The 115,343-nt window shown below is 61.7% G+C and carries 103 protein-coding genes and 1 pseudogene (1 of these 104 running past the window's edge); 63 read left to right on the top strand and 41 right to left on the bottom strand.

The genetic code is table 11. The features are described 5' to 3' along the window. Positions 1-705: 705 nt before the first annotated feature. Positions 706-840, top strand: a complete 135-nt coding sequence (locus tag PQQ86_RS32525; RefSeq protein ID WP_408276529.1) for a hypothetical protein — start codon at positions 706-708, stop codon at positions 838-840. A 792-nt stretch (positions 841-1,632) separates the two neighbouring features. Then, the gene (locus tag PQQ86_RS32520; protein WP_408276526.1) at positions 1,633-2,769 is read left to right on the top strand and encodes a porin; all 1,137 of its coding nucleotides are present in this window, start codon (positions 1,633-1,635) and stop codon (positions 2,767-2,769) included. Positions 2,770-2,859: 90 nt separating this feature from the next. Here the strand turns inward: PQQ86_RS32520 and PQQ86_RS32515 are convergent, their stop codons facing one another. After that, a complete protein-coding gene (locus PQQ86_RS32515; RefSeq protein WP_408276523.1) occupies positions 2,860-3,876 on the bottom strand; it encodes an ABC transporter substrate-binding protein in 1,017 nt (338 codons plus the stop codon). Between the two features lie 165 nt (positions 3,877-4,041). Here PQQ86_RS32515 and PQQ86_RS32510 point away from each other — a divergent pair, with 165 nt between their 5' ends. The 16 genes from PQQ86_RS32510 to PQQ86_RS32435 all read left to right on the top strand — a co-directional run bounded on the left by PQQ86_RS32510 (position 4,042) and on the right by PQQ86_RS32435 (position 23,163). Further along, positions 4,042-5,013, top strand: coding sequence for a LysR substrate-binding domain-containing protein (locus PQQ86_RS32510; RefSeq protein ID WP_408276520.1), 972 nt, complete (start codon positions 4,042-4,044; stop codon positions 5,011-5,013). A 227-nt stretch (positions 5,014-5,240) separates the two neighbouring features. Further along, positions 5,241-6,281 carry a Bug family tripartite tricarboxylate transporter substrate binding protein gene (locus PQQ86_RS32505; protein ID WP_408276517.1) on the top strand — a complete coding sequence of 347 codons (1,041 nt, stop codon included), beginning with the start codon at positions 5,241-5,243 and terminating at the stop codon, positions 6,279-6,281. A gap of 126 nt (positions 6,282-6,407) precedes the next feature. Beyond that, on the top strand, positions 6,408-7,262 hold the full coding sequence (locus tag PQQ86_RS32500) for an amidohydrolase family protein (protein ID WP_408276514.1): 855 nt from the start codon (positions 6,408-6,410) through the stop codon (positions 7,260-7,262). A 119-nt stretch (positions 7,263-7,381) separates the two neighbouring features. Beyond that, positions 7,382-9,424 (top strand): tripartite tricarboxylate transporter permease, encoded by a 2,043-nt coding sequence (locus tag PQQ86_RS32495; RefSeq protein ID WP_408276513.1) that lies wholly within the window; start codon positions 7,382-7,384, stop codon positions 9,422-9,424. A gap of 113 nt (positions 9,425-9,537) precedes the next feature. Next, positions 9,538-10,110 (top strand): carboxymuconolactone decarboxylase family protein, encoded by a 573-nt coding sequence (locus PQQ86_RS32490; protein WP_408276511.1) that lies wholly within the window; start codon positions 9,538-9,540, stop codon positions 10,108-10,110. 89 nt (positions 10,111-10,199) lie between these two features. After that, on the top strand, positions 10,200-11,183 hold the full coding sequence (locus PQQ86_RS32485) for a LysR substrate-binding domain-containing protein (RefSeq protein WP_408276508.1): 984 nt from the start codon (positions 10,200-10,202) through the stop codon (positions 11,181-11,183). A 155-nt stretch (positions 11,184-11,338) separates the two neighbouring features. Further along, complete coding sequence (locus PQQ86_RS32480; protein WP_408276506.1) at positions 11,339-12,310, top strand: ABC transporter substrate-binding protein; 972 nt, start codon at positions 11,339-11,341, stop codon at positions 12,308-12,310. A gap of 22 nt (positions 12,311-12,332) precedes the next feature. Further along, entirely contained in the window at positions 12,333-13,358 is a 1,026-nt protein-coding gene (locus PQQ86_RS32475) for an amidohydrolase family protein (RefSeq protein WP_408276503.1), read from the top strand. 25 nt (positions 13,359-13,383) lie between these two features. Further along, complete coding sequence (locus PQQ86_RS32470) at positions 13,384-14,229, top strand: amidohydrolase family protein (protein ID WP_408276500.1); 846 nt, start codon at positions 13,384-13,386, stop codon at positions 14,227-14,229. Between the two features lie 67 nt (positions 14,230-14,296). Beyond that, positions 14,297-15,154, top strand: a complete 858-nt coding sequence (locus tag PQQ86_RS32465) for an HpcH/HpaI aldolase family protein (protein WP_408276498.1) — start codon at positions 14,297-14,299, stop codon at positions 15,152-15,154. Further along, on the top strand, positions 15,154-16,704 hold the full coding sequence (locus tag PQQ86_RS32460) for an acetolactate synthase large subunit (protein ID WP_408276496.1): 1,551 nt from the start codon (positions 15,154-15,156) through the stop codon (positions 16,702-16,704). The genes PQQ86_RS32465 and PQQ86_RS32460 overlap by 1 nt, the downstream gene beginning before the upstream one ends. Positions 16,705-16,747: 43 nt before the next feature. After that, positions 16,748-17,641: a type 2 periplasmic-binding domain-containing protein gene (locus tag PQQ86_RS32455; protein WP_408276493.1), complete on the top strand. Its 894-nt coding sequence runs from the start codon at positions 16,748-16,750 to the stop codon at positions 17,639-17,641. Between the two features lie 46 nt (positions 17,642-17,687). Beyond that, positions 17,688-19,040 carry an MFS transporter gene (locus tag PQQ86_RS32450; protein ID WP_408276490.1) on the top strand — a complete coding sequence of 451 codons (1,353 nt, stop codon included), beginning with the start codon at positions 17,688-17,690 and terminating at the stop codon, positions 19,038-19,040. 206 nt (positions 19,041-19,246) lie between these two features. Further along, the gene (locus tag PQQ86_RS32445) at positions 19,247-20,509 is read left to right on the top strand and encodes an MFS transporter (RefSeq protein ID WP_408276487.1); all 1,263 of its coding nucleotides are present in this window, start codon (positions 19,247-19,249) and stop codon (positions 20,507-20,509) included. A gap of 616 nt (positions 20,510-21,125) precedes the next feature. After that, positions 21,126-22,781 carry an aldehyde dehydrogenase (NADP(+)) gene (locus PQQ86_RS32440; protein WP_408276483.1) on the top strand — a complete coding sequence of 552 codons (1,656 nt, stop codon included), beginning with the start codon at positions 21,126-21,128 and terminating at the stop codon, positions 22,779-22,781. Positions 22,782-22,878: 97 nt separating this feature from the next. Beyond that, positions 22,879-23,163, top strand: a complete 285-nt coding sequence (locus tag PQQ86_RS32435; RefSeq protein WP_408276479.1) for a DUF4148 domain-containing protein — start codon at positions 22,879-22,881, stop codon at positions 23,161-23,163. A 265-nt stretch (positions 23,164-23,428) separates the two neighbouring features. On the opposite strand, the pseudogene PQQ86_RS32430 reads toward PQQ86_RS32435, so the two are convergent. From PQQ86_RS32430 to PQQ86_RS32380, 11 genes and pseudogenes are all read right to left on the bottom strand, one after another. Then, positions 23,429-23,989 (bottom strand): annotated as a pseudogene (locus PQQ86_RS32430) (IS6 family transposase); the annotation flags it as partial. 149 nt (positions 23,990-24,138) lie between these two features. After that, positions 24,139-24,432 carry a hypothetical protein gene (locus tag PQQ86_RS32425; RefSeq protein ID WP_408276477.1) on the bottom strand — a complete coding sequence of 98 codons (294 nt, stop codon included), beginning with the start codon at positions 24,430-24,432 and terminating at the stop codon, positions 24,139-24,141. A gap of 193 nt (positions 24,433-24,625) precedes the next feature. After that, positions 24,626-25,243, bottom strand: coding sequence for a hypothetical protein (locus PQQ86_RS32420; protein WP_054038865.1), 618 nt, complete (start codon positions 25,241-25,243; stop codon positions 24,626-24,628). A gap of 69 nt (positions 25,244-25,312) precedes the next feature. Continuing rightward, positions 25,313-25,930, bottom strand: coding sequence for a hypothetical protein (locus tag PQQ86_RS32415; RefSeq protein ID WP_200566597.1), 618 nt, complete (start codon positions 25,928-25,930; stop codon positions 25,313-25,315). Positions 25,931-26,072: 142 nt separating this feature from the next. Then, entirely contained in the window at positions 26,073-26,705 is a 633-nt protein-coding gene (locus tag PQQ86_RS32410) for a hypothetical protein (protein ID WP_408276473.1), read from the bottom strand. After that, positions 26,702-27,244 (bottom strand): hypothetical protein, encoded by a 543-nt coding sequence (locus tag PQQ86_RS32405; protein WP_408276470.1) that lies wholly within the window; start codon positions 27,242-27,244, stop codon positions 26,702-26,704. The genes PQQ86_RS32410 and PQQ86_RS32405 overlap by 4 nt, the downstream gene beginning before the upstream one ends. Positions 27,245-27,319: 75 nt before the next feature. Continuing rightward, on the bottom strand, positions 27,320-28,438 hold the full coding sequence (locus tag PQQ86_RS32400; RefSeq protein WP_408276468.1) for an extracellular catalytic domain type 2 short-chain-length polyhydroxyalkanoate depolymerase: 1,119 nt from the start codon (positions 28,436-28,438) through the stop codon (positions 27,320-27,322). A gap of 184 nt (positions 28,439-28,622) precedes the next feature. Beyond that, positions 28,623-29,129: a hypothetical protein gene (locus PQQ86_RS32395; protein WP_408276466.1), complete on the bottom strand. Its 507-nt coding sequence runs from the start codon at positions 29,127-29,129 to the stop codon at positions 28,623-28,625. A 22-nt stretch (positions 29,130-29,151) separates the two neighbouring features. Beyond that, positions 29,152-29,598, bottom strand: a complete 447-nt coding sequence (locus PQQ86_RS32390; protein WP_408276463.1) for a lysozyme — start codon at positions 29,596-29,598, stop codon at positions 29,152-29,154. Next, positions 29,591-30,397, bottom strand: coding sequence for a DUF2589 domain-containing protein (locus PQQ86_RS32385; RefSeq protein ID WP_408276459.1), 807 nt, complete (start codon positions 30,395-30,397; stop codon positions 29,591-29,593). Before PQQ86_RS32385 ends, PQQ86_RS32390 begins: the two co-directional genes overlap by 8 nt. 31 nt (positions 30,398-30,428) lie before the next feature. Next, positions 30,429-31,085, bottom strand: coding sequence for a DUF2589 domain-containing protein (locus tag PQQ86_RS32380; RefSeq protein WP_408276455.1), 657 nt, complete (start codon positions 31,083-31,085; stop codon positions 30,429-30,431). 274 nt (positions 31,086-31,359) lie between these two features. On the opposite strand from PQQ86_RS32380, the gene PQQ86_RS32375 reads away from it, so the two are divergent. Beyond that, positions 31,360-32,037 carry a response regulator transcription factor gene (locus PQQ86_RS32375; protein WP_408276451.1) on the top strand — a complete coding sequence of 226 codons (678 nt, stop codon included), beginning with the start codon at positions 31,360-31,362 and terminating at the stop codon, positions 32,035-32,037. 48 nt (positions 32,038-32,085) lie between these two features. Here the strand turns inward: PQQ86_RS32375 and PQQ86_RS32370 are convergent, their stop codons facing one another. Together PQQ86_RS32370 and PQQ86_RS32365 are read right to left on the bottom strand one after the other, a co-directional pair. Next, positions 32,086-32,889 (bottom strand): bestrophin-like domain, encoded by an 804-nt coding sequence (locus tag PQQ86_RS32370; RefSeq protein WP_408276448.1) that lies wholly within the window; start codon positions 32,887-32,889, stop codon positions 32,086-32,088. A gap of 4 nt (positions 32,890-32,893) precedes the next feature. Beyond that, positions 32,894-33,952 carry a hypothetical protein gene (locus PQQ86_RS32365; protein ID WP_408276445.1) on the bottom strand — a complete coding sequence of 353 codons (1,059 nt, stop codon included), beginning with the start codon at positions 33,950-33,952 and terminating at the stop codon, positions 32,894-32,896. Positions 33,953-34,032: 80 nt separating this feature from the next. Between PQQ86_RS32365 and PQQ86_RS32360 the strand changes: the two genes are divergently transcribed. Further along, the gene (locus PQQ86_RS32360; RefSeq protein WP_408276442.1) at positions 34,033-34,203 is read left to right on the top strand and encodes a hypothetical protein; all 171 of its coding nucleotides are present in this window, start codon (positions 34,033-34,035) and stop codon (positions 34,201-34,203) included. A gap of 130 nt (positions 34,204-34,333) precedes the next feature. Here PQQ86_RS32360 and PQQ86_RS32355 read toward each other — a convergent pair whose 3' ends face one another. Next, positions 34,334-35,794, bottom strand: coding sequence for an amino acid permease (locus PQQ86_RS32355; RefSeq protein WP_408276439.1), 1,461 nt, complete (start codon positions 35,792-35,794; stop codon positions 34,334-34,336). 235 nt (positions 35,795-36,029) lie between these two features. Next, positions 36,030-37,322 (bottom strand): aspartate carbamoyltransferase, encoded by a 1,293-nt coding sequence (locus PQQ86_RS32350; protein WP_175050202.1) that lies wholly within the window; start codon positions 37,320-37,322, stop codon positions 36,030-36,032. Positions 37,323-37,730: 408 nt separating this feature from the next. On the opposite strand from PQQ86_RS32350, the gene dapA reads away from it, so the two are divergent. From dapA to PQQ86_RS32330, 4 genes are all read left to right on the top strand, one after another. Then, entirely contained in the window at positions 37,731-38,657 is a 927-nt protein-coding gene (dapA, locus tag PQQ86_RS32345; protein ID WP_408276436.1) for a 4-hydroxy-tetrahydrodipicolinate synthase, read from the top strand. 271 nt (positions 38,658-38,928) lie between these two features. Beyond that, complete coding sequence (locus PQQ86_RS32340; protein ID WP_408276433.1) at positions 38,929-39,906, top strand: M23 family metallopeptidase; 978 nt, start codon at positions 38,929-38,931, stop codon at positions 39,904-39,906. Then, positions 39,899-40,297, top strand: coding sequence for a hypothetical protein (locus PQQ86_RS32335; protein WP_408276430.1), 399 nt, complete (start codon positions 39,899-39,901; stop codon positions 40,295-40,297). Before PQQ86_RS32340 ends, PQQ86_RS32335 begins: the two co-directional genes overlap by 8 nt. A gap of 177 nt (positions 40,298-40,474) precedes the next feature. Continuing rightward, positions 40,475-40,906: a bactofilin family protein gene (locus PQQ86_RS32330; protein ID WP_408276427.1), complete on the top strand. Its 432-nt coding sequence runs from the start codon at positions 40,475-40,477 to the stop codon at positions 40,904-40,906. Positions 40,907-40,946: 40 nt separating this feature from the next. On the opposite strand, the gene PQQ86_RS32325 is transcribed toward PQQ86_RS32330, so the two are convergent. The 3 genes from PQQ86_RS32325 to PQQ86_RS32315 all read right to left on the bottom strand — a co-directional run bounded on the left by PQQ86_RS32325 (position 40,947) and on the right by PQQ86_RS32315 (position 44,474). Continuing rightward, entirely contained in the window at positions 40,947-41,750 is an 804-nt protein-coding gene (locus PQQ86_RS32325) for a hypothetical protein (RefSeq protein ID WP_408276424.1), read from the bottom strand. Positions 41,751-41,872: 122 nt separating this feature from the next. Beyond that, positions 41,873-43,942: a putative bifunctional diguanylate cyclase/phosphodiesterase gene (locus tag PQQ86_RS32320; RefSeq protein WP_408276421.1), complete on the bottom strand. Its 2,070-nt coding sequence runs from the start codon at positions 43,940-43,942 to the stop codon at positions 41,873-41,875. Positions 43,943-44,042: 100 nt separating this feature from the next. Next, positions 44,043-44,474, bottom strand: coding sequence for a rhodanese-like domain-containing protein (locus PQQ86_RS32315; RefSeq protein ID WP_408276418.1), 432 nt, complete (start codon positions 44,472-44,474; stop codon positions 44,043-44,045). A 123-nt stretch (positions 44,475-44,597) separates the two neighbouring features. On the opposite strand from PQQ86_RS32315, the gene ftrA reads away from it, so the two are divergent. From ftrA to PQQ86_RS32250, 13 genes are all read left to right on the top strand, one after another. Beyond that, a complete protein-coding gene (ftrA, locus tag PQQ86_RS32310) occupies positions 44,598-45,563 on the top strand; it encodes a transcriptional regulator FtrA (RefSeq protein ID WP_408276415.1) in 966 nt (321 codons plus the stop codon). A gap of 426 nt (positions 45,564-45,989) precedes the next feature. Then, positions 45,990-46,895, top strand: coding sequence for a hypothetical protein (locus tag PQQ86_RS32305; RefSeq protein WP_408276412.1), 906 nt, complete (start codon positions 45,990-45,992; stop codon positions 46,893-46,895). Positions 46,896-47,048: 153 nt separating this feature from the next. Beyond that, positions 47,049-47,816, top strand: a complete 768-nt coding sequence (locus PQQ86_RS32300) for a bestrophin-like domain (protein WP_408276409.1) — start codon at positions 47,049-47,051, stop codon at positions 47,814-47,816. Between the two features lie 42 nt (positions 47,817-47,858). Then, positions 47,859-49,076 carry a DUF2252 domain-containing protein gene (locus PQQ86_RS32295; RefSeq protein ID WP_408276406.1) on the top strand — a complete coding sequence of 406 codons (1,218 nt, stop codon included), beginning with the start codon at positions 47,859-47,861 and terminating at the stop codon, positions 49,074-49,076. A gap of 380 nt (positions 49,077-49,456) precedes the next feature. After that, positions 49,457-51,856 (top strand): DUF6531 domain-containing protein, encoded by a 2,400-nt coding sequence (locus tag PQQ86_RS32290; protein ID WP_408276403.1) that lies wholly within the window; start codon positions 49,457-49,459, stop codon positions 51,854-51,856. Positions 51,857-51,942: 86 nt separating this feature from the next. Continuing rightward, complete coding sequence (locus PQQ86_RS32285) at positions 51,943-52,131, top strand: hypothetical protein (protein WP_328822815.1); 189 nt, start codon at positions 51,943-51,945, stop codon at positions 52,129-52,131. A gap of 280 nt (positions 52,132-52,411) precedes the next feature. After that, entirely contained in the window at positions 52,412-52,738 is a 327-nt protein-coding gene (locus PQQ86_RS32280) for a hypothetical protein (RefSeq protein WP_054038824.1), read from the top strand. A 299-nt stretch (positions 52,739-53,037) separates the two neighbouring features. Beyond that, positions 53,038-54,453 carry a GH1 family beta-glucosidase gene (locus tag PQQ86_RS32275; RefSeq protein ID WP_408276398.1) on the top strand — a complete coding sequence of 472 codons (1,416 nt, stop codon included), beginning with the start codon at positions 53,038-53,040 and terminating at the stop codon, positions 54,451-54,453. Positions 54,454-54,516: 63 nt separating this feature from the next. After that, the gene (locus PQQ86_RS32270; protein WP_408276395.1) at positions 54,517-55,758 is read left to right on the top strand and encodes an ABC transporter substrate-binding protein; all 1,242 of its coding nucleotides are present in this window, start codon (positions 54,517-54,519) and stop codon (positions 55,756-55,758) included. 9 nt (positions 55,759-55,767) lie between these two features. Further along, complete coding sequence (locus PQQ86_RS32265) at positions 55,768-56,709, top strand: carbohydrate ABC transporter permease (protein WP_408276392.1); 942 nt, start codon at positions 55,768-55,770, stop codon at positions 56,707-56,709. Further along, the gene (locus PQQ86_RS32260) at positions 56,709-57,620 is read left to right on the top strand and encodes a carbohydrate ABC transporter permease (RefSeq protein ID WP_408276389.1); all 912 of its coding nucleotides are present in this window, start codon (positions 56,709-56,711) and stop codon (positions 57,618-57,620) included. Before PQQ86_RS32265 ends, PQQ86_RS32260 begins: the two co-directional genes overlap by 1 nt. A 54-nt stretch (positions 57,621-57,674) precedes the next feature. Further along, positions 57,675-58,859 (top strand): ABC transporter ATP-binding protein, encoded by a 1,185-nt coding sequence (locus PQQ86_RS32255; protein WP_408279414.1) that lies wholly within the window; start codon positions 57,675-57,677, stop codon positions 58,857-58,859. 48 nt (positions 58,860-58,907) lie between these two features. Beyond that, the gene (locus PQQ86_RS32250; protein WP_408276386.1) at positions 58,908-59,969 is read left to right on the top strand and encodes a LacI family DNA-binding transcriptional regulator; all 1,062 of its coding nucleotides are present in this window, start codon (positions 58,908-58,910) and stop codon (positions 59,967-59,969) included. 67 nt (positions 59,970-60,036) lie between these two features. On the opposite strand, the gene PQQ86_RS32245 is transcribed toward PQQ86_RS32250, so the two are convergent. From PQQ86_RS32245 to PQQ86_RS32230, 4 genes are all read right to left on the bottom strand, one after another. Further along, positions 60,037-60,894 (bottom strand): PA4780 family RIO1-like protein kinase, encoded by an 858-nt coding sequence (locus tag PQQ86_RS32245; RefSeq protein WP_408201475.1) that lies wholly within the window; start codon positions 60,892-60,894, stop codon positions 60,037-60,039. Between the two features lie 180 nt (positions 60,895-61,074). After that, positions 61,075-62,331: a type II toxin-antitoxin system HipA family toxin gene (locus PQQ86_RS32240; RefSeq protein WP_408276383.1), complete on the bottom strand. Its 1,257-nt coding sequence runs from the start codon at positions 62,329-62,331 to the stop codon at positions 61,075-61,077. Continuing rightward, entirely contained in the window at positions 62,318-62,701 is a 384-nt protein-coding gene (locus tag PQQ86_RS32235; protein WP_408276380.1) for a helix-turn-helix domain-containing protein, read from the bottom strand. Before PQQ86_RS32235 ends, PQQ86_RS32240 begins: the two co-directional genes overlap by 14 nt. Before the next feature lie 197 nt (positions 62,702-62,898). Next, positions 62,899-63,807: a LysR family transcriptional regulator gene (locus PQQ86_RS32230; protein WP_408276377.1), complete on the bottom strand. Its 909-nt coding sequence runs from the start codon at positions 63,805-63,807 to the stop codon at positions 62,899-62,901. A gap of 124 nt (positions 63,808-63,931) precedes the next feature. On the opposite strand from PQQ86_RS32230, the gene PQQ86_RS32225 reads away from it, so the two are divergent. The 3 genes from PQQ86_RS32225 (at position 63,932) to PQQ86_RS32215 (ending at position 67,743) form a co-directional block, all read left to right on the top strand. Further along, positions 63,932-65,119 carry a M20 aminoacylase family protein gene (locus PQQ86_RS32225; RefSeq protein WP_408276374.1) on the top strand — a complete coding sequence of 396 codons (1,188 nt, stop codon included), beginning with the start codon at positions 63,932-63,934 and terminating at the stop codon, positions 65,117-65,119. Between the two features lie 114 nt (positions 65,120-65,233). Continuing rightward, entirely contained in the window at positions 65,234-66,421 is a 1,188-nt protein-coding gene (locus PQQ86_RS32220) for a porin (protein ID WP_408276371.1), read from the top strand. 14 nt (positions 66,422-66,435) lie between these two features. Next, entirely contained in the window at positions 66,436-67,743 is a 1,308-nt protein-coding gene (locus PQQ86_RS32215) for an MFS transporter (RefSeq protein ID WP_408276368.1), read from the top strand. A 10-nt stretch (positions 67,744-67,753) separates the two neighbouring features. Here PQQ86_RS32215 and PQQ86_RS32210 read toward each other — a convergent pair whose 3' ends face one another. Continuing rightward, positions 67,754-68,119 (bottom strand): antibiotic biosynthesis monooxygenase family protein, encoded by a 366-nt coding sequence (locus PQQ86_RS32210; protein WP_408276365.1) that lies wholly within the window; start codon positions 68,117-68,119, stop codon positions 67,754-67,756. Between the two features lie 474 nt (positions 68,120-68,593). On the opposite strand from PQQ86_RS32210, the gene PQQ86_RS32205 reads away from it, so the two are divergent. Next, positions 68,594-70,306 carry a SulP family inorganic anion transporter gene (locus PQQ86_RS32205; protein ID WP_408276362.1) on the top strand — a complete coding sequence of 571 codons (1,713 nt, stop codon included), beginning with the start codon at positions 68,594-68,596 and terminating at the stop codon, positions 70,304-70,306. A 53-nt stretch (positions 70,307-70,359) separates the two neighbouring features. Here PQQ86_RS32205 and PQQ86_RS32200 read toward each other — a convergent pair whose 3' ends face one another. The 3 genes from PQQ86_RS32200 to PQQ86_RS32190 all read right to left on the bottom strand — a co-directional run bounded on the left by PQQ86_RS32200 (position 70,360) and on the right by PQQ86_RS32190 (position 72,505). Beyond that, positions 70,360-70,719, bottom strand: a complete 360-nt coding sequence (locus tag PQQ86_RS32200; protein WP_408276360.1) for a hypothetical protein — start codon at positions 70,717-70,719, stop codon at positions 70,360-70,362. 69 nt (positions 70,720-70,788) lie between these two features. Beyond that, a complete protein-coding gene (locus tag PQQ86_RS32195; protein ID WP_408276357.1) occupies positions 70,789-71,427 on the bottom strand; it encodes a LysE family translocator in 639 nt (212 codons plus the stop codon). 202 nt (positions 71,428-71,629) lie between these two features. After that, positions 71,630-72,505 (bottom strand): LysR family transcriptional regulator, encoded by an 876-nt coding sequence (locus PQQ86_RS32190; protein WP_408276354.1) that lies wholly within the window; start codon positions 72,503-72,505, stop codon positions 71,630-71,632. Between the two features lie 153 nt (positions 72,506-72,658). Between PQQ86_RS32190 and PQQ86_RS32185 the strand changes: the two genes are divergently transcribed. Beyond that, positions 72,659-73,093 (top strand): VOC family protein, encoded by a 435-nt coding sequence (locus PQQ86_RS32185; RefSeq protein WP_054038807.1) that lies wholly within the window; start codon positions 72,659-72,661, stop codon positions 73,091-73,093. 100 nt (positions 73,094-73,193) lie between these two features. Here PQQ86_RS32185 and PQQ86_RS32180 read toward each other — a convergent pair whose 3' ends face one another. From PQQ86_RS32180 to PQQ86_RS32170, 3 genes are all read right to left on the bottom strand, one after another. Further along, on the bottom strand, positions 73,194-74,501 hold the full coding sequence (locus PQQ86_RS32180) for an MFS transporter (RefSeq protein WP_459252434.1): 1,308 nt from the start codon (positions 74,499-74,501) through the stop codon (positions 73,194-73,196). Between the two features lie 94 nt (positions 74,502-74,595). Next, entirely contained in the window at positions 74,596-75,555 is a 960-nt protein-coding gene (locus PQQ86_RS32175; RefSeq protein ID WP_408276351.1) for a dihydrodipicolinate synthase family protein, read from the bottom strand. Positions 75,556-75,692: 137 nt separating this feature from the next. After that, a complete protein-coding gene (locus tag PQQ86_RS32170; protein ID WP_408276348.1) occupies positions 75,693-76,586 on the bottom strand; it encodes a LysR family transcriptional regulator in 894 nt (297 codons plus the stop codon). Between the two features lie 127 nt (positions 76,587-76,713). Here PQQ86_RS32170 and PQQ86_RS32165 point away from each other — a divergent pair, with 127 nt between their 5' ends. The 6 genes from PQQ86_RS32165 to PQQ86_RS32140 all read left to right on the top strand — a co-directional run bounded on the left by PQQ86_RS32165 (position 76,714) and on the right by PQQ86_RS32140 (position 86,354). Further along, on the top strand, positions 76,714-77,853 hold the full coding sequence (locus tag PQQ86_RS32165; protein ID WP_408276346.1) for a mandelate racemase/muconate lactonizing enzyme family protein: 1,140 nt from the start codon (positions 76,714-76,716) through the stop codon (positions 77,851-77,853). A 307-nt stretch (positions 77,854-78,160) separates the two neighbouring features. Further along, on the top strand, positions 78,161-81,385 hold the full coding sequence (locus PQQ86_RS32160; RefSeq protein ID WP_408276343.1) for an efflux RND transporter permease subunit: 3,225 nt from the start codon (positions 78,161-78,163) through the stop codon (positions 81,383-81,385). Positions 81,386-81,426: 41 nt separating this feature from the next. Continuing rightward, the gene (locus PQQ86_RS32155) at positions 81,427-82,650 is read left to right on the top strand and encodes an efflux RND transporter periplasmic adaptor subunit (RefSeq protein ID WP_408276341.1); all 1,224 of its coding nucleotides are present in this window, start codon (positions 81,427-81,429) and stop codon (positions 82,648-82,650) included. A gap of 29 nt (positions 82,651-82,679) precedes the next feature. Beyond that, positions 82,680-84,167 carry an efflux transporter outer membrane subunit gene (locus PQQ86_RS32150; RefSeq protein WP_408279412.1) on the top strand — a complete coding sequence of 496 codons (1,488 nt, stop codon included), beginning with the start codon at positions 82,680-82,682 and terminating at the stop codon, positions 84,165-84,167. A 79-nt stretch (positions 84,168-84,246) separates the two neighbouring features. Next, on the top strand, positions 84,247-84,933 hold the full coding sequence (locus tag PQQ86_RS32145; RefSeq protein WP_091802526.1) for a heavy metal response regulator transcription factor: 687 nt from the start codon (positions 84,247-84,249) through the stop codon (positions 84,931-84,933). Beyond that, positions 84,930-86,354 carry a heavy metal sensor histidine kinase gene (locus PQQ86_RS32140; RefSeq protein WP_408276338.1) on the top strand — a complete coding sequence of 475 codons (1,425 nt, stop codon included), beginning with the start codon at positions 84,930-84,932 and terminating at the stop codon, positions 86,352-86,354. Before PQQ86_RS32145 ends, PQQ86_RS32140 begins: the two co-directional genes overlap by 4 nt. On the opposite strand, the gene dinB is transcribed toward PQQ86_RS32140, so the two are convergent. The 4 genes from dinB to PQQ86_RS32120 all read right to left on the bottom strand — a co-directional run bounded on the left by dinB (position 86,351) and on the right by PQQ86_RS32120 (position 91,607). Further along, positions 86,351-87,517, bottom strand: a complete 1,167-nt coding sequence (gene dinB, locus PQQ86_RS32135; RefSeq protein ID WP_408276336.1) for a DNA polymerase IV — start codon at positions 87,515-87,517, stop codon at positions 86,351-86,353. The genes PQQ86_RS32140 and dinB overlap by 4 nt on opposite strands. 183 nt (positions 87,518-87,700) lie before the next feature. Next, positions 87,701-88,846 carry a substrate-binding domain-containing protein gene (locus tag PQQ86_RS32130; RefSeq protein WP_408276333.1) on the bottom strand — a complete coding sequence of 382 codons (1,146 nt, stop codon included), beginning with the start codon at positions 88,844-88,846 and terminating at the stop codon, positions 87,701-87,703. A 131-nt stretch (positions 88,847-88,977) separates the two neighbouring features. Continuing rightward, a complete protein-coding gene (locus PQQ86_RS32125; RefSeq protein WP_408276330.1) occupies positions 88,978-89,979 on the bottom strand; it encodes an ABC transporter permease in 1,002 nt (333 codons plus the stop codon). Beyond that, positions 89,976-91,607 carry a sugar ABC transporter ATP-binding protein gene (locus PQQ86_RS32120; protein ID WP_408276327.1) on the bottom strand — a complete coding sequence of 544 codons (1,632 nt, stop codon included), beginning with the start codon at positions 91,605-91,607 and terminating at the stop codon, positions 89,976-89,978. Before PQQ86_RS32120 ends, PQQ86_RS32125 begins: the two co-directional genes overlap by 4 nt. 252 nt (positions 91,608-91,859) lie before the next feature. Between PQQ86_RS32120 and deoC the strand changes: the two genes are divergently transcribed. The 7 genes from deoC (at position 91,860) to PQQ86_RS32085 (ending at position 101,365) form a co-directional block, all read left to right on the top strand. Next, positions 91,860-92,870, top strand: coding sequence for a deoxyribose-phosphate aldolase (gene deoC, locus PQQ86_RS32115; RefSeq protein ID WP_200572176.1), 1,011 nt, complete (start codon positions 91,860-91,862; stop codon positions 92,868-92,870). A gap of 16 nt (positions 92,871-92,886) precedes the next feature. Then, positions 92,887-95,280 (top strand): aldehyde dehydrogenase family protein, encoded by a 2,394-nt coding sequence (locus PQQ86_RS32110; protein ID WP_408276323.1) that lies wholly within the window; start codon positions 92,887-92,889, stop codon positions 95,278-95,280. A 162-nt stretch (positions 95,281-95,442) separates the two neighbouring features. Continuing rightward, complete coding sequence (gene rbsK, locus PQQ86_RS32105) at positions 95,443-96,408, top strand: ribokinase (RefSeq protein WP_408276320.1); 966 nt, start codon at positions 95,443-95,445, stop codon at positions 96,406-96,408. A 34-nt stretch (positions 96,409-96,442) separates the two neighbouring features. Then, positions 96,443-97,510, top strand: coding sequence for an ABC transporter permease (locus PQQ86_RS32100; RefSeq protein WP_408276318.1), 1,068 nt, complete (start codon positions 96,443-96,445; stop codon positions 97,508-97,510). A 124-nt stretch (positions 97,511-97,634) separates the two neighbouring features. After that, on the top strand, positions 97,635-98,639 hold the full coding sequence (locus tag PQQ86_RS32095) for an autoinducer 2 ABC transporter substrate-binding protein (protein ID WP_093632922.1): 1,005 nt from the start codon (positions 97,635-97,637) through the stop codon (positions 98,637-98,639). 95 nt (positions 98,640-98,734) lie between these two features. Then, positions 98,735-100,291 carry a sugar ABC transporter ATP-binding protein gene (locus PQQ86_RS32090; protein ID WP_408276315.1) on the top strand — a complete coding sequence of 519 codons (1,557 nt, stop codon included), beginning with the start codon at positions 98,735-98,737 and terminating at the stop codon, positions 100,289-100,291. 15 nt (positions 100,292-100,306) lie between these two features. Beyond that, positions 100,307-101,365, top strand: coding sequence for an ABC transporter permease (locus tag PQQ86_RS32085; protein WP_408276312.1), 1,059 nt, complete (start codon positions 100,307-100,309; stop codon positions 101,363-101,365). Positions 101,366-101,439: 74 nt separating this feature from the next. Here the strand turns inward: PQQ86_RS32085 and PQQ86_RS32080 are convergent, their stop codons facing one another. Further along, positions 101,440-102,165: a DeoR/GlpR family DNA-binding transcription regulator gene (locus PQQ86_RS32080; RefSeq protein WP_408276309.1), complete on the bottom strand. Its 726-nt coding sequence runs from the start codon at positions 102,163-102,165 to the stop codon at positions 101,440-101,442. 247 nt (positions 102,166-102,412) lie between these two features. Between PQQ86_RS32080 and PQQ86_RS32075 the strand changes: the two genes are divergently transcribed. The 4 genes from PQQ86_RS32075 (at position 102,413) to PQQ86_RS32060 (ending at position 107,499) form a co-directional block, all read left to right on the top strand. Further along, positions 102,413-103,321, top strand: a complete 909-nt coding sequence (locus PQQ86_RS32075) for a LysR family transcriptional regulator (protein ID WP_408276307.1) — start codon at positions 102,413-102,415, stop codon at positions 103,319-103,321. Positions 103,322-103,480: 159 nt separating this feature from the next. Further along, on the top strand, positions 103,481-104,821 hold the full coding sequence (locus PQQ86_RS32070) for an MFS transporter (protein WP_408276304.1): 1,341 nt from the start codon (positions 103,481-103,483) through the stop codon (positions 104,819-104,821). After that, positions 104,814-106,136, top strand: coding sequence for a DUF1254 domain-containing protein (locus PQQ86_RS32065; protein ID WP_408276302.1), 1,323 nt, complete (start codon positions 104,814-104,816; stop codon positions 106,134-106,136). The genes PQQ86_RS32070 and PQQ86_RS32065 overlap by 8 nt, the downstream gene beginning before the upstream one ends. Before the next feature lie 13 nt (positions 106,137-106,149). After that, the gene (locus tag PQQ86_RS32060; RefSeq protein ID WP_408276299.1) at positions 106,150-107,499 is read left to right on the top strand and encodes a DUF1254 domain-containing protein; all 1,350 of its coding nucleotides are present in this window, start codon (positions 106,150-106,152) and stop codon (positions 107,497-107,499) included. 99 nt (positions 107,500-107,598) lie between these two features. On the opposite strand, the gene PQQ86_RS32055 is transcribed toward PQQ86_RS32060, so the two are convergent. From PQQ86_RS32055 to PQQ86_RS32040, 4 genes are all read right to left on the bottom strand, one after another. Then, positions 107,599-108,210 (bottom strand): hypothetical protein, encoded by a 612-nt coding sequence (locus PQQ86_RS32055; RefSeq protein ID WP_408279411.1) that lies wholly within the window; start codon positions 108,208-108,210, stop codon positions 107,599-107,601. A 382-nt stretch (positions 108,211-108,592) separates the two neighbouring features. Continuing rightward, positions 108,593-109,171 carry a YceI family protein gene (locus PQQ86_RS32050; protein WP_093632917.1) on the bottom strand — a complete coding sequence of 193 codons (579 nt, stop codon included), beginning with the start codon at positions 109,169-109,171 and terminating at the stop codon, positions 108,593-108,595. A gap of 48 nt (positions 109,172-109,219) precedes the next feature. Beyond that, positions 109,220-109,783 carry a YceI family protein gene (locus PQQ86_RS32045; protein ID WP_408276296.1) on the bottom strand — a complete coding sequence of 188 codons (564 nt, stop codon included), beginning with the start codon at positions 109,781-109,783 and terminating at the stop codon, positions 109,220-109,222. Positions 109,784-109,884: 101 nt separating this feature from the next. Beyond that, positions 109,885-110,439, bottom strand: a complete 555-nt coding sequence (locus PQQ86_RS32040; RefSeq protein WP_408276293.1) for a cytochrome b — start codon at positions 110,437-110,439, stop codon at positions 109,885-109,887. A 225-nt stretch (positions 110,440-110,664) separates the two neighbouring features. On the opposite strand from PQQ86_RS32040, the gene PQQ86_RS32035 reads away from it, so the two are divergent. Next, positions 110,665-111,681, top strand: coding sequence for a sensor domain-containing diguanylate cyclase (locus PQQ86_RS32035; protein WP_408276289.1), 1,017 nt, complete (start codon positions 110,665-110,667; stop codon positions 111,679-111,681). Between the two features lie 126 nt (positions 111,682-111,807). Then, on the top strand, positions 111,808-113,058 hold the full coding sequence (locus PQQ86_RS32030; RefSeq protein WP_408276284.1) for an arsenic transporter: 1,251 nt from the start codon (positions 111,808-111,810) through the stop codon (positions 113,056-113,058). Positions 113,059-113,079: 21 nt separating this feature from the next. On the opposite strand, the gene PQQ86_RS32025 is transcribed toward PQQ86_RS32030, so the two are convergent. Together PQQ86_RS32025 and PQQ86_RS32020 are read right to left on the bottom strand one after the other, a co-directional pair. Continuing rightward, entirely contained in the window at positions 113,080-113,325 is a 246-nt protein-coding gene (locus tag PQQ86_RS32025) for a hypothetical protein (protein ID WP_408276281.1), read from the bottom strand. Between the two features lie 540 nt (positions 113,326-113,865). Further along, positions 113,866-114,204: a hypothetical protein gene (locus PQQ86_RS32020; RefSeq protein WP_408276278.1), complete on the bottom strand. Its 339-nt coding sequence runs from the start codon at positions 114,202-114,204 to the stop codon at positions 113,866-113,868. A gap of 448 nt (positions 114,205-114,652) precedes the next feature. On the opposite strand from PQQ86_RS32020, the gene PQQ86_RS32015 reads away from it, so the two are divergent. Beyond that, positions 114,653-114,946 carry an EF-hand domain-containing protein gene (locus PQQ86_RS32015; RefSeq protein ID WP_408276277.1) on the top strand — a complete coding sequence of 98 codons (294 nt, stop codon included), beginning with the start codon at positions 114,653-114,655 and terminating at the stop codon, positions 114,944-114,946. 51 nt (positions 114,947-114,997) lie between these two features. After that, positions 114,998-115,343: the start of an efflux transporter outer membrane subunit gene (locus tag PQQ86_RS32010; protein WP_408276275.1), read on the top strand. 1,223 nt of this gene lie beyond the right edge of the window; 346 of the gene's 1,569 nt are visible here — the first part of the coding sequence; it begins with the start codon at positions 114,998-115,000; its stop codon lies beyond the right edge, outside the window.

Here is a 115,343-nt window from a genome sequence, read left to right as displayed (position 1 = left end):
TATTCAGACGGGATACCCGATTGCTTCAGCACGGGGACGTGTAGCATCAAACCAACGTCAGCGCTCCTTGCGCGGCGTGTGTGTTCAGGCCGCGGCCGTTGTCTGCGGCTTTTTTTGCATCCGGAATCTCTCCGGCATTTGTGCAAGACATCCTGCGCCGCTAACTTCAACGGCACAAACGGCCAGCGCAGACTTACCGAAGGGAAAACGGCGGCCTCGGACGTCGCCGACCGTCGATATGGGCTTTTGCGTATTCAATGGCAAACCTGCATGCCGCACTCTCGGATGCGAAGTAACCAGGAATGCCAAAAATTTCGCGTTTGCCGTTCCGGTGCGTGACTATCGCTGTTGCTGCGTAGCCTGGGATGGGAAACCGGGGCGAGCGGCATGATCGTCGATGCCTTGTATTCCATGGGATCAGCTGCATGGCATGTCGCTCCTTGTCGTCGTTCGGCGAGCCAACTGTGACGCCTCAATTGTTCTATCCTAGGCCAATTGAGCGGCGATCTAAAGGTGCGGGCCAAACTGTCGGCAAGGGGGGCTCAGCGTTTCTCCATAAACACATACGAAGCTGCTAGGGGTACATCGCGTCCCTCATCTCGTGCCGGGGTTCCGTGCGTTATTGCAAGGTTCGGTAGGGGCTTGCCTTCTCTCAGGTTCTAGCTCACTCGGACGCTAGGCCTTTGACGCGAGATCGTCCAGTACGTGCTGGAATTGAGCGGTGGTCTGACGGGCGCCATTTCGACGATCCTGAACGACGCAGCCGAACTGTCGATCAGAAACGGTGACGAGTTCATCGGTATCTCACACCTCGAACGGGTCGCTCGCGAACATGCGTGATCCTGTCACGCCATGGCCAATTGCTCCTCGGCCGTTTTTCGAAGAGGCATTTGGCAGCTGGCTGGGCCGAGTTGCGACGCGTTACGAGATCAGCATGGGCATGCTTTGGGAGACAAGCACAGGGCTGGGACTGCCGAACCTTGGCGAAGCCGGGTGGACATTGTTTCCTCCGGTCGCCGCATCGCCGCTAGATCGACTCTCGAAATTAGCCCGTGTGGGCGACGGGGAAATTGGCCGCAATCCAGACGCCGCCCGAATGGTTGGTCGACCAGCGTTACCTTGAATATTGCTTCAGATGCCTCGTGGTCAACGAAGCCGACGTTTCGGCACTGCGGTGGGAGAAGGAATGGCCCGATCCGGCAGCCGAATATTGCAGTACGCACCATAGTCTGCTGGAGACGGTCCCAGCATCGGTTTTTCGAAAAGCTGTCAACTTCGGCACAGCGCTTCGGGCAATATCGCGCTATCGAACTCCTCGGTTTCCACCAAACAGACGGCTACGCTAGCGGCGTTACTGAACTTGCTAGCGCTCCTGTGAACACGGCTAGCATTAGTTGTGAACGCCAACAATTACTGCCGAAACGTTGACACTTTACTTCGGTCTACGGCCGGGCAAGCCTTAACTGTTCGCTCAAGCCGAACGCAGTTTTATTCAATAGACCGGCGGCGACGTACTGTCAAAATTTCACTGCGTTACAAACAAACGAAAAACGTGGTTCACACCGGGACGGTGACCGTCTCGGGCTCGCTACCAGAGCAAATCGTGAAGCACCACAGGAGACAGTGAAGATCATGAATTACAAGACCGCATTATGTGCCTGTGCCGCATTGTTGAGCGCGGTGCCAGCATGGGCGCAAATTGAAGACGAGGGCGTGTCGCCCACCAAGGCAAGCATGGTGACGCTATACGGCTTGATCGATCAGGGGGTGGAGTACGTCAACAACGTAGCCAAGGGTAAAACTGCTACGACCAATGCATATCGCACAGGGGACGGTACCGCAACGTCCTACTTCGGAATTCGCGGTAGCGAAAATCTCGGCGGAGGCGTGGAGGCCATCTTTGACCTGCAAGGCGGCTTTATGCCTGGCAACGGTACGTCGAGGCAAGGCGGCCGCCTGTTCGGTCGGCAATCCTATGTCGGCCTCGACGGAAAATACGGTCGTCTGACGTTCGGCCGCCAATACACCATGCGGTTTTATGCGGTTTCCTTCATCAACCCATTCGGAACGGGCGCCCAAGGTCTCACCACGCTCGATAACGGAATTGCTAATGCGCGGGCTGATAGTTCCGTCAGCTACCGTTATTTCCTTGGCAACTTCGAAGCCGGAGTGAACTACAGTTTCGGCCGTGATGCCGTCAACGGTGACCCGGCGACCGCTGCTGCCGCCGATTGCCCGGGCGTAGCGTCACCTTCGAACCAATGCCGGGAATATTCGATGATGGCCAAATATGAAGGGCACACCTGGGGCCTCGCCAGTTCCTACGAGCGGAATTATGGCGGCACGTCAGGGACATTCGGCGGTCTCACTTCACCGAAGCTCACGGACAGCCGGTTCACGTTGGGCGGCTACTTCAAGATCAGTCAAGCCAAGTTCGGCGTGGGTTGGATCCGGCGCGACGACGAAGGCCTCAAGACGCCAAAAAGCAATCTGTTCTGGGTGACAGGCACCGTGCCGGTGACCCCGTTCTTCTATGTCGACGGCATGGTGGCGGACCTCAAATACGACCATTCGCCCAACAAGGCGCTGGTGCTCGTGTTGCGCGGAGAATACCTGCTGTCCAAGCGTACCTTCCTTTATCTGACGGGCGAGCGCATTCATAACGACGGCAATCTCGCTCTTTCGGCGACCACCATTACGCCTGTCCCGACGCCGCCGGCTGGCGGCTCGCAGATTTCCATCATCGCGGGTATCAGGCATACGTTCTGACTTTGCGGCGCGGCGCGGCACCCCTGCGAATCGCCCCGACACGACACGAGGAGGCACGTGACGAAGTCCGGGGCTATTCGCAGTTGGCGTTCAGACGCTCAGCTTCGCCGCGGCACTCGCCGCCGACATGTCGGCCACCGCGGCGAACGGTTGCTTCTGCTTCAGGCTACCAAGACCAATGAACATATCTTGCAGATAGCCGATGTCGCCGCCGGTGAGCGTCAGGTCTCTGGAATAGGGCCGTTGCATCTGATTGAAATCCCAGGTGGCCTGAGCCGACGTCTTGTCGAAATTCTTCTGGGCGCGTCTGCGCGCTTCGAAGAAGGCGTCATGCGCTCCCGGCGACATCAGGTAGTTATAGAGCGCGCCATAGGCGGCCGTCACCGCGACCATCCCTTCGTGCTTCTCCCTGATCGCGGAATTGGATGCGTAGGCAGTCTGGAACGTGCATTTGGGTAGTGCCTGCCACATGTTGGCCTCGTTGATCACGACCAGTCCGTCCTTGTCGTTCAGATGCGAGATGCTCGAACAGCAGGCGTCTGCCTCGCCATTGACAACCGCCTCGTGGCACTGATCGTTGCTGCCTTGGTCGACGAAATTCACCTGCGAAGCGTCGATGCCTTTTTCTTTCATGAGTTGCAGCATCAGTGTGTGAAGCAAACCCAGTCTCGGGCCGACCGCGACCGTCTTGCCCTTCAGATCGGTGAGCGTTGTTATCGCAGCGGGCCTCGCAAAGACTGTCAGCGCACACTTTTTCATACCGGCGCCGACGATCTTGACCCTCGCGCCTTGCGCGATACGCGATAACACCATGTTGTAGCCGGATACCATGCAGACATCCGCCGCACCAGCGGATATGGCATCGAAGGGGCCGGTGACACCGGGCATCTCGACAATCGCGGCGTCGACGCCGAATTGCCTGAAATAGCCTTGCTCGTCCATGAGCGCGTTCAGCGTGGCGTTCTCCAGCCCCGGATTGCTGACGATCCGAATCTGGGTGGTGGTGGCTCGCGCAATAAACGGCGCGGCGATGCCGCTCGTAGCAACGCTCAGCCCGAGAAGGCCGGCGCTTCGCAGGAAGCGGCGGCGGTCGAAGGTGGGGGGCATGGGCTGTCTCCGTGCGCTGGTTGAACCAGCGAGTTATAGGCGTGCGGCGACGAACGGCTTCGACGCGCGCACTCGGAGTGTGCCTGCGGGTTGCCCCTTCAGTCGATTGAGTAAAATTGCCGTAGACTTAACGAATTGGTAAAACCCCGAAGAGAGGTATATGACGTGTCGGAGCTTGACTGGTACCTGCAGCTCAACCTGAAGGCGCGGCAGCTGCGCCTGCTCGTGACGATCGACACGTATCGCAATCTGAGCCAGGTCGCCGAAGTCACTCATGTGACCGTGCCCGCCGTGTCGAAGTCTCTGGCGGAACTCGAGCGGGGCCTGGGATTCGCGCTGTTTTCACGCACCACACAAGGCTTGGTGCCCACGCCGTACGGCGATTGCCTGATTCGGCACGCGCGCTCGATATTGGCGATTCTGCATCAGGCCCGCGACGAGTTGAAGGCCCTCAGTTCAGGGACGGAGGGCAAGATTCACATTGGCATGTTGCCGGCCTCTGCCTCCGTGCTGCTGCCGCAGGCGCTGAGCCTGCTGAAGCAGCGTTCGCCGGGCACCAACGTGGTGGTGAACGAGGGCACCACGGCCTCGCTGTTGCCTGAACTCTGGCAAGGTCAGCTCGACCTGGTGGTGGGCCGCCTGCCGGCACCCGACACGCTAGGCAGCTTCGAGGAGAAGGAGCTTCTCGAGGAGCCCGTGACGCTGGTAACCGGCCGTCAACATCCGTTGGCGCGAAGGAAAACCCTGGCGTGGTCGGATCTTCACCCTTATCCGTGGATCCTGCCGCCGCCCGGTTCGATTCTACGCGATCCCCTGGAGCGGGCTCTCGAAGCGCACGATGTACCGCTCACCAACAACTACATCGAAACGCTCTCGATCCACGTCGTACGCGCGCATTTGCAAGTCTCGGACTGCATTGCCGTGATGGCCGACACGTCCGCCAACGAGAGCACGCAGCCGCTTCATACGCTTCCGTTAAGCCTGCCGCGATTGCTGCGCCCGGCGGGCGTGCTGTGGAATCGCAATCGCGGCTTGACGCCCAGCGCGCAGCTGATGGTTGCTTGCCTGGAAGAGGCCGCCAGGCTTCTCGAACTGAAAGGGCAGGGACGCGCCAACCGTATCCGTCGACAAGACTAGTCCTCAGCAGCGGGCTGTCCCTTCGCGCGCGGTGCCGGCGCGCGAGCCTTAACCGTTTACTCAAACCCTGGGCGGTTTTTCTCAATTGACCCGGTTTGGCGGGCTGGCAAAATCTGATTGCGTCCACTCATAAGCGGACGGCAACGCGATCCATCCGGACCACGGAGACCATCTCCGACTCGTCACGATGGCGGATTGCGGATCAATACAAGGAGACAGGGACGACTATGAACTACAGGACCGCCATATGCGCTTGCGCGGCGCTGTTGAGTTTTGCCGCAACGGCATTTGCCGGGCCAGCTCCTGATCCGTCTGTCGAAAAGTTTTATCACGGCAAAGCCCTGACCCTGGTTGTCAGCGCTGACGCAGGCACGCCGACCGACATCATTGCGCGGCAGTTCTCGCGCTTTTTCGTCAAGTACATTCCCGGGCATCCGCAGGCGGTGGTGATGAACGTAGTCGGAGCTGGAGGAATGGTAGCGGCGGCTTCGCTCCAGTCCAGACAGCCTCATGACGGTACCGTGATCGGCTTCCTGCAACGCAATAACCTTTATATCCCGCTACTCGATCCGAGGCAAAACCGGTTCGATCCGCGGCAAGTCAGGTGGCTCGGCAGTCTGAACAAGGTCGAATACTGTCTGGTTGCAATGACCCGATCCGGTGTGACGACGGCGAGTGATCTCACCACAAAGAAAATGTATATCGGCGCGACAGGCTACGCCAACGAAGACAGAACGTTGCCGGCGCTACTCGATGAGTACATCGGCGCCAAAATGAGCATCGTGCCGGGCTATACGGGCCGCGGCGAGGTTTATCTGGCGATGCAGCGCGGCGAAGTCGACGGCTGGGCCTCGACCATCGACGGACTTCAGCAGGGCGAACCCGTGAGGATGCTCGCTGACGGGAAGATGAAGGTGTTGCTGCATCTAGGCTGGACAAGCCCGCCGGAGTTTCCGGATGTCCCGAATCTGAGTGCCTACATCACCAAACCAGACGACAAAGCGCTCTTCAACCTGTTCCTGCTGCCCTTTCAGGCGGGGCGGCCGATCGCTGTGCCGAAAGACGTGCCTGCGGATCGTCTGAATGCGCTTCGCGAGGCCTTTTCAAAGACGATCGCGGATCCCGAGTTCATCGAGGCAATGAAGCATTCGGGCTTTCCAGTCGATGCCATCGATGGAAGCGCGGTGGAACAGATCGTCAGCAAGCTGTACGCCACGCCCGAATCGCAACTCGAGAGCGCGCGCAAGCTTATCTTCAGTTCACATTGAACGCGGCCGGCGAGTGCGGCTGCCAGTTCTGCTTGCGAGCGGTCCTGGCTGGCTCTAACCCGGCAATGAGAATGTCATGAACCTCGCTGGGGTGACTGACAGCAATCCATCAGGAGGTCCAATCACATGACACCCGAAATCATCGACATCCACCCGCATATCATTTCGACGGATACGGTCCGCTACCCGATCGCGCCTCAGCATGGGCATCGCTCGAACTGGTCTGCCACGCGTCCGGTCACATTCGAGCAGATGATCGCCGAGATGGATGAAGCCGGCGTGGCGAAAGCCGCGATCGTGCACTCATCGACGACCTACGGTCACAATAACGCCTATGTGGCTGACAGCGTGGCGCAGCATCCGAGGCGCTTCACGGGTGTCTATTCCTTCGACTTGCTGGCCCCCGACGCATTGGAGACTTTCGATTACTGGTTGAAGCATGGAATGGGCGGAATCCGGCTTTTCACCGGCGGTGCCACTCACCAGAGCGACGGCAGCTGGCTGCTCAATCCGGCGACCTTCCCGATCTGGGCACGCTGCGCCGAAATCGGCATGACCATGGTCGTGCAGACGACGCCGGATGGTTTGTCGATGGTGGCTGAACTGGCCGAACGCTTTCCTTCCGTGAAGATCGCCCTCGATCATTGCGCGAGGCCCGATCTGGCCAATGGGCCGCCCTATGCAAATTGCGCGGCGCTATTCGAACTGGCGAAGTACGACAACGTCTATCTGAAGATCACGCCGCGGACCTTTGATCTTGCGCAGGCGGCACCGGGCGGGGCGGACGCGTTTTTCCCGCATCTGGTGAAGGTGTTCGGGGCGGATCATCTGGCCTTTGGCTCGAACTATCCGGCCTCCGCAGGACCGTTGAAAAAGCTGATCGATCAAGGGCACGCCTGTTTCGCAAGTCTCAGCGAGGAGGAGCGCGCATGGGTCTGGGGCCGCACGGCGAAAGTTCTTTACCCTGCGCTTGCCGACTGATCCTGGCGCGACGTTGAAGAGTTAGCACTGCGTTTTCAATCGATTCAGTGCAGAAATCTTCGACCCCTACTGGCTCACCGCGTGAGCCGACTGAGCCTGCTCTCTCATCAGGATGACGCATGCATTTTTACAACGACGCAACTCTGTTGGCAGCAGGCCATGCGCTGACGGCGCTCTTGCAGTTCAACCGCCTCATCTTTCTTGTCTTCGGCGTGGTGGTCGGACTGGCGATCGGGCTGTTGCCCGGCATCGGCGGACTCACGGGCTTCGCACTCCTCGTGCCGTTCACCTACACGATGGATCCGTATGCGGCCTTCGCGATGTTGCTCGGCATGGCTTCTGTGATCACCACTTCGGACGTGATACCGGCGGTACTCTTCGGCGTTCCGGGTCATGCGGCTTCGCAGGCCACGGTGCTCGACGGTTTACCGATGACCAAACGCGGCGAAGCAGCGCGCGCGTTGAGTGCGTGCTACACCTCCTCGTTGCTCGGAGGACTGATCGGGGCAATCATCCTCGCGTTCTCGCTGCCGCTGGTCCGGCCTTTCGTCCTCTCCATCGGCACGCCGGAAATGCTGGGACTCACGATTTTCGGCGTCTCAATGGTCTCGGCACTGTCTGGCAACGCGCCGCTGAGAGGCGTGGTTGCCGCGTGCTTCGGTATTCTGGTTGGCATGGTCGGCACTAATGTCGCAACCGGGCAAATGCGCTGGACGGGAGATCTCCTTTACCTGCAGGACGGTATCCCGTTGGTGCCGATCATCCTCGGCATATTCGCGCTGCCCGAACTGTGCGAACTCGCCATCAGACGCACGGCAATTGCCGAAAATGTGCAGTTCAGTTCGCGTGAAGGGATGCGGCAAGGTGTTGTCGACACGCTGCGCAACTGGTTCCTCGTACTTCGTTGCGGCGCGCTTGGCTCGGTTCTCGGCGCGGTTCCGGGCATTACCGGGGCGGTGACGGACTGGATCGCCTACGGGCATGCGTTGCAGACCTCGAAGGGTGCAAAGCAAACCTTCACCACGGGTGACGTGCGCGGCGTCATCGCCCCTGAAGCGGCCAATAACGCGCGAGAGGGCGGCAGCCTCGTGCCCATGCTGTCTTTCGGCGTACCGGGCGGCGCGGCGCAAGCCATCCTGCTTGGTGCGATGATGGTGCACGGGTTTATCCCCGGGCCCGACATGCTCACCAAGCATCTCGACCTGACTTATTCGATGGTCTGGTCCATCGCGTTGGCGAATATCTTCGGAGCCGGCCTCTGCTTCCTGCTCAGCGGGCAATTCGCCAAGATCTCGACGCTGCGCTACACGCTCATCCTGCCGGTCATCATGCCGATCATCTATGTCGGCGCGTTCCAGGGTTCGCGTAGCTGGGGCGACCTGTTCGTGCTGCTCATTGCAGGGTTGATCGGCTGGACCATGAAGCGGCTGAAATGGGCGCGTCCGCCACTGATCCTCGGTCTCGTGCTCGGCGTGCTGATGGAACGCTACATGTCGATCTCCTTCGTGCGCTATGGCACGGATTGGGTGACTCGGCCGGTGGTGATGGTTCTGCTCATTCTCGCGGCGCTGGTCTTTTTCAAACCGCTCTTCAAGCTGGTGCGCGGCGGCGGGCTCGCACACGTGCGCCCGAGCGGGAAGATCGCCCTCAAGCTCGAAGACCTCGTCTATGTTTTCTTTATCGGCATTGGGCTCTACATGCTGGCAACTTCGCAGGGATGGCTGCTGATGGCTCGAATCGGGCCGACCGTTGTCGCGAGCATTCTTGTGATCGCCGGGACCGTCAGCCTCGCCTACAAGATCTTCGTCATTCCGGCACAGGCAGGACTGTCGCATGCCGCGGGCGGCATCCATATGGATGTCTCGAGCGACCACGGAGAGAAACTGCCGAACAAGGTGACGCTGATGCGAGCCGCGCGGTTTTTTGGCTGGTTCCTCGCGTTTCTCGCCTGCATGGCCTTCATTGGTTTAATCCCGACGGTGCCGTTGATGATCGTCGCCTACATGCGCATCGAGGGCCGCGAGTCGTGGCGGCTCAGCCTGATCCTCGCGGTTTGCGTGACGGCGTTCCTCTACGCGATCTTCGATCAGATCATCCATATTCCCTGGCCGGACAGCTTGCTGGGGCAGTTATATCCGGCACTGGCTGTTGGTGGTACCTGACGGACTGGCTACTCCGCTCGATTGCCGGGTGGGGCAGCGCGTTGAACGCATCGATCGAGACATAAATCCTTGACGTGATGCATAGTATTCCTATTGACACGAAGCGTGCCGGATTGGATTCCTGCTTCGGCCGCTTCTTACTGGAAGGTGAAAGCATGATGGACAATCGACTCGAGCAGATCGACGCGGAGAAGGCCACCGACGAGCAGAAAAAAGTCATTGCACGTTTGGGCGAAGGGCGGGGTCGGATTCCAACACCGTTCAATATCTGGCTGCACAACCCGCATCTGGCCGAAGGAATGGAAATCATCGGCACCCACGTCGATCATTCTCCGGTGCTCAGCGAAGCGGAAAGCGAAGTCGCGATTCTCTCCACCGCGGTTTTCTGGAACGCGCCCTATGTCATTGCCAACCATCGCCGGCATGCACTGAAGTCCGGGGTTCCCGAGCCGGTGGTCACGGCGATCCTGGAGACGCGGCGGCCCGAAGGCGACGATGGGCGTTTGGGTCTGGTCTGCGACGCTGTCTGCGACATTCTCGCAGGAGGCGTGATCGACGACGCGAGCTTTGCCCGGTACGAGACGGGGCTGGGCCGCGCGGTGATTGCCGAGTTGCTCATCACGGTGGGCTATTTCACTTCGATTTCGCTCGGCATGAGTTTGCACGCGCTTAAGCCCAAGGGCTGATAGCCCATCCCGCGCCGGGTTGTTCGATAGCCTTGCCGTTATCCGTGCACGTTCCTTGACGAGATGACAAAACCGCAGAGGTACACGACGTGTCAGCACTTGACTGGTATCTGCAGATCAACCTGAAGGCGCGGCACATGCGCCTGCTCGTGACGATCGACACGTACCGCAATCTCACCCAGGTGGCCGACGTCACCCATGTGACCGTACCTGCAGTGTCGAAGTCACTGGCGGAACTCGAACGGGGACTCGGGCTCACGTTGTTCTCGCGCACTTCGCAAGGTTTGGTCCCGACGCCGTACGGCGATTGTCTGATTCGGCACGCGCGCTCGATGTTGACGATCCTGCACCAGGCTCGCGACGAGTTGAAAGCCCTGAGTTCCGGGACGGAAGGCAAGGTTCGCATCGGCATGTTGCCGGCCTCTGCTTCCGTACTGCTGCCGCAGGCGCTGAGCCTGCTGAAACAGCGGTCACCCGGAACCAACGTGGTAGTGAACGAGGGCACCACGGCCTCGCTCTTGCCTGAGCTCTGGCAAGGCCACCTCGACCTGGTGGTGGGCCGGTTGCCGCCGCCCGACACGCTGGGAAGCTTCGAGGAGATGGAGCTTCTGGAGGAGCCTGTGACCCTGATGACGGGCCGTCACCACCCGCTGGCCCGCAGAAGAACGCTGGCCTGGTCGGACCTGCTCCCCTACCCATGGATACTCCCGCCACCGGGTTCGATCCTGCGCGATCCACTGGAGCGCGCTCTGGAGGCGCACGACGTGCCGCTCACCAACAACTACATCGAGACACTTTCGATTCACGTCGCGCGCGCACAACTGCAGATATCGGATTTCATTGCCGTGATGGCCGACACGCCTGCCAGCGATAGCACGCAACCGCTACATACACTTCCGTTAAGTCTGCCTCGACTGCTTCGCCCGGCGGGCGTGCTGTGGAATCGCAATCGCGGCCTGACGCCTAGCGCGCAACTCATGGTTTCGTGCCTTGAAGAAGCGGCTCAACGCATGCTGACGGGCCACGGCGCCTCGCCGCGCACGGTGCCATCGAAGACTTTACCAATTGGTTAAGGCACTTGCAGCTTAATTCAATAGACGGAAAACCTTGCGGGAAAGATGATGTAGTCAACGAGATCACCCGATCAGCCTTGCAGCTTGCCGCACGAGAGGTTCGAGCGGCAAATGGCGCCAGGTTCATCAATTTGTTCAGTTCAAAGGAGACGAAGTTGACCAGCAAAGTACATCTCAAGATCGCCATTGCGGAGCACCCGCACACCGCTGCGATCCGTGATGGTTCGATCCCTATCGAAGGCGTCGACGCCGAGTTCATCACAGTCCATCCGCAAATCGGCGCCTTTCGCCGCATGGTTCGCGATGTCGAATTCGACGTGTGCGAACTGGCGCCGACCACCTACATCATTGCCCGCGCCTATGGCGCGCCTTTCGTCGCGCTGCCCATTTTTGTTGTGCGTCGTTTCCATCACGCCGGGTTGCTGGTGCGCCCGGACGCGGGAATCAAGACGCCCAAGGATCTCGAGGGCAAGAAGGTCGGCGTGCGCGCCTATTCGGTCACGACCGGCGCATGGACGCGTCAGGTGCTGATGGACGAATTCGGTCTTGATTCGTCGAAGGTGACTTGGGTGGTGGATGACGAAGAACATGTCACGCAATTGAAGCTGCCGCCGAATGTCATCCATGCACCGGAAGGCACCTCGCTGGCGGAGATGATGGAGAAGGGCGAATTGGTCGCCGGGTTCGGCGCCAATGCGGGCATTGGCCGCACGGGCGCACCGACGGGCGGCTGGAAGGAAGTCGAAGCCGACTATCCCGATCTGTTCCCGAACGCGGCCGAGCTGGAGGCCGAGTACTACGCCCGCACCGGCGTGTACCCGATGCACGGCACGATCGTCGTCAAGGATTCGGTGCTCGCCGAGCATCCCTGGGTGGCCAAGTCGATCTACGACGCTTTCGATCGCGCCAAGCAGGAGTGGCTGGCTCGTCTCGACGCGGGTGACCTCACCGACAAGAAGAACGCGAAGTATCTCGAGTTGCGCAAGATCGTCGGCCACGATCCGCTACCGTACGGCATCGAGGAAAACCGCAAGACCATCGAAGCGCTCGAAGCCACCGCGTTCAAGCAAGGCTTGACGCCGCGGCGCATGTCCATGAGCGAGCTGTTCGTCGATCCCCGCGTCTGAATCCCGCACGGAAACCAGAAACATGATTATCGATTGCCACGGCCACTTCACGACCGTCCCGGCTTCTTTCCGCGATTGGCGCGCCAAACAGATCGAGTTTGCCAACGACCCGGCCAATGCGCCGTCTGTCTCGGGAGCACACGTGACCGATGACGAGATCCGCGAGGGTGTCGGCAACGGCCAGTTGCGCCTGCAAAAGGAGCGCGGCGGCGATCTCACGTTGTTCTCGCCGATCGCCGGCCTGATGAGCCATCACCTCGGCAACGAGCGCACGAGCCTGGAGTGGGCCGAGGTGTCGAATAACCTCGTGCGCCGCGTCTGTGACATCTACCCGGACAACTTCGTACCTGTCTGTCAGTTGCCACAGTCGCCGCTGGCGCCGCCCAAAAACTCCGTGGCCGAGCTGCGCCGCTGTGTTGAGGAGATGGGGTTCGTCGGCTGCAATCTGAATCCCGACCCGAGCGGTGGCTACTGGACCGGCAAGCCGGTAACGGACCGCGAGTGGTACCCGCTCTACGAGGCGCTGTGCGATCTCGACGTGCCCGCCATGATTCACGTCGCGGCCTCGTGCAACCCATGTCACCACGGCACCGGCGCGCATTACCTGAATGCCGACACTTCGGTGTTCATGCAGTTGCTGCAGAGCGACCTCTTCAAGGACTTCCCGACGCTGCGCCTCGTCATCCCGCACGGCGGCGGCGCGGTGCCTTACCACTGGGGCCGCTACCGTGGCATGTCGCTGGAGATCGCCAAGCGTCCGCTCGAAGGTCTGCTGGACAACATTTTCTTCGACACCTGCGTCTACCATCATCCCGGCGTGGAACTGCTGACCAAGGTCGTGCCGGCGAGCAACGTGCTGTTCGGCTCCGAAATGGTCGGCGCCGTGCGGGGCCGCGACCCTGACACCGGCGAATATTTCGACGACACCAAGCGCTACATCGACGCCTGTGCGGCGCTGAGCGAGACCGACCGGCATGCCATCTTCGAGGGCAATGCGCGCCGCGTGTATCCGCGCCTGGACAAGCACCTCAAGGCCAAGGGCCTGTAAGCAGGCGAATAACAGGAGGGAGACCATGAGCATCATCGATATTCATCCGCATATCATTTCGGACGACGAGAAGCGCTACCCGCCCGCGCCGCTGTTCGGCAAGCGCTCGGACTGGTCGCAGGAGCGGCCCAACACCGTGGAGGCGCTGATCGAAGCCATGGATGTGGCAGGCGTCGCCAAGGCCGCGGTCGTGCATTCATCGACGACCTACGGCTTCGACAATAGCTATGTGGTGGACAGTTGCAACCGCTACAAGGATCGGCTCATTGCCGTCGGTTCCGTGGATATGCTGGCCGACGACGTACCGGCAGTGATCAAGGCCTGGGCCGATAAAGGCCTTGCCGGCTTGCGCATTTTCACCGGCGGCTCGACCAAGGATTTCGATCCTGGCGAGCTCGATAATCCCAAGTCCTTCAAGGCGTGGGAAATGCTCGCCGAACTGAAGCTGTCCATGTGCATCCAGACCGGGCCGATCGGCCTGCCGCAAGTGCGCATGCTGGCCGAGAGATTCCCGACCGCGAACATCATTCTCGACCACCTCGGCCGCCCTGACGTGCTCGACGGGCCGCCCTACGCCAATGCCGCCAGCCTGTTCGCGATGGCCGACCTGCCCAACCTCTATCTCAAGCTCACGCCTCGCATCTTCGGCGACGTGAAGAAGGAGAAGGCCAGTGCGGAGACCTTCTTCCCGCGCGTGGTCGAGGCGTTCGGCGCGGAGCGCCTCGCCTGGGGCTCGAACTTCCCGACCTCGCCCGGCGCACTCAAGGACATTCTGGCGACGGCTGAAGAAGGGCTCGCCAGCCTCGGCGAGGAAGACCGCGCCTGGATCTTCGGCAAGACTGCGCAGAAGCTGTACAGGGTTTTGAGCTGAGCTTCGAAACATGCCAACCGCGTGTGCCGTCACTGAAGCGGCACCGCAGCGAGAAAGAGAGATTCCTATGTCGACCAACCGTCTCAACAGCATCATTCGCGCCTTCGAATCGGGCAAACCCGCGCATGCCGCTTTCGCCAAGCTCGATAAGCAGACCGCCATCGAAATGAGCGATTCGCCGTATGACGGCATCGTCTTCGAAATGGAGCACAACCCGTACGACGTGAGCGCGCTTGGCGACGCTCTGCAGTACATGCTCAGCCGCAAACAGATCGCCGAGTCCGCATCGGTGGCCCCCAAGGTGACACCGCTGGCGCGGATTCCGGCCAATGGCGTCGAGATGAACCAGAGCTTCGCCAAGCAGGTGCTGGACCGCGGTGCTTACGGCGTGATCTGGCCGCATGTGGCGACCGTCGAGCAGGCCTACAACGCTGTCGCGTCCTGCCGTTATGCGCGGCCGAAGAGCGCGCCGCTGTACGAGCCCAAGGGCGTGCGTGGCGACGGCCCGGCCAATGCGGCGCGCTACTGGGGGCTTTCGATGCAGGAATACTACGAAAAGGCCGACGTGTGGCCGCTGGCGCCGCAGGGCGAGATTCTCGTCGGGCTGATGTGCGAAAGCACGCAGGCCATCGAGAACCTCGACGATATTCTCGCTAACGTGCCCGGCATTGGTTTCATTCTGATCGGTGAAGGTGATCTGAGTCAGGAGCTGGGATTCGCGCGCCAGTACGAGCACCCCGAGGTCGTGGATGCAATGCGCCGGATCGCTGAGACTTGCCACAAGCACAAGGTGGTGGTCGGGAATCCGCACGTCACGGCCAAGAACCATCGCCGCCTGATCGACGAGGGCTACCGCTTCCTGATGTCGGCACCGCAGCGGACTTATGGCGTGGTCGGTCTCGCACGCGAAGTGGCAGGTTACTGATGAACGGCGCGGAAAGTCTGGTCGCGACCCTGGTCGATCAGGACGTGGACATCTGCTTCGCCAATCCAGGCACCTCGGAGATGCACTTCCTCGCGGCGTTGGGAGACAATCCGAAAATGCGCAGCGTGTTGTGCCTGTTCGAGGGCGTGGCGACCGGCGCAGCCGACGGCTGGTACCGGATGAAGGATAAGCCGGCCTCGACGTTGCTGCATCTGGGACCGGGATTGGCGAATGGTCTCGCGAACATCCACAATGCAAAGCGCGCTTCGTCGGGCATGGTTAACGTCGTCGGCGAGCATTCGGTGTCACATCTCAAGTATGACCCGCCGCTGACCTCGGACATCGAGGGCCTGGCTCGGCCGCTGAGTCACTGGGTGCGGCGGGCCGAATCGTCGAACACCATCGCCTGGGACACGGCCCAGGCAGTGGCCGCGGCGAGCGAGCATCCGGGGCAGATCGCCACACTGATCCTGCCCGGCGATACCTCGTGGCAGCCGGTCGCGGGGGCCCCGGTGCTGCCGCCGCCCGTCGCGGCGAAGCGCAAGACGCCGAGCGCCGCGCGCATCGAGCACGTCGCCCGCGCGCTGCGCTCGGGCGAACCGACACTGATCATCCTGGCCAACAAAGCCACGCGTGGCGCGGCGCTCGACAAGGCCGGCCGCGTGGCCGCGGCCACCGGCGCGCAACTGGGCTCGCAGTTCTTCACCGCGCGCATCGAACGCGGCGCGGGCCGCGTGCCGATGGCGCGCATTCCGTACGCGGTCGCGCAGGCCACGGCTTTTCTCAGCGGATACAAGCACATCGTCACGGTCGAGACGAGGGAGCCCGTGGCTTTCTTCGCTTATCCGGACAAGCCGAGTCTGTTGAAGACCGAGGGCACGCTGGTTCATACGCTCGTCGAAGCCGACGAGGACAGCGAACTCGCCTTCGACATGCTGTTGCAGGCGCTCGGCGCCGATGGCGCCGCACCGCTCGTGCAGCCGCGCATCGAGACGCCGGTGCCGGCCGGCGCGCTCAACCCTACGAGCATCGCGCACGCGCTGGCCGCGGCGCTGCCCGAGCACTGCATCGTCGTGGACGAATCGCTGACGACGGGCCGCGAGTCCATGAACCTGACCATGGGCGCGCTGCCGCACGACCTCATCAACAACATGGGCGGCTCTATCGGTTACGCCACGCCCGTGGCCACCGGCGCGGCGCTGGCTTGTCCCGACCGGCGCGTCTTCTGCATGGTCGGCGACGGCAGCGCGATGTACACGATCCAGTCGCTATGGACGCAGGCGCGCGAGAGCCTGAACGTCACGACGATCATCTTTGCAAACAACAGCTACGCGATCCTCAAGGCCGAGTACGCCAACATGGGCGCGGGCACGCCCGGCGAACGGGCGATGTCCATGATCGATATCGACAAGCCGCGCATCGACTGGCTGGCCATGGCGAAGAGCATGGGCGTGCCGGCGGTGGCGGTGGACACGGCAGAGAGCTTCCACAAGGCGATGCGGGACTCGGTGCGCGAGCCGGGCCCCTGCCTCATTGAGGTCCGACTGTAGTTGTAACTCGATCCAGAAGATTCAGGCAAAAGGAGTGAAATCTATGACAACGACGCAGACAGCGGCGCCGACGCTGCGCACCAATCTGGCCGAATACGGGGTGACCAGGGCGATGCGTGACGGACGGGTGAACTCGGACCTCGTGACGCTCGACTACTGCGGGCCGACGCCGGCGCACAATGGCTTCAAGGCCATGGTGCGCGAGAATAAGTTCGACGCTGGCGAACTGGCCATCGTCACGTTTCTGCAGGCCAAAGCGTACGGCAAGCCATACGTTCTGCTGCCGACGCCGATTTCAGGGCGCTTCCAGCATCATTGCGCCGGTTACAACCTCGACTTCGGACACCTCGATCCAAAAGATATCGAAGGCAAAAAAGTTGGCGTGCGGACTTACACCCAGACGACCGCGCTGTGGATTCGTGGCGTTTTGCGCCACGAATACGGCGTCGATCTCGACAAGGTGACATGGATGACGCTGGGCGATGGGCACCTTGCCGAATATAGCGATCCAGCAAACTGCGAACGCCTGCCGGCGGGCTCGTCGATTCCGCAGATGATGCTCGATGGCGAGCTTGCCGCGGCGTTGCTCGGCGAGGACATGCCGAAGGACGAACGTGTACGCACGCTGGTGCCCGACGCTCAGGCCGCCGCGAAAGACTGGTTTGCGCGCACCGGCGTCGTGCCGATCAACCACATGTTCGTGGTGCACGAGAATGTGTCGAAGGAGCATCCTGAGGTCGTGCGTGAGATTTATCGAATGATCGTGGAAAGCCGCTCGCTTGCCGAAGGGGTGCCGGCCGTGTTTCCGCCGATTGGACTGGAAGCGAACCGTAAAGGCCTGCAACTGGCGATCGACTGGGCACTCGACCAGAAGATCATTCCGCGTCGCCTGTCCGTTGATGAACTGTTCGACGATGTGACCGGCAGCCTGGGATGAGAGATCGCTGACTGCCGAATAGAACGGCCAAAACATGGGAGACGGCGTGACAGAGACAACTCGACGGAAAGTGATAAAGCCCGAGAGCCGCTGGGTCATTCTCGTGCTGCTTGCACTCGGGCTGATGATCTCTTTCGTGGACCGCACGAGCATGTCCGCTGCTCTCGCCGACCATCACTTCGTGCACGAATATGCGCTGACACACGTCGAGCGCGGCTGGCTCGGCTCCGCCATGTTCTGGTCCTATGGGCTACTTCAGATGCCGATGGGCTGGCTGGTCGACCGTTATGGCGTGAAGTGGCCATACGCGATCTGCTTCCTGCTGTGGTGTCTCGCTGCGGCTGCAACCGGCCTCGTCACGACGCTTTCCGCTTTGATTCTCGTGCGTCTGTTGATCGGCGTTGCTGAAGCCGTGGTGGTGCCAGCCACGTATCGATACCTCGCCAACAACTTCGATGAAACCCGGAAGGGCACGGCTCTCGGGATTTACTCCATCGGAGGAAAGATGGGGCCGGCGCTTGGCGCGCCGATTGCCGTGTGGCTGATCGCGATCAGTTCGTGGAAAGCCATGTTCATTGTCACCGGCCTTGCCGGGCTGATCTGGCTGATGCCGTGGCTGCTGATGCTCAAGAACGATTTTCCGTCGTCGACCGAGCTGGCGGCGGCCAGGCGGCGTGCGGCTTCAGTGCCGCTCGGCAATCTTCTTGCGAGTCCGGTGGTGTGGGGCGGCCTGATTACCAATTTCTGCTACAGCTATTTCGCGTTCTATTGCATGACGTGGATGCCGGCGTATCTCGTCGAACAACGCGGCCTTTCTTTGCAGCAGTCCGGGCTTTACACCTTCTTTAGTTTTGCCGGCATTGCAATTGTGGCGGCGTTCTCCGGATGGGCAGCGGACCGACTGATCGCGCGTGGTCACGACGCCGTGCTGGTACGCAAATCGTTCATCGTGGCGGGCTTTATCGGCGGTACTACGGTTCTGCTTGGCGCGTACGCGCCGTCGCCGGACATGGCGATATTCTGGAACGTGGTCTCTCTTTCTCTGCTGGGTCTTGTCACGGCAAACAATCTCGCTCTGGTCAAACTCACGCTGATTCCCAAACAGGCGGTGGGCTTGAACACGGGTTTGCAGCAAGTGGCGACCAGCCTCGCAGGTGGCGTTTCCGCCAGCCTGTCGGGTTGGCTACTTCATCTGGGAGGCAGCTATACGCTGCCCATGCTCGCGATCTTCGTGTTTCTGATGCTTGGGGCGACCAGTACGGTGGTGTTGCTGCAGTGGAAATGGGCGCCGAAAGTTAATGAGAGCGGACACGGTGAGCAGCAGAACGAAGACATGGTGGCGAGAACATTGCTGAGCGCCAATACGCTCAGTTCAAAAGATCGGCCGATACGCCGCTGATTCTTGTCGATGCTCTTTTTACCCTGACGGTTAATGCACCGAACATTGACCTTTCGTAGCATCTGGTTGTCTTTTGATTTTATGCCGATAAGAATTCTCGCTAATCACCCACCTGTCCACGCCGCGGAAAGCGTGCTGTTATTGCCGCGCGATCTGAACGGGTGTTGCTCAACGTCATACACGCTGTCGAAAGAGTGGGAACCGGCATGACGGGCGGTCACGATACGTCGTCGTCGTCGTCGCCGGCGTCCGCGGCTCGCACGGGCAATGCGTCTTTGCTGCGGCAATCCGCATTGACGCGCTTCCTCATAGCTCGAGTCGGTTCCATCACGGCCCAACAGATGCTGATGCTGGCGATCAGCTGGCACATGTATGACCTGACATCCAGCGCCTGGTATCTCGGCCTTGTCGGCCTCTTTCAGTTCATGCCCGGGCTCGCGACGACATTCGTCGCCGGCCATTGCGCTGATCGCATGCATCGAGGCCAGATGGTCGCAGTCTGTCTCGCGGCCCAGGCCGCGACGGCCACGCTGCTCGCTGTATCGACCATGACGCACATCGTGACGCGCGACCTGCTGCTTGGACTCTCGCTTGTTCTCGGCGCGATTCGGCCGTTTCAGATGTCGGGACAGCAAGCGCTGCTGCCGATGCTTATACCGCAGACATTGCTGGCACGTTCGATGGCGCTCAGCACGGTGGTGCAACAGGTCTGCGTAATCGCGGGGCCGGCGTTGGGCGGCATGCTGTTCGCGATCGGCGTCAACGCCCTCTATCTGACCTGCACTGTGCTGTTCTGCGTGAGCGCTGTGATGTACGCGTTGATACGTTACGACTACGTCCCGCCGCCGCGCGAACCGGTCACGGCGGCGACGGTCCTTGCCGGCCTGCGCTTCGTCTGGAGCAACCCGTTGTTGCTAGGTGGCATCTCTCTCGATCTGTTCGCGGTCCTGTTTGGCGGCGCCACCGCGCTGCTGCCTGTCTACGCAAGAGAGATTCTGCATGTCGGCCCGCAAGGTCTGGGCTTGCTACGCGCCGCGCCGGCTGTGGGCGCGCTTTGCGTCGGCCTCGTACTCTCCCGGCGAGCCATCGGCAGCCGCGTCGGCAAGAAACTGCTGATTGCTGTCGCCATCTACGGAATGTGTATCGTCGCCTTCGGGCTGTCACGATCGTTTCCGCTATCCCTATTACTGCTGGCGATCTCGGGTGGCGCCGACACGATCAGCGTGGTGGTGCGGCAGACGCTTGTTCAACTGGAAACACCGGATCGCATGCGCGGACGGGTCGCCGCCGTGAACACGCTCTTTATCGGCGCGAGTAACCAGTTGGGGGAATTCGAATCCGGGGCGACCGCCACGGCGTTCGGCGTGGTTGGCTCGGTGGTAATGGGCGGCTGTGCGACGGTCCTCGTCAGTGTTGCATGGAGTCGGCTGTTCAAGCCGCTGGCCCGACGCGAAACGTTCACTGACTGAAGTGCTTGCGTGGCACAGGACGAGGGAAAGAGGGCAAAGGGGCGCGCAACAAGATGTCACGAACAGACTTAACGCTCTGGTTAAGTCATCGTCCTTTAACTTCAATGGACGGCAACCGCAACGCGCACGATGATATCGATACCGCCTCGTCGCTTGCGGAGCATGGAGATGCGAAATGAACGATCGGTGCAAATCCCTTCAGGCCCTTGTGAAGGACTGGTTTGGAAACGGCGAGAGTTTTCGCGTCACCCGACCTGATCGTTCGAGGAAAATGCCATGGCGAGTGGTGAGAGTGGAAGTGACCCGTTCGGCCGGGCCGCTGGCGCTCGTCTTCTTTCGACATGACGATGGCGCGTGGTGTGTCTACCCACCCTCAACTGTTCAACCAACCATGAATTGGCTTCGGAACTAGCTGCACGATTTGACGCTGTCGCGCCTTTCCCCTACACGGAGTCCACGCTTGCGCGCCGCTTCGAATCGAAGCTGAGCGCCATCTATTCTCGCGGTATATACGCTCATGCTCGTCGGAATTCTCATTTCGACGAGCTGCCTCGCGCGCCCCCTTTCGCTCTGTTCTGCAAAACCAACTCGATTAAATTCAATCCAGGAAAACAACATGATCCTAACCGGCGAAATGCTCATCGGATTTTCAGCGCTGCGAGGCACCGGGGGTGACAAGCGTGCATTCAATCCCGCCACTAACTCGGATATTGCGGAGCCGGTGTTTGGAATGGGCGGCTCAGAGGAGGTCGAGCGTGCGGTTTCGCTTGCCGCTCAGGCTTTCGACGTCTATCGACACGTCACGCTTGCGAAGCGCGCTGCGTTTATCGAAGCAATCGCCGAGAACATTCTGAAGCTGGGAGACGAACTGATCGAGCGGGCGCACGCGGAGACTGGATTGCCGGTACCGCGTCTGCAGGGCGAGCGGGCACGCACGGTCGGTCAACTGCGCCTGTTCGCGAAGGTCGTGCGAGACGGACACTTTCTCGGTTCGACAATCGACCATGCGCAACCCGAGCGTCAGCCGTTGCCTCGCGTCGACCTGCGTCTGGCAAAAATGCCGCTCGGACCGGTCGCGGTGTTCGGTGCAAGCAACTTTCCACTTGCGTTCTCGGTTGCGGGCGGCGATACCGCATCCGCGCTGGCGGCGGGCGCGCCTGTCATCGTCAAGGCACACGGCGCGCATCTTGGTACGTCGGCGCTTGTCGGCCGCGCTATTCAGAGGGCGGTCAAGGAGCAGGACTTGCCAGAAGGTGTGTTCTCACTTCTATTCGGTGCCGGTCGTAACGTAGGTGAAGCTCTGGTTGGGCATCCTCAGATCAAGGCAGTCGGTTTCACAGGGTCACGTCAAGGGGGACTCGCACTGGTGCGCATCGCAAATGCCCGCCCCGAGCCGATTCCTGTTTATGCCGAAATGAGCAGTATCAACCCCGTGTTCCTGTTTCCGGGTGCGCTCGCGAGCCGCGCCGAAGCGATAGGCAGGGCGTTTGCTGATTCGCTGACAATGGGCGCGGGACAGTTCTGCACAAACCCGGGTCTCGTCGTTGCCATCGATGGACCGGACCTTGATCGGTTCATCGGGGCGGCCGGTAATGCGCTGACTACCAAGCCGGCGCAGACGATGTTGACACCCGGTATTTTCGATGCCTACTGCGAGGGAACGAGAACCGTAGCCAAGGTTCCTGATGTGACGAGGGTGGCTCAGGGTGAGCCGGCAGGCAAGCGTCAGAACTCTGCGCAGGCGGCGCTCTACGTGACCGATGCGCAGCGCCTGCTCACCTCGACAGAGCTTGAGGCGGAGATGTTCGGTCCGGCGTCGGTCGTGATTCGCGCCCGTGATTTTGATGAGCTGCTGAAGGTTGCAGAACACGTTGAAGGGCAACTCACCATCACGCTTCAGATCGATGCGGCGGACCATGCCGATGCGCGACGCCTGTTGCCGGTACTCGAACGCAAGGCGGGTCGCATTCTGGTCAACGGTTTCCCGACCGGCGTGGAGGTGTGTCACGCGATGGTTCACGGCGGCCCGTTCCCTTCTACTTCGAATTCGATGTTCACATCGGTGGGAGCGACGGCGATCGACCGTTTCCTTCGTCCTGTCTGCTATCAGGATCTACCTGACGCATTGCTTCCGGACGTCTTGAAGGAAGCTAACCCATTGGGCCTTTGGCGTCTCGTCGACGGAGAGTTCATCACGCCGACGCAAGCTGTGGGCTGCGTCGACGGACTTCAGTTTGCTACAAAACAACGGACTATGAATCTGCCGATATAGTATTTACCCTAATATTCTGTCCTGCTAAACTGTGCTTGCTATCTGCGCGCGTTTTGCGTGTGGTCCTGAAAAGCAATGCCTGGAGAGGTGGGTCACCATGAAATCGCTGATTAAAGCCGTCGCTGTCACCCTCGTTGTTGCCGCGCCGGTTGCTTCGCTCGCGCAACCGGCCGAGCAGTCCGTTACTCGCGCGCAGGTACGCGCCGATCTCATCCAGGCCGAGCAAGCGGGTTACAACCCGCTCGACTGGGCGGACTACCCTTACGGCGAATTCAAGGCGGCGGAATTTCGTGCAGCGCTGCATAAATCGTCTGCAATCGACACTTCCGGTTATGGTTCGGGCCTGAGCGGCAATTCGCGGTCAGGCGACATTGCCAGATGACGGCCGGCCGATATTCCGGCGAGCGGAGTCGGCGGGTTGAGTAAGCGGGCGGCGCCCCTCGCGACCGCGTACTCAAGAACTTATTCGGCGTCGTGCCAATCGACATGAACCGGGCGTCGACCGCTATTGAGCGGCGGCCGTGTTAAACAACTGCCGCCGGTTGCGCTTCGCTCTGCAAGAACACCACGGACGAAATGACGTCGACTTCGAACTGACCGGTTTGATCGGCGCTGTCACGTTAAAGCGTTCGCGACGCGAGAGCTGAAAGGCTCCGCGTTTGTTCAGAAAGCGGACGGATCTGATGACTGTTTTCTGCCCTGTTGTTCAACCGTGCGCCGGCTTTGACGAAGATGTGCCTGATGTGAGCCAGTTCCGGAATCTCGGCTTTCGCCGCTGGATAGCTGCGCAGCAGGTCGGTCACGATCTTGCGCGGTGCTTCAGCACACGAGGCAAGCACACGCTTGAAAAATCGTTTGGCTGCAGCCTTGTCGCGGCGCCTCTGTAGCAGGATATCGAGTTCGATCCCGTGCTGATCGACAGCGCGCCACAACAAGTAAGGCTCTCCGCGCAACGTCACAAATACTTCGTCAAGGTGCCAGGTCGTGCCGGGCCTGCGACGCACCGCTTTGACATGGTTTGCGAAACACGCACCAAACTTATCGCACCAGCGTCGGATCGTTTCGTAACTGACGATAACCCCGCGCTCGGACAGCAGTTCTTCGATATCACGCAGGCTGAGTTGAAACCTGAAATACCAGCGCACAGCACAACTGATGACCGCCGGCGGAAAGCGATGACCGTGGTAGAGCGACTTTGCATTCTTCATCACGCGATCTTACCCGACCATCCCAGCAACGTGACAGCGCCCTGCGGCGGCATAAAAAAGCGGCCTTGCTGATTCACAGCAAGGCCGCTTTGCATCGGCAAATCGAAATCAATCGACGGTCAATCGATGCCGCGAATCACCGCGTTGTTCTAGTCCTCGCCGAGCGGTCCGGCGACGACGACTCCATAGTAATGACCGGCCGACGATTTGAAGATCCAGTGGGTGGTGCCCGACACGTCATTCGCCTGCTCATCGTCTTCCAGGTTGTAAAGACGAACAACGAGATGGCCGCCAAGCAGGTAGACGTCCGGGTTGTTGTTGCCATTCAGAAGCCCTTTGCGGATCCAGAAGGTGATGCCTTTCTGCTTCTGCTGGTGGTACTCGCTGACTAACGAGTCCTTCGCCTTCTTTGGTTTTTCAGTTTCGGTTCCGTGAAGCGGCATGATGCATCTCCCTTAAAGGTTGCTGTTGCGAATCATGAGCAGGACAAGAGCAGGGCCGGAAATATCCATTACGTCGATCGATTCCGGGCTTTTTGCGTCGGACCAGGATTGTCTGCACTACCAAAGGTAGCGCCTGGTGACTCACGATCAAATGGGCGAAAAGTCACATGCGAGGTAATGGGCCGAGGCGCTTTCAGCCCATCACGATATTCGCCAGCTTGAACTGATACGGCACCGCTGTGGTCCCGCCGCCACCGCCCGTCATCACGATGTCGCAGCGCGCAATGCCGAGCAGCGACAACTCGGTGTTGATGTCGGAGATCACGGCGGAATTCATCACCTTGCCTTGCTCGATCTGCGAGGCGGTACCGATCCAGAGCGTCGGCTTGAACTCGAACACGGCCTTCTGCCCCGGCACGATGCCGGTCTTCTTCGCGAGCAGCCGGTTGTCCTTGAACACGCCGGCGCTGATGGCGCCCGTGCGCAGATCGTTGCGCAACTGGATCTCGCGCGAGCTCGACGACGCGCCGGCGATAGCCAGCACGTTGCCGGATGCCGCGCGGCTCACGCTGAACATCTGGCCGTTCTGCGCGACTTTTTGCGGCATGTAGTTACCGTCCGAGTCGCTGGCAGTAACCGTGGTGAGCAGCGGAAAGACGAACGGGTGATTGTCGCCGCGCCCGCAGTTGCTGATGACCTTCCAGGCAACGGCGAGCTCGTCGAAATCCGTCGAGACGTTTTTCTGAAAGATCACGATCTGACTGTTGTTGACGTCGTTGGAGAGGTTGATGAAGTTGAGTTTGATGTCCATGGCGAACCTTTTCCTGGTGGAGTGAAGCGGCGTCGAATGGCGAATCTTCCGACGCCGAACGCGTGTCCGTTACGCCATCACGACGTGTTCGAGCCGGAAGGTGAACGGCAACGAGCGCGGGCCGGGACCGCCGCCCGTCATCACGATGTCGGCGCTGGCAATGCCGAGCAGCGAAAGCTCCGTGTTGATGTCGGAGATGACGGCCGAATTCAGCAACGCGCCCTGTTCGATCTGCGACGCGACACCGATCCACAGAGTCGGCTTGAACTGGAACACGGCCTTTTGCCCCGGCGCGATCGATGTTTTGGTCGCAAGCGGACTGCCGTCCTTGTAAATGGTCGCGTTCGTGGCGCCGTTCGGCAGATCGTTACGGACCTGGACTTCCGAGCTGTTACCCGGATCCGTCCCGAGCGTGAGCACGTCGCCCGATGTCGAGCGGACGATCTGGAAGACCTGTCCGTTGGTCGCGGTTTGCTGCGGCATGTAGTTGCCGTAGCTGTCGCTCGCGCTGACGCTCATCGTCATTGGAAACTTGAACGGATGATTGTCGCCCTGGCCGCAATTGCGGATCACTTTCCACGCGATCGCCAGTTCGTCGAAATCCGTCGCGACGTTTTTCTGGAAAATCACGATGTTCGAATTGTTAGCGTCGTTCGAACGGTTGACGAAGTTCAGTTGAATATCCACTTGCCTGCTCCTTGAGGTTGAAATACGGCAATCGGTTTGCCGCGCACCTTGCCACCGGCCTGCCGGTTGGACGGGCCGTCAAACGAAAGAAGAGGTGAGACGCCGTATGTGGGCGTCGTGCCGGCTCGAGCCGCTAAAGACGCTATAGATGCACGACGTTTTCGAACGTGAAAGCTAAGGGCTGCGCGTCGACGCCGCTGCCGCCGCCTGTCATCACGATGTCGCCCGCAGCAATGCCGGCGAGCGGCAGCATCGTGTTGTCACTCGACAGCACAGCGGAACTGAGCGCGTGTCCTTCCTCGATCTGCGAGGCCACGCCAATCCACAGCGCCGGCGTGAAGCGGAAAACGGCCTTCTGCGCCGGCGCCACCGCCTGCTTGGCGGCAATCAGCTTGCCGGCGTTGAAGGCGTTGACGTTGACCGCGCCGCGCGACATCCGGTTAGCGACCTGGATTTCCGGACCGCCGTCCGTGCCGCCCGCCTGCGCCGGTTCGGCGGTGAGCCGGGCGCGCCCGGTCGGATGAACTCCGATGACGAAACGTTCGCCGTGCTGCGCGCTCATGCGCGGCGAGTAGTTGCCGTGCTCGTCGCCGAGCGCGATCTCGATCTCCGTCGAATAGACGAACGGATGGATGCAATCCCGGCCGCAGAAGCGAATCACCTTCCATGCGATCGCGAGCTCGTCGAAATCGGGAATCACGTTGCGCTGGAACAGCACGACTTCGCTGTTGCCGCAGTCATTCGAGCGGTTGACGAACCGAAGATTGACGTTCATTTCGCGGGCTCCGCGTCGTCGTCCGAGAGATGCTTCTCGATCCACTGCGTGATGGCGGGCGACACGCTGCCGGCGACCGACGACGTATGCAGCGCTTGCGCCCGGCTCTGCGCCTGCATGTCGTTCGCGAAGCGGCCGAGGGCCATCGCGGCATCCGTGGCGTTGCGGCTGCGGGACAGGTCGTCGAGATACTGGGCGGCCGCATCGGTAAGCGCACCGGTGTGCTGCACGTGACCTTGGGCGATGCGCGTCGCGAGGTCGGCATTGATCGCGGCCAATTCCTTGATCGCGGAAGCAGCGCCCGGCAGCGCGAGACGGTCGCGCTGCTCACGCCAGCCGGCGTCGAATGCCGATTGCGCTGCACTTGTGTACTGCTGGGTGCTCTGCAGGGCGGTGCGGACGAAGGCGCGCCACGCACGGACATCCGTCGTGGCGCCAGGCAGTCCCGCCGGGTTGGCCGACTGAGCCACGAGCTTGCTGAATAACTGGAAGGCGGCGAGATTGGCGTTTTCCCACTGTGTGATGAGGGTCGAGAGCATGACGGATCCTTGATCGGTTCGGTTTCGGTTTCGGGTTCGGTTTCGATGAGCGATGAGCGATGACAATCACCGCATTCACTGACGTGCGCCGCCCAGGCGCTCGATCATCTTCATTACGGCGGCCATTTGCGGCGCTTCGCGGGTATTGAAGTTGGGATGGTCAGGGTCCGGGCTCGTGTAGCCCCAGAAGTCCCAGCATCCGAGCGGATTGACGGCCGATTTCGCAGCCTGCGGGTAGAGCACGATCAGGCGGTTGGTGTCGGCGATCTCGTTGTAGCCGGCGCCGCGCACGAATCGTTGGCCGACGGCGTCGGCGTTCTGCACGCAACCGTGGAACGCGACATGCACGGCGCACGCCGCATGCAGGCAATCAGCCGGCACGTACACGTAGGCCATGTCGGCGAGCGAGGCGCGGCGGTCGGGATCGAACTCCCGTTGGTCGAAGCTCTGCAACTGGCCGCTTGCCTGCGTCGCGGGTGCATTCAACGGCGCATTGGGTTTCGCGTAGATCCAACGCAGCATCTCGTGCGATTGCTCGAAGCCGCAGTTGTTGATGTACGGGCTCTGGTTCGCATCGCAGGGTGAGTCTTCCGGGCGGTTCGTGATCAGTGCATGGCCGGCGTCCGGATGGCGTTGATACTCGATGCTGGCTGCCGGCACTTGAGCCAGTTCATAGAAACGCTCGGCCTGATCGACCACGCGAGTCGCGACGACGGTATCCTTCGCGCCGCTGAAGAGATAAATGCGTTGCTCGCGAAGATTGGCCGGGTCGTCGATCTGGTCGGCTTTCGCAAAGCGTTGCGCGGCATGCCATGCGCCTTCCGCAGTCGGCGCCGCGCCTGCCGGCTGCATGCACAGCGTGACCGCCGCCACGGCAGGCGCGATAAAGGCCGACTCTCCGGCGCAATCGAACGCGCCACCGGCCACGATGCCCGCGCCGATCAGACGGCTCGACCAGGCGACGTCGAACTGGGCCGCCATGAAAGCGCCGGACGACAGGCCGGAGACGGACGTGTGTTGCAGATCAGCGCCGAGCGGGGGCAGCGGCGCGAGGTCCGCGGCGTTTGCGCACGAGACGGTCGCGGCGATCAGCACAACCACGCTGAACCGCGCGCGCAGGACGTCGTGCCAGGATCTGCGTGGGTGCCTATCAAGTTCGGATAACGAATTGTTATGGATGGCTGCCGAATTCATGCCATTACTCCTGTTGGGTGTGTGTTCGATGAGTGTTCGGGTCTACGTCTCACGCATGCGTTGCTTGTGTCTCACTACCCTTGCAGAGTAGATGCGCGGCGTGTTCGCATGAATAGGGCGGAAGACTGGTACGGCGACATAGGACGGATGGCCTGGGCCGCACCCGCCGTGCGTTGCCGGGTTGTCACGGCGCGCCGCCGGGTGCGCACGGTACCAGCGGTATCGAGACGCTACGGTCGGCCGTAGTGATGGCTAGAGGCCGGTTCGACGGCGTGTAGCGCAACCTGTGGATGCCGCGCGGCCCAAAGCCGCTGTCGATGTCGGCCAGCAGGTCGGCGCCGTCCGGAATGCCGGCGAGACTGCGGCCGCTCATCATCGCGGGCCGGCGCTGCGGGTCGTCCCAGTTGGCGCTGTCCGCGGATGCGTAGAAGGTGGGTAGCACGCCGAGCCGGTAAAGGCTGTCGAGCGTGCGCACAAGCCGCTCGCCGCAGCGCTCGCATAGCGCCGGCTGGTGCGCGATCTGCAAGGCCTGACTGATGCGCACGACTTCCGCTTCGCAGGTGAGCGCCGGCGTTGGCTGTTGGGCATGCGTATCAGCGACGGAATAGAGGACGATGGTGGCGGCTGCGATTGCGCAAACAACACGCGAGTTAAGCCCGAGACCCGGCCGGGCGTGATGGTTCGAAATCATCGGGAAGCCTCCTGTCAGGACACTAGGAAAGAAAGAGCTTGCGTTCGGCCTGGCGGCGGCGCGTCAGTCCCGCGAGCGGTTTGCCGCCCGCTTTGTTCCAGACGAGGAACTGGTCGGCGGCATGACTGCTTGCGCCCGCGTTCAGATAGCGCAGCAGCGTTGAAGAACGCAGCCGCCTCGCGCCGAGGTTGAAGACGAACGACATCAAGGCGTCGAATTGCTGCTGCGTGACCGCGACGCGTACCAGCTTGCGCAGCGCGAGTTCGGCGCTGCGCAAGTCGCGCCTCAGAAGCGCCAGCGCCTCGGACTCCGAGAGCGGACGGTTGAAGCTTTCGTGCGGCAGAATCAGATGCCCATAGCCGATCGTCGGTTTGCCGACGGCGTCGAGATAGCGGGTCAGGCGTAACCCCTCGAACTGTTTGATCAGGTCGATACCTTGCGTGCCGGTGCACGTGGGTTGCTCAGGCATGGCGTTTCTCCTCGTCGTCGTGCCGTGCGCGCGGTACGAGGCGGTGGGTGTATTCGTCGATCACGCGCATGATCGCTTCGGGCGGGTCGAGCGCCACAAACTGCATTTCGATGTCGATGTGCTGACTGTCGCGCTGCGCTTGCTCGCCCTGGGCGTTCGGGCGTGCCGACGGCGGCGCGAGCGTCACGAAGAAACGGCCGCGCTGATCGCCGCCCGCCAATCCGCCTGCCGGCAGCGTTTCGGTGAAGTCCGCGCGCACCGTCAGATGCACGACCATCCTGTCGAGCGCCAGTCCGCGCGGCGTCGCCAGCGCGACTAGCGGCACCGGCATCGTGTGCTCCGCGTCGAGCGCGACGTCGACCGCACGTGGCGTGAGCAGGCCGTCCTCGTCCTGGTCGAAGAACTGGTCGAGCACGGTGGTGTACTGAAGCGAGAGCAACTGATTCGCGGCGGCTGCCGCATGTTGCATGCCGCGCGTGATGTCGTCGAGCGCGAGACCGCGCGGCGGCGGCGGTGGACCGTTCGCGCTCGACGGCGGCGCACCGCCGGACGGTGGAGTGCCGGGCGGCACGTTTCCGCCGCTGCCGCTCGCCATGTCGGCGTCGCCTGCCGCCGCCGAGGCGGGCGGCGCAGCTTGTGCGGCCACCGGCGGCTCGCGCGTGTCGAGCGCGGCGGCCGGTTTGCTATCGCTAGCATCCTGCGAGGCCGTGCGCTTTGAGACGTCGTCGTGCGGTACGCCTTCGGCCGGCGTGCCGTGTGAACCCGGCACGCCGCGGCGCCGCTTGAAGAAGTTGAACATGGTATCCGTCCGCCGTCAGTGGCCGCTGTGCTTACTGATGGACAGGCTGCTGGCCGCTCGCCTGCGCGCTTTCGCCGACCAGCTTGCCGTCTGTCGGTGTAGCCGGCAGCGGCTTGACGTCTTTCGCCTTGTCTTCGGTCACGACCGGTTTGGTGGCGGCGTCCGTCAGGAAGTCGATGACACGCATCAGCGCTTCCGGCGGAGGCTGCCGCTTGATCTGCGTGTGGATCGAATACTTGGCTCGCGTATCGGTGCTGCGGGTTTGCTCCGACTTGTGCGAGACGCGTCCCGAGATGCTCACGCTGACCGGACCCCAGCCAAACTTCGCCTGGAATTCGCCGCTTGCATCTGTGGACTCCGACGACTTCTCCGACTGCGTGATTTCCATCTCGAAGTCGATCGTGCCTTCTTCGATCGCGATGATGGGATGAACGATCGCGGCCAGCAGCGGAATGCGCATGGTCTTCTGCACCACGCCTTTCGATACGCCGCTCTCGTCGACCAGTGTTTCGTCGTAGTCGAACTGCACGGCGACTGCCTTGCCGTTCTGAATGCACACCTGCATCAGAAAATCGGCATAACTTTTCGCCGCCTGGGTTTGCGCTGAAATCATTGCTTTCAGTGGACCGGCGATCATTTGGTCCATTGGTAAGGCATTAATGACAGAGCCGATGAAATTGGCATCCATACAGACCTCCATGGTGAATTTGTGACAGTGCGAATACACTGTCTCTATTCAAATTACATAAATCGGAGAAATCTGTGGAGAGGCCATCCGTCATGCATGACGACAGGGGCGGGCGACATATTAATTCTGAAAGAAATGGAGTGCCTTTTGCATTAGAACGTTTTTCACGGATCGACGGAACTAGTGCGTCATTTTCAAAAGAGCGGTAAAAGCGAGCCGAAGAGACGCAAATAACGTGAACCCGAGCGTCTCGCTACCGAGGGGATACGCTTAAATGAACGTTCTGATGATCGATAGTCCGCCGCTATTTGTGGCAGGGGTAGCCGATGTCTTATGGAGACGGGACAGCAGTTGCCAGGTGTGGTCGGCCCAGCGTCCTGAAGACATCTACCGCATCCGGGAAGGCCTGTCGCCGGGAACGGTCGGCGCGGTCACCCTTGAATGGGATGAGCGTGCCGCGCGGATGGGTTGGCCGAAGGTGCTGCAGGACGCCCTGGGGACGGTGCCGTGGCTATTCGTGGTGCGCACGGTGTGCCGTCAGGCGATCGCCGATGCGCTGATGGCCGGCGCCTCGGGCATCGTCGAGCGTCATGCGAGCGCGGACGAATTCGCCGATGCGCTCTGCCGCGTCGCCTCGGGCGCGATCTATGTTCCACCCACTTATGGCCTTGGCGCCGAACTGGGACCAGCTCAGGCGCAGTTCAGCGATCGTGCGTTCGAGCGCCTGACGCCGCGGCAGCGCGAGGTGTTGCGTCTGCTGGCCGAAGGGAAGTCGAACAAGCAGATCTGCCGGGTGCTCAACGTCGCGGAAGGGACCATCAAGAACCACCTGTACGCACTTTTTCGGCAGATCGGCGTCAGTAATCGCACGGAGGCGGCGCTGTGGCTTGCGCGTCACGTGACACCTGAAAACGTGCACGGTCAGACGCTCTTATGCGTCACGCATGAGTAAATGCCACGCTTACATCCGGCCCGGGGCAGGGGCCGTATGTAAGACCGGCTAGGCCGGCGCAGCCTGATGTCCGACGTCTTCACCGGCAAGGGTGTCGATGGCGTGCTGCATGGGCGCCGGACTCACGCTGACTTCGCCGGCGAACGGCCGGTCGACGGCCAGCACGAAAAAGAACGCGAGCCCGAGCGTCGTTGCCCAGATGGTCACGAGCCCAAGATGAAAGCGGGTCACGGGCAGCACGTACAGCAGCACCAGCGAGAGCGCGCTTGCGATCAGCATGACTCCCCATAACGTCACCGGCATGGCGACATCGAGTGCCTGCAGCCGATGCTCCCGAAGCTTGGTCATCTCATTCACGCGGGCGAGCACTTCGGTCAGGAGCGCCCGCTCGCGATCGTCCGACGGCACGATCCGGTTGGTCGTCGCGAACATCTTGTCGAACGCGGCCTGAGTCCCGGCATCCGCGCGGGCGTACTGCTGCATTTGCGGCCATTCGTCCCGAACGACATGTTCGATATAGACGATCAGTTCTTGCCGGGCGGTGAGTGCATCCGGCTTGCCGAACGATGCGAGATCGTGAGCGAGTTCGGTGGCGCACGCGGCCTCGGATGAGACCGTGCCAGCCGCGGCGTCGTAGGTGCCCCAGACCGTGATGGCGGCGAACGCGACCAGCAGCGAATTGATGGTGGTCACCGCGGACATCATCGCCACTGTCATGCCGCGCTGTTCGGCATCGAGTTGAACCGGGAAGCAGCGGCGAAACAGCAGATAGCCGCCCAAGGCCGCGGCGAGCGTCGCGCCGACAATCAGCGCACCCATCAAGGCGGCCGGCATGTTGTAGAGGAAGAGCATCGTGTCACTCCGGGTCGTTTGGAACGGGGGTAACGGACAGCCGGGCCGGCTCGCCTGCGAGCATCGCGCGGGTGAGATCCGCGAGGCGTCGGCGTACGGTGTCGCCGGCATCCGGATGATCGAGCGACTGCTGAAGATCGAGCAGGCTCGCGGCGATCTCACTCTGCCATTGCGTGCGTTCGCTCACGGCCTGGGCGCGGCGTGTCTGCTGTGCGGCGTCCGCGTCGGACGAGCGATCGCCGCGTACGAGCGTGTCGAGCGTGTCGACGAGCCTTTGCAGCAGACGGTGTACGGCAGTTGCCGAGAAGCCGCCGAGCATTGAGAGGGCGGGCTTGCCGAAGCTGTGCATGCTGCCCTGATCGAACAGGCGCGACGGCAGCATCTCGACGAGGATCAACCCGGCAATGAGGCCGAGAATCAGGCGCGCGCCGTAGGATGCGTCGTACTTCGGGTCGTACGTCGAGGCGGCGATGTAACGATGTGCCTGAAACAGCGTCGCGAACGATGCGCCGAGTCCCGCGCAAAAGAGCAGGAACAGCGCATTCCACAACAGCTGCGTGCCGTGTGAATCGAGGAAGCCGCGCTCGACGTTGTCGGCGGAGACGTCGGGAGAAAGCCCGGTTGCGACCACGGCGATCAGAAACGCAATCGCCGCGACCGTCAGCAGCCTGATCAGCGGCACCGGACCGAGCCACGCGAACGGGCGGCCGAGACGGTGCTGCGCATCGAGCAGCGTGACGGCTTGTGGTGTGGCCGGCGCGATGAGCGCGGCGAGTTTTCGGTGGATCGATGCAAGCGAGTGCTGCGAGGTGCCGGCGTAACGAGGCGCGTCGCCGGCAGTGCCGGGAGGCGGGTTGACAGGCGCCGTGCCGTCGATCAGTGCGCTAAGTAACGCGATGGTTTCGGGCGCGACTGGCAGACCGTGATGCAACGCGTAGCGCGCCATCGCTTCGCATTCGTCACGCAATTGGGCCAGCAGCGCGCCGGGCGATGCGCCGTCAGGAAGGGGATGGCCCCGTGTGGCACGCAGCCGGAACCGATTGGAAAAATGGTCGGTGCCCATTTCAACCCCCCGGTTCGTTGTGGTGGCCGATTGCTGAGCGTGCGGCGCGGCAGGCTCGAGTCAGGAAGCGTCGCAAAGTCATGATGAATGTCCTGCTGTGGAAGAGTGCCGGCGTGCGCGGGGAACGATATGTTCTCCCGAACAAGGCGGCTTGCCCGGATGCGATAGACGGCGATGTCACTTTGCGTTTTTCGCGCGCTGCGGACAATCCAGCAGAAGTCACGGATGACGGGGTGACGAAGCGCCCGTGACGGGCGTTCGAGCGACGGCGGAAAAAAAGCGGCCTTGCTGGTTCTCAGCAAGGCCGCTTTACATTGGCAAATCGTGATCAGTCGTTCGGTCGTTCAATCGATGCCGTGAAATACCGCATCGTCGGTAATATCAGTCGCGCGGCCGCTCCGGATGGCGAAGGCGCGAATGACTGCGACCGTAGATCCCGTAGATGACGAGCCCGATCACGAGCCAGACGACGAGCCGTAACCACGTGACGAGCGGCAGCCCGGTCATCAGCAGCAGGCAAAACAGGATCCCGAGGATCGGGATCACCGGCACGCCCGGCACGCGGAACGGCCTCGTGGCGGCTGCGTCGCTGCGGCGTAAATAGATCACGGCGCCGCAGACGAGAATGAAGGCGAACAGAGTGCCGATGCTGACCATCTCGCCTAACACGTTGATCGGTGTGAACGCCGCCACAACCGCGACGATGGCGCCGATCATGATCTGGCTCAGATGAGGTGTTTGCAGACGCGGATGGACTCGCGCGAACAGGTGCGGCAGGAGGCCGTCCTGCGACATCGTGAAGAAGATGCGGCTCTGACCATACAGCAGCACGAGTATCACTGTTGTCAAGCCGGTCAGCGCACCGATCTTGATGAGCACGGAAAACCATGTGACGCCGATCGCATCGACACCTTTCGCGATCGGATCCGGGACGTTGAGTTCGGCATACGGCACGAGTCCGGTCAGTACGCCGGCGACCGCAATGTAGAGTATCGTGCAGACCACCAGCGAGCCAAGAATGCCGATCGGCATGTCGATCTGCGGCTTGCGTGCTTCCTGGGCCGCGGTGGATACCGCATCGAAGCCGATGAAAGCGAAGAAGACGACGGCCGATCCCCGAAGAATGCCGCTCGCGCCGAAATTGCCGAATTCGCCGGTATTCTGCGGAATGAACGGATGCCAGTTGGCCGGATGCACAAAAAAGGCGCCAATGACGATGAACGCCAACACCACGGTCAGTTTGATTGCAACCATGATGTTATTGAGCCGCGCCGACTCCTTGGTGCCGAGCACGAGCATGGTGGTCAGCACGGCGATAATGAAGACCGCCGGCAAGTTGACGATACCGGCGACCGTGCTGCCATCGGCGAGCGTCACCGTGGTGCCGGGTGCAGCCGCCATGGTGGGCGGAATGTTGATCCCGACGTTGTGCAACAGGCTCACGATGTAGCCTGACCAGCCAACCGCAACGGTCGCCGCGCCCATCGCATACTCGAGGATCAGATCCCAGCCGATGATCCACGCGAACAATTCGCCGAGCGTGGCGTAGGTGTAGGTATAACTGCTGCCGCAGACCGGCAGCATGGCAGCCAGTTCGGAGTAGCAGAGTCCGACAAAGGCGCAGGCAATCCCGCCGAGGACAAACGAAAGAATGATGCTCGGCCCCGCGTAATGGGCCGCGGCCGTGCCGGTCAGAACAAAGATGCCGGCGCCGATGATCGCGCCGATACCCATCGCCGTAATGCTGAGCGCGCCCAGCGACTTCGACAGGTGTGCACCGCCCTCCGCACTTGCGACAATATCCGCGACGGATTTGCGCGCCATATAACTCGTGTCAGCCATGATGAGTCGTCCTGTTCGTATGTGGGTGAATCCGGGATCGAATCGATCCGTGACGCACTGCAATAAGCGACTTCTTTAAAGGCGACTGACACTGTTGATGTTGCGGTTGAGGGGGAAACTAACGAATTCAGTCTAGTCCGGATTTAATCGGCTGTGTACTGAAGATGGAGGTTGCAGCTGCCGAAATGGCCTTGCGGGTGATCTGCAAGGCCATCTTTTCAATCTCGAATCCTGATCAATCGATGCCGTGAAACACCGCATCGTCCGGACCAAGATAAACGGGCGGGCGCCACGCGGCGTCGCGCATCGAATGCTGGACCAGTTTTTCGACACCCAGCAGCACCGCGAAAATCGCCATCCGCACCGGGATGCCGTTGTCGGTCTGGCGGAAAATCGCTAGACGCGAATCGTGATTCAGATCGACGCTCAGATCGTTCGCGCCCGGCCGGCTGTCGCGCGGCAGCGGGTGCATGATCAGCGTGTCGGCGCCGCACACGCTGTCCATCAGCGCCTGATTGATCTGGAAGTCCGGCGTATAGCCTTCGAAGGATTCGTCGGTGAAGCGCTCTTTCTGGATGCGTGTGGCGTACACCACGTCGGCGCCGCGCAGCCCGGCGGGCAGATCGTGAGTCTGCTCGATCACGTGGTCGTTGCGCGAAATCTGCTCGATGATGTAGCTCGGCATTTCGAGCATGGGCGGCGAGATCAGCGTGAACTTGATGCCGCGATACAGCGCCAGCAGCTTGACCAGCGAATGCACTGTGCGGCCATATTTCAGGTCGCCGACCAGCGCAATATGCGCCCCGTCGACGATCTTGCCGAGCCGCGAGAACTCACGCTGGATCGTGTACAGGTCGAGCAGCGCCTGGCTCGGATGCTCGCCCGGACCATCGCCGCCGTTGATCACCGGCACGTTGGTGGCGCGCGCGAATTCGGCCACCGAGCCTTGCTCTGGATGGCGGATCACCAGCGCATCCACATAGCCGCTCATCACGCGGCTGGTGTCGTAGATCGACTCGCCCTTGGCCATCGACGAAAACGTGAAGCCGGTGGTGTCGCACACCGAACCGCCGAGCCGGCAGAATGCCGCGCCGAAGCTCACCCGGGTTCGCGTGCTGGCTTCGAAAAACAGATTGCCGAGCACCGCACCTTCGAGCACGCGGGAGATTTTCCGGCGCCGCGCGATCGGCTGCATGATGTCGGCGACGCGAAACAGCGCCTCGACCGAGTCGCGCGAGAACTGATCGACCGACAGTAGTTGCGGCTTGCCCTCGAACAGCATCTGGCTTGCCAGCGACTGTGAGTCTACGCTTTGCGTATAGTTCTCACCCGGCTCGCCATGCACTACGATTTCCGACACGAAACGCTCCACGATCTCCGGCATGGCCCGCGATTCCTGCGAATCGTCCGGCAGCAACCACGTGTCGAGCGCCCGGCGTGACACGCCAATACGGCTTGCGAAGGTCTCGCGGGTCATGTTCATGCGACGCATCGCGTCGCGCAGGAAAGCTTGTTGTGGGACGCTCATGCGGGCACCTGTCGGGAAAGGGCTGCGTACCGGCTATGTACGCGGTGCGTATATTAGTTTCCCTGTCGCAGAAGTCAAGCAATTTTGCGAGTTTGGCAAACCTGTTTGCCAACCTGCTTTGCAAACTCGCCCCGGACGCGGTTACACTGCGTTTCATGCATCCCGGCCAAACGCTCCGACTCCGTCCGTCAACCACCGCACGTCTCGCTTTTGCGAGCGTCGTGGTCGCACGCGCGGGTTTCCCGAGCGTTAGCGCCAAAGCCAAAAAACAGCCGCTCATCTGACCGGAGCTGCTGTTCCGTCAGATGTGCGACGGAACAGCCGGTCAACGCCCGCCTGCGGCATTCCCTGTTTTTCCTCCCTCGCACCGCTGATCGGAATCGATACGGTCGTCATCGAGGTAAAGACATGTCTATTTTTTCGGGTATCTGGGTTCCGCTCATCACGCCGTTCGCCGACGGCGAAGTGGATCACGCCGCGCTGCGCGCGCTGGTGCGCCGCTATGCCGATGCGGGCATCGCCGGGCTGGTCGCGCTCGGCACCACTGGCGAGCCGGCCGCGCTCGACGCCGCCGAACAGGACGCCGTGCTGGCGACGATTCTCGACGAAGCGCGAGCCGCCGCTCACAGCGCTCACGGGGCAGACGCACCCGCGCTGCCGGTGCTGGTCGGCGTGTCGGGGAATCACACGGCGAGCATGAAGGAACGCATCGAGCAACTGAACGCACTGCCGATCGCCGGTGTACTGATGGCCGCGCCGTACTACATCCGGCCTTCGCAAGCGGGCATCGTCGGGCATTTCATGGCGCTCGCCGATGCGAGCGACAAGCCTGTCGTGCTGTACGACATTCCTTATCGAACCGCCGTGCGGCTCGAACTCGACACGCTGCTGACGCTCGCCGCGCATCCGCGGATTCAGGCGGTGAAGGATTGCGCCGGTTCGCTCGACACCACGCTCGCGCTGATTCGCGATGGGCGCTTGCAGGTGCTGACCGGGGAAGATATCAACATTTTCAACACCTTGTGTCTGGGTGGGAGCGGGGCGATCGCGGCCTCGGCGCATCTGCGGCCGGAACGGTTCGTCGCGCTGTATCGTGCGCTGTCAGCAGGACGGCTTGACGAAGGACGGCGTATTTTTCATGAGATCGCGCCGCTGATCCAGGCGCTGTTCGCCGAGCCGAATCCTGCGCCGGTGAAGGCCCTGCTCGCCGCGCAAGGCCTGATACGCGATGAGTTGCGTATGCCGATGACGCGTGCCAGTGATGCACTGGTTGCGCGGCTCGGGGAACTGGAAGGACTCGATCGGCGAGGGCACGCGGCGGCGTTGTCGGCTTGAGTGCGGATCCGCTTGCGGCTCTTCGCTGCCATCTGTATTTGAGATGATGGTTCGTGATGCCAGGCGATAATCGGCGCCCTTTGTCCACTATCGCCGCCGGCATGTTGTCCGGTTGATGCCGCATGCCGTTAGCCTTGTCCGCCGATTTGCTCTCCCGCTTTAGCACGCTCAGCACGCTGGGCGCGTTCAACAAGCCGAACACGATGAACGTGCGTTATGCAGCCCGTGCGCAGCCTTGCGCGGGCCGCGTGGCGCGCGCAGGGAATCGTTGATGTCCTCCGTGTTTCGCGTCGGCAATCAGCTTTCCAGCGGCTCGGTCGGTTTCGTCACGCGCCGCACGGCGCTGACCATCGCGGTGGCCACGGCGTGCGGTGCAGCAGCACTGGCGCTCGCCGCGGGCATCACGATCGGCATGCATTGGCCGGTGCATGGCGGCGCCGGCGATCAGACGGCGAACCGTATTGAGCGCGACTACGCGATCGATCAACTCGGCAAGCTGAATGCATCCGTGGCGCAGATCGAACCGCGCATCGCGCGCCTGACGATGCAGGTCGGCGTGTTGCGCGATTTCGAGGCACGTCTGAATACACCACGGCCGGCGCCGCGCGCACCGGTTGCACCAGCTACCCCGCGCTCTGCCTCTGAACCGGACACGTCCGCGACCGACAGCGAAGGCGAGGGTGGTCCTTCTTTACCGCCGCGTCGCTGCACTGACGTCATGCCGCTACCGGCCAGTCATGCCGACGCCGCGCGCACCCAACAACAACTGGATTGCATCGCCGCAACGCTGTCCGCGCTCGAGCAACAAACCGCCGACCACGCGATTGCGTACACCGCCTTTCCTGGCCGCATGCCCGCCGACGGCGTGCGCTTCGGCTCGCCGTTCGGCAACCGCACCGATCCGTTCACGCATCGTTTGAGTTTTCATCCGGGCATCGACCTGGTCGCCAGAACGGGTACGCCGATTCTTGCAGCCGCGGGTGGCCGGGTGATCTTCGCCGGCGAAAAATCGGGCTATGGCAATGCGGTCGAAATCGATCATGGCAATGGCCTCGTGACCCGTTACGGCCACGCGTCGCGCGTCGTCGTGCATGTCGGCGATCTGGTGCTGCCGCGCCAGTATGTCGCCGATGTCGGCTCGACCGGCCGCTCGACCGGCCCGCATCTGCATTTTGAAGTGCTGGTTAATGGCGCGCCGGTCGATCCGGCTGCCTACCTCGCGCTCTTCGCGCCTACGCCCCATGGTTGAACGACGTTTTTCCCGCGACGCGGGCAGTCTGACTCACCGCGCCTATACGTTGCAGCCCACGCGCCCGCTGTTTCTGCGCGTGGCCACGTGGGCGATCGTGTGCGTGCTCAGCGCGGCAGGTGGCGCGGCGGCCATTGCGGCGTGGCATATGCAGCGCGCCGACACATCGGCCGATCAATGCAACGCGGCGCCCGTCGATGCAGACAGCGAACAGACGGAACTCGCTCGCGCGCGGCTTGCGCTGGCGCAGGAATCGGCGGCGCGTGCCGCGGTGCAGAAAACCGCGGATGGCGCCGCCGCCGACGTCGCGCGATTGAATGCCGAATTGCAGTTCCTGCGCGGCCAGAGCAAGACGAAGCCGCTGGTGCAAACGGGGGCGCCGCGCCGCTAACTGTGGGTGAGTGACGGCATGGATGCGGCAAGCTCGCACCGCACCACTGTTAGCGTCGCGCTAACCCGAGGCGCGCAACACCGCAACGCGGCAAGAACGGCAATCCAGCAAGCAAGCTCCCGGCTCGTCGCCCGGAAAGCATCACGCGACGAACATTTCCAATTCATAGAGATACTTATGTTCAGCAAGAAAAAACACGCGGGCATCCAGCGGACCAAGCTCGCCACCCTCATCGCACACGACGTGCGGATCACGGGCGACCTTATATTCAGTGACGGCCTGCGCATGGACGGCCACGTGAAGGGCAACGTCAGCGGCGAGCCGGGCACCCAGACGCTGCTGGTATTGAGCGACCGCGGCTCGATCGAAGGCAACGTGCATGGCTATGATGTGGTGGTTAACGGCCGGATAGTCGGCGACGTGATCGCCGATCACTTCGTTGAGCTGCAGAGCAATGCGCACGTGACCGGCAACATCTACTACCAGCAGTTGCGGATGGATTGCGGCGCCTCGGTGGACGGCAAGCTCACCAAGCGTGAAGCCGCGCAGGCGGCGCCGATTCTCGTATCGGTGGCCGATTCCGCACGCGAGGCGCGCAAGGCCGGCTAATCGGCTGACTGGCCAAGCAGCTAATTGGCCCCGCGCCGCCTCAAACAGTCCCGGGCAGCGTCTGGCGCTGCGTGGACGTGTCGTGGCCGAGCACGTCGCGCTGCGTGCGCGATTCGTGCAGTCCGCGCATTTCCCTTGACTCGGCGAGACGCTCCAGCGCGCCGCGGTCAAGCGTGGCGAGCATGTCGCGTTCGACGATCAGATGATGCAAGGCCAGCACGATCAGGCCGATAGTCAGCAGCAGATCGCCTGCAAACACGACGGCATAAAGCGCCGAGGTGGTGCGAGGATTGCCGTACAGCAGCGTCATATTGGAGCGGTCGAGCAATACCAGCACGAGCGGCACGATGGCATTGAGCGTCGCGATACCGCTACCCACCGCCACCAGCATACGTGCCGCCCCAAGTTGCGGACGGCGCCGCCGGTACACTTCATACAGTGTCGCCGCGCGGCACGGCGCAAAAAACAGCGCCAGCAGGCTGGCGCGGACCGCCAGCGGCGCATGCCATGCCAGCACGCTCCCATACAGCACGCAGAACACAGCAGTGACAACGAGGCCGGCGCGCCACGGCACCGATGCACCGAACAGATCGCGCGTGCCCGTCCAGATCAGAATGCGGCTTTGCAACGCCAGCGTCGCGGTGGCCAGCAACAGCAGGTCGTTGGGCCAGATCTTGTGCAACGTGAAGCATGCCGTGGCGGTGGCAAGCAGATAAAAGCCGACGGCCCAGAAGCGGAAGGCACCCACCTGCGCGAACATACGCGAAAGCGCTGTTGTGATGAGGGCGCTGCACAGGAACGTGATCAGCCACACCGTTTGGAACGTCGCTACGTCAATTTTCATGAAGTCTCCGGCAACCAATCTGTTTGTTCCTGCTCATAGGTAAAACGAGGCGACGCAGCAGGCGCGCCATGATGGGCGAACTGGGTCGCGAAGGTATACATATTTCAAACAGATCAGGATGTTCATGCGGCCACCATTCTTGCCCGCAGCAGCTCGCCGAAGTCCTCGGCGGTGAGCGGCTTGCCTAGCAGGAAGCCTTGCATCTCGTCGCACATCATCGACTTGAGCATGTCGAGCTGCGATTCGGTTTCGACGCCTTCGGCCACCACGTCCATTTCCAGCGAGTGGGCGAGCGCAATGATCGCGGAAACGATCGCACTGCCTTCCGGTCCGTGCTCGTCGAGCCCGTTGGTGAAGAAGCGGTCGATCTTCAGCTGCTTGACGCGAAAGCGTTGCAGATAGGCGAGGCTCGAATAGCCGGTGCCGAAATCGTCGATGGCGATTTCAAAGCCGCTTGCCTGGAACGCGCGGATCATCTCGATGGTTTTCTGCGCATCCTGCATGGCGACGGTTTCGGTGATTTCGAACATGATCTGCCCGCATTGCACGCCTTCAGCTTGCACGATCTCGAGCATCGTCGCGACGAGGTCCGGTTGCGACAGCTGGCGCGGCGACAGGTTGATCGCCACTTTCATCGACGGCAGGCCCTGGTCGACCCAGCGGCGAATCTGCCGGCACGTCTCGCGCAGGACCCAGTTGCCGATCTGCACGATCTGGCCCGAGCGCTCGGCAATCGGAATGAACTCGAGCGGCGCCAGTGCGCCGAGTTGCGGATGATTCAGGCGGATCAGCGCTTCGGCACCCGCCAGCGAGTCGCCGCTGCCGTGGAACTTCGGCTGGAAATGCAGTGAGAAATGGCCGGCGATGAGCGCTTCATGCAGCGCACTTTGAATTTGCAGCGTGCGCGTCGCGGCTTCGTTCATGCTTTGTTCAAAGAAGCGATAGGTGCTGCGGCCCGCGCGCTTGGCTTCGTACATGGCCGCATCGGCATGCTTGAGCAGCGTGTCGACGGTATCGCCGTCGTAGGGGAAAAGCGCGATGCCGATGCTCGGCATCACCTGCAGCGGCTGCGAATCGGTCCATATGCCCTGGCGCATCCGTTCGAGCACGCCTTCGGCCATCGCGCCGGCGTCTTCCCGCGACGCGAGGTTCTCGGACAGCACGACGAACTCGTCGCCGCCGAGACGCGCGACGGTGTCGCTCTCTCGCACACACAGCAGGAGGCGCTGGGCGAACGCGGACAACACTTCGTCGCCGGCCGAATGACCTAGCGAATCGTTGATGGTCTTGAAGCCGTCGAGATCCATGAACAGGATGGCGAACAGCGAACGCTGCCGGCGCGCGCTATGGATTGCGCGGTCGATGCGTTCGGTCAGCGTGCTGCGGTTGGGCAGGCCCGTCAGCGTGTCGAGCGTGGCGAGCCGCACGATCTGACCATTCAGCTTCGAGACTGCGCCGACCAGAAAGCTGGTGCGCGCATCGAAACGCGACAGTATCAGCGTGACGATCAGAATCGCAAACGTGAACAGGATCACCGAAGTCGCGAGCCATGCGGCGTTCACGCCCTTGGCCGCGCCGCACACGGCGCCGGGCAGAAATTCGGCGGCCGCCATGCCGGCGTAATGCATGCCGCTGATCGCGACGCCCATCACCAGCGCCGCAATGAAACGTTTGCGCAAAACGTGGAGTTCGTCATCGTTACTGAGTGCGCGCGCCATCCACAGCGCAGCGGTCGAGGCGCCGATCGCGATCGCCAGCGAGCCTGCGAACCAGGCCGGCTGATAGTGGATGCCCGGTGTCATTTGCATCGCCGCCATGCCGGTGTAGTGCATGCCGGCAATGCCGATGCCCATCAGCACGCCGCCGGCCACGAGCCGAAGCGGCGTGAGCCGCACATGGGTCGTCACGACCAGCGCCAGATACGACACGCCGATCGCGAGTCCAAGCGAATAAGCAGTGGTCGCGAAATCGTAGCCGAGCGGAATCGGCAGCTTGAAGGCGAGCATGGCGACGAAGTGCATCGACCAGATGCCGACACCGAGCGCGGCGGCGCCGCCGAGGCGCCACGCGTGCCGCAGACCGGCCGACGCCAGCAGGAAGATACGGCCCGTCAAATCGAGCGCCGTGTACGACGCCAGCGTCGCAACGACGAACGAGATTCCGACCAGCCAAAAATTGTATGAGCTCTGCATGTTAAGTCCAACCGCAAGAGGGAAGCGGCTGAACTTGTTATCGACAGTTGGTGGCGTTTATTTAATTGATTTTCAATATGTTAGTCATGGGGTTTGAGCATCACACGGCTGGCGTGGTGTGTACCAGGGTTAATCCCTCGTCGAGCCAGCCCGTAATGCCGCCGACCATCAGTTTGACGGGGCGTCCCAGCTGCGCGAGACGCAGTGCGCCGCGTGCGGCGCCGTTGCAATGCGGGCCTGCGCAGTAGGTGACGAACAGCGTGTCCTGCGGGTACTCGGTGAGCTTCGACGCCACGATTTTTCCGTGCGGCAGGTTCAGTGCACCCGGCACGTGGCCCTGTTCGAACAGCGCCGGGCTGCGCACGTCGAGCAGCACGAAGCCGGACGTGCCGCTCGCGAGTGCCGCGGACACGTCCGAGCAGTCGGTTTCGAATTGCAGCGACGCCTGGAAGTGGGCAAGGGCGGCGGCGCTATCGGCGGCAGGGACGGCGGTGACGGCGTTGTGGGCGGTGAGGGTGTTGAGCGTCGACATGGCGAAGTTCCGGTTGGACAGTGAGCGTGGTTGTCTGGCGAAGCGATTCTGGAGCCTTCATTGTCGCGACACCCCACGCACCGGGTAAGTGGCGCAATCGTCAATCTCCGGTAACATCACGCCATGCTCAATCATCTTGTCGTCGCGCTGGCTTACGACCGGCTCTGTACCTTCGAATTCGGCTGTGTGACCGAACTGTTCGCGCTCGAGCGTCCTGAACTCGGTGTGGACTGGTATCGCTTCGCGGTATGCGCGAGCGAACCCGGTCCGATTCGCGCAGCCGGCGGCATCACCGTCGCCGCGACGTACACGCTCAGGCTGCTGGATCGCGCTGACACGATCGTGATTCCCGGCTGGCGCGATGCCGACGAATTGCCACCCGAGCCGCTGTTGAAAAAGATTCGCGCCGCCTACGAACGCGGCGCGCGCCTTTGCTCGATCTGCTCCGGCGTGTTCGTGCTGGCTGCTGCGGGTGTGCTCGATGGCAAGACCGTCACGACACACTGGCGCTACGCCGACAAATTGCAGCAGCGCTATCCGCACTTACGCGTACAGCCCGATTCGTTATATGTCGACGAAGGACAGATCATCACCTCGGCGGGATCGGCGGCAGGGCTCGACATGCTGCTGCATCTGGTGCGGCGGGATCATGGCAGCGCGATAGCCAACCGGGTCGCGCAGCGTCTCGTGGTGCCGCCGCATCGCGAGGGCGGTCAGGCGCAGTTCGTGCCGCGGCCGATGCCGCAAGACGAAGGCAGCCGCCTTGCGAAGCTGATGGACTGGGTGCGCCGCCACCCTGCGTTGCCACATACCTTACGCTCGCTGGCCGAATGGGCGGCGATGAGCCCGCGTACGCTTCAGCGGCAGTTCCACGACGCTACGGGCATGGCGCCCTACGAATGGCTGGTGCGTGAACGCGTGGCGATTGCGCGAGAACTGCTTGAGGCGCCGACTCCGTTGCCGATGGCGCGCGTGGCTGAGCTGGCGGGCTTCGGTTCCGAAGAATCGCTGCGGCGGCATTTCCGGCGTATCGCGTTGACGAGCCCGGGCGCGTATCGTAAGAAGTTCGGGGTGCAGGCCCTCGGATAAAGGCGCGTCGCCTTTTGTTCTGCTGTTCCTCCGTACGGGAACAGTTTCAAACGAACGCATTGCCAATGCGAAAAATCATGTATGACTCGGGTATGACAAGCGGCTTGATGCGTGCCGCATGACCGGTCGAATGCGTTTCATGCAAGCCGCCGTGCATGCTCAAAAGTCACGGAGAGCCGCGTGCCGGGCGTTGCGACCGAATCGCGCGATTGGCCGTCCGCTTTGCCGCCATGCAAGGGTTCGCGCAATCGCCGGTTTTCTGTCAGCATCACGGCCAGCGTCCGTGGCAACCCACGTCAAACGTGCGGCGCATACGGCTACTTGAAGCGCGTGTTCGAAACACGTCGCCACCACCGTCCTCTCTTGCTCATGAACGTCAAAACCGCCGCTGCTGCCGTTGCCGTCTCTGCTGCCATTGCAGCGCTCATGCCTGCGCTTGTCGCTGCGCAAACGGAAGCGGCCGATTCGCGCGCCGAACTCTATCGGCGCAACCTGCTGGCGGGCAAGGACGTGCCGTGCCGCACGAACGCGTCATGCGCGGCGTTGGGCGTGGCCGCGCTCGAAGCAGGGCGCCTCAAGGACGCGCAAACGCTGGTCGCGATGGAAGCCGCGCTCGCGGAGGCCACTGCCATGCAGGCGAACGAAGAGAACTCGCCGAAAGCGACCAGTTCGGCGCGGGCTCGCGTGGCGATGGCGCTGGTCCATCAGGGTGACGTGCAAGTGAGGCTGGGCGCGCTGCCGGACGCGCGCGCGTACTACCGCACGGCGGTGAGCCGCGGCAACGACTATCCCAACGACGCGCTGCTCGGTCGTGCGGTAGCGGCTGCGCGTCAACGTCTCGAGGCGATTGCGGACAAAGCGGTGGTGGCAGGTGTGCCGCCGAACGGCGCGCGCTTTGCCAGCTACATGTTTTTCGGTGCGTGGAACAGTATCGAGGTGAAGCCGGTGAAAGGGCGGCACGGCGTCTACCGGATCGATGGCGACTTCGTGTATCCGACTGTCGGCGCCGACGGTCAACCGGGCGCGAACATGGGTAGCCTGTCGGCCTACGTGCGGTTCTACGACGGCGTGGCGCGTGTGCCGGTGACCGATGGTGTCGGCGATGCGCCGCTCGACGCAACCGCGAGGATCACCAATCTCGCGCCTTATGACAAACATGAGGACAAACACACGGACAAGCCAGCGGACAAACGCGCGGACAAATGCCTGATCGAGTTCAAGCTCTCCGCACCGGAGACGCTCGATGTAGCGACGCATGGCTCGCTGACGGAATGTGGTTTCGGTTTCAACGTCAGCGCTGACGGACGTTACTATCTGATGACAGGCTCCTGACGGCCGGCATGCTGCAGGCTGCGAACCTGTTCACCTGCCCGCCCCCACGCTTTCGCATCCGCGCCGCGTCTCTTATGATGCAGTCGCTGTGCACATTTAATCGCCGTCCAAAGCGTTCCCCCCAACAAAACACTGATAAGAACAGCGCTCGCCATGCCAAACCTCCTCGACTATCCAGGACTTGTGTTCATCATTTCCTTCGTTGCGCTGTGGCTCGCGGCGCGCGTCGGCGCGTCGTTGCTGCGGCGCTTCAGAAAGATCGACGAGGATGCACGCGACGACTTCAGCGTGATTCAGGCCGCCACGCTGACGCTGCTCGCGCTGATCATCGGTTTCACTTTCTCGATGGCGGTAGGCCGCTACGATCAACGCAAGAACTACGAGGAAGAAGAGGCGAATGCGATTGGCACCGAATACGTCCGCGCCGATCTGTTGCCCGCCGCCGATGCGGCGACCGTGCGCGGCTTGCTGAAAACCTATCTCGACGAGCGCGTACTGTTCTACACGACGCGTGACGCCGTCGAACTCGCCAAGGTCAATGCCGAGACGTCGCGCCTGCAGGACGCAATGTGGACTACAGTGAAGAACGCCGCTGCCGCGCAGCCCACGCCGGTGGCCGCGCTTGCTGTCGCCGGAATGAACGACGTGCTCAATACGCAGGGCTACACGCAGGCCGCGTGGTGGAATCGCATTCCTGTCGCGGCGTGGCTGTTGATGGGGCTGATCGCCGTGTGCGCCAATGTGCTGGTCGGCTACGGCGCGCGGGGTTTGAAAGCGGGAGCCGGGTTGTTGCTGATCGTTCCGCTGATCGTGTCGCTGTCGTTCATGCTGGTCGCCGATATCGACAGCCCGCGTGGCGGTGTGATTCGCGTCAAGCCACTCAATCTGCATGCGCTCGTGGATTCGATCCGCTCGCATTGAACCCGTACTGGACCCGCATTGAGCCGTATCAAGGAGAAACACGTGTCCGATATCGCACAGACCATTGCCAGCTTCAATGCTGGCCGCGATCCTGAACGGCTCGCGATGAAGTACAAGCTCATGCGTGGTTCGCCGTTTGTGTTTTTGCGCGGCACCTGTCATCTGTTTTACGCGCGTCTGCCGCGCGACAAGGTGCTCGACGAAGCGCCGCCGGTGTGGATTTGCGGCGATATGCATGTGGAAAATTTCGGCAGCTACAAGGGTGACAACCGCCTCGTCTATTTCGACAACAACGATTTCGACGAAGCCTGTCTCGCGCCGAGTCTTTACGAACTGGTGCGGCTCCTCACGAGCGTGCTGGTCGGCGCGAACGACCTCAAACTGAGCCGCGCGCAGGCACTCGCGCTCTGCCACACCGCGGTCGATGCGTATAGCGCGGCGCTCGCCTTTGGCAAATCGCGCTGGATCGAGGCGGAGACATCGACCGGTATGGTGCGTGATCTGTTTGACGCATTGGCGAGCCGCACGCGCGCCACGCATCTGGACCGGCGCACCACGCTCAAGGGCAAGGCCCGCGTGCTCAAAGTGGATGGCAAGAAAGCGCTGCCGGTTAGCGACAAGGCGCGCGCCACAGTCACCGAATTCATGCACAAGTTCGCAGCCGGGCAGCCCAATCCGGACTTCTATCGCATCGTCGACGTGGCGCGGCGGATTGCCGGCACCGGCAGCCTGGGGGTGGACCGCTACGCGATCCTCGTCGAAGGCAAAGGCTCACCGGACGGCAACTATCTGCTCGATCTGAAAGAGGCGCTGCCTTCTTCGGTAACGCCGCATGTACGCACACCGCAGCCGAAGTGGCAGAGCGAGGCACAGCGTGTGGTTGAAGTTCAGCGGCGCAATCAGGCGGTTTCGCAGGCGTTCTTGCATGCAGTCGATTTCAATCAATGCTCGTATGTGCTGCGCAGCTTGCAGCCTTCGGAAGACCGCGTGGCGCTGAGCGACTGGGACGGTAAGCTGCCGCGGCTCGAAGAAGTGGTCAACAGCATGGCCCAATTGAGCGCGTGGGCGCAACTGCGCAGCGGCGGCAGGCAGAAGTCGTCGATTGCGGACGAGCTGATTGCGTTCGGCAATCGCAAGGATTGGCAATTGCCCTTGATTGAACTCGCGACGCAGTGCGAGGCGCAGGTGGGGGCTGATTGGAAGGCGTATTGCGAGGCTTATGATGGTGGTGCGTTTAATTTGCCGGCGAAGAAGCCTTAACTGCGGCGTCACGCTGGGTACTTAATACGGTGCCCAGCGCGTTGTATCGTTTCTTTGGGGCGGCAGCCGCCGCACTCCGTCTTTTTCCTTCTGGCTGTCTCTGAGCGGACCCTCGGTCTCTGTCCATCTTTGTGCAGGTATATCTCGCGTCCAACGGGCAGCGTGGAGCTGGCTCACGCCTGACGTTCTGGTTTTCTTACTGCGATGCGTTGATGGCTGACGGGCTCTTGCGTAATTCCATACGGGTTACGTAGGAAGCCTGAAAGAAGCGCGTGCGGGAATTCTGGAAATTGCAATTTTATGAATTATTGGATAGTGGGGATGGAATGCTCCTTATAGGTTGCTTGTGATTAAACCAAGTAAAGCTAATAAGGATGACTATGAAAAACAGAAAAATTACCGAGACTCAGGCAGGCATGGTGACTCGCCTGCTGGCCGTATGCATGCTGCTTATAGTCGCGTTTGGCGCCAACGCGGCTGACTACATGCAATGTTTGCAGGCATATCAGAAGTCTCTCGGAACTCCCGGAACCCCGACGTGCGCTATCCAGGTGGCCGGCACGACACCCATGTCGAGGGGTGCAGACGATCCGTACAGCAGCATGAATTACTACAACTGTCCCAATGCTTCGGACTGGATAAGGGACTATTGCAGTGGCGCACCGGTCCCTCCTTCTCCGGAAGGTTCCTGCCCGGTAGCGGACCCGGTGTTGCCGGCAGAGGGCATCGTCACGCTTTCCGAGACTGACTTTGCGAGCGGTGATGCGCTCCCGCTCTTCTTTGGGCGCACCTATCTTTCGAGGCTTTATGACACCTCGCAGGCAGCGATGGGTCGCAACTGGGTCAACAACTGGCAGCGCAGAATTGATCTGACGGCGGTTAATGCGAGCACGCCGCAAATCGTTGCTTATCGGGGTAACCAGCAACCTCTGACGTTCAAGTGGAGCGGCAAGGCGTGGGCCACGTTGGGAAATCGTGGGCTCTCCTTGACGAAAGCTGGCAATGGAGATTACCACCTGGCAGACGAACTACTCGGTACGACTGAAGTTTACTCGGGCAACGGAAATCTCTATTCCGAAACAACTCGCACGGGGATGCTCCGCAAGTTTGGGTTTGACTACAGACAGCGAATGGTGCAGATCAACCAGTGGCCGGTCGATCAGATAGGGCCGAACGGATTCAGGATCAATCTTGAGTATGACGATAGCGATCGAATTGTTGGCATGGTTGATCCCATGGGCAAGGTCACTCGGTATGCGTACGACGTAAAAGGCAATCTTGCTTCGGTAACCCATCCAGATGGTTCCATTCGTCAATATTTGTACGAGGATGTCCGTTTCCCCAACGCGTTGACAGGCGTAAAGGACGAATCCGGATCGAGAATAGCGACGTGGACTTACGATGCCAAAGCACGCGTGATATCGGTCTCCCATCCCGATACGACGCGCAATACATCATTTAGCTATGACTCCAGCAAGACTACGCTCAGCGACATGTACGGCACGAGCACGTACAGTTTCAGTTTCCCGGATGAGTGGCGTCCTGGCTCAATCGTTACACCGGCCGGAACGATATCGCGCAAGTGGGATATCGCAGGGAATCTGACGCAGAGAACGACTCCTGAGGGAGACACGCAGTACACATGGGATAGCGCCAACCGGCCAACGAAGACGATTGCAACAGTCGCCGGGAAGAAGACGGTAATAACGATTGAGTATGACGATGCCAGCTCGCTGCGTCCGCACTTGGTCGCTACGCCAGGCAAGATCCGCGCATTCGTTTATGACTCGCGCGGCAACGTTACGGGTTACGCAGAGCGGGACACGACCGACCTGACGGGCGAGCAGGGGCTGCAGGCGATCGGGACGGGGAGCCAACTGACGGTCGGCGCACGCTACGACAATGCCGGCCGTCTTCTGTCGGCCACGATAACCCAGAACGCCGCGAAGATTGAAGACTGGACCTACACGTACGACGCAAGGGGCAACATCGCAACGACACGGGACGCTGTGTCGGGTTGGTCGATGCGAACGCTCAGTCGTGACGCCGCGAATCGTGCAACAGCTATAGCAGGCAATAGCGGTCAGGCGGACATCAGTTACGACGAGCGCGGGCGCGTATCTGTTTTTCAGTACGACGAGAAGGCCGGTGTGGTCAACGGCGGACTCGCCCGCAAACTGGTGGTTCGGTACGGCTATGCTGCGAACGGCACGGTGTCGACGCGTACAGCGACGGTGGCTGCGAATGGCGGTGTTCAGCAGCCGATCAGCGATGCTGAACTTGGTGTGTGGCTCACCAATTGGGAGTTGGGTAACGATCCGGTTTCGCCACCCGCGAACCTCACAGGTCTTCAGTCTGACTCCAAGGCCTTCGTTCCGGGGCTCTGCGTTGAATGCTATATGGCGTGGAAAGCCAAGTTGACGGGGAAGCTTTTTGGTAGTGAACTGAGCGAACCACTTCCGAAGTGGGGCGAGACAACTGAGTTGATGCTGAGCGATCAGTCGCAGGTTCCGTATCCTGCGCTTGTGCCGGATCTGACCAGCTCCGCGAAGAGGTCAACGCTTTACAGCACTCTCTTCGGAGCCGGAAGTGGCAACGGTGGGATGGTCAAGTGTGGGAGCAGCGGGGATAATGAGTGGCGTGAGGCGGACTGTCACGCGAAGTATGAGTCCGATATGTTCAGGTGTAACTCGCTTGCCAAATATATGGGTGGTTTGGCGGGCCTCGCGCTTTGCAAGAAGAATGCATTTGATGACTATCAGGATTGCAGGGGGCGCTGATGATTAGATTTCCACCATGTTCCGTGGTAGTAACTTACGACCAAGACCGTCAACAGCTGATCTTGCAGTCAGTCGAGCGAGCAAGGATGGCCACGGCGTTGAAAGGGGCAATTGAAATGCCCGTCTTACTGGATGAATTCGAGTTCAGACTTGACGACGAATTTGCGCGTCGATTTGGTGCTGGCGTGCTCAGTCTGATCGCGCTGGGTCAACCCGATATCAAGCAATACATAACTTTTACAGAGGCACCGACCGACAGACCGTCAGACGAGTAATTGGCGAGAGGGTCGAGCGCAATGGCCCCATGTTTGGTCATCGTATCAAGGGGGCAGGAGCGAGCCTGATGGTGCTCGTGGGAAAGGTGCGAACTGTCCTCTTATCACGACCGTCCGGCGGCGCGGGCCGCGCCGCCGGAGATCTCTTGAGCGAATGCTTCGCGCGCTATGAAGCTCAAATCGAAATGTGCAATGCGATTGTCCACATAGGCGGCGCCCGGGCCGTCGCACTGCGTAAACAGAGAGCATTCAAAATCTATCAAGAGTGCAGAGGGTATTAATGGCCAAACATCCGCCATATTCCATGGTTCTGACCTACACCGAAGATCCTAAGCAGTTGATCATGCAAGCTGTCGATTCAGCCAAGCTGGCTACGGTCGTTCGCGGAGTCATGGAAGTGCCGTTTTTTCTGGACGATGAAGAGTTCAAGTTTGACGACGAATTGGCACGACAACTTGGAGTTGCAATGCTCAATACGATCGCATTGGGCCGACCCGACATCAAACAACACCTGAACGTCACGCCGCACCCAATCGACGAGCCGACCAGTTCAGGGGGGATGATGGAGGTTGATCCATCGCGTTCCGTGGTTCTGAACTACGACTAGGACAGTCAGCGGTTGAACCTGCCATTAGTTGAGCCAACCAGGCTGGCCCCGATCTTGGCTAAAGGTTAGTGCCATAACCGAGCGACGCTCTCTCATGGCGTAGGGACACTCAATGCGCGGCGCATCGTGGCGCTGCGCATGCCAGCAAGTCCTCCAGACAAACCCTGATTGCTGCGTTCAATCCGCCACTGCTATCGTTCGCTGGTCTTTGTGGAAGCGCTTCCACTCTAGCTGCCCGGCAGCATCCACATCGAGTTTTGCCGTACCCGGTTCAACGACCTCAGCGCAGGAGAGAATCCGTGGCAAACGACGCATCCGCTGTATTCGACACCCTATCCCCAGCAGTTTCCAGGGGCTCGCTCGCCGATTCCTTCACCCCGCCCGCGGACTCCACGCTGTGGCGCAAGAACTTCCTGCTTGGCGCCGCCACCGCTTCGTATCAGATCGAAGGCGCGGTGAATGAAGACGGCCGCTTGCCGTCGATCTGGGACACCTTCTCGGCGATACCCGGCAAGGTGCTGGCCGGCGACACCGGCGCCGTTGCTTGCGATCACTATCATCGCTGGGAAGCGGACGTCGAGATGCTGGCCTCTCTCGGCCTCGAAGGCTATCGGCTCTCGATTGCGTGGCCGCGCGTGATGGACGCGGCAGGCGTGCCGAATCGCAAAGGGCTCGATTTCTACAAGCGCCTCCTGAACCGTCTGAAAGAGAAGGGCATCACGACCTTCGTGACGCTCTATCACTGGGACCTCCCGCAGCATCTGGAAGATCGCGGCGGCTGGCTCAATCGCGACACCGCTTACCGTTTCGCCGACTACGCCGACCTGATGAGCCGCGAACTGGCCGGCACGGTCGACGCATGGGCGACGCTCAACGAGCCGTGGTGTTCGGCGTATCTCGGCTACGGCAACGGCCACCACGCGCCGGGCCTCGCCGATGACCGCTTTGCGACACAGGCGATGCATCACCTATTGCTCGCACACGGCTTTGCGGTGCCGGTATTGCGCGCCAACGATCCGGCTTCGCAGAAAGGTATCGTCGCCAACATCGGCCGCGGTACGCCCAATAGCAACAGTGCGGCGGATCAGCGCGCGGCGCATCTGTTCGAAGTCCAGCACAACGCGTGGATTCTCGATCCGCTGCTCAAGGGTGCGTATCCGCAAGACCTGTTCGAGCTGTGGCCGGGCACCGAGCCGCTCGTGCTCGAGGGCGACATGCAGACCATTTCCGCGCCGCTCGACTTCCTCGGCATCAACTATTATTTCCGCACCAACGTCGCGAGCGACGGCGCGCATGGATTCCGGGACGTGCCGCTCGAAGGCGTCGAGCGCACGCAGATGGGCTGGGAGGTGTATCCCGATGGCTTGCGCGATCTGCTGACCGGTTTCAAGAAGACTTATCACAACCTGCCGCCGATCTACATCACCGAAAACGGCATGGCCTCGGATGATCAAGTGACCGACGGTCATGTGGAGGATACGCAGCGCATCTCGTTCCTCAAGCGCCATCTCGCAGCGGTCGATCAGGCGATCAAGGCCGGCGTGGATATTCGCGGTTATTTTCTGTGGTCGCTGATGGATAACTTCGAGTGGGCGTTTGGGTATGAGCGTCGCTTTGGTGTCGTACATGTCGACTACAGTACGCAGAAGCGCACGATCAAACGGAGTGCGGAGTTAGTGGCGAAATTTTTGAAGGAGCGTAAGGCAAGGGCTTAACGGCAATTGAAGCTGGTTGGTATGTCGACTTGGAACACGGGCGCAAAGCCCGGGGGAGACGGAATGCACAGCAGAAAAATGGTCTTGCGAGGCGTGGTTGCGGCACTGGCGTTATACGGCATCGTCGCGCACGCGGCGGAACCCTTGAAGGCCAACGTAATCCACTGGTGGACCTCCGGCGGCGAGTCGGCCGCGATCCGCCAGTTTGCCGATGCGTACAACAAGGCCGGTGGCCAGTGGGTCGACAACGCGGTGGCCGGCGCCGATCAGGCACGCTCCACCGCGATCAACCGGATCGTCGGCGGCGATCCGCCCACCGCCGCGCAGTTCAATACCTCCAAACAGTTTCACGACCTGATCGATCAGGGCTTGCTGAACAACGTCGATGACGTCGCCGCGAAAGAAAACTGGAACGGCGTGTTCCCGCAATCGATCATCGACAGCATCCGGGTGAAGGGTCACTACTACGCCGCGCCAGTGGACATTCACATGCCGGCCTGGTTCTTCTATTCGAAGCCGGTGTTCCAGAAGGCCGGCATTGCCGCCGAGCCGAAGAACTATGACGAATTCCTCGCCGATCTCGGCAAGCTGAAAGCGGCGGGCGTGATCCCGCTCGCGCTCGGTGGTCAACCGTGGCAAGAAAAGATCACGTTCGACGCGGTCTTCGCCGACGTAGGCGGTCCCGATCTCTATCTGAAGGTGTACCGCGATCGCGACATGAACGCGGTCAAGTCGGATGCGTTCAAGAAGGTGCTCGCGTCGTTCAAGCGCTTGCATGATTTCGTCGATGCGGGCTCGCCCGGGCGCAACTGGAACGATGCCACCGCGCTCGTGATTTCCGGCAAGGCGGGCGTGCAGATCATGGGCGACTGGGCCAAGGGTGAATTCTCGGCGGCCAACCAGACTGCCGGCAAGGACTTCGGCTGCTTCCCGGGTTTCGGTCCGCACTCGCCGTATCTGGTTGCGGGCGACGTATTCGTATTCCCGAAAACCGACAACGCCAACGCAATCAAGGCGCAAAATCTGCTTGCTACGGTGATGACCTCGCCGGCCGCGCAAGTCGCATTCAGCGCGAAGAAAGGCTCGATTCCGATTCGCCCCGATGTGGATGTGAGCAGTCTCGACATCTGCGCGAAGGAGGGCATGGCGATCATGAAGGACAAGTCGCGTCAGTTGCCGAATCCGGAGATGCTGCTCTCGCCTGACACGCAGGGCGCGTTGATCGACGTCATCACTAACTTCTGGAACAAGAACCAGTCGGTCGACGATGCGCAGAAGGCGTTTGCCGGTGCGTTGAAGAGCTAGGCGCTCGCCATGCACGCGCTCAAGCTGCCAGCAGCCGACTCCAGGCATCGCAAAGGGCCGCTGAAAAAGCCGCTAAAAAAGCGTTTGCCGATAGCGGCGTGGCTGGCCTTGCTGCCGATGGTCCTGACCGTCGTGTGCGCGTATCTCGGCACGATGGTCTGGACCGCGCGCGTGTCCCTTAGCAACTCGCGCACGTTTCCTTCCGGCGACTTCGCGGGCCTCACGCAGTACACGCGGCTCTTCAATAACGACCGCTGGTTGCTGTCGCTGCAAAACATCGTGATCTACGGTGCGTGCTTCATTGTTGCGTGCATGGTGATCGGTTTGCTGCTGGCGATTTTCATAGACCAGCGCGTAGTGGCCGAAGGCGCGCTGCGCACGGTGTTTCTCTATCCGTATGCGATGTCGTTTGTCGCAACGGGTCTGGTCTGGCAGTGGATTCTGAATCCTGAGCTGGGTGCGCAGGCCGTATTGCATAAGCTCGGTTTCGTGCATGCGCGCTTCGACTGGATCGTCGATCAGGACTGGGTGATCTACACCATTGTCATCGCGACGGTGTGGCAGGCGTCCGGTCTCGTGATGGCGCTGCTGCTGGCCGGCTTGCGCGGTATCGACGACGAACTGTGGAAAGCCGCACGTATCGACGGCATTCCGCGTTGGCGCGTGTATGCGAGCATCGTCGTGCCGATGCTCGGACCTTCCATGTCCACCGCCTTCGTGCTGCTCTTCGTAATGGTCGTGAAGCTTTACGACGCCGTGGTCGCGATGACGCAGGGCGGCCCCGGCACCGCGAGCGAAGTGCCGGCGAAGTTCATCATGGATTACCTGTTCGGCCGGGCCAATATCGGCCTCGCGTCGGCCGCGTCGATCGTGCTACTGGCCACGGTGCTGGCAATTCTCGCACCGTTCTTCTATGCCCGCAGCCGCGCTGCGTTGCGCAAGGAGGTGTGATGAACACGCTCAGTCGGCCACTGAAGGGCGGCACGCCGAGCCGTACACGCCGGCGGCGCCGTGCGTTCACACCTGCTCGCCTGGGCGTCTACGCGTTTCTGCTCACCGCCGCGTTGTTCTTCCTGCTGCCGTTGTACGTGATGCTCGTCACATCGGTGAAGCCGATGAGCGAGATTCGCCTCGGCAATCTGCTCGCTTTCCCCGCGCATTTCACACTCGATGCATGGAGCGCTGCGTGGCAGTCCGCCTGCACAGGACTCGATTGCAACGGCATCCAGGTCGGCTTCTGGAATTCGGTGCGTATCGTCGTGCCCAGCACGGTGTTGTCGATCATGATCGGCGCGGTGAACGGCTATGCGCTGTCGTTCTGGCGGCCGCGCGGGGCCGGGCTGCTGTTCGGCGTGCTGCTGATGGGCGCCTTCATTCCGGTGCAGGTGATGGTCTATCCGCTCGTGCGCGTGCTCGCGAGCGTGCACCTGTTCAGTTCGTTACCGGGTATCGTGGTGATTCACACCATCTTCGGCATGCCGGTGATGACCCTGCTGTTCCGCAACTATTACGCGTCGATTCCGCAGGAGCTCTTCAAGGCGGCGCGTATCGACGGCGGCGGTTTCTGGCGCATCTTTTTGCAACTGATGCTGCCGATGTCCACGCCGATCATCGTCGTCGCGGTCATCATGCAGGTGACGGGCATCTGGAATGACTTCATTCTCGGCCTCGTGTTCGCCGGCACGAAAAACCTGCCGATGACGGTGCAATTGAACAACATCATCAATACGACGACTGGCGAGAGGCTCTATAACGTCAATATGGCGGCGACCATTCTGACCTCCATGGTGCCGCTTGCGGTCTACTTTATTTCGGGCCGCTGGTTTGTGCGCGGCATTGCGTCCGGCGCCGTCAAGGGATAGGGAATAGGGCGATATGGCATGACAAACCTGGTTAATGTGGCAAATGCGGCCGATATGGCTAACCCGGCAGATGCGGCAGATGCAGCGAATGTCGGCCACGTGGCGGACACCGCAGGCCTGTCAAATCCGGCCAATGTATCGGTGCGCAATCTGAAGATCCAGTTGGGCGCGAATACGGTGATCGAGAATCTCGATCTCGATGTGCGAGCGGGTGAGTTCGTCGTGCTGCTCGGCCCATCGGGCTGCGGCAAATCCACCTTGCTGCATAGCATCGCGGGTCTGATCGACGTGACCGACGGCAGCATCGAAATTGCCGGCGAAGACATGACCTGGGCCGACCCGAAAGATCGCCGTATCGCGCTGGTGTTCCAGTCGTATGCGTTGTACCCGACCATGAGTGTTGAGCGCAATCTGTCGTTTGCGTTACGTATCAACGGCACGCCGAAGGCGGAGATTGAACGGCGTGTCACGCGGGCGTCCGAGATGCTGCAACTCGGCCCGCTGCTCAAGCGCAAGCCCGCGCAACTCTCCGGCGGGCAGCGGCAGCGCGTGGCGATCGGCCGTGCGATCGTGCGCGAGGCGGACGTATTCCTGTTCGACGAGCCGTTGTCGAATCTCGACGCCAAGTTGCGCACCGAATTGCGTCGTGAACTCAAGCAACTGCACCAGCGTCTGGGCGCGACGATGATCTACGTGACCCACGATCAGGTCGAAGCGATGACGCTCGCCACGCGCATGGCGGTCATGCGCGGCGGCGTGATCCAGCAGTTCGGCACGCCCGCCGAAGTCTATGCGCGGCCGAACAATCTGTTTGTCGCGACGTTTCTGGGCTCGCCCGCCATGAATGTGCTCAAGGGCACGCTCGAGACGCGCGACGGCGCGCTACACTTTTGTACAGCGCAATTGCAGCTCGATGTTTCGCACTATCCTTTCAAAAACCTGCCGACGGATCGTCTGTCTTGCGTACTCGGCGTTCGGGCCGAAGACGTGCATGTGGGGGAAGGTTCAAGCGGTTCAAGCGGTCCAGGCGGTTCAAGCACAAAAATGAGCGAGCGCGCGAACATTTCACTGATCGAGCCGATGGGCAACCACCGTGTCATCTGGCTCGACTATCATGGAGTGCAAATCGCGTCGATCGACCAGACGAAGACGCCGGTGGCGATTGGGGATGCCGCGACGTTCTCGTTCGATGGCGCACATATTTCGCTGTTCGAGGAAGAAGGCGGCGCGCGTCTGTAGTGATGGGATGCAGCGTCGTTGAATACAACAGGCTTGACGGAGAACCGCGTGGCAACACTCAAGGATGTCGCGGCACTGGCAGGCGTCGGCATGTCGACTGCCTCACGGGCCATTTCCGGTAAGGGACCCATTTCAGCCGATGCCGCCGCGCGTGTGAAGGTCGCCATCGAAGCGCTGAATTTTCGGCCGTCGTCCATCGGCCGGGCGATGGCGACGCAGTCGCTCGGCATGATCGGCATTTTCGTGCCGACTTTCTTCGGCTCCTACTACGGTACGATTCTCAAGCAGACCGACACTGAACTGCGGGCGGTGCGCCGTCACGTGGTGGTGGCGACGGGTTGCGGGGAAGTGTCGCCGCGCGAGCAGGCCATCGAGGCAGTGCGTTTTCTGATCGGCCGCGATTGCGATGGTGTGGTGGTGATCAGCCACGATCTGCACGACGAAGATCTGGACATGCTGCATCGCATGCATCCGAAGATGGTGTTTCTGAATCGTGCATTCGATCAGTTGCCGGAGGCGTCGTTCTGCGCGGATCATCGGCGCGGCGGTGAACTGGCGGCACGCACGCTGCTCGATCATGGGCATCGGGACATTGCGGTGATTTCCGGGCCGTTTAGCGCGTCGGACAATCACACCCGGCTCGAAGGCTTCTTTGCCGAATTGTCGCGCGAGGGCATTGCGCGCGAGGACGTCACGCTGATCGAGTCGGACTTCTCGCCCGAAGGCGGTTACGTTGCCGCGCAGAAGCTGCTCGATTCGAAACGGCGCTTCACTGGCCTCTTTTGCGCGAACGACACGATGGCGGTGAGCGCGCTGGCGCGTTTCCACCAGGCGGGCGTTGCGGTGCCGGACGAAGTCTCGGTGATCGGCTACGACGATGATTATTCAGCTGCGTATGCCGCACCTGGGCTCACCTCGGTGCATATCCCGACGGCGGAGTTGACGCAGAACGCCGTGCGCTGGCTGGTCAATCAGTGCTACCGGACGTCGTGGGAGATCATCCGCGAGTTTCCGGTGAGCGTGACGATGCGGGAATCGGTGGGGCCGGCACCAGGTACGGCGGCTTCGTCGACCAGGATCAAGGCGCCCAGCTGCCGCATCGCGTCGTAGCGTCTTCGCGAAGCGGCTGCTTATTGGTCGCTGACGCGCTGCGTAGGGGCTGCTGCTTTGGCCCCGCTTACGTCCCGCTGCGCAGCGACTGCTCGTAGCGCAGGCGTGCTTCTTCGTCGAGGCGCGTGTCTTCGAGCTCCTGTAGCACGGCTTCGAGATCGATCGGCGTGGTGTCGAGTTCGACACGGCCGGTCAATTTGGCATCCACGTGCAAGGCGCCTGCTTCGTACAGCGACCAGATTTCCTTGCCGTAGGTCGTATCGAGCAATGCGGGCGCGAAACGGCCGAAATACGTGGCGAGATTGTTCACGTCGCGCTCCAGCATGGCCGGCGCTTCCAGATTGCCGGCGGCGTCCACGGCTTGCGGCAGATCGATGATCACGGGGCCGTCTGCCGCGAGCAGAATGTTGTATTCGGACAGGTCGCCGTGAATCATCCCGGCGCACAGCATGCGCACCACCTGGTTGAGCAGCAGCGCATGCAATTCGAGCGCGCGTGCCTCAGTCATCTCGACATCGTTCAGACGCGGCGCGACATTGCCGTCCGCATCGGTCACCAATTCCATCAGCAACACGCCGTCGGTGCAGATGAAGGGCTGCGGCACGCGCACGCCGGCGTTGGCGAGCTGGAACAGCGCATCGACTTCCGCGTTCTGCCACGCCTGTTCCTGCACTTCGCGGCCATAGCGGCTGCCTTTTTCCATGGCGCGCTGCTGGCGGCTGTTCTTTACCTTGCGGCCCTGCTGATAGGACGCGGCCTGGCGGAAACTGCGCTGTTTGGCGTCCTTATAGACCTTCGCGCAGCGCGTGGACTCGCCGCTGCGGACCACGTAGACGGTGGCCTCCTTGCCGCTCATCAACTGCGAGATGACTTCGTCGATCAGGCCCTCTTCGACGAGCGGGAGCAGACGTTTAGGTGTTTTCATGCGGCCACCGGGGCGCGGTGGGGGACGGATCGGCCGTATGCGGCCGATTGCGAAGAGAGGTGGTGCGGGATTCGGATCATGCCGGATTATAAAGGGTATGGAGACATGTGCCGGAACCCGAGCGTCAAGGCGCCGGATGCGACTGGCACGGCTCGGACGTGTGGCCGCTATGCGAAGGGATCACGCCTGAAATACAGACTCCATTCGTTGTATTTCGGGCCGGGACAGATTCAGCGCAGTGGCTTCTTCCCGCCATGTGTTGACGGCGTCTTGAACTTCCACAACGATGCGGCGCGCGTCTGCGTCGTCGAGTCGATAAAACTCAGCGGTGTCGATCGCGGTTTCAAGATCCGGCAGGGCGCTCATACCGTTCAGCGTGAGCGCGTGTTCCCGCTTGCTCGGATTTGGATTCATATCGAACGCTGGCGAGAGCCGCCAGCCCGAAGGCTCGCGAATGAAGCCGTGATTGCGCAGGTGATCGTCCCGGTTTCCCACGAGTACGTTGAAGACGACTCTTCTGAAGAGTTGAGCGAGATCTTCGTCGATATGACCTTGTGCGCCGTTGTCGGCGAGGTACTCGGCAATGTCCAGGTAGCCTGCTCCCGATTCGCCATCCTGACGTTCGAGCAAGGTCATGGCCGAGGTGTACATGCGCCGGCTGCCTTCACGGCGATCGAATCGTTCGACGCAGAACGTGCCATAACGTGTGCCGACATACTTGAGTTCGGACTGCGGCACCCAGATGCCGGCTTTCCTGGCCAACCGGTGAGCGATGTATTCCCACGCGCCGATGTCGTAACGGTCGTCTTTCGCGGGGAATTTGGCGATCCAGAGATCATTGCCCAAGCTGGTGAAATTGGCTTTCGGGCGAGCGCCGCCGAGTGAGGTACCAGGCGCGATCAGCATCGCAAGCCACTGCTCGTACTCGGGCAGTTTTTCGACATCTGCCTCTTCAATGCGCAGGCAGATATACGCCAGGGTCGCGAGGTCGGTGACAGGCGGTGCGGCATCGGCGCTGTTGTCGAGAAAATGTCCGTCCACGTCCTGAAACCGCAGCGCGCCGACTCGTGTCAGGTCGTGCACGCCCAGCAGGAAATCGATCTCCTGCAAATTACGCATGGGCCGGTCTTCGCGATCTGCCGCTGCGGCCTCGCGGCGCTCCATCAGCACGCGGCCCCAGCGATCCGGCGCCGAGTCCATGAAGACGCCGAATGCAGCGGATCTCGCCGGCGGATATTGCTCGTCGGTCCATAACTCGAGGCGCGGGTCGAGCACGAATGCGTTACGGCCATCTACCCAGCTCTTTGCATAGGCAAACGATGCCGGCAAGTCGGTGCGCGCAGTCTGGCGATACAAGGTGCCGACCTGTTGCTGGCTGCTCAGTTCGGTTGCGTCGAGAAATACCTTGAATGCATCTCGAGGTTTATTGCTGACCATCAGATTTCTTCGTGTGTTTTTTTGTCGGCTGCCCGGTTGTGACAGGAGCGGCGCCGGCCGTGTTCGAACGCGGTTTTCGCTGGCCTGGCAACTTGAGATCCTGCAGCTTGCGGCCGAGTTCGTCGTCGCGGGCGATGGCGTCCATGTCCTTGTCGAGACCCAACACGCGAAGCGCCCGCATATAGGTGCCGAGCGCAATATTCGGATCGCCTTTCTCGAGTCGGCTCAGCGTGTCGCGTGAAATGCCCAACCTTTCGGCGAACAGAACGGTTGGGAGTTCACGCCGCAGGCGGGCGAGTTTCAGCCGTTCGCCGAGCGCACGCATCTGCTTCTCGACCGACGGAAAGGGGCGTTGAAAGGTACGGGGCATGTCCGATAGATTAGGCAAATATCATGAATATGTCAAAAGTATCGGACAGATTTGTTGAATCAGGGGTTATGAATATCATGATCCGATCCAAAATTACTTGAATTTGTACGATATTTTAGTCAATTTTATTGATTTGGCCTAAAGTATCGTACAAATTAGGATGATCAATGATCGGAGCAACCGCTCCAAACCCGAGCCTACGCCACCGGCCCCTTCAACAGCGGCCCGATCGCCTGCTCGATGCAGTGGACGAAATATTCCGCCGGCCGAGTCAGTTGCGACTCCTGCGGCGACAGCAGATACAACTGCAACGGCGGCGGCGCGACCGGCAGCGCGAGGCGCACGAAGCTCTGCCCGAGCGGGGTTTCTTCGAGCGAATGCGTGGTCCACGCGAAGATCGCGTCGGTGCTGATCGTCAGGCTGTAAAACAGCGCGTACGACGTGCAGCGCGTGATTCGCCGGGGCGGCGTGAGCCCGGCGCATTCGAACATCGCGCGGACAAAGCCCGGGTAGTTGTCCGTCACGTCAGTGTGAATCCACTCGGCTTCCTGGACCGCCTCGAGCGATGCCGCGTCCGCATAGGGACTCTGCGCACGCGTCACGAATACGGTCTCGAATGAGACCATTCGCTTCACGCTGCCCAGATCGCTCACCGGTCGCGCGAAGGCGGCGAACGCCAGATCCAGCGTGCGATTGCGGAGTTGCTCGTGCAACTGGTTGAAACCCAGTTCGCGAAACTCCAGCGTCACCATCGGCCAGCGTTTGCGAAATTCGACGAAGGCTTCGGTCAGCCCCGTGGTGCCGACGATCGGCGTGATGCCGATCACCAGGCTGCCGTCGCGCAGCCCCTTCAGATGCGCCATATCTTCTTCGGCGCGCTCCATCTCACGCACCACGGTGCGCGCCCGGCTCACGAGCGCCGCGCCTTCTGCCGTGGGCACGACGCCCCACGGATTGCGCTCCAGCAGACGCACGCCGAACTCGGTCTCCAGTTCCCGCACCGCCTTGGTGATAGCCGGTTGCGTCACGTACAGCGCTTTGGCCGCACCGTTGATGCTGCCGGTCGAGGCAATCGCAACCAGCGCCCGCAGATGATGAATTTTCATGATGCGGAATATAGCACTGGTAGTTATGCGTATCAAAATTTGTGCTTTTTTGTTTTCGGGCCGGATCTTTACGCTTTGCTTCGACGGTTGCGAAACGACAGCCGACCTAATCGGAGCACAAAGAATGACGCAGTCTTTTCCCCAGCTTCTCGCCGAACTGCGCGAGACCGAGCACGAGTTCATTTCGATTCGCCACGACATCCATGCGCATCCCGAACTCGGCTTTGCTGAAACGCGCACCGCTGAGCTGGTCGCGCGCAAGCTCGCCGAGTGGGGCTATGACGTGACGATGGGCGTCGGCGGCACGGGTGTGGTTGGCCGATTGCGGCGCGGCACGTCGGGCCGAACGCTCGGCCTGCGCGCCGACATGGACGCGCTGCCGATCCAGGAAGCCACCGGCCTGCCGTACGCGAGTACCGTCGCGCAGACCATGCATGCGTGCGGGCACGACGGCCACACCGCGATCCTGCTGGCCGCCGCGCATCGCCTCGCGACCCGAGGCGAATTCGACGGCACGCTGAACGTAATTTTCCAGCCCGCGGAGGAGGGACTGGGCGGCGCCTCGAAGATGATCGAGGACGGTCTTTTCACGCGCTTTCCCTGCGATCAGGTGTTCGCGCTGCACAACGCGCCCGGCCTGCCGGTCGGTCATTTCGCGCTGCGCCACGGCTGCATGATGGCCTCGTCCGATTCGGTGACGATCACCGTGACCGGCAAGGGCACACATGGCGCGATGCCGCAGTTGGGCTGCGATCCGATCGTCGCGGCGGCCAACATCGTGCTGGCCTTGCAATCGATCGTCGCGCGCAACGTCGAGCCGACCCGTGCGGCCGTGGTGACGGTCGGTGCGATCCACGCCGGCAGCGCAGCCAACGTGATCCCCGAAACGGCGACGCTGAAACTCTCGGTGCGCGCCCTCGATTCGGAAACGCGCGACACGGTCGAAGCGCGGATCCGCAGCATCGCCCAATTGCAGGCGCAAACCTACGGCGCCACGGCCGCTGTCGACTACCGGCAGATCTCGCGCCCGCTTGTCAATCATCGCGGCGCGGCCGACCTCGCGATCGAAACCATCGAAGCCCTTGCGGGCCCGCAGGGCTACACGCTGATGCCCGACGCGGTGATGGGCAGCGAAGACTTCTCGTGGATGACCGAAGTGGTGCCCGGCTGCTACGTGGTGCTCGGCAACGGTGTCGACTCGACAGGCGGTTGCGCGGTTCATAACCCGGAATACGACTTCAACGACGCGGCGATCAGCTGGGGTGCTGCTTATTTCGTCGGACTCGCCGAGCGCTATCTGAGCGCGGCCTGATCGGCTTGCCCGGTTTCGATCCGGCGGCCGCGGCGCCGGGTCCTCTTGCCGTTCCTTTTGCACTTCATTTCCAGACATCAATCCATCAAACGCACGCGAGGAGTAGGGAGACCCATGAAGAAATGCATCGCAATGAGCGCGGCACTGCTGACGCTCGGCACTCACACGGCGCACGCCGAGCCGTATCAGGCGACCTTGCTGGCCGCGCTGCCGGAATTCAACGGCAGTCTGCGCGAAGGCGTGGCGTTGTACGGGTCGGTCGATATGGGCATCAACTATCAGACCGTGGGCGGCAAGTCGCTGGTGCAGACGCAGAGCGGCGGCGAATGGACGTCAAAATTTGGCCTCTTTGGACGGGAAGATCTGGGCGGCGGTCTGCGCGCCGAATTCAACCTGGAAAGCGGCTTTCTCGCCAATAGCGGCGCGATGCAGGACAGCACGTCATTCTTCAATCGCGAAGCGTGGGTGGGGCTGAACTCGTCGACGTATGGACGCGTGCGCTTCGGCAAGCAGATCGGCACCGGCTTGCCGCTTTTCGTCGACGTGTTCGGCACGGTGGGCACCAACTCGGCTTATACGTGGCTCGGCGCCGCTGTCGTGCAGACGCCGAAGGGCTTCGGCTACAACAGCGACCTCGGTGCGGGCGCGACGCAACTGGCCGCGCGGGTGAACAACGCGATCACGTATCTGTCGCCGAGCTTTGCGGGCTTCAGCACGGAACTGATGTACGCGCCGAGCAATGTGGCCGGGCAGTCGCCGACGGCAGCGGCGCAGGGCGCGCTGCTGCAGTGGTATGACGGCACGACTTACGTGACGGGCACCTACAACCAGGTGTGGGGCGCGACCGGAACGAGCGGGACGAGCAGTACCAGCACGGTGCGTAACGACCTGTACGGTTTTGGCGTGGTGTATGACACCGGGAAGATCGTGTTGTCGGGCGCGTTCAACCAGTACGCGCCCAGGCTCGCCAACGACGGCATCGCGCGTGTCTATACGCTCGGCACGATCTGGCCGGTCGGACGCAATGCGTTCCGCGCTTCTGTGGTGTATCGCGATACGTCCGGCGTGCACGACTCGGCAAACAAGCCTGCGAAAGATTCGGCATTTGGCGTGATGCTCGGTTACGACTACACCCTCTCCAAACGCACGGGGTTGTATGCGCGCGCCGGCTTCATTCGCAACTACGGCATTTCCACCGTACTGCTGAACAATAACCCGCTGCCGACGCAAACCGGCAGTACCGCACCCGAACTCGGCACGACGCCGGTCACCGTGTCGCTGGGCATGTATCACAACTTCTAGGCGCGACTCCCCCCATGAATGCAATCCAACACACCGCTAGCGACGACGCGATCCACGCGACCGACGCAACAGAGTCGCGCACCTTGCGCCGGACCATCTTTGCCGCGGCGCTCGGCAACGGTCTGGAGTTCTTCGACTTCACGGTCTATAGCTTCTTCGCCGCGCTGATCGGCAAGCTGTTCTTTCCGGCCGGCAGTGAGCTCGGCGCGCTGATGATGTCGCTCGCAACCTTCGGCGTCGGCTTCGTCGTGCGGCCGCTCGGTAGCATCGTGATCGGCGCGTATGCCGACCGCGTGGGCCGCAAGCAGGCCCTCGTGCTCACCGTTTCGCTGATGGCGCTCGGCACGGGCATGATTGGCCTCGCGCCGACCTACGCGACGATCGGTCTGGCGGCGCCGGCGATCATCGTGCTGGGCCGTTTGCTGCAAGGTTTTTCGGCGGGCGGTGAAGTGGGCGCGGCGACCACCTTGCTGATGGAGTCGGGCAGCGCGGGGCGGCGCGGTTCCCTGGTGAGCTGGCAGATGGCCTCGCAGGGCGGCGCGGCGCTGGCCGGCGCGCTGGTGGCGGCGACGCTCTCGCGCAGCCTGTCGCACGAGGCATTGCTTGCATGGGGATGGCGTGTGCCGTTTCTGATTGGCCTTTTGATCGGTCCGCTCGGTTTCTATCTGCGCAAACATCTGGACGAAACCTTGCCTGCTGCGCAAGGAGCGAAAGCGGCGTCGTCTGACGCGGCCCGGCCGAAAGCTCGCATCGAATGGCGGCAGATCGTGGCAGGCACGATGCTGGTGATCGGCGGCACTTCGTCGATGTACGTGATCGTGTTTTTCCTGCCGTCGTTCCTGACGATGACGACCGGTATGCCCACCGCGGTTTCGCTGCTGGCCGGCTGCACGGCGGGCCTCGTGTTGCTGATCGGTTCGCCGTTCGCCGGCCGTCTCGCCGACCGCATGCCGCGTCGCAAGACTTTGCTGTACGCGGTGTCGGTGGTGTCGCTGATGGTGCTGCTGCCGGCGTTCTACGCGATCAAAACCTGGCCTTCGATCTACACGGTGGTGCTCGTCGTGTTCGTGCTGATCGGCTTGATGACACTTTCGAGTCCAGCGGGTTTCGTGCTGATTCTCGAAGCGTTCAAACCGGAAGTGCGGGCAACCTCGCTCGGCATCATCTACGCGTTGGGCGTGACGATTTTTGGCGGCTTCGCGCAGTTGATCGTCAGCGCGTTGTGGCGCATGTCCGGTAGTTTTTACGCGCCAGCATGGTACGTACTGGCGTGCGGACTGGTGAGTTTCGCCGGCGTGGTGCTGTTCAAGGAAGCGAATTAGGGCCGCACTTTCATGGTGCGGACAATGCGGCTTGGGCAGTCGGTCCGCCGTGTACCTGATGGGTCGCAGCAGGATGCGTAAACCCTGCATCGCCATAAGTGCGCAGCACCTCAGAGATGATCACCTGATACCCGTCGAGCCAGTTTGCCTGCGCCGCTTTCGCTTCCAGATGCGCGGGGTGCTGCATCAACGCTTGCAATGCCTCGAGCGACGCCCAGTAGTACACATTCGATGTCAGTCCTGTCGACGCGTTTTCCCACGTCTCTTCGCCGAGATAGCCGGGAATGGCCTTGGCGGCGGTGGCGATGGTCTCGTCGAGCCGGTAGAACCGTTCGTCTAATTGTCGCGTCGCGAAGATGAAAGTTGACGTGTACATGGCGTAACCGGTTTGTAGGTGGGCGAACGTTTGCGCATCATAGCGCACCGTATCCAGTGCTCATTTTTTCGCGTTATTTGCCGTGTTTTCAGGGGTATTCTCACGTGCCGCTTGCAGCACGATAGTAACGGCGTTGTAATAGTCCGCAACAGTGTATTGCGTTTTCCCTCATTCATTTCGCACGGCAATCGCTTAAACTTGGCAGTAACAATTTGTTACGGGGTGCGAGATGTTGGCCGTGTTCATCATCGCCTGTCCGATCTGCATCGCCGCGCTGTTCGGGTTCGCGCGGCACGTGGATCCGCTGACAGGGCAATTCAGGCGTTAGACCCAAAATGGGGCAGTTTCGGCAGGGTGTTCAAGCCATGGCTGGTTTTAACCACTTTCTATAGCCGATCAAAGCCTCAACCCTTGCCTTGACGTGCCTAGTCACGGCACGATGCGCGATAACCTAAGTTTGGGGCACTATCGCGTATGCGGGATTTTCTGGCAAATATCACTACGCGTCTTGGCGTCTTGAAGGGCGTGCTTCCTTTGAGCCGCGCCGCGGCGGCGCGCGATGCGCTGGCCGGCGTGCAGCTTGCGTCGATGGATATTCCGCAAGTGCTCGGCTATGCGCGCATTGCCGGCATGCCGGCCGTTACCGGTCTTTACACGGTCTTTCTGCCGCTTATCGCGTTTGCGTTCTTCGGCGCCTCGCGGCACCTCGTCGTGGCTGCCGACTCCGCCACCGCCACCATTTTCGCGAGCCGCCTCTCCACCATGGCGCCGGCTTCGAGTGTGGAATATGCGGCGCTCGCCGGAATGGTCGCGTTGCTCACTGCCGCGCTTCTGCTCATCGCGCGGATTTTCAAGCTCGGTTTTCTCGCTGACTTTCTCTCTCGCACCGTGCTGGTTGGCTTCCTCGCCGGCGTCGGCGTACAGGTCGGCATCGCCATGCTGGGCGACATGTTCGGCGTCCCCGGGCATGCCGCGAACAGCGTCGGCCAACTCGCGCTCGTGGTGCGCGAGTCGGCGCAGATCAATCTGCCGACGCTCGCTATTTCTGCGCTGGTCGTGGTCTCCATTCTGGTTTTCAAGCGATTTTTGCCTCGCCTGCCAGTGCCGTTGATTGCCGTTGTGGCAGGTATTGCCGCAAGCGATATTTACGGTTTCGCGGCCCACGGCATTTCAATATTGGGGCCGGTGGCAGGGGGGCTACCGCCGCTGCGTATGCCGTCGGTCACGTGGCAGCAGATGCTCGATCTGCTGCCGGTTGCCGCCTCGTGCTTCGTCATGATCGTCGCGCAAAGCGCCGCCGCGAGCCGCGTATTCGCCGAGCGTTATCACGAAACCGTCGATACCAATGCCGATCTGCTGGGGATTGCCGCCGCCAACGCCGCAGCGGCGTTTTCCGGTGCCTTCGTGGTGAACGGCAGTCCGACGCAAACTGCCATGGCCGATCGCGCCGGTACGCGCAGCCAGTTCGCGCAGGTTGTATTCGCGGTGGTGGTGGTCGTGGTGCTGCTGTTTTTCAGCCGTTATTTGCAGTATCTGCCGCACTGCATTCTGGCCAGCATTGTGTTTACGATCGCCATTGGCCTCATCAATCTGCAGACGCTGTTTTCGATCCGCCGCGAAAGTCCCGGTGAATTCACGCTGGCCGTGTTTACCGCCGCTGCGGTGGTACTGATCGGTGTCGAGCACGGCATTCTGGTGGCGGTGGCGCTATCGCTGCTGCGGCATGTGCGACATAGTTACCGGCCGCACACCATGATCCTCGTGCCCGGCGAAGGCGGCATCTGGGTGCCGGTGCCGGCCGCGCCCGGCCTCCAGACCGCGCCGGGGCTGATCGTCTATCGCTTTGGCTCCGACCTGTTCTACGCGAACGACCACTTTTTCGTCGACGATGCCCGCCGCCTGATCGATCACGCGCCGAGCCCGGTGCACTGGTTTGTGATCGATTCCGGCGCGATCACCGACCTCGACTATTCGGCGGCGCGTTCGGTCGGCGAGTTGTGCGAGGCCCTCAAGCGTAGTGGCGTCGAAGTGATTTTTGCGCGCGTGAATCAGTATCTGCGCTCGGATATGGACCGGCATGGCATCACGCCGACTGTCGGCGCAACCTGCATTTTCAGCACCTTGCATGACGCGCTGCGCATGGCAGGCGTGGAGCAACCGGGTACGCAGGCCAATGCCGCGTCGTAAACGTCATTCTGGTTTGTTTGGTCTGTTTGGTCCGACGCGGTGGATTGCTTGCTTCAGGTCTGAGGCTCTTCATCGGCAAAGAAGTAGCCGATAAAAAAGCACGCACCCGCGAGCAGGGCGCCAAGCACGGCCACCGTATAGGCGAGCGCCGTACCGTGCCAGAGACTGTCGAACCATTGATGAATCTGCGCCATCACGACGGCCGCGTTGCCGCCGATGCGCTGCAATTCGATCTGATAGCGCGGGTCCGCGATGCTGTACATCGAGACGGCGCTGTCTGGCGGCGGCGCCATGGCATAGATGATCGCCGCGGCGATCAGACCGGCGAGCAGCACGACGGCGCCTGCCAGATAAAGCCGTTTTTGCAATGGCGAGCGCTTTGCTGCCGGATTCAGATTATTGCCACCGCTCATCGTGTTGGCTTGCCCGCTCGAGTCATCAAGGCGACAGTATCGCAGAGCGGGCGCACCCCGAAGGCGCGGCTAGCTTTTCGAAGTCAGCAGCTTGATCCCCGCAATGCCGAACATGATCGCAAGCGACCCGTCCAGCCAGCGACGGATCGCGATGTAGATGCGGCGTGCGGACGCGGTTGAAAACAGCACCGCGTAGCTGCTGAATACGGATACGCCGATAACCATGCAGCCGAGCACCACCGGCGCGGTGTGCGACGTGCCGCCGGCCGGTGACATAGCCAGCGAAACGATCGAGAGCCACACCAGAATCGCTTTCGGATTGGTGAGATGCAGCAGCAGGCCGCGCAGATAGAGGCGTTTGAGCGGTTCGCCTTCGCGTGCGGTATTCGTGGGCAGCTTTTCCACGCTGAATGCCGAGCGCGCGGATTTGAAGCCGAGCCACAGCAGATAGAGTCCGCCGGCGATCTTGATCGCCACCAGGCATTCCGAGTAAGTGGCGAGTACCGCCGACAAACCCAGCGACGCCAGCAACGCCCAGAAGAACGAACCGGACACCACGCCGAGCGCGAAAGTGAGCGCGGATTTTCTGCCCGCGCTCATCGCCAGCGACATGATCGCGAGATTGCTCGGCCCCGGACTCGCCGTGCCGACGAAGTAGGCGCTGTAGGCGATCAGGACGTCGGCGGTGAGGAAGGAGCTGGCGGTCATGGGCGTGTGAACCTCGGCGGGGGCAAACTGCGCCGCTCGTTGCGGCACGGGGGAATCGCATGGATCGATGCGCGAACAACGATTCTGCCCGCCCGCGCGCGAATCTCACAGATACAGTTGATCTCGCGTGTGGCTGCACAATCGGGCGTTCGTGGGGCAACACGGGGCAACTTCGGCCGGGTACTCAGCCAACTCAGCCAACTCAAGACCCCGCCGCTGTTCCGATGCAATCCGCCAGCGCCCCCGCCACCGCCTGCCGGCTATGCCGCGGACGCTGCACGAGCCCGATTTCACGGTGGAACGTTGCGTCGCCGAGTTCGAGCGCGGTGACATTGGCAGGCCACTTGCCGAGTCCGGCGGTATTCGGGATTAGCGCCACGCCGATGCCGCGTGCGACCAGTTGCGCGATCCCCTGCAACTCGTCCAGCTCGACCACGTCGTGCACGTTCAGCCGCGCGCGCCGCAAAAAGCGGTCGACCAGCCTGCCACCGAATGACCCGCGGTCGTAGCGGATGAACGGTTCGCTCCTGAGCAACTCGCGCCAGGACGGCGCGCCACGCGCGAGCGCCTTGGGCACCAGCAGCACGAACGGTTCGGTGACGAGCGTGCGCCATTCGAGTTCAGACGGCAGCGCGAAGGGCGGCTTGATGATGACGGCGAGGTCGAGCTCGCCCGAGTCCACCTGCCCGAGCAGTCCCAGCGACACGCCGGGCACCACGCGAATCCGCCAGCCGGGCCGGTCGTCACGAAAGCGGGCCAGCGCGTCGGCGAGAAACGACACCTGCGCGGACGCGATCGCGCCCACCCGCAGCATCCCGCTTTCGGCGGCGCCCGCGCCGCGTTCCGAGAGCCGTGCATAGAGCGTCATCATTTCTTCGGCGAGCGCGAGCGTTTCGCGGCCGGCGTCATTGAGCGTGGCGGAGCGGCCCGTGCGGTCGAACAGCGCGAAACCGAGTTCCTCTTCGAGCCGCTGCATCTGCGCGCTCACGGCAGATTGCGTCAGGCCGATGCGCGCGCCGGCACCGGAAAACGTGCCGTACTGGCTAACGGCGATAAAAGTTCTGAGTTCGCTGAGCATCGTGGATTGATCGATTTTGGTGTTAGTCAGATCAAATATATATCGTTTTCCACCATTTTTAGTCATGGTTAAAATTTGCCTCACGCGTGCGCCTGTCCGGGCCGCTTCATTAACCGATACACGATCCCTTTACTTTCTGCGAGTTTTCCCACCATGAGCGTTGCTGACACCGTTTTGCCGCCGTTCCATCTGGCGTTCCCCGTGCATAGCCTCGCCGCGGCCCGCGAGTTCTATGGCGAGCTGCTCGGCTGTCCGGAAGGGCGTAGCTCTCCGGATTGGGTCGACTTCAACTTCTATGGCCATCAGATCGTCGCGCACCTCGCACCAGAGGAAATCGGCCACCGTCAGACCAGCAAGGTCGACGGTGACGCGGTGCCGGTGCGCCACTTCGGCGCGGTGCTCTCTATGGCGCAATGGCAGGCCGCCGCGGACAAGCTGCAAAAGGCCGGCATCGACTTCATCATCGAACCGCACGTGCGCTTCAAGGGCGAGGTCGGCGAACAGGCGACGATGTTCTTCCTCGATCCGTCGGGCAACGCGTTGGAGTTCAAGGCGTTTGCCGATATGTCGTCGTTGTTTGCGAAGTGATGTCGGTGCACTGACGTCGGCTCGAACGAGCCGGCGTTTCGAAATGCAAAGGCCGGTCAACCCTCATGGTTGACCGGCCTTATTTGCATGACGCCAAAGCTCAGCGATTCACCAGCCGCGCCGGAATGAACATCAGGATGAGCACAGCGGATAAAGTCAGCGTGCAGGCCGTCAGCACGAGCCCGGACGCTAACGTATGCGTGTAGCCCTTGAGCCAGCCGATCACCGTCGGGCTGATAAAACCCGCCAGGTTGCCGGTGCAGTTGATCAGCGCGATCCCCGCCGCCGCGCCGCTGCCGCCAAGAAACGCGGTGGGCAGAGCCCAGAACATCGGCAACGCGGTAACCACGCCGGAAACGGCCAGTGTGAGCCCGATCATCGAGAGCAGCGAACTGTCGCCGTTGACCGCGCACAGACTGAAGCCGCTCGCCGCCACCAGCGCGGGTACGACAATATGCCAGCGCCGCTCGCGCGTACGGTCCGCGTGACGGCCCACCGTGATCATCGAAATCAGCGCCACCGAGTACGGAATCATCGTGAGCAAGCCAATCATCAACGGGTCGTCGATTCCCGTGCCGCGAATGATCGTGGGCTGCCAGAAGCCGATCGCGTACGAGCCCATCACCACGCCGAACAGAACGAGGCACAACAGCCAGACGCGTGCCGAGCCGAACACTGCGCGCACCGAACCATGCGTGCGCACCACGGCGTCGGCGTCGATTTCGTCCTGAATCAGGCGCTTTTCTTCACTGCTGAGCCACTTCGCGTCGGCCACGCGATCGTCGAGACAGCGATAGATGACGAAGCCGAGCACGATCGACGGCAACGCTTCGACGATGAACAGCCACTGCCATCCTTCGAGGCCCCACGTGCCGTTGAACGCGTGCATCAGATAGCCGGACAGCGGGCCGCCGAGCAAACCGGAAACCGGAATGCCGGCCATCAGCAGCGCGGTCATCCTGCCGCGCCGGTGTGAGGGAAACCAGTACGTGAGGTACAGGATCATGCCGGGAAAGAAGCCTGCTTCGGCAACACCGAGCAGAAAGCGCACCACGTAGAACATCAAGGGCGTGTGCACCCAGGCAGTGACCATCGAGAGTAATGCCCAAGTAATCATGATGCGGGCAATCCAGCGCCGCGCGCCGAAGCGATGCAGCAGCAGGTTGCTCGGCACCTCGAACAGGAAGTAGCCGATAAAAAAGAAGCCGGCGCCGAGGCCGTAGGCGGCTTCGCTGAAATGCAGGCTGCTGAGCATCTGCAGTTTCGCAAAGCCGACGTTGACGCGATCCAGATAGGCGACCACGTAGCCGACAAACAGCAGTGGCATGAAGCGCCACGCGACGCGCCGGAACAGCTGATCGGCCGGGTTCGCATCGACCGTGGCAGGGTAGGACGTTTGGGTGAGCAAGGTTTGTCTCCTGGCCCGCCGTGCTGATTGTTTTGAAGGCTGGGGCGGGCGAACGATGTGAGAGTGTACGGGCAGGTGAGCCGCGTTTCCATGACTAGGCGGCGCTGGTCTCCTGAAGGTCGGCCGCGAGCGATGAAGCGTCTTCGATCTCGAAGCCGACTTGCGTGAGTGCCCGTTGCAGTTCGTGTTGTTGCGCATCGTCGAGTTCGATCAGCGGCGGGCGCATCGTGGTCCATTGCAGATCGCCCGCTTGCCACGCGATCGCGGCTTTCATCGCGGCGATGATCGGGTAACGCTGGAATATCGCGCGGGTTTCGTTCAGACGCAGTTGTTGTGCGGCAGCGTCTGCTTCGCGCCAGTGATCAGCGAGACGCACGATCGCGGCCGCGTTGACGTTGCCCGTCGCCGTGATGCAACCGGCGCCGCCGTTCTGCAGGGTCGGCAGCAGCAGCGTTTCAGTGCCGGCGAAGACGTCGAAGCGGTCGCTCTGGAATTCCTTCAGCAGCGCCGCGGTGTGCGTCCAATCGCCGGAACTGTCCTTGATGCCAGCGATCACGCCGGGATAGCGCATGAGCAGACGCTCGATCAATTCGAAACTGATACCGACCTGAGCGACTGGCGGGATGTGATACAGATAGACGCGCAGGCGTGCATCGGCCACCGCTTCAATGACGTCGGCAAAGCCCCGGAACAGCCCTTCGTCACTCACGCCTTTGTAGAAAAACGGCGGCAGCATCAACACACCGGCGCAACCGCTATTCACTGCGTGGCGCGTGAGTTCGATCGCATCGGGCAGCGCGCATGCGCCCGTGCCCGGCATCATTCGCTCGGGCGGCAAACCGGCATCGAGCAATGCGTCGAGTAGCGCGCGCTTTTCGCCCACCGTCAGCGAGTTCGCTTCCGAGTTGGTGCCGAATACGGCCAGCCCCACGCCCTGGCGCTGCAGCCAGCGGCAATGATTGACGAAACGGGTGGGCGAGGGCGAGCGGTCGGCGTTGAACGGCGTGAGGACCGGCGACAGGACGCCGCGTAAGCCGGGCATGGGCGTGCTCATGGGAATGTCTCCTTCGATGTTCATGTAGGTCGTGTCCCTGAATGCCCGGCGGGCCGGGGCAAAGCATTCAGGCGCCGACGCAGTATTGCGTGAGCGTGAACAGCGAAGAAGCGCGAGCCGCTTGCTTCAAACGTAAATTATTTTTGTGTCTCGCCGGGCGAGGCGTTCAGTTCCTGCGCGGCCTTGAGGAATGCGTGGACGAGCCGCATGCGCGCCGACGAGCGCCCCCACAACAAGCCGACCACGCGTTTCGGAAACGCATGCGGCAAGGGCCATTTCGTGAGCGACAGCCCGGAGAAGCGCGTCATCAACCAGTCCGGCACCAGCGAGACGCCGAGCCCGCGGTCCACCATCACCGCGATGGCGTCGAGCCCGTCGAGCTCGCAGCGCTGATGCGGCTGGATACCGTGCTGCCGCAAATATCCGTCGGCCAACTGCCCACCGACCACGTTGCGGTCATAACGCACAAATGGCTCGCGTTGCAGCACGGCGTGCGGATCGTCGACGCGCATTGACGCGGGCGTGAGCAGCACGAGCGGTTCCTCACGAAACGTGTGCCAGTCGCAGCTTTTCGGCAGATCGAAGAGCGGCTGCACCAGCATCGCCGCATCGAGATCGCCGCTCACCACTTTGCGGTAGAGGTCGACCGAGTTGCCCGGTTCCAGATAGATATCGATCTGCGGATGCCGCGCGAGCAGCCCGGCCAGCACGTCGGGAATCAGGCTGGTCATCATGGTAGGCGTGCCGCCCAGACGCAGCTGACCGGCGAGTACGGATTCGTCGTTCAGATCGGACTTCAGGTCGCGGATATCGTGCAGCACCGCGCGGGCGCGCTCCAGAATGCGCTCGCCGGCCTCGGTCGTGCCAACCGTGCGGCCCGAACGGCGCACCAGCTTCGCGCCCAGTTCCTGTTCGAGCATCTTCACGCGCTGCGCGACCGCGGCGGGCGTCAGATCGAGCCTGCGTGCGGCTTCGGCGATCGATCCGAGTTCGACCACATAGACAAAGCTCTGCAGGTAGCGCGAGTCCATCGGATAGAATTTTTATCTTTTGAAGAAGCCAGAGGATACTGTTTTTGACGCCTCACGGCTATCACACTTCGATCTCACCGAACGCGCATCGGACGCGGACGGCGAGCAAACATGGAGGAGTGTGGAAATGCCAAGGATTGAATCGGTGTCGGTTTGCGCGGCGGGCGTGCCGCTTGATCGCGTGACCTCGTTTGCGACGCGCACGGTCTCGACGCGTCATTATGGTCTGGTGAAAGTGCGTTCGACCGATGGTGTGGAAGGGATCGGCTTCTGCTATGTCGGCAGCGCGGGGGGCGACCTGCTACGCGTGGCTGTCGAACAATTGCTGGCGCCGGTGTTGGTCGGCCAAGACTCGTATGCGGTCGAAGGCCTCTGGCAGGCGATGTATCAGGAGGCCTTGCTGCAGGGCCGGGCCGGCACCGTGATGCGCGCAATCAGTATTCTCGATACGGCGTTGTGGGACCTGAATGCGCGCAGCCACAACGTGCCGTTGCACAAGTACCTCGGTGCGGTCGAGCTCAATACCGTGCCCGCCTATGCGAGCGGCGGCTATTACCTCGAAGGCAAGTCCGCCGGCATGCTCGGCGAGGAAATGGCGAGCTACGTCGAGATGGGTTTCAAGGCCGTGAAGATGAAGGGCGGCCGCCTCTCACCACGGGAAGAAGAAGCGCGCGTGCGCGCCGCACGCGAAGCGATCGGCCCGGATGTCGAACTGATGATCGACATCAACAACGGCTGGACCGACACGACCCAGGCTCTGCAGCATCTGCGGCGGGTCGAGCAATACGATCCGTACTTCGTGGAAGAGCCTTTTTCCCCTGACGATATCGACAACCACGCGCGCCTCGCCAAACTGACGCGCGTGCCGGTGGCGACCGGCGAAATCGGTTATGGCCGCTGGTATCACAAGGAACTGCTCGACAAGGGCGGCGCGGCGATCCTGCAAACCGATGCGGTAGTGTGCGGCGGTATCAGCGAATGGCGGCGGATCGCGGCGACTGCCGCGAGCTACGGCGTGGTGATGTGCCCGCACTGGTTCCATGACGTGCATGCACCGTTGGTTGCGGCCACACCTAACGCTCGTTACGTTGAGTACTTCTGGGACGACCAGGTGCTCAATTTCCGTCGCCTGATCGATCGTCAACTCGGCCACAAGAACGGGCGCATCGTATTGCATCAGACGCCGGGCCTTGGCTTCGACTTCGACGAGCGTGAGGTAGCGAAGTACGGCAAGTGGACGGTCTGCTCCGCCGCGAGTCGAACGTAAGGTGTTTGCATAAAGCACATCCGTACGTAAGATAAGGTAATAGCATTGCGCAATAAAATATAAAGGCATGTCTCGCATGAGTTTGGCGAGTCATGCCTTTAATTGCCCCCTTAAAATCGCCTATCTCCACCTCATCAAACGTTTGCGCAGCATGATGTTGCGGGCGTTTGAAACGCTGTCCATCCTTACATTAGCCTTCCTGACAATTTAGCCATTTTGGCGCCATGCAGGCGTTGGTACTATCGATCTAGCATAGGTACGGATTCACCCATCCCATTCCTTACCTGCATTCTCTCGGGCGCGTTTCATGTGGATCGTCAACGTTGCGCTTAAGCGGCCATACACGTTCATCGTGATGGCCATTCTGATCTTGCTGGCGACGCCATTTGTGCTGTTGACCACGCCGGTCGACGTGCTGCCGGAGATCAATATTCCGGTGGTCAGTATCATCTGGAATTACACGGGGTTGTCGGCCGAAGACATGGCCAACCGCATCACGTCCGTCAACGAGCGCAGCCTGACCACCACGGTCAACGACATCGAGCATATTGAATCGCAGTCGCTCGCCGGCATTACGATTCTCAAGGTGTTCCTGCAGCCGAGCGCGAACATCCAGACCGCGATCGCGCAAACCGTGGCCGTCGAACAGGCGCAGCTCAAGCAGATGCCGCCAGGCGCGACGCCGCCTCTGGTGATCAGCTACTCGGCCTCCAGCATTCCAGTGATCCAGCTAGGCTTGTCGAGCCCGAAGCTCTCCGAGCAGGCACTCAACGACACGGCACTGAATTTCCTGCGCCCGCAACTGGTGACGATTCCGGGCGCGGCCGTGCCGTACCCTTACGGCGGCAAATCGCGTCTGATCTCGGTCGACCTCGACACGCGCGCCTTGCTCGCAAAGGGCCTGACGCCTTCGGATGTGGTCAACGCGTTTAATGCGCAAAACCTGATTCTGCCGACCGGTACGGCCAAGATCGGGCCGAAGGAATACACGATCAATATGAACGGCTCGCCCGCCACGGTGGAAGGGCTCAACGACATTCCGGTGCGCACGCTCAATGGCGCGACGACGTACCTGCGTGAAGTCGCTCACGTGCGCGACGGCTTCTCGCCGCAAACCAATATCGTGCGGCAGGACGGACACCGCGGCGTGCTGATGTCGGTGCTGAAGAACGGCAGCGCCTCGACGCTTTCGATCGTCAATACGCTGCAAGGCATTCTGCCGGCCGCGCGCGCCGCATTGCCGCCGGACCTGAACATCACGGCCCTGTTCGATCAGTCCGTGTTCGTGAAAGCGGCGGTGCAGGGCGTGGTGCGTGAGGCGCTGGTCGCAGCGGCCTTGACCGCCGCGATGATCCTGCTGTTCCTCGGTAATTGGCGCAGCACCTGCATCATCGCGATTTCGATTCCGCTGTCGATTCTGTCCTCGCTGATCGCCCTGCACGCGCTCGGGCAAACCATCAACATCATGACGCTGGGCGGCCTTGCACTCGCGGTCGGGATTCTGGTCGACGATGCGACGGTGACGATCGAGAACATCGAACGGCACCTGCATATGGGCACGAATCTGCACGATGCGATTCTCGACGGCGCCGGCGAAATCGCGATCCCGGCGCTCGTCTCGACGCTGTGTATCTGTATCGTGTTCGTGCCGATGTTTTTCCTGACCGGCGTCGCGCGTTATCTGTTCGTGCCGCTTGCCGAAGCGGTGGTGTTCGCGATGCTCGCCTCGTACGTTCTGTCGCGTACGTTGGTGCCGACGCTCGCCATGCTGTTGATGGGCCATGCGCACAAGCCCAGGGCCGATGCCAGGCCGAGTATGTTCCGGCGCATCTACCTGCGTTTCGATCACGGCTTTGAGCGCATGCGGTCCACCTACATCGTGATTCTCAGCAGCGTGCTGGTGCGGCGCGGCATGTTCGGCAGCCTGTTCCTCGGTTTCTGCGTGGTGTCGATGGGTCTGGTTTTCGTGCTCGGTGAAGACTTCTTTCCGAGCGTCGACGCCGGCGACATTCGTCTTCACATGCGTGCGCCGACCGGTACGCGCATCGAGGAAACCGCGCGTCTCGCGGACGAAGTCGAGAAGGTGATCCGCGAGGTCGTGCCGGCTGACGAACTCGGCACGATTCTCGATAACCTCGGTTTGCCGTATAGCGGTATCAATCTTTCGTATAGCAACGCGGGCACGATCGGCACGCTCGACGGCGAAATTCAGGTGGCCCTGAACGAAGACCATCACCCGACGCAAATCTACATGGACAAACTGCGCGCGATCTTGCCGCAGCGTTTTCCGGGCGTCGAATTCTTCTTTCAACCGGCCGACATCGTCACGCAGATTCTCAACTTCGGCTTGCCCGCCGCCGTGGACGTGCAGATTTCCGGCGCGGATCAGCAGGGCAACTTCGACGTCGCGCGCAAGCTGCTGAAACAGGTGCGGATGATTCCCGGCACCGTCGACACCCACATCCAGCAGAAACTGGACGAACCGGCGATCAATCTTCAGATGGATCGCACGCGCCTGCAACAACTCAATCTGAGTGCGAGCAATGTGGCGCAAAATGTACTGATTTCCTTGTCGGGCAGTTCGCAGACGTCGCCGGGTTTCTGGTTCAACAACAAGAACGGTGTTGAATACAGTGTCGCGGTGCAGACGCCGCAGTATCAGATCTCGTCGATCGATGAGTTGTTGCGCACGCCCGTCTCGGGCTCGGCCAACGGTCCGACGCAACTGCTCGGCAACCTCGTGCGGGTCTCGCCGCAGAATCAGTTCGCGGAAGTCACGCACTACAACATCAGGCCGGTGATCGACCTGTATGTGAGCGTCGAAAAGCGCGACCTGGGCAGCGTGGCCACTCAGGTCGACAAGCTGGTGAACAACGTGCGGGCCTCGTTGCCGCGCGGTAGCCAGATCACCTTGCGCGGGCAGGTGCAGACCATGCGCAGTTCCTTCTTCGGTCTCGGGATCGGCGTGGCGATGGCCATCGTGCTGGTGTACCTGCTGATCGTGGTGAATTTCCAGTCGTGGGTCGATCCGCTGATCATCATCAGCGCGTTGCCCGCCGCACTGGCGGGCATCGTATGGATGCTGTTCCTGACCGGCACGCACTTGAGCGTGCCCGCCTTGACGGGTGCGATCATGACGATGGGCGTCGCTACCGCCAACAGTATTTTGATGGTGTCGTTCGCGCGCCAGCGGCTCTCCTCCGGTGCGCCGCCGCTCACCGCCGCGCTCGAAGCCGGCGCGAGCCGGATCAGGCCGGTGCTGATGACGGCGTTCGCGATGATCATCGGCATGATTCCGATGGCGCTGGGTCTCGGCGAGGGCGCCGAGCAGAACGCGCCGCTGGGCCGCGCGGTGATTGGTGGCTTGCTGTTCGCCACTGTGTCCACGCTGTTTTTCGTGCCACTGGTGTTCGCGGGTATTCATACCCGCCTCGCGCGGCGCCATCGCGACGATGACGACACGGATACCACGGGTGGCCACGGCAACGACGGCCCCGCGCCAGACCACGGCGGCGCAGGCAAGCCCGCGTAACGTTCAATGTAAATGACGGCTGACCGAGATGGCTGACTGAGATGACCGAAAAAACCCATGCATCGCTCGCGATTCCCGCGCGAGAGACCGAAGGCGGTCACGCCTTGCCCCCGCGCAATCGCGAATGGAAACGCGCCAAAATTGCCATCTGGATCGTGCTGGCGCTGCTCGCCGTGGGTGCGTTGCGCACCGTGATCGCGAATGTTCTGCAAAACCGCTCGGTCGCCGAGACGACGAAGCAGAACGCCACGCAGTATGTGAACGTGGTGAGCCCGACGCAAACGGAGGGAGGTGGCAACACCTTGTTGCCGGGCACGTTGCGCGGCTTTGTCGAATCGCCGATCTACGCGCGCTCCACCGGTTATCTGCTGCACTGGTACGCCGATATCGGCACGCGTGTGAAGCAGGGGCAACTGCTCGCCGATCTGGATACGCCTGAAATCGATCAGGAGCTCGCCCAGGCGTTGGCGCAGCGCGCGCAAACCAGTTCGAGTCTCGGCCTCGCCAAAAGCTCGATGGAACGCTGGCAGCAACTGCGTCAACGCGATGCGGTTTCGCAGCAGGAACTCGACGAACGGACCAGCACCTACACGCAGGACCTGGCCAACCTCGCCGCCGCCGATGCCAACGTGAAACGCCTGCAGCAACTCGAATCGTTCAAGCGCATCGTCGCGCCGTTTTCCGGCGTGGTCACGCAGCGCAATGTGGATGTCGGCGATCTGATCGACGCGGGCAGCGGCACGAGCCGCGCGCTGTTCGCGCTGGCGCAATCGGATCCGTTGCGGGTCTATGTGCAACTGCCGCAGGCGTATGCACAGAACGTGTCGGTCGGGCAGAAGGTGGTGGTGACGCAGGCCGAATTGCCGGGGCAGCAGTTCCACGGCACGATCACGCACATCTCCGGCGCGATCGACGTGCCGACCCGCTCGTTGCAAGTCGAAGTGACTCTGCCGAATCCTGACGACAAGCTGCGGCCCGGTGCCTATGTCCAGGTAGCCGTGCCGGCGGCGGCCCATGCGCAACTGATGGTGCCGGGCAATGCCTTGCTGTTCCGCGCCGAAGGTCCGCGGGTCGCGGTGGTCGATGCGAACGGCAATGTGGCCTTGCACAAGGTCGTGATCGCGCAGGACCTGGGGCAGTCGCTCGAAATCGAAAGCGGGATCGAGGCGAATGACAAGGTCATCATCAACCCGAGCGATTCGATCGCGGACGGCGACCACGTGCTGATCACGCAGCCGCAGAAAAATGGCAAGGGGGCGTCGTGATCGCGAAGCAGGCGAGCGCTTATCGGGCACTGACATCGCGAGCGACACGAACAGCGCTGGCGGCCACCGCCAGCGCGGCCTTGCTGACCGCGTGCACAGTCGGCCCGGATTATCAGCGGCCGCAAGCCGAGGTGCCGCCGACCTGGCAAACGGATTCGTACTGGCGCGTCGCGGCGCCTTCGCATGCGCCGATTTCGCTGGACTGGTGGAGCGCCTTCGGCGATCAGACGCTCGGGACGCTGGAAACGCAGGCGCTTGCGCAGAATCAGACGCTGGCCGCGGCGAGCGCACACTACGCGCAGGCCAAAGCGACGCTGGCGAACACCCGTGCGCAGCAGATTCCCGAAGTCGATCTGGGGGCGTCCGGGTCGCGCTTCAGGATTTCGCATGATCGCCCGCTGACCAATTACGGCACGCCGACCACGTCGACGGTGCAGAACAATCTGCAACTCGGCCCGACGATCAACTACGACACCGATCTATTCGGCCGGATACGTCGTGAAGTGGAAGGCGCCGTGGCCTCCGCGCAGCAATCGGCCGACGACCTCGCCAACGCGCGGCTTGTCCTCACCACTGACCTCGCCACCGACTATTTCTCGCTGCGTGAACTCGACGCCGAGATTGACGTGTTGAATCAATCGGTGAAACTGCAACAAAAGGCGCTCGATTACGTCACGACCGAGCACGATCTCGGTTCGGTGTCCGGACTCGACGTCTTGCAGCAAAAATCGCTACTCGATTCGACGCGCGTGCAGGCGCAACTCCTGCTGAATCAGCGCGCGCAGTTTGAACATGCGATTGCCGCCTTGGTCGGCGTGCCCGCACCGCAATTCGCGATCGAGCCCAAAGTGCTCGCGACGCAGGTGCCGGCGATTCCGCTCGGTTTGCCTAGCGATGTCTTGCAACGCCGTCCGGACATTGCATCGGCGGAGCGCGCGATGGCCGCGGCGAACGCGCAGATCGGCGTCGCCAAGGCGGCGTTCTTTCCGAGCCTGACGCTGACGCCGAGCATCGGCTGGGAAAGCACGCAGTTCGCGAGCCTGTTTAGTGCGCCGACGCTGATGTGGACGCTCGGCGCGGCCGTGGGCCAGGTGTTGTTCGACGGCGGCCGCCGGGCGGCGAACGTGCAATTCGCGAGCGAAGGCTACAAGGTCACCGAGGCGAACTACCGGCAGACCGTGCTCAACGCATTCCAGCAGGTGCAGGACGGCATCACGGGCCTCTCCGTTCTGGATGGCGCATCGAAGCAGTCGCGTGAGGCGGTGACTGATGCGCAGCATCTTCTGGCGCTCGCCAACGACCGTTATTCGGGCGGCCTGGTCGCTTATCTCGACGTCATCACCGCGCAGCAGTCGTTGCTCACCAGCGAGCGTCAGGACGTGCAGATCCACGGCCAGCAGATGACCCTCTCGGTTTCACTGGTGAAGGCACTGGGCGGCGGCTGGGATGCCGCGGACGTAGCGAGCGCACAGCTGCCCGGCAATGCAACCAAGGAGGCGATGGCTCCCGCGAAGTGAGCCGCCCGACAATGACACGGCCAGACAGGAAAGAGGAAAAACGAGGCGTTTCGTATAATGCAGATACAAGGGGACGCGCATGAAATTGCTGATCGTTGAAGACGAGCATAAGGTGGTGGACTACCTGCGCTCCGGTTTGACAGAGCAGGGCTGGGTTGTCGATGTCGCGCTCGACGGCGAGGAAGGCATGCATCTGGCCACCGAATTCGATTACGACGTGATCGTCCTCGATGTCATGCTGCCCAAACGCGACGGCTTCAGCGTGCTGAAGGCGCTGCGCATGCGCAAGTCGACGCCGGTCATCATGCTGACCGCCCGCGATCACGTGAACGACCGCGTGCGGGGCTTGCGCGAAGGCGCCGACGACTACCTCACCAAACCCTTTTCCTTCCTCGAACTGGTCGAGCGGCTGCATGCCCTGGCGCGCCGCACGCGTTCGCAGGAGTCGACGCTGATTTCCGTCGGCGATCTGTTTGTCGATCTGATCGGCCGGCGCGCCACCCGCGACGGCGTACGCCTCGATCTGACCGCCAAGGAATTCCAGTTGCTGAGCGTACTGGCGCGCCGGCAAGGCGACATCCTCTCGAAGACCGCCATCACCGAACTCGTATGGGACGTCAACTTCGACAGCCATACGAACGTGGTCGAGACCGCGATCAAACGATTGCGCGCCAAGCTCGATGGCCCGTTTTCCTCGAAGCTGCTGCACACCGTGCGCGGGATGGGCTATGTGCTCGAGGTGCGTGAAGAGGCAGAGCAATCATGAACCGTTCAATCGCGCGCCGCCTTGCGTTGATGTTCGCACTCGTGGCGCTACTGGTGTTCACGCTGATCGGCACCGGGCTGTTTCTGGTGCTGCGCACGCAACTCGAACACCATTTGCGCGAATCGCTCGACGATCGTACCGAGATCGCACGCATCATCGTCTATCACGCGGTGACGCCGGAGAAGTGGCGCATGGCGCGCGAAAAACTCACGGACATGATGCCGCACGACGGCAGCACCGTGTATGCGGTGTCGAGCACCGACCCGTATTTCCACTATGGCAAGCCCATCGAGGGACCCGTGGTGTCGAGCTGGCCGGGTGGCTACGCGAGGGTTTCGCCGGTCGGCGGCGGCGCGGACATGCTGACGATCACAGTGACGATACCGGCTTACGGAGCTCGCCCACCTGTGCAATTGCAGGTCGCCGCCAGTTGTTCGCCGAATACCCGCACAATGCGCGTGTTCGGGGCGGCGCTCGCCGCGCTGTCCGCGTTGGGTAGTCTCGCTGTGCTGCTGCTGAGTTACTCGGTGACGCGGATCGGGCTTGCTCCGTTGACGCGTCTGACGCGAGACGCGTCCGCTGTGAGCCCGAATAACCGCTCACAGCGTCTGAATACGGCCTCGCTGCCGCTCGAATTGAGCGATCTGGCCAACTCGTTCAACGGCGCGCTGGAACGTCTGGACGGCGCATACGGCCGCCTCGAATCGTTCAACGCGGACGTCGCACATGAATTGCGTACACCGGTGACGATTCTGATCGGCCAGACCGAAGTAGCGTTGACACGTAATCGTTCGGTCGACGATTTACGCCATACGCTGCAATCGAATCTCGAAGAGTTCGAACGCATGCGCGCGATCATCAACGACATGCTGTTCCTCGCTCGCGCCGACCAGGGCGAACGCGCGACGGGCCTCGTCGAGGTGTCGCTGGCCGCGGAAGTTGCGCATACGTTGGAATTTCTCGAGATTCCGCTCGAAGAAGCACACGTGCACGCGCAGTTGCGTGGCGATGCGGTGGCGCGTGTGAACCGCTCGCTGTTCGGCCGCGCCTGCACGAATCTGCTGATGAACGCGATCCAGCACTGTGCGCCCGGCGCGGCGATTACGGTGACGATCCTGGAAGTAGCGGATCAGTTGCGCGTAGCAGTGGCCAACCCGGGCGAGCCGATCGAGCCGGCCGTGCTCGAACATCTGTTCGACCGGTTCTATCGCGCGGAAGTGTCCCGTACCAATAGCCGCGAAAATCACGGACTGGGTCTTGCGATCGTGAAGGCGATTGCCGAGATGCATCGCGGCACGGTGTCGGTGGAAAGTGCGAACGGCGTCAACACGTTTGCGTTTTCGATTGCGGCGTCGAGTGTGGAAGGCAGTTTGCCGGCGGCGCGTGCGAATGCCGGTGTCCCGGTGGAAGCAGCAGGTTAATCGTCGCTGGTAAAAGGCAAGTCGGCCTGAACCGGTACGCGCCGCTTCGCCGGTTGCGCGTTGGCCGGTGTCAATGCGCTCACGCGCACGCCCAGCAGCCGCAGCTTGCGGTTCAATTCCACCCTTCTCAGACATTCCGTTGCGGCGCGCCGGATTTCGGTTGCGTCGGCGGTCGGTTCGTCGAGCGTCAGATCGCGCGTGACCGTGCGGAAGTCGTCGTAGCGCAGCTTGATGCCCACGGTGCGGCCCACATAGCCCTTCCTCACCAGATCTTCCGCGACCCGCACGCACAGGCTGGTAAACGAACTGGAGAGGGCCGGGCGATCATGACGTGGATGCAGATCGCGTTCGAAGGTCGTCTCACGGCTCATCGACTTGGGTTCCGATTCGACCACGACCGGCCGCTCGTCGTAGCCTTGCGCGACCTGCATGAGCCACGCCGAGTAGCTGCGTCCGAAGTGATCCTGCAACAAACCCGCGTCTGCTGCCGCCAGATCGCCGACCGTGGCGAGGCCGAGCGCGGTCAATTTTTCCGCGGCCTTCGGCCCGATTCCATTGACCTTGCGCACCGGCAACGGCCAGACGCGCAACGGCACATCCGCCGGCGTGAGGATCGTGAGGCCGTCGGGCTTGTCGAGTTCGGAGCCGATCTTCGCCAGCAGCTTGTTCGGCGCCACGCAAATGGAGCAGGTGAGGCCGGTCGCCTGATTGACGGCCTGCTTGATGCGCGCGGCGATCTCGCGTGGCTCGCCCGGCAGTTCGGTGAGGTCGATATAGATTTCGTCGATACCGCGGTCTTCGATCCGGTCCGTGAACGTGGCGACCGCTGCTTTGAACAGGCGCGAGTAGTGACGATACGACTCGAAATCCGTAGGCAGCAGAATCGCATCCGGCGCGAGCACGGCGGCTTTCATCATGCCCATCGCTGAGAACACGCCGAGCGCACGGGCCTCGTAAGTGGAGGTGGTCACCACGCCGCGGCCGGCGTAATCGCGCAGCTTCGCAAAGCGAAGGCTGCCGTCTTCAAGCGTTTGCGGCACAGCATTGCGGCCGCCGCCGATCACCACTGCCTTGCCGCGCAGTTCCGGATAGCGCAGGAGTTCCACGGACGCGTAGAACGCGTCCATGTCCAGGTGCGCGATGTGGCGGCTTGCAGAACTCATGGCTGGCGGAAACGGGTGACGGTGCGGGCAGTGAGCATAACAGTCGATGCATGTGCCGTGCTGCCCGATCGTATGGCTTGCTGCGTCAGGCGTCAGGACGTGCGAGCCATGATGCGCTGCACGCCGGACGCCAAACCGTAATAGTACCTTGCTCCGCCGGGGCAAGGTGCCGCGCCTGAAGCATCACCCGCAAGCCGGCTTGGCTTTCTTGCATGCGTCCGCAAGCTGGGGCGGCGGGTCTTTCTTGAACACCGTCTTATAAGACTCGAGCACGTTCGCCTGAACCACTGGCAGAGACTGCACGCCGATCCACGCCGGCGGCGTCTGGCCGATCAGCGCCTTCATCATCGCCATGGCTTCGGCCACGCCTTGATCGTACGGGCGTTGCGAGCCGGTTGCCTTGAGCGGTCCGCCCTTGGCGATCTCGATCGCGGACTGAAGGCCCAGGTCGACCGTCGTGACGGGAATGTTCACGCCTTGCGCGCGCATTGAAGTCAGCGTGTCGAGCGCCGGTTGATCCCAGACGGCGAACAGCCCCTTCACATCCGGATTCCCGGTGAGGAAATCGCCCGCGATCTGGCCCACTTTCGACGGGTCCGTAAAGGCGACCTGTTTGACCTTGATGTCCGGACGATTCTTCTTGATCCAGTCGTTGACGGCCTTGGTGCGTTCCGTCGTGCTGAAGTAATCCACGCCGAAATTCACCAGCCCGATCGTGGCGCCCTGCGGGACGCACGAGGCGAGCACTTTCGCGGCGATCTGGCCATTGCCTTCGCTGTCGGCGGAAATCATCGACGCGTATTGCTCAGGATGCTTGAGGCCTGTCGGCACGTTGTCCATGAACACGAGTTTGATCCCGGCTTCGGACACTTTCTTGTAGGTGGCGGCCGTTGCCGTTCCGTCGACCGGAATGGAGATGATGCCGTCCGGGTGACGCTGAATGGTGTTCTCGATATCCGCGATCTGCTTGTCGACCTGGTATTCCGCCGAAGCCGTGCCGATCACTTCCACGCCGTATTTCTTGAGCGTGTCCGTGATGCCTTGCACCTGCAGTTGCGACCAGTCGAGATTCATGGTCTGCATCGAAATGCCGACCTTGAATTTGCCGGCTTTGATTTTGGCGACGTCGGCGTCGCTCAGCTTCACGGCATCCACCGAGGCCGCTTTTTCGCCGTTCGGCCCTTGCCCGACAATCGTCTTCGGTCCGATCGAACCGGCCGGCAGGCTGGTTACGCATTGCGCGTAAGCGCCCGATGAAGCCAGCGCCACGACGGCCGCCGCCGCCATGAGCGTGGGTAGAACACTTCCTGAGCCACGACGATGTTTCATGATTCTTCTCCGTTGGTCTTCATGTTTGTGTTACGTCTCCTGCCATTCACGAACAACGCGGGCACGTGACATCTCGCGTGATCGACGTGCTTTCCTTACTTCCCCGGTTACTTCCTGGGTCACTTCCTGAATCACTTCCTGGTAAAGGCCACAGCCGCGACGATAATGGCGCCCTTGATCACCAGCTGCAGCGATGAACTGACGCCGAGCAGGACCAGCCCGTTATTGAGCGTGCCGATGATGAGACTGCCGAGCAGCGTGCCGAGCACGAAGCCGCGGCCACCGAACAGGCTGCAGCCACCGAGCGTCACGGAAGCAATCACATCGAGCTCGAGTCCTTGCACGACATCGGGCCGCGCCGCATGCGAGCGCGCGGCGAGTACGAGCGCCGCGAGCCCGGCCAGCGCGCCGGTGAGAATGAAGGCGAGGGTGGTCACGCGTCGCGTGTTGATGCCGGAGTAGAGCGCCGCAGTCGGATTGCCACCGGCCGCATAGATCTGCCGGCCGAATACGCTGTAATGCAGCAGCAGGATGCCGGCGATCACGGTCAGCACCGTCCAGATGATCGGCACCGGCACACCGGCAATGTCGCCCTCGCCGAAGATCGAGATGAATGAGTCGTTGGTGATGATCTCGGGCCGTGTTGTCGTCACCATCAGCGCGAGTCCGCGTGCCGCGCTCAAGGTGCCGAGCGTCACAAGGAACGAGGGAATGTTCAGCCGCGTGGTCATGACCCCGTTGATCGCGCCAACGATTGCACCGGTGCCGATGCCGGCAATCGCGCCGACGATCCAGCTGTCGCCGACATGCGCCATGGCGAGCGCTGCGGACATGCCCGAGAGCGCCAATGTCGACCCCACCGACAGATCGATTTGCCGTGCAATGATCACGAAGGTCATGCCGATCGCGACGATCGACACCAGTGCGGTCTGCCGGCCGATATTCAGGAAGTTATCGATCGAGAGAAACCACGGCGAGGCGAAGCTGAACACCACCAGCAGGATCGCGAACGCGCCGTAGAGCGCATAGGGCCGGTCGCCTTGCAGGAGGAGTTGCGCGAGGCGCCGCATACGGCTCTTCTGCGGTGGCGATGCCTGCCGTTTAGCCGTCAGCGGCGAGACAGAGTCGTTCATATTGCGTGCTCGAAGGACGTCCCCTCGGGGGACTCGATGGAAGAACGGGACAACTGGATCAGGTGGTGAAGCGCTTCGGCGTTGGCGAGTTCGGCGCGCTCGACGGTCTTGACGATCGAGCCGTCCGCAACAATCGAAATCCGGCCGCACAGGCGCAACAGTTCATCGAGGTCCGAGGACACGACGAGCACCGCGGTGCCCGCTCGCGCGGCGTCATGGACCACGCCATAGATCTCCTCGCGTGCGCCGACGTCAACGCCGACTGTCGGTTCGTCGAGTAATAGAAGCGTGGGGCGCGGGTGGTTCCACTTCGCAAAGACCACTTTCTGCTGGTTGCCGCCGGATAGAAACTTGACCGCGGTCGAGGAGCCGGGTGCCTTGACGGCCAGCTCTTTCATCGAGCGCTTCGCCTGGTTGGCGGCCGCCTGGCTGCGCAGCCATCCCCAGCGAGAAAATTGCGGCAGCCGCGGCAGGGTCAGGTTGCGTTCGATCGAATGATCGAGGACGAGTCCCTCAAGATGACGATCTTCCGGCACCAGTGCTACGCCGAGCTGGATGGCTTCGGCGGGCGTGATACGCGCGCGCGATTGACCGCCGATCTCGATGGCGCCCGCCTCGATTCTGCGAATGCCAAAGATGGTTTGCAGAATTTCCGTGCGCCCGCTGCCGATCAATCCCGCGAGCCCGTGGATCTCGCCTGGGCGTACCGTGAGGTCGACGTCGTGAAGCCTGTCATTGCTCACATTCGACAACTTGAGAATGGGTACAGCGGCGGCATTGGACGTGGCCGATGTTTGCGGCCCGACAGCGGATTCATCACCGGTAGCGCCGACAGCCGTCCTCTCCCGCGCCTGCAACGCAGCATGGCCGGGACCGACGATCGCCGCGACCAGCTGTTTCATATCGGTTTGCGCCGTTGAGAACGTGCCGGCATTGGCGCCATCGCGGAACACGGTGACGCGCTGCGAAATACGAAACACCTCATTCAACCGATGCGTCACGTAGATCACGCCCACGCCACGATTCGTAACCGCGCGAATCGCATCGAACAGAATCTGCTCTTCGCCGCCCGTCAGCGCCGAGGTGGGTTCGTCGAGGATCAGCACCCGCACGTCGCCCATCAGCGCCTTGCAGATTTCAGTCATTTGCCGGTACGCGAACGGCAATGCGCCAACGGCAGTGCGCGGGTCGAGCGGGATGCCGTGCGAGCGGAGAAATTCGCTGACCGTTGCCATGAGCTGGCGGTTTTTCACAAAACCGAGACGTGTGCGGGGCTCGCGCCCCAGCATCAGATTGGCGCCAACCGATAGCGATTCGACGAGGCTCAGGTCCTGGTAGACCACGGCAACACCCGCCTCACGCGATCGCGCCGGCGACTCGAACGCCACTTTCTGGCCATCGATCTCGATGACGCCGTCGTCGTAGGTGTGAACGCCGCTGAGGATCTTGATCAGCGTGGATTTGCCCGCGCCGTTTTCGCCGAGCAAGGCGTGCACCTCGCCGGGCAACACATCAAGGTTGACGCCGCGCAGCGCCTGCACGCCGCCAAATCGCTTGGTGACGCCCGCGACACGGATCAATGGAACCTGAGGCGATGACGCGGCCGCGACCGCAACCGGCTCACTCATCTGGCATGTCTCCTTCGTCAATACGACGACATTCTTGTCTTTGTATGTGGTGCTATCGGCCAAAGCTGTGTTGTGATCTTCGCATCATGAATATGGTGCGTCAATAACATTGGCGGTGCTTGCAGGGCTTGGATGCCTGTTTATGTGATGATTGAAGCGTAATGCTTGTTATGATTCTATCAATCGTTGTAGCATAAGTGGGAACAAATTGTCGGCGGCTGTTGTGCGCCGCATCAAATTTTCGGATGTCTTATGCCTGAAGCCCCTGTGCTGTCTTCTTCGGTCGTCGCGCTGCGCGGCGGCCCGCTCATTCACCCGGTGCGCAATCCGGGCATGCCGTTCGACGCGTCCTGGCTGGACGGTTTGCGCGTCAACCAGTCGGCGGTTGAACGGCGCACGGCGACGCTTGCCACGCGCCGTACTGTCAAGAAAGATGCGCAGGCCGCCTGGCTGCTGAAGGCCGTTACCTGCATCGACCTCACCACGCTCAACGGCGACGACACCGAAGGCCGCGTGCGCCGCCTGTGTGCGAAGGCGCGCCAGCCCGTGCGGGCCGATCTGCTCGAAGCGCTCGGTATCGCGCCGCAAGGCATCACAACGGGGGCAGTCTGCGTTTATCACCGTTTCGTCGCGGCGGCAGTGGATGCGCTGCAGGGCAGCGGCATTCCGGTCGCGGCGGTATCGACAGGATTTCCCGCCGGGCTGATTCCGCATCCGCTGAAGCTGAAAGAGATCGAGGCTTCGGTCGCGGATGGGGCGCAGGAAATCGACATCGTTGTCACGCGTGAATATGTGCTGACCGGCAACTGGCAGGCGCTCTACGACGAAGTGCGCGACTTCCGCGCAGCCTGCGGCCCGGCGCACCTGAAGACGATTCTGGCGACCGGCGACATCCGCACGCTCTCCAATGTGGCGCGCGCCTCGATGGTCTGCATGATGGCCGGCGCCGACTTCATCAAGACGTCGACCGGCAAGGAAGGCGTCAACGCCACGCTGGATGTCTCGCTGGTAATGGTGCGCATGATTCGCGAATACCAGGAGCGCACCGGCGTGCCGATCGGCTTCAAACCGGCGGGCGGCGTGTCGAGCGCGAAGTCGGTGCTGTCCTATCAGATCCTCATGAAGGAGGAACTCGGCCGCCCGTGGCTCGAACCGGAGCTGTTCCGTATCGGTGCGTCGAGCCTGCTGGCCGATATCGAACGCCAGCTCGAACATCACGTGAGCGGTCGTTACTCCGCTTTCAACCGTCACCCCGTAGCCTGAACAGAAGACCGATCCCATGAGCGTAGCCGAATATTTTTCATCGATGGAGTACGGTCCCGCACCCGAGGACGATCAGCCCGCGCGCGCCTGGCTCGCGCTGCATGAGGCGAGCTTCGGGCATTTCATCGGCGGGGCGTGGCATGCGCCGGCCGCCGGTGAGCACTTCGTTTCGCACGCGCCTGCCACGGGCGGGCGGCTCGCCGGGATCGCCCAGGGCGATGCGGCCGACATCGATGCGGCGGTGGCCGCCGCGCGTGCCGCGCAACCGGGCTGGCTCGCGCTTGGTGGCGCCGGGCGGGCGCGGCATCTGTACGCGCTCGCGCGCATGGTCCAGCGTCATAGCCGCCTCTTTGCCGTGCTCGAAGCGCTCGATAACGGCAAGCCGATCCGCGAGACACGCGATATCGACGTGCCGCTGGTTGCGCGGCACTTCCTGCATCACGCGGGTTGGGCGCAGTTGCAGGAGAGCGAATTCGCCGATTACGCGCCGCTCGGTGTGGTCGGGCAGATCGTGCCGTGGAATTTTCCGCTGCTGATGCTCGCGTGGAAGATCGCACCGGCGATTGCCACGGGCAACTGCGTCGTGTTGAAGCCGGCTGAATACACGCCGCTCACGGCGTTGCTGTTCGCCGAACTCGCTCATCGAGCGGGTTTGCCGGCCGGCGTGCTGAACGTTGTGACGGGTGACGGGCGTACCGGCTCGGCGCTCGTCGAACATCCGCGGGTGGACAAGATCGCGTTCACGGGTTCGACGGAAGTTGGGCGCCTGATTCGCGCGGCCACGGCCGGCACGGGCAAATCGCTGACGCTCGAACTCGGCGGCAAGTCGCCCTTCATCGTGTTCGACGACGCGGATCTCGACGGCGCCGTGGAAGGTGTGGTCGACGCGATCTGGTTCAACCAGGGGCAGGTCTGCTGCGCGGGCTCGCGCCTGCTCGTGCAGGAGGGGATCGAAGCGCGCTTTATCGCGAAACTGAAGCGCCGCATGGAAACGCTGCGCGTCGGCACGTCGCTCGATAAAAGTATCGATATCGGTGCGATTGTCGATCCGGTGCAGCTCGAACGCATCGAGTCGCTGGTGGAAACCGGGCGGCGCGAAGGCTGTGCGGTGTGGCAGTCGCCCGATACGACGATGCCCGCCGGCGGCTGCTTCTATCCGCCCACGCTCGTCACCGGCGTGGCCCCGGCTTCTACTCTGGCGCAGGAAGAAATCTTCGGACCGGTGCTGGTCGCGATGAGCTTTCGCACGCCGGATGAGGCGATTGCGCTCGCCAACAATTCGCGCTACGGACTTGCCGCGAGCGTGTGGAGCGAAACCATTGGCCGCGCGCTCGATATCGCGCCGCGCCTCGCGTGCGGCGTCGTATGGATCAACGCGACCAATCTGTTCGATGCGGCGGTCGGCTTCGGCGGTTACCGCGAGTCGGGCTATGGTCGCGAAGGCGGCCGTGAGGGCATCTACGAATATCTGAAACCGCGAGCGTGGCTCAATCTTGCTGTCCGTCAGGCCGTGCGCTCTGAACAGACAGCTGGTGCAGGCGAGCGCGATCCGTTGTCGAATGTCACGCTGATCGATCGCACCGCGAAGCTCTTTATTGGCGGCAAGCAGGTGCGTCCGGACAGCGGCTATTCGTTGCCGGTTCACGCGCCGGATGGCACGTTAGTTGGCGAAGTGGGCGAGGGCAATCGCAAGGACATTCGCAACGCGGTCGAAGCGGCACGCGCGGCGCAGAAGTGGTCGCAGGCAAGTACGCATAATCGCGCTCAGGTGCTGTTCTATTTGGCGGAGAACCTGGCCATTCGCGCGGACGAGTTCGTGCGGCAACTCGTGATCAGAAACGGCGCGACGGAAGCGGCAGCGCATGCGGAGGTCGAGGCGGCGGTAGCGCGTCTCTTCACTTACGCGGCGTGGGCCGACAAGTTCGACGGCGCGGTGCATACGCCGCCGCTGCGCGGTGTAGCGCTGGCAATGCATGAGCCGCTCGGCGTGATCGGCATTGCCTGTCCGGACGAAGCGCCGTTGCTCGGTTTCGTCTCGCTGGCGGCGCCCGCATTGGCCATGGGTAATCGTGTGGTGGTGTTGCCGAGCGCGGCGTGTCCGCTCACGGTGACTGACTTTTATCAGGTAGCCGAAACGTCGGATGTGCCGGCCGGTGTGCTGAACATCGTCACCGGTGAACGTAGTGCGCTGCTGCCGGCGCTCGCCAAACACGACGACGTCGATGCGGTCTGGTGTTTCGGCAACGCGGCGGATTCGACGCTGGTCGAGCGCGAGTCGATCGGTAATCTGAAGCGTACGTTCGTCGATCACGGCCGCCAGTTCGACTGGTTCGACTATTCGAGCGAAGGCCGGCCGTTTCTGCGCCAGGCCGTGCAGGTGAAGAACATCTGGATACCGTACGGAGACTGACCGGGAGTCGGCGCTCACACCTGAACACCATGCACGCCAACCAGAAAATGGAGGAGACAACGTGCTGAAGCATCTGGATCTGCAATTGAACACCGCGGTGCTGCGCGCAATTCATGCCCCGCACGCATACTTCACGATCAACGCGCCTCAAGGGGAACGCGAATGAACACGTCTTTGCAACGAAGCGGGCGTGTCGTCATTCTCGGCATCTACGTCACCGACTTGACGTTTCGCGCCGGGCGTATGCCGCTGATCGGCGAGACGATTGCCGGCACGGCGTTCGCGATGGGGCCGGGCGGCAAGGGCTCGAATCAGGCGGTGGCGGCGGCGCGCGCCGGCGCCGAGGTGGTGTTCTGCACTCGCATCGGCAACGACGCGTTCGGTGAGATTGCGCGCGCCACGTGGGCCGCTGAAGGCATTACGGCACGCGCCTCGGTGGTCGAGGGCGTGTCCACGGGCGCCGCGCATATCTTTGTTGACGACAACACCGGCATGAACGCGATCATCGTCGCCTCCGGCGCGGCCGGTACGATGGAGGCAGCCGACGTCGACGCGATCGAAGCCGATATCGCAGCCGCGCGCGTATTCGTCACGCAGCTCGAACAGCCGCTCGCGGCCGCGCGCCGCGGGCTCGAAGTGGCGCGCCGGCACGGCGTCATCACCGTGTTCAATCCGGCGCCTGCCTTGCCGCTCGACGACGACATCTTCCCGTTGTGCGACTACATCACCCCGAACGAAACCGAGGCCACCGCGCTCACCGGCGTGCCGATCGCGAATGCCGACGACGCGCGCCGTGCTGCCGACGTGCTGCTCGCCAAAGGTGTCGGCGCGGTCATCGTCACGCTGGGGGAAGGCGGCGCGCTGCTGCACTCTGCAAGCCAATCGATACTCGTGCCGGCCTATCACTGCGGCCGCGTGGTGGAGACCGCCGGTGCTGGCGACGGCTTCACGGGCGGTTTCGCGGCGGCGCTTGCACGCGGCGACGACGCCGTCTCGGCGCTGCGTTTCGGCTGCGCGCTCGCGGGTATTTCCGTCACGCGTCCGGGCACGGCGCCTTCCATGCCGACGCTCGACGAAGTGAACCGCGTGTTGAGCCAGCCGGCCGAGGCCGCCTCGCCGCTGTCCTGACCGTTCGTGAAGACTGAAGGAGATCGTGCTCACCATGAAGTCCTCGTTCATTGCTGGAAAAATGTTCAGCGACCGGCAACTGAATTTTCTGCTGATCGTCAATGTACTCGTCGTGTTGGTCGCGACGTGGCTTTCGCACGGGCAATTCGTCGACATCGACAACCTGCAGTCGATGGGCGGACAGTTGCCTGAACTCGGCTTGTTGGCGCTCGGCATCATGTTGTCGATGGTGTCGGGCAACGGCGGGATCGATCTGTCAGGCGTCGGATTGGCGAATCTGTCCGGGATGGTTGCGGCGCTCGTCGTGCCGCGCTTTGTCAACGGCGACGATTCGCCGGCTCTCTACACGTCGCTCTTTTGCGTGATCGTGGTGGCGATGGGGCTGCTCGGCGGGCTTCTGAACGGCGTCGTGATCGCGCGCCTTAGGCTCACGCCAATTCTTTGCACGCTCGGCACGCAGTTGTTGTTCACGGGCTTTGCGGTGGTGCTCAGCAACGGCGCCTCGGTGCATGTCGACTATGTCGACCCGTTGTCGAATATCGGCAACGGTACCGTGTTTCAGGTGCCGATCGCATTCTGCATCTTTATCGCGGCCGTGATCGTGCTCGGCTGGTTGCTCAGACGCAGCCCGTTCGGCCTGCGTCTCTATCTGATGGGCACCAACCCTAAGGCGGCGTTCTATGCGGGCATTCCGCGCGCGCGGATGCTGATCACGACCTATGCGATGTGCGGCGTACTGGCGTCGCTTGCGGGTCTGATCAGCGCGACCCACACGTCCAGTGCGAAATGGGACTACGGCAATTCCTATCTGCTGATCGCCATCCTGATCGCGGTGATGGGCGGCGTGAATCCCGCGGGCGGCCACGGCCGCATCATCTGCGTGTTCTTTGCCGCAACCGTGCTGCAATTCCTCTCGAGTCTGTTCAATCTGCTGGGTGTGTCGCAGTTTTTCGGCGATTGCGCGTGGGGATTTTTGTTGTTGCTGTCACTCGCGTTTGCAGGCGGCGAGCGAGTGCGCGCGATTTTCGGTTTTGGCGGCGGTGGTGGTGGCGGTGGCGGGAGTGCTAGTGCCGCAAGTCCCGGCACGGTCCCGAAACGTTAGCGCGACGCTCAGACTTAAAAAGCGCAACCCAGGTTTCAGTACGCGGCGGACAACGAGCCCTGACTGTCCGTGATGGTGAAGTGGGGCGACATCGAACTAGATCGAAGGATAAAGGAGACATCGTATGAAATTGACTCGACTGGGTGCCGCGCTTGCAGCAGGCGCTCTTACCGTAGGCGTGATCGCCGCTGCCCAGGCTGCAACCAACGAGACGATCGTCACGGTCGTCAAGGTGACCGGTATCAACTGGTTCAACCGGATGGACGACGGCGTCAAGCAATTCGCGAAGGACAACCCCGGCGTGAACGCGTATCAGACCGGCCCGGGCCGCGCGGATGCGGCACAGCAACTGAAGATCATCGAAGACCTGATCGCGAAGAAGGTGACCGCGATTGCCGTGGTGCCCTACGATCCGCCGACGCTGGAACCGGCGCTGAAGAAAGCGATGGATCGCGGCATCAAGGTGGTGACCCATGAGGCCGACAACGCGAAGAACACGATGGTCGACATCGAAGCATTCGACAACACGGCCTATGGCGCCGGCCTGAACGAGCGTCTCGCCTCGTGCATGCACGACGACGGCAAGTGGGTGGCGCTGGTCGGTTCGCTCGGCAGCCGCTCGCAGGTGCAATGGGCCGACGGCGGAATCGGCAACGCCAAGGCCAAATATCCGAAGATGGATCTGGTCGAACCGAAACTCGAAACCAATAACGACGGCGAACGCGCCTATGAAGTCGCGAAGGAAGTGCTGCGCAAGCATCCGGACCTGAAAGGCTTCCAGGGCTCATCCTCGCTCGACGTGATCGGCATCGGCCGTGCGGTCGAAGAAGCCGGCATGCAGGGCAAGATTTGCGTCTACGGCACGGGCCTGCCGACGGAAGCTGGCAAGTTCCTCGAGAGCGGCGCGATCAACGGCATTGCGTTCTGGGATCCGAAGCTCGCGGGCATCGCGATGAATAAGGTCGCGCAGATGCTGATCGACGGCAAGACGGTTGAGAACGGCGCCGATCTCGGCATTCCGGGCTACACGAAAGTCACCGTTGCGAAGGGGCCGGGCAAAGGGATCATCGTGCGCGGCCAGGGCTGGGTGAACGTCGACAAGTCGAACTACAAGCAGTATCCGTTCTGATCGGGTTTTTTGCTTCATGTGTCACGGCGTCCCCCTCGGGGGGCTTCCTTCAAGGCGTGCCCGTGTGGGCACGCCTTAACTTGCGACTCGCCATCATGAATCAGGACGTAACGTCTTCGCAGCCGCAGTCCGACACCTCGCAGCCGTTTCTGCAGGTGGTCGGCGTGCACAAGCGTTTCACCGGCGTACATGCGTTGCGCGGGGTGAGCCTGTCGTTTGAGCGTGGTCAGATCTATCACCTGCTCGGCGAGAACGGCTGCGGCAAAAGCACGCTGATCAAGATCATTTCCGGCGCGCAGCCGCCCGACGAAGGCGAACTCGTGATCGAAGGCGTTCGGCATGCACGGCTGTCCGCGCTGAAATCGCTGGCCGCAGGCATCGAAACCGTCTATCAGGATCTTTCGCTGCTGCCCAACATGAACGTGGCGGAAAACGTCGCGCTTACCGCCGAGCTGGCCACGCACGAAGGCCGGCTTGCGCGGACGTTCGACCGGCGCGCACTCGCGCGCACGGCTGCGCGCGCGCTGGAATCGGTTGGCTTGCCCGGCGACGCAGAGTTTCAGGCGACCTTGATCGAGCAATTACCGCTTGCCACGCGCCAACTCGTCGCGATTGCTCGTGCGATTGCCAGCGAGGCAAAGTTCGTCATCATGGACGAGCCCACCACGTCGCTCACGCAGAAAGAAGTCGACAATCTGATCGCCGTGCTCGCGAACCTGCGCGCGCAGGGCGTGACGGTGCTGTTCGTGAGCCACAAGCTCGACGAGTGTTATGCGATCGGCGGCGAAGTCATCGTGCTGCGCGACGGTCAGAAGATGGCGCAAGGACCGATCGCGCAATTCACCAAAGCGCAGATCAGCGAATTGATGACGGGACGCCATCTGACGAACGAGCGCTATCGTGAAGGCACGTTGGGCCAGGATGTCGTACTCGACGTGCGCGGCTTCACGCGTACGGGTCAGTTCAGCGACGTGTCGTTCATGCTCCACCGAGGCGAAATTCTCGGCGTCACCGGTTTGCTCGATTCGGGGCGCAACGAACTCGCGCGTGCACTCGCGGGCGTTGCCGCAGCGCAATCGGGGCAGGTGTTGCTCGACGGCAAGGCGATTTCATTGCGCACGCCGTCGGACGCGAAACATCATCGTATTGGCTATGTGCCCGAAGACCGCTTGAACGAGGGGCTGTTTCTCGACAAGTCGATCCGCGACAACGTGATCACCGCGATGATTTCCAGCCTGCGGGACCGCTTCGGCCAGATCGATCGCACGCGCGCGCAGGCGCTCGCGGAACAGACGGTGAAAGATTTGCAGATCGCGACGCCCGGTGTCGACAAACCCGTGCAGTCGCTCTCGGGCGGCAACCAGCAGCGCGTGCTGATCGGCCGCTGGCTCGCCATCGATCCGCGCGTGCTGATTCTGCATGGACCGACGGTCGGTGTCGACGTCGGGTCGAAAGACATCATTTACCGCATCATGCAACGCCTGTCGCAACGCGGCATAGGCATCATTCTGATCAGCGACGACCTGCCCGAGTTGCTGCAGAACTGCGATCGCATCCTGATGATGAAGAAGGGGCGCGTGGCCAGCGAGTATCAGGCCGACACGCTGAGCGAAGCAGACTTGTATCACGCGCTGCTGTCAGAAGCCGCATAAAGGACGTCGATACCCATGAACTCGCGGATCCCTTCGCGCATGAACCAGACCATGACCACCCCGACCGTTGTCGAAGTCGCACCCGAGGTCAAGCCGCCCACCTTGCGGGCCAGGCTCTCGCGCAACCCCGAATGGTTCACGGTAGCGTTGATCGCGGCGACGTGCATGATTGTCGGCGCGATCAATCCGCGCTTCTTTCAGCTCGCGACGCTATTCGATCTGTTGCATTCGGCCACCACGATGTCGCTTTTCGCGTTGGGCACGCTCGTTGTGCTGGCGTCCGGCGGCATCGACGTCTCGTTCACGGCGATCGCCGCGCTGACAATGTACGGCATCACCAAGGCAGTGTTTGCCTGGTGGCCGGACGCGCCGTTCGCTCTGATCCTGATCACCGGCGCGCTGGGCGGCGTGCTGCTCGGTCTCATCAACGGCCTGCTGGTGCATCGGCTGAAAGCGCCTTCGCTGATCGTCACGATCGGCACGCAGTATCTGTATCGCGGCCTGCTGTTGACGTTTATCGGCACGACGTTCTTCATGAACATTCCGCACAGCATGGATCACTTCGGCCGGATTCCGCTGTTTTTCTATCACACCAACGAAGGCCTGCGCGCGGTGCTGCCTGTTTCGGTGCTGGCGCTGGTGGCGGCCGCCGGTGTCACGTGGTGGCTGTTGAACCGGACCATGATGGGACGCGGTGTCTATGCAATGGGCGGCAGCCTCGCGATTGCCGAGCGGCTCGGCTATAACCTGCGCGCGATCCATCTCTTCGTGTTCGGCTATACGGGTATGCTCGCCGGCATAGCGGGCATTCTGCATGTGTCGAATAACCGGCTCGCGAATCCGTTCGATCTGGTAGGTTCGGAACTCGATGTGATTGCCGCGGTGATTCTGGGCGGCGCGCGCATTACAGGGGGGACGGGTACGGTGGCCGGCACATTGCTCGGTGTGGTGCTGGTCACGTTGATTAACAGCGTGCTGATTCTGGTCGGCGTGCCGAGCACCTGGCAGAAGGTGATCATCGGCGCGTTCATTCTGATCGCCGGGACGCTGTTCGCATTGCAGCGCAAAAGCTGAAGGCTGAACGCGAGCCACGCTGGCGGCCAGACGGCGTCACGCCGTTACGGCGCACGCGTGCGCTGCTAGCGCATTCATTTGCGCTTGCGGTGCTCCTGGCCTTTCTCGGTGATGATGGAATCGAAGTCGTCGATTTGCGAGAAGCGCACCGCCTTGACGACGCCGAACTTGCTCTGGTCCACGACCAGATGCCGTTCGACGGCACTTGCCATGGCCGCCTGCTTGAGCGCGACTTCGTGGAAGTTCCAGCACGTCACGCCGCGCGCGTTATCCACACCGCCCGCGGAAATGAATGCCTTATTGATGCCCATGCGGCGCAGCATCTCCAGACTCTCTTCGCCCGCAAACGAATCTGACGAGGGCACGTAGACGCCGCCCAGCAGAATCATCCGTACATTCGGCTTGCGCCGCAGAATCTCCGCCACATTCAGCGAATAACAGACCACGGTGACGTGACGTTCGAGCGGAATCAGGCGCGCAAGCGTGGTGAGCGTCGTACCGCAATCGATGAAGATCGTTTCGTGGTCGACGACGAGTTTCGCCGCATGCGCAGATGCTTCCGCCTTGGCCTGCGCGAAATGATCCTTTTCTTCTTCGAGTGAGTAGCCGGCGTTGTTGGGTACGTCGGTCGCGCTGACGATGTAGCCGCCGAGATACGTGAATCGTTCCGGACTGCCTGCGATATCGCGCCGGACAGTCATTTCCGATACGTCCAGCAGGCTGGCGGCGTCGCGCAGGCGCATCACGTTCTGCCTGGCCAGCGCATCGGCGAGGGCGCGGAGGCGGTCGGGTTTCAGCATGGAGGTCCTGTCGCGCAGTGTGAGGCGCAGTGTAGAGGCGCGTTATGTTTTATTCGCGTTGATGGGAGAATTATAACAAGAGGTTGTCTGGGCGGCGAGCCTGTTTGAGCCTCGGTTTGAACTTCGAATACGGGGCCTGTTGCGAAGAACGGGGTCTGCCGCCGAGCCGAACTATGTGACACTCCGATGCATCGTCACGCCGCACTAGAACGAACGCGGCTGAAATCCAATTACTCTTCCCGATCTCATGAATCTTCGCCAACTCGAACACGTCGTCGCGCTCGCAGAAGAGGGCAGCTTTGCGCGAGCCGCCGTGCGCGTCCATCTGAGTCAGCCGGCGCTGAGCAGAAGTATTCAGGCCATCGAAGAGCATCTGGAGATGGTGCTGTTTGACCGCAGCACCCGTGAAGTACGCATTACGCCTGCCGGCCAGACGGTCGTGCAGCGCGCGCGGAAGGTGCTGTTCGAAGCACGCTGCCTGTTGCGCGACGTGGATTTACTGAAAAGCCACGACCTCGGTTCGGTGAACTTCGGCTCCGGGCCCTATCCGGCTGCGATGCTGTTGCCCGCGGCGCTGGACGAACTCGCCCAAAGTCATCCGAACTTGCGCATCAACGCCACCGTCGACAATTGGAAGAATCTGCTGGAGTTGCTACACGCGGAGCAGCTGGATTTTCTGATCGTCGACATTCGCGGCGTGCCGTCGAGCAGCAAGCTCGAGACCATTGCATTGCCGAGGCACCGAGCGGCCTGGTTCGTTCGCGAGGGTCACCCACTGACCCGGCACGATCCGATCGAGGTCCAGCAACTCTCAGGTTATCCCGTCATATCGGTCCCGCTGCCGGAGGCGATGCGCGAGTCACTGCGCAAGTGGTTGCGTTTTCCGCCCAAACAGGAAATGGAGTTTCACCTGACCTGCAACGACGTCAACGTGCTGCGTGAGTACGCCCGCAAGACGGACGCGCTGCTGCTGCTCACTGAACAGACGGGTTGGGAGCGGGAGCGCTCGGCCGGTCTGGTCGCGCTGTCGGTGCCATCCCGGTCGCATCTGTGGCTGCAGTTCGCAATCGTCCATCTGGCTGGACGTACGCTGTCGCCGGCTGCCGAGCAGGCAATCATGGCCATCAAGCGTGTGGCTGCGGTGAAACCTGCGTGAGCGCGGCACTCCAACCGGATAAATGTTGAAAACACATTAATTCAATGAAAACTATGCAATTGTCTTATTGATCACGCCGTCGTTCAATGTCCTCCACGCGGCAACGAGATCGCCTTCAGCTTGAGGGCGACGTCCCGGATAGCCGCGATTGGAGACACGATGCAACTCTCGACGCGCGACATCCGTCACCGGTGGGTCGTGGTGACTGGCCTGTTTTTTTTCCTGGCGATCAACTTTGCTGATAAGGCGCTGATGGGGCTTGCAGCCGAGCCGATCATGCGTGAACTCGGGCTGACGCATACGCAGTTCGGCCGTATCGCCGCCAGCTTTTTCCTGCTGTTTTCGCTTTCGTCTCTGCTGGTCGGGCTGTTGTCGGACCGCGTGAAAACCCGCTGGCTGCTGCTGGCCATGGCCGTCGTCTGGTCCGTATCCCAGGCGCCGCTGCTCCTCGCCGCGGTGCCCACCACGCTCGTGATGTCGCGAATACTGCTCGGCGCGAGTGAAGGCCCGGCTTATCCAGTCGCGATTCACTCGCTCTACAAATGGTTTCCGGACGCGGAGCGAACCCTGCCGACCGCGCTGCTGACAATCGGCGCGGCGTTCGGGGCCGGGTTCATCGCGCCCGTCATTACCGCGATCATTCTGAATTTTGGCTGGCGCGCGGCCTTCCTGGCCCTCGCGGTGGTGGGCCTCGTCTGGAGCGCCATCTGGCTCGCGATCGGCCGTGAAGGACCGCTCGAATCGGCCGGCGATCGTGCGCCCGGCGCCCTGGTCGCAGAAGCCGCATCGCTGGAGGAAAAGATACCGCTACGCGTATTGCTGCTATCGCGCACATGTCTTGGCTGCAATCTGTCCGGATTTGCGGCGTACGTCGTGCTCGCGCTCTCGACGATCTGGCTGCCCAGTTATCTGGTCAGAGTAGCGGGCTATTCGCTGATGCAAGTGGGCTGGATTGTCGTATTGCCCGCGTTCGGCCAGATGGTCATGGCGCCGCTGCTCGGCTGGTGGTCTCAACGCTTGATGAAGCACGGCGTCGCCAGCCGTCATGCGCGGGGCACGCTGGGTGCGGCGGCCGTCGTCGTGTCTGGCAGCGCACTTCTTCTGATGCCGGTATTGCCGCCTGGTGCGGCGCTGATCGCCGCCGTGACAGTTGGCTTCTCGCTCGCGTCGTTTGCCTTCACGACGGGCGTCGCGTTGGCGGGCGAGGTGGTGCCCGCCCGTCAGCGCGGGGGCGTGCTCGGTATCAATATCTGCCTGACCACACTGGCGGGACTCATTACGCCGGCTGTCATGGGCCAGATCATCGACATGGCTGGCGACGCGTTAACGGGCTATCGCCTGGGCATTGCACTGGCCGGCGGGTTCGCCGTGGTCGCGGGAGTCGCGTCGGCTTGTCTGGTAGACCCGGCCGGAGACCGGCGGCGCTTTGCGAGTCTGGCGTCGATCTGTGCGCCGATCGGCGCGATCCCGCCCACTTTTGTACGGAACACTCATGAATAGCAATGTTATAGAGACACGCGAGGCAATTTCGACGCAGGATGACGACCCCAGAGTGGCATTCGTCAGGATGGCCGCTGCCTCGGTCGCCATTTATGGATATCCGCTTGTCGAGGTGATACGTACGTGTGCAATGCACACGTTGCCCGGCTCGACGAGCCCCCTGCGTGCGCCGTTCAATTCGATCCACGCAAGCATGCGCCGCTGGACACATCAGGATCGCGACATCGTTACGCCGGCGAACGACTTTCTTTATCTGAACGCGTGGATCGATCTCACTGACGGTCCGGTCGTACTCGAGATTCCCGCGGTGGACGAGGACCGGTATTACGTCATCGAGTTGCTTGATGCGTTCACAAACAATTTCGTCAATTTGAGTCCGCTTAACGCGGGCTCTTCCGGCAAACGCTACGTGCTGCATCGCGAGGGCGAGGCGGCACCCGCGAGCCTGAACGCGGAGCCGATCGCTTGCCCGACGCCCCTCGTGTGGATGCTGGGGCGCGTGCTTGTCAAAGGAGACGATGACCTGCCTGAGGCGCAGCAGGCAGCATCAAGATTCGCTCTCAGCGGGCGTGACTCAAGGGGATTCGCCAGCGTGCGAGACTGGCGCGCGAGCGCCGAACCCGCGCTTGATTTTTTCCAGAACCTGTTCAATGCACTTCAGGATGTGCCGCCACGCCCTGACGAAACAGCCTTGTTCGGCCTCCTCGCGCGAGCCGACCTGGGCCCCGGCAAGCCGATCGACGTTGCGACGCTTTCACCCTTCGTGCGACGTGGTTTGCAACTCGCCTATGAAGACGCGCACCGGGTGATCACCGCTCATACCGAAAGCCGTGGACGGCGCAGCTGGGGCTACAACCTGAAGCTCGGCCGCTATGGCAGCGATTATCTGCTGCGCGCCTGCACGGCCATGAAGGGACTTGGCGCGCTCGGCGCGACTGAAGCCGTCTACGCCGTAGCCGATTTCGATGGCGCGGGCGAGCACCTGAACGGACGCCATCGCTACGAGTTGTATTTCCCGCCGGGCGGCCTGCCGCCGGTGCGCGCCTTGTGGTCGATCTCGCTTTACGGCGCGGATCGCTTCTTTGTCGAGAATCCGCTCGCGCGTCACGCGATTGGCGATCGAACCGAGGGCCTGCGCTACGAAGCGGACGGCGGTCTGCGCATTCTCATTCAGCACGACGCGCCATCCGTTGAAGCGAACTGGCTTCCCGCTCCCTCAGCGCAGTTCTATCTGATCCTGCGACTCTATCAGCCCGATGCAGCGTTCCTTGAAAACCGCTACGAGATTCCGGCTGTCCGCAATCTGAACTGCTAACTGAAACTAATCTATGTCTACGTTCGATACCACCGCTCAAGCCACGGTCGCGGAAAACCAGGACTTCGCCGCCGCCGCGCGTGCAGCCGTGCTGTTCACCCTGCCGCTTTACGAAATGTCGCGCATGCGATCCGCGACCTCCGCTCGGCGCGATATCGCCGGTCACTTTGCCGGCGGCTCGCCGGAATCAACCTGGCGCTGGGCCAATCAATGGGTCCACACGCGAGAACCGCTGGGCCCCCGGAACCGGGAAGTGGTCACGCCGAATAACGACACCCTTTACTCGAGCACCTGGCTCGATCTTGCTCATGGCCCGTTGCTGCTGGATGTGCCACCCATGCCAGGGCGTTATTTCGTGCTGGGTCTACTGGATTTCTATACCAACCCGTTTGCCTACGTTGGCACCCGGACCACCGGAAACGACGGTGGGGTATTTCTGCTGCACGGTCCCGACTGGGACGGTACGGTGCCCGACGGCGTACAGGCGGTTGCCTGCCCGACGGACAGTACGTGGTTGATCGGACGCATTCTGGTGGATGGCGCAGACGATGTCGCGCAAGTGGTTGCACTACAGGATCGTCTGAAATTACGGCCACTGCCGGGTTCAGGCGCGAGGGTGCCCAGCCTGATCGATGCGGGTATGCAACCGGGTGACAGGCCAGGCGACACCACGCTATTCGTGCGCGTGGTCAATCGTGCGCTGGCGGAATGCCCTCCGCCTGCTGAAGTCGCGGACGATCTCGAGTACTTCGCCACTTGTGGCATCGGCCTGGGGCTGGATGCGGACGCGTTGAGTCATCAGCAGCACGATGCGATCGAAAGGGCGCTGAGGGACGCGCTGGATGAATTGAGCGGGGCGTTGCCGTCCGCGCTGGGGGGCGGATGGGCGCTGCCTGTCGCTGTGAGCGATTCGTTCGGTGTCCGGTATCGCGAACGGGCGCAGGTTGCGCTCAACTATATTGGCGCGCTTGGGATCGAAGAAGCGATGTACATCATCGCTGATCGCGATGCCGCGGACGAGCCTCTCGACGGACGCATGCAATACCTGCTTCACTTCCTGCCGGAGGCGCTGCCGCAAACTGACGCGTTCTGGTCAATTACGATGTACGACAAGACGACGCGAATGCTCGTCGACAATCCGCTTCAGCGCTATTCGATTGGTGACCGTACGCAGGGACTGCACTACGACAGCGACGGAGGTTTGCGCATCGCCATTTCTGCCGATGAGCCTGTGGATCCGGCGCTGCGCAGCAACTGGCTACCTGCACCGTCTGCAGGGTTCTATCTGGCGTTGCGTCTCTACGTGCCGCGGGCTCCCCATCTTTCGCTCACGTTCGCCTATCCGCCTGTCGAGCGACAGTAAAGAAAGTCATCGCCGCGGTGCCGCCAGCATGCGCAGAAACAAGCCCGTAATCCGACGGAATGCGGGCTTGGCACCTAAGAACGTGCAAAAGCGCCCCGCTCAGAACCGGTAACTCACACCGATCTGCACCACCGGATACGCTTTGTAGCGCTCGACCTTGTTGCTGATGTTCTGTTCTTCCTGGTCGATGTTCGCTTGGCTTGTGAGTTGCGAGTAGATCGCCGGCACGTTGTAGGTCGTGCGCGGACGGCCGTAGGCCACGCCGAGATCGAAGGTCAGGCCGAAACCCTTCGAAACCGGCTTGTGGCCATAACCGATGCCGAGATAGGGCATCACGCGCGGCAGTTTGATGGTGGTCGACGGCGCGGGGCCTACGGCCGGCACGAATTCGTCGCCGATCTTGTAGTTGCCTTGCGCGTTCGGCACCGCCTGGCCCGTCAGTTCGTCGTTGTTGATCAGCGCGCCGGCCGTCACGCGAAAACCGCTGGACGAAAACGGAAACAGATCGAGATACAGGCCGCCTTGCAGCAGTTTGAGATGGCCGTCGTAATCGTTACCGCTGACATTGAACGAATGCGAGAAGCCGAGTCCTTCGAATTCCGCATGCACGCCGGCCCACGAGGTCAGCGGCAGCGCCGCGCCGACACCTGCGCCGAGTGTGCCGCCATGCACATAAACTTCCTGTGCTTGCACCGATCCTGCGACCACCATCGCCACTGCCGCGACCAGAGCTGCATTTTTCACCTGATTCACCGCGCCGTCTCCAGTAAAGAGTCATTCCCGTGCTGGCGACTTTACGGTTTAACCTTACGGTTCAAATCGACGAAAAGCGGGCAGTTATGGCGACTCTTCGCGCTCAAGTTTTTGTGCGCGGAGAAACCGGAGATATGACGTGTAACGCTTGCCAAACAGGTGATTAAACTCGGTCTATTGATCAGACGAGTCCTGTTTTAAAGGGCTATTCGGTGGGAGGCGGGAATTGTTCAGATGAACCGACAGTCGGCATGACGGTGGCGTCATGATGTCGTGATTTTCGAATGGGGCAGGCGGGGAGTTGCTCCACCGCCTGCCGCAAGCTACAGGGGAGTAGCGATTACTGCTTGATGCCTTCAGCTTGAATATGCAGCGTGGTCTGCATCTTGAAGCCATAGGTCTTGCCGAAGTCGACGCCGAAGTCGTCGCGATTGAACGTCGCGGTGGATTCGGTGCCGCACACTTCGCGCTTGAGCATCGGGTTGATGAAACACTTGAACGATTCGATCTTCAGGTTGACCGGTTTGGTGATGCCGTGCATGGTCAGCGTGCCGATCACTTCCACCGGCTTGTCGCCGTCGAAGCGGATCTGCGTGCCCTTGTAGGTCGCGGTCGGGTACTTGGCTGCGTCGAAGAACTTGTCCGTGACCAGTTCCGCGTCGAGCTTGTCGTTACCGATATCCACCGAGCTCATGTCGATCGTCACGTCCACCGTGCCGGTTTTCGCCGCGCGATCCAGCACCACGGTGCCGCTGCTCTTCTTGAACTTGCCGCGCCAGATCGACAGGCCGCCGAAGTGGTCGGTCTCGAAGCTCGGGTAGGTGTGCGTCGGGTCGAGTTGATACGTGTCGGCGGCCATGACATTGAACGACATGGCTGCGGCCAGCGCGCCTGCGGCGAGCAAAAGTTGTTTCTTCAAGTGGTTCTCCAGGTTTCAGAAAGTGCTGTGACGCTTAGGTGTGTTCCGTTACTTCTTCGAAGCAACGATGTGAAATTTGATAACGACTTCGTCGGCGACCACCGACGTGTCTTTCCATTCGCCCGTTCCGACATCGAACTGTGAACGCTTGATCGGCAATGCGCCGTCGAAGGTTTGCGTATTGCCCTGGCTGGCGATGGTGACCGGCACCACGACAGTCTGCGATTTGCCCTTGATGGTGAGCTTGCCGGTGATCTTGTACTGATTGCCGCCGGCCGGCGCGATTGCGCTCGAGACGAACGTCGCGGCCGGATAGGTCGCGCTATCGAACCATTCCTTGCCTTGGGCCTGCTTGTTGTAGTCGTCCGCACCGAGGTCGTAGCTGCCGGTGTCGATCGATACGTTGGCGTTGCCGGCGGTCGGCTTGGCCGGATCGAAATTCAGCTGCGCCGAGAATTTTTTGAATTTGCCGTCCACCGGCACGTTCATCTGCTTCGTCGTGGCGACGACGGTGCTTTTGCTGACGTCAACGTCGGCGTGTGCCAGGCTTGCACCGAAGAATGAAAAGGCGGCAACGCCGGCCAGAATGGAGTGGTAAAAGTTTGATTTCATGGTGGTAAGCATCCTATCGAACCCACGCGCGCTGATTGCGCACCGTTGGGAATTAGATTGCCAACTGGCCGTAGCCAATCGCCTGTTCTGTTACGCGTGTGTCATTTGAGGAACGGGATCATTCGCGCGAGTAATCCGTCGCGGTCGACAAATTGATGCTTGAGCGCCGCGAGTACGTGCATCGCAACGAGCGCCAGCAACGTGTAATTGAGCAGCACATGAACCGTGCGCAGGATTGCCTTGAGCGCCTGGTCCGGACCGATGAGGGTGGGCAGCGGCACGATGCCGAGGTACACCACCTGAATGCCCGCCGCCGAACTATAGAAGTAGCCGGACACCGGAATGGCCAGCATCAGAACGTAGAGCAGGCCGTGCACGAGATGGGCCGCAGCCTGCTGCCATGCGGGCGTAGCGCTATCCGGCGCCGGTGCGCGATGAGTGGCGCGCCACAGCACGCGCGCCACGGCCAGCACGAAGACCGTCACGCCGATCCATTTGTGCCATGAGAAGTACTTCAGCTTGGTGGGCGTAAAGCCGGGGATATCGGTCATGATCCAGCCGATACAGAACCCGCAGACAATCAGCAATGCGATTAGCCAATGCAGGGCGACGGCGGTGCCGCTGTAATGCTTGACGTCTGAAGGACGGGGATTCATGGGTTCATGCTCACAATTCGTGGTGCGTGTCGCGTGCGGTATGCCGCGTGTGAATGCGGATAGTAGGGATGCCAATGAAAGTTGAATAGACCAGGAGAAGAGAACAGATTGTTCTAGCCGTGACACTAATGGGGGTGGAATAAAGCCGGGCGGCGGCCTGATTTGACGAAATGGAGGCGGCATTGTGTTAATTTGCCGGCTCAACCGCTATAAAAGGTTCGACCCATGAAGAGCACTGAAAAGAACAGCGCCGCACTTGGTGCGGATTTCCTGCGGCACGACACGGCGCCTGCCGAAGGCGGTGTCGAGGGTTACCTGGAGCATGACGCCGCCGTCTACCGGACCTTGCTCGAATCGACGAGAGCGATTCCCTGGAAGATCGATTGGGCGACCATGGAGTTCGCGTATATCGGCCCGCAGATCGAAACCTTGCTTGGCTGGGCGCCGTCGAGCTGGAAGACCGTGCAGGACTGGGCTGCCCGCATGCATCCGGACGACCGCGACAAGGTCGTGGAATTCTGCGTCGCACAGTCGAAGGCAGGCACCGATCACGAAGCGCACTATCGGGCGTTGACGAGCGGTGGCGAATACGTGTGGCTGCGCGACGTCGTGCATGTGGTGCGCGACGGGAGCGGTGAGGTGGAGTCGCTGGTCGGCTTCATGTTCGACATTAGCGAGCGCAAAAAGACTGAGGAGAAGCTGGCGGCGTTGCAGCGGGAACTCGAAGCGCTGTCGTTCAAGGACGGTTTGACGGGCGTGGGCAATCGCCGCGAGTTCGACGCCGTCCTGCAGCGGGAATGGAGCGCGGCACAGCGGCATGGCGCGCCGCTTTCGCTGATCATGGCCGATATCGATTTCTTCAAGTCGTACAACGATTACTACGGGCACGTGCAAGGGGATGCGTGCCTGAAGCAGATCGCCACGGTGTTGAGCGAGGCGGTGCGGCCGGGGGACTTCGTCGGCCGGTTCGGCGGGGAAGAGTTCGTGCTGATCTTGCCGAATACCGGGGCCGAGGCCGCACGGCAGGTGGTCGAACGTTGCCGTGATCGGATCTCCGCCGCGGAGATCGCGCATGAGAGGTCGCCATTCCGGCAGACCGTCACCGCCAGTTTCGGTGCGGGAACGGTGATTCCTTCAGCATCGGACGATCCCGTTGCCTTTGTGAACCTGGTGGATACGCAGTTGTATCTCGCCAAGGATAACGGGCGGGATTGTATTGCCGCGGTGAACCGGGTGGGATAGCGAGGCTGGGAAGGTGGCATTGCGTGGCACACAGTTTGCGACCCGACCGCCTGCAGCGTCCCGGCCATGGGTTATGCTGCGCTCCCATTCCGCGCTCGTGCACAATCAGAATCCAGGATCTACTTGGTGAATTCCGTCTTTCTGTCTTGGGGTATCGCCATAGCCGCCACGGCCGGCGTCATCACCCGCCCGTTCAAATGGCCCGAGGCCGTGTGGGCCGTCGGCGGCGCGCTATTACTCGTATCGCTGGGCCTGCTCCCCGTCGATCTGGCCGTCGAGGCTGTCGGCAAAGGCACGGACGTCTATCTCTTCCTGTTCGGCATGATGCTGCTGTCGGAAGTCGGGCGCCGCGAAGGTCTGTTCGATTGGGTCGCCGTATTCGCGGTCAACCACGCCAAAGGTTCGCCGAGAAAGCTGTTTCTGCTGGTCTATCTGGTCGGCGTGGTTATCACTGCCTTCCTTTCCAATGACGCTACCGCGGTTGTGCTCACGCCTGCGGTTTTTGCCGCCGCCAAAAAAGCGAAGACGCCTCCGCTGCCCTTACTCTTCGTCTGCGCGTTCATTGCGAATGCCGCGAGCTTCGTGCTGCCGATCTCGAATCCGGCCAACATCGTGCTGTACGGCAATCACACGCCCGCGCTCGGGGCCTGGCTGATGCGCTTCACGCTGCCTTCGCTGCTGTCGATCGTCGCGACCTATGTGCTGTTGCGCTGGACTCAGCGCGAGGCGCTCGCCGGTACCTGCGAAGCCGATCTCGAGCCGCTCGAGTTGTCGTCGAGCGGGCGCGTTGCGCTTGCGGGCATCGCCGTGACGGCCGTTGTGCTGCTGACGGTGTCCGCCTTCGATGTCCCGCTCGGTCTGCCCACCGCGATACTCGGCGCGCTGACCGCCGCGGTCGTGCTGATCCAGGAGCGCAAATCGCCGCTGCCGATGATCCGGGAAATATCGTGGAGCGTGCTCCCTCTCGTCGCCGCGTTATTCGTGCTGGTCGAAATGCTCGATCACACCGGGGTCATCAGGACATTCGTCCACCTGCTGCAAGATGCGACGCAACACAATGAAGCCATGACGGCTGGCTGGGCGGGCAGCGTCATCGCGATCGGCAGCAATCTGATGAACAACCTGCCGGCGGGCCTGATTGCCAGTTCGACCGTGATGCAGGCGCATAGTCCTGAGCGCGTCATCGACGCGCTCCTGATCGGCGTCGATCTGGGGCCGAACCTGTCGATCACCGGCTCGCTCGCAACGATCCTCTGGCTCAACGCCATTCGCCGCGAAGGCGAAGACGTGAGCTTCATGAAGTTTTTCAAAGTGGGCGTAGTGGTGATGCTGCCCGCCCTCGCGCTGGCGCTCGCCGCGCGGATCCTGATCAGTTAAAGGTAAATAAAGCGCAGCGCGTCATGGCCGGGTGCCCGTCGCTCGCATGGGCGGCTCCGGCGCCAGCGTTTGCGCGGACTGCTCGAGCGAGCGCAGGGCGACTTCGAGCCGTGCGAGGCGGGCGCGCTGGGTGGGCATCAGCAATGTTTTGGGAAACATGCTCAGCCGATTGCGCCAATACGACAGTGGGATGCGATCGTTGATGGAAATCTTCCCGAAGACGAGTTCGAGATGGGTGATTTCCTTGTCTATATCGTGATAGCTCATCTAACTAACGTTCCAGAAGAAGAGGTGGACGGGCGATAAAGCGCGTGCGAGCGGGACGCCGGTAGCTGAATAGGTCCAGCAACCGCACGCGCCTGACGGTGGTGGAGAGTGCAGCAAGCGCCGTACCGCGCGTCCACGATGCCGAGCTAACATCGAGCTTTCAAACGCCGGATATTTGTCTGATGGTCCGGCGCCGCCCAATCAGGGAGGCCTCTTGAGAAGACTGATCTTTGCCCTGTTTTAATCCACACAATTCGTCGCGCCACCGCCAAAAAAGCGAGTCCATCTCGCGTCCCTGCCTGTAAGAATCGTTTCGTCGGACACAAGCTACCGATCGCCGGGAATCCAGCGAGCCGCGCAAGCGGAACAACCCGTTCTCGCGCGGCGTGCCGGCCATTCTTCAGGACAACGGGAATTTACCAGGCATTCTTGCGGACAGCATGGCCTATGCTGGTTCAACGGCCATTTTTGTAATCAAAATGTTGGATTCGTTCAGTTGACCGCGCGGGGGCGGTCAGTCGCGACTCGCATCCGGCACATTTAACGCGGCACCACCATCACGGGTTGCGCGTAGGTGACGGCAGGGGCGGGCACGATCGCATAGTTGGTCGGCGCGGGCACCACGACCGTCGTGTACAGGGTGACGGGTTTCGGAGGCAGCGGTACGGGCGTGCCGACCGCTACGGCAACGGGGATTGGAGCCGGCGGCGGCGTTACCACGTAGACCGGCTTGATCGGCGCGTAGTAATAGACAGGGCGCGGCGGCGGCGCGTAGACCAGGGCAGCCGGCATATAGACGACCACCCGGGCGAACGCCGTCGACGAACAGGCGAGACCGATGGCGGTGAAGGTAGAGGCGCAGACGAGACGAATACTCACTTGATACTCCTGAGACGTTGAGCGGTGCGGAGCGTCTTCCGGTGAAGAAGCCGAGCAACTGGTTCGGATTGCTTGAGAACCCTTCCGAACCATTGAGGCGCTGCTTGAGGCACTTGATGCACTTAAGGCACTTAAGGCACTCGCGGCACTGGTAGCGCCGGCAGACGAAAGATACGCAAACCGCCCTGAAAACGGCAGCGCGAACTTATTTCATTCAATGTCGCGCGAAAGTGGGCCATGAGATAAGCACGCAGGTGTATGAAGCGCATGCTGTGTTGCGACGACAGCGAGAACGTGCGCTATGCCGGCGCCACGAAAAGTCATGACATAAGGCGACATGATTCTCAAATTGCCTTCCGGCGGCGCTTCCTCAAGAATTCGGCCTGTCATCGAACGGATCGCGGCGGTTTGCAGGCGACGCACGATGGCTCAATCGAAGGAGTCAGTCATGAAAAAATTTTTCGCCGTTGTGCTGCTGTGCTGCGCATCCACCGTCACATTCGCCCAAACGGCCGCACCGCAGGGCGCCAACTCGCAGCGCATGGAGCGCATGGCGCAGCAGCTGCAAACGCGTTTTGCGAATGCCAACACCGCGCACGACGGCAAGCTCACCCGGGAACAGGCCGCCGCGGGCATGCCGATGGTCGCCAAGCATTTCGATGAAATCGACACGCAGAAGGCGGGCTACATCACGCTGCCGCAGATCGCGGCATTCATGCAGGAACGCGGGGCAGCGCACTGAGCCGCGCGGGCATCGGCGGGATCGTAGGATATTTGAACGCCTCAATGCGTGATGAACCCAGCCACGTCCTGCCGCCTGTCTATCGCCTGCGCGCTGATCGTATCGATGAGCGTGGCGCTGACGGGTTGCGTGACGGTCGGCCCGGACTTCAAACCGCCGGACGTGACGCTTGAAAACCAGTGGCTCGAAAGCTTGCCCAATGAGGCGCAAGCTGCGCCCGCCGCTCAGGCAGCCTGGTGGACCGCGTTCAACGATCCGGTGCTGAGTGCGCTGGAACAGCACGCGTACGAGCGTAACCTCTCGCTGCAAGTGGCGGGTTTGCACATCTTCAAGGCGCGCGCGCAACTCGCGATCAGTGCGGAGAATTTGCTGCCGCAATCGGGCAGCGTGTCCGTTG

This window comes from Paraburkholderia sediminicola, from assembly GCF_046026675.1.
GTDB lineage: Bacteria > Pseudomonadota > Gammaproteobacteria > Burkholderiales > Burkholderiaceae > Paraburkholderia > Paraburkholderia sediminicola_F.
This window is presented reverse-complemented; position numbering and strand designations above follow the sequence as displayed.

Coding starts and splice junctions, on each gene's coding strand:
- PQQ86_RS32520 (WP_408276526.1), top strand. CDS start 1,633: ATGAATTACAAGACCGCATTATGTGCCTGTGCCGCATTGTTGAGCGCG.
- PQQ86_RS32515 (WP_408276523.1), bottom strand. CDS start 3,876: ATGCCCCCCACCTTCGACCGCCGCCGCTTCCTGCGAAGCGCCGGCCTT.
- PQQ86_RS32505 (WP_408276517.1), top strand. CDS start 5,241: ATGAACTACAGGACCGCCATATGCGCTTGCGCGGCGCTGTTGAGTTTT.
- PQQ86_RS32500 (WP_408276514.1), top strand. CDS start 6,408: ATGACACCCGAAATCATCGACATCCACCCGCATATCATTTCGACGGAT.
- PQQ86_RS32495 (WP_408276513.1), top strand. CDS start 7,382: ATGCATTTTTACAACGACGCAACTCTGTTGGCAGCAGGCCATGCGCTG.
- PQQ86_RS32475 (WP_408276503.1), top strand. CDS start 12,333: ATGATTATCGATTGCCACGGCCACTTCACGACCGTCCCGGCTTCTTTC.
- PQQ86_RS32470 (WP_408276500.1), top strand. CDS start 13,384: ATGAGCATCATCGATATTCATCCGCATATCATTTCGGACGACGAGAAG.
- PQQ86_RS32465 (WP_408276498.1), top strand. CDS start 14,297: ATGTCGACCAACCGTCTCAACAGCATCATTCGCGCCTTCGAATCGGGC.
- PQQ86_RS32460 (WP_408276496.1), top strand. CDS start 15,154: ATGAACGGCGCGGAAAGTCTGGTCGCGACCCTGGTCGATCAGGACGTG.
- PQQ86_RS32455 (WP_408276493.1), top strand. CDS start 16,748: ATGACAACGACGCAGACAGCGGCGCCGACGCTGCGCACCAATCTGGCC.
- PQQ86_RS32445 (WP_408276487.1), top strand. CDS start 19,247: ATGACGGGCGGTCACGATACGTCGTCGTCGTCGTCGCCGGCGTCCGCG.
- PQQ86_RS32440 (WP_408276483.1), top strand. CDS start 21,126: ATGATCCTAACCGGCGAAATGCTCATCGGATTTTCAGCGCTGCGAGGC.
- PQQ86_RS32435 (WP_408276479.1), top strand. CDS start 22,879: ATGAAATCGCTGATTAAAGCCGTCGCTGTCACCCTCGTTGTTGCCGCG.
- PQQ86_RS32425 (WP_408276477.1), bottom strand. CDS start 24,432: ATGCCGCTTCACGGAACCGAAACTGAAAAACCAAAGAAGGCGAAGGAC.
- PQQ86_RS32420 (WP_054038865.1), bottom strand. CDS start 25,243: ATGGACATCAAACTCAACTTCATCAACCTCTCCAACGACGTCAACAAC.
- PQQ86_RS32410 (WP_408276473.1), bottom strand. CDS start 26,705: ATGAACGTCAATCTTCGGTTCGTCAACCGCTCGAATGACTGCGGCAAC.
- PQQ86_RS32405 (WP_408276470.1), bottom strand. CDS start 27,244: ATGCTCTCGACCCTCATCACACAGTGGGAAAACGCCAATCTCGCCGCC.
- PQQ86_RS32400 (WP_408276468.1), bottom strand. CDS start 28,438: ATGAATTCGGCAGCCATCCATAACAATTCGTTATCCGAACTTGATAGG.
- PQQ86_RS32395 (WP_408276466.1), bottom strand. CDS start 29,129: ATGATTTCGAACCATCACGCCCGGCCGGGTCTCGGGCTTAACTCGCGT.
- PQQ86_RS32390 (WP_408276463.1), bottom strand. CDS start 29,598: ATGCCTGAGCAACCCACGTGCACCGGCACGCAAGGTATCGACCTGATC.
- PQQ86_RS32385 (WP_408276459.1), bottom strand. CDS start 30,397: ATGTTCAACTTCTTCAAGCGGCGCCGCGGCGTGCCGGGTTCACACGGC.
- PQQ86_RS32380 (WP_408276455.1), bottom strand. CDS start 31,085: ATGGATGCCAATTTCATCGGCTCTGTCATTAATGCCTTACCAATGGAC.
- PQQ86_RS32375 (WP_408276451.1), top strand. CDS start 31,360: ATGAACGTTCTGATGATCGATAGTCCGCCGCTATTTGTGGCAGGGGTA.
- PQQ86_RS32370 (WP_408276448.1), bottom strand. CDS start 32,889: ATGCTCTTCCTCTACAACATGCCGGCCGCCTTGATGGGTGCGCTGATT.
- PQQ86_RS32365 (WP_408276445.1), bottom strand. CDS start 33,952: ATGGGCACCGACCATTTTTCCAATCGGTTCCGGCTGCGTGCCACACGG.
- PQQ86_RS32360 (WP_408276442.1), top strand. CDS start 34,033: ATGATGAATGTCCTGCTGTGGAAGAGTGCCGGCGTGCGCGGGGAACGA.
- PQQ86_RS32355 (WP_408276439.1), bottom strand. CDS start 35,794: ATGGCTGACACGAGTTATATGGCGCGCAAATCCGTCGCGGATATTGTC.
- PQQ86_RS32350 (WP_175050202.1), bottom strand. CDS start 37,322: ATGAGCGTCCCACAACAAGCTTTCCTGCGCGACGCGATGCGTCGCATG.
- dapA (WP_408276436.1), top strand. CDS start 37,731: ATGTCTATTTTTTCGGGTATCTGGGTTCCGCTCATCACGCCGTTCGCC.
- PQQ86_RS32340 (WP_408276433.1), top strand. CDS start 38,929: ATGTCCTCCGTGTTTCGCGTCGGCAATCAGCTTTCCAGCGGCTCGGTC.
- PQQ86_RS32335 (WP_408276430.1), top strand. CDS start 39,899: ATGGTTGAACGACGTTTTTCCCGCGACGCGGGCAGTCTGACTCACCGC.
- PQQ86_RS32330 (WP_408276427.1), top strand. CDS start 40,475: ATGTTCAGCAAGAAAAAACACGCGGGCATCCAGCGGACCAAGCTCGCC.
- PQQ86_RS32325 (WP_408276424.1), bottom strand. CDS start 41,750: ATGAAAATTGACGTAGCGACGTTCCAAACGGTGTGGCTGATCACGTTC.
- PQQ86_RS32320 (WP_408276421.1), bottom strand. CDS start 43,942: ATGCAGAGCTCATACAATTTTTGGCTGGTCGGAATCTCGTTCGTCGTT.
- PQQ86_RS32315 (WP_408276418.1), bottom strand. CDS start 44,474: ATGTCGACGCTCAACACCCTCACCGCCCACAACGCCGTCACCGCCGTC.
- ftrA (WP_408276415.1), top strand. CDS start 44,598: ATGCTCAATCATCTTGTCGTCGCGCTGGCTTACGACCGGCTCTGTACC.
- PQQ86_RS32305 (WP_408276412.1), top strand. CDS start 45,990: ATGCCTGCGCTTGTCGCTGCGCAAACGGAAGCGGCCGATTCGCGCGCC.
- PQQ86_RS32300 (WP_408276409.1), top strand. CDS start 47,049: ATGCCAAACCTCCTCGACTATCCAGGACTTGTGTTCATCATTTCCTTC.
- PQQ86_RS32290 (WP_408276403.1), top strand. CDS start 49,457: ATGAAAAACAGAAAAATTACCGAGACTCAGGCAGGCATGGTGACTCGC.
- PQQ86_RS32285 (WP_328822815.1), top strand. CDS start 51,943: ATGGCCACGGCGTTGAAAGGGGCAATTGAAATGCCCGTCTTACTGGAT.
- PQQ86_RS32280 (WP_054038824.1), top strand. CDS start 52,412: ATGGCCAAACATCCGCCATATTCCATGGTTCTGACCTACACCGAAGAT.
- PQQ86_RS32270 (WP_408276395.1), top strand. CDS start 54,517: ATGCACAGCAGAAAAATGGTCTTGCGAGGCGTGGTTGCGGCACTGGCG.
- PQQ86_RS32265 (WP_408276392.1), top strand. CDS start 55,768: ATGCACGCGCTCAAGCTGCCAGCAGCCGACTCCAGGCATCGCAAAGGG.
- PQQ86_RS32260 (WP_408276389.1), top strand. CDS start 56,709: ATGAACACGCTCAGTCGGCCACTGAAGGGCGGCACGCCGAGCCGTACA.
- PQQ86_RS32255 (WP_408279414.1), top strand. CDS start 57,675: ATGGCTAACCCGGCAGATGCGGCAGATGCAGCGAATGTCGGCCACGTG.
- PQQ86_RS32245 (WP_408201475.1), bottom strand. CDS start 60,894: ATGAAAACACCTAAACGTCTGCTCCCGCTCGTCGAAGAGGGCCTGATC.
- PQQ86_RS32240 (WP_408276383.1), bottom strand. CDS start 62,331: ATGGTCAGCAATAAACCTCGAGATGCATTCAAGGTATTTCTCGACGCA.
- PQQ86_RS32235 (WP_408276380.1), bottom strand. CDS start 62,701: ATGCCCCGTACCTTTCAACGCCCCTTTCCGTCGGTCGAGAAGCAGATG.
- PQQ86_RS32230 (WP_408276377.1), bottom strand. CDS start 63,807: ATGAAAATTCATCATCTGCGGGCGCTGGTTGCGATTGCCTCGACCGGC.
- PQQ86_RS32225 (WP_408276374.1), top strand. CDS start 63,932: ATGACGCAGTCTTTTCCCCAGCTTCTCGCCGAACTGCGCGAGACCGAG.
- PQQ86_RS32220 (WP_408276371.1), top strand. CDS start 65,234: ATGAAGAAATGCATCGCAATGAGCGCGGCACTGCTGACGCTCGGCACT.
- PQQ86_RS32215 (WP_408276368.1), top strand. CDS start 66,436: ATGAATGCAATCCAACACACCGCTAGCGACGACGCGATCCACGCGACC.
- PQQ86_RS32210 (WP_408276365.1), bottom strand. CDS start 68,119: ATGTACACGTCAACTTTCATCTTCGCGACGCGACAATTAGACGAACGG.
- PQQ86_RS32205 (WP_408276362.1), top strand. CDS start 68,594: ATGCGGGATTTTCTGGCAAATATCACTACGCGTCTTGGCGTCTTGAAG.
- PQQ86_RS32200 (WP_408276360.1), bottom strand. CDS start 70,719: ATGAGCGGTGGCAATAATCTGAATCCGGCAGCAAAGCGCTCGCCATTG.
- PQQ86_RS32195 (WP_408276357.1), bottom strand. CDS start 71,427: ATGACCGCCAGCTCCTTCCTCACCGCCGACGTCCTGATCGCCTACAGC.
- PQQ86_RS32190 (WP_408276354.1), bottom strand. CDS start 72,505: ATGCTCAGCGAACTCAGAACTTTTATCGCCGTTAGCCAGTACGGCACG.
- PQQ86_RS32185 (WP_054038807.1), top strand. CDS start 72,659: ATGAGCGTTGCTGACACCGTTTTGCCGCCGTTCCATCTGGCGTTCCCC.
- PQQ86_RS32175 (WP_408276351.1), bottom strand. CDS start 75,555: ATGAGCACGCCCATGCCCGGCTTACGCGGCGTCCTGTCGCCGGTCCTC.
- PQQ86_RS32170 (WP_408276348.1), bottom strand. CDS start 76,586: ATGGACTCGCGCTACCTGCAGAGCTTTGTCTATGTGGTCGAACTCGGA.
- PQQ86_RS32165 (WP_408276346.1), top strand. CDS start 76,714: ATGCCAAGGATTGAATCGGTGTCGGTTTGCGCGGCGGGCGTGCCGCTT.
- PQQ86_RS32160 (WP_408276343.1), top strand. CDS start 78,161: ATGTGGATCGTCAACGTTGCGCTTAAGCGGCCATACACGTTCATCGTG.
- PQQ86_RS32155 (WP_408276341.1), top strand. CDS start 81,427: ATGACCGAAAAAACCCATGCATCGCTCGCGATTCCCGCGCGAGAGACC.
- PQQ86_RS32145 (WP_091802526.1), top strand. CDS start 84,247: ATGAAATTGCTGATCGTTGAAGACGAGCATAAGGTGGTGGACTACCTG.
- PQQ86_RS32140 (WP_408276338.1), top strand. CDS start 84,930: ATGAACCGTTCAATCGCGCGCCGCCTTGCGTTGATGTTCGCACTCGTG.
- dinB (WP_408276336.1), bottom strand. CDS start 87,517: ATGAGTTCTGCAAGCCGCCACATCGCGCACCTGGACATGGACGCGTTC.
- PQQ86_RS32130 (WP_408276333.1), bottom strand. CDS start 88,846: ATGAAACATCGTCGTGGCTCAGGAAGTGTTCTACCCACGCTCATGGCG.
- PQQ86_RS32125 (WP_408276330.1), bottom strand. CDS start 89,979: ATGAACGACTCTGTCTCGCCGCTGACGGCTAAACGGCAGGCATCGCCA.
- PQQ86_RS32120 (WP_408276327.1), bottom strand. CDS start 91,607: ATGAGTGAGCCGGTTGCGGTCGCGGCCGCGTCATCGCCTCAGGTTCCA.
- deoC (WP_200572176.1), top strand. CDS start 91,860: ATGCCTGAAGCCCCTGTGCTGTCTTCTTCGGTCGTCGCGCTGCGCGGC.
- PQQ86_RS32110 (WP_408276323.1), top strand. CDS start 92,887: ATGAGCGTAGCCGAATATTTTTCATCGATGGAGTACGGTCCCGCACCC.
- rbsK (WP_408276320.1), top strand. CDS start 95,443: ATGAACACGTCTTTGCAACGAAGCGGGCGTGTCGTCATTCTCGGCATC.
- PQQ86_RS32100 (WP_408276318.1), top strand. CDS start 96,443: ATGAAGTCCTCGTTCATTGCTGGAAAAATGTTCAGCGACCGGCAACTG.
- PQQ86_RS32095 (WP_093632922.1), top strand. CDS start 97,635: ATGAAATTGACTCGACTGGGTGCCGCGCTTGCAGCAGGCGCTCTTACC.
- PQQ86_RS32090 (WP_408276315.1), top strand. CDS start 98,735: ATGAATCAGGACGTAACGTCTTCGCAGCCGCAGTCCGACACCTCGCAG.
- PQQ86_RS32085 (WP_408276312.1), top strand. CDS start 100,307: ATGAACTCGCGGATCCCTTCGCGCATGAACCAGACCATGACCACCCCG.
- PQQ86_RS32080 (WP_408276309.1), bottom strand. CDS start 102,165: ATGCTGAAACCCGACCGCCTCCGCGCCCTCGCCGATGCGCTGGCCAGG.
- PQQ86_RS32075 (WP_408276307.1), top strand. CDS start 102,413: ATGAATCTTCGCCAACTCGAACACGTCGTCGCGCTCGCAGAAGAGGGC.
- PQQ86_RS32070 (WP_408276304.1), top strand. CDS start 103,481: ATGCAACTCTCGACGCGCGACATCCGTCACCGGTGGGTCGTGGTGACT.
- PQQ86_RS32065 (WP_408276302.1), top strand. CDS start 104,814: ATGAATAGCAATGTTATAGAGACACGCGAGGCAATTTCGACGCAGGAT.
- PQQ86_RS32060 (WP_408276299.1), top strand. CDS start 106,150: ATGTCTACGTTCGATACCACCGCTCAAGCCACGGTCGCGGAAAACCAG.
- PQQ86_RS32055 (WP_408279411.1), bottom strand. CDS start 108,210: ATGGTGGTCGCAGGATCGGTGCAAGCACAGGAAGTTTATGTGCATGGC.
- PQQ86_RS32045 (WP_408276296.1), bottom strand. CDS start 109,783: ATGAAATCAAACTTTTACCACTCCATTCTGGCCGGCGTTGCCGCCTTT.
- PQQ86_RS32040 (WP_408276293.1), bottom strand. CDS start 110,439: ATGAATCCCCGTCCTTCAGACGTCAAGCATTACAGCGGCACCGCCGTC.
- PQQ86_RS32035 (WP_408276289.1), top strand. CDS start 110,665: ATGAAGAGCACTGAAAAGAACAGCGCCGCACTTGGTGCGGATTTCCTG.
- PQQ86_RS32025 (WP_408276281.1), bottom strand. CDS start 113,325: ATGAGCTATCACGATATAGACAAGGAAATCACCCATCTCGAACTCGTC.
- PQQ86_RS32015 (WP_408276277.1), top strand. CDS start 114,653: ATGAAAAAATTTTTCGCCGTTGTGCTGCTGTGCTGCGCATCCACCGTC.